Here is a 115343-nt window from a genome sequence, read left to right as displayed (position 1 = left end):
CGGTCTTGACGTAGCGCAGGCCGATGTTGCCGTCGATCGGATACTTCAGGTTATCCCAGCCGAAGCGCAACTGGCCATACAGCGCCTTGGTCTTTTCCGACTGGTCGTTGGTGCCGGCATAGTTGTCCGCACCGAAGGTCGCTTGTTTCCACGGGGCGCAGGTGCCGGTAGGATTTTGCTCTTTGCACAGGATGTCGTGGTAGGTGTGCAGCTGCGCGTAGCTGCCCGGGAAGCCTTGCGCCAGCGAGACGTTCGGGAACACCACGGAAGGCACGGACACGCCGCCGTTGAAGAAGTTATTGAACGAGTGCAGGTTGGTATTGCCGCTGAAGCGCGGGTCGCCCAGCGACGCCAGTTTGCTGATATCCCAGCCCACCTGCCATGGCTGGGTGATGGCCGCCCAGTTGTAGCTCGGGTTGGAGTTCTGCGTCACCGCGTCGCGGTCGGTCAGGCGCACACCAAAGCGGAAGTCGCGCAGCACAGGATTATCGAAATCGTACTTGGCGTCGGTGCGCCACGCGGTTTCATTGGCCTTGCTCTGGTCCAGGTGTTCCATGGTGAACGCCCAGTAGTAGTTCTTCGGGTCGGCCAGGTAAGCGCGGTCGGCATCGGTGAACAGGATCTTCGGCACGTTGCCGCTCAGGTCCAGCGTCTCCTTCGGCATCGTGACGCCGGTGGCCACGGTGGAGTCCACGCTGCGGGTGGTGGCCTTGATGTGCTGGACGTCGGTGGTGACGGTCCAGTTGTCATGACGCCAGCGCAGGTTCCACGACAGATCGGTGGTATCGGACTTGCGGTTCGAGGTACGGGTATCGTCGCCGAAATTGATGCCGCCGTCGGTTGGATCGGTCAGGGTGCCGGTCTGCAGCGCGCCTTTGGAATTGAAGGTGGCGTCAGGCGAAACCTTGATGTTGTAGGGGCTGGACTGGGCAAAGATCGCCTGCTCGTCCCACTGCATTTCGTACTTCGACTTGAAGTAGGTCAGGGAACTGGCCCAGTCGTCCTTCTTCCATTGCAGCGCGCCGTATGCGCCTTCGCGCTTGCGGTTGAATTCCAGCGTACGCCATTGCGCGCCTTTCGGTACGTAGACGGTATTGCCCTTGGCGTCTTTCAGCGGATAGTAAGGCTCGACCTGGAAGGCGTCGGTACGGGTGCCGCTTTCCGAGTAGGCCAGGTCCAGCAAGGCGCCGATTTCACCGAGCGGGGTTTTCCAGCGGTTCGACACCAGGCCCGAAGCCGATGGCGAGGTCTTGCCCTTCTTCAGTTCCGACCAGGTGCGGTCGGCCGAGACGGAGGCCTTGAAGCCCTTGTAGTCGAACGGCATGGCGGTGCGCAGATTCACCAGGCCGCCGACGGCGCCTTCGACCTGCTCCGCCGATGGGTTCTTGTAGATGTCAACGCCGGCCACCAGTTCCGGCGGCACGTCCTCGAAGTTCAGCGAGCGGCCGCCGTTGGCGGAGAACGAATCGCGGCCGTTCAATTCGGAGCGCACATAGCTCAGGCCACGGATCGATACGCCCGAACCTTCGACCGAGAAGTGCTCCGGGTCGCCCTTGGACATCGTGCGGTCGATGGTCACGCCGACGACGCGCTGCAGCACCTCGGTCACCGAACGGTCGGGCAGCTTGCCCATATCTTCGGCGACGATCGAGTCGACGATCTCGTCGGAATTCTGTTTGATCTTCTGTGCCGACTGCAGCGCAGCGCGCTGGCCGGTCACGATCACCGCCACCGGTTCGGTCGTCGGGGCGTCGGTCTTGGCGGGCGCGGTTGCGGTTTGTGCATACACCACTGTGCCGGACATCATTGCCATCACGCCCAGCGCGATCCCGGTTTTATTGAACTGTTTCATCTACACTCTCCAGAGTTATACGAATATTTCATGGCTCGTTGGCCATTTGTTATGGGTGCTAGTTACCTGCTTGTGGTTATTCAGTAGGGAAGCGCAGGGCGAATCTGCCCGCGGGCGCGAAATGGCGCTGGTAGTCGGTCTTCATTGATCTGGTCTCGCTCGTCGTTTTTTTATCGTGATGGCGGTTCTGGCGGGGCGCCGGGCCATCCGATGCTATGAGACCATTTTGCAAGTTACCCCTCATGGCCGCAATTGCGAAATTCACCAACGCCGAGAATGATAATGGCCAAGCGTAGCGTGCATCCGACAGGGCATGCAGCATAAAGGCGCGCGGCCCGGCGATGCGGGCCGCGCGCAGGCGGGACTGGAGGATGTGGCGCGGCTTACTTGATGCCGAGTTGCGCTTTGGTGTAGAAGCCGTCGGTGACGACCAGGTCGATGTTGGCCTTGGTCAGCGCCGTCGGTTTGAGCAGCAGCGTATCGACTTGTTTAAAGCCGTTCTGATACTGGGAATTGTAGGCCGGCTTCTCGCCGCGCACCAGCTGGATGGACAGCCGGGCCGCTTCCGAGGCGATCAGCTTGAGCGGCTTGTAGACGGTCATCGTCTGCGAACCGGCGAGCACACGCTTGACGGCCGCCAGGTCGGAGTCCTGGCCGGAGACGGCCACTTTGCCGTCCAGCTTTTGCGCCGCCAGCGCCTGGATCGCGCCGCCGGCGGTGGCGTCGTTCGACGCGACCACGGCGTCGATCTTGTTGCCGTTGGCGGTCAGCGCGTTTTCGATGATGGACATCGCCTCGGACGGGCTCCAGTCCTTGACCCACTGCTTGCCGACGATCTTGATATCGCCCTTGTCGACCAGCGGCTGCAGCACCTTCAGCTGGCCTTCGCGCAGCATCTTGGCGTTGTTGTCGGTCGGCGCGCCGCCCAGCAGATAGAAATTACCCTTGGGCTTCACCGCCACCACGCCCTGCGCCTGCATCTCGCCGACCATCTTGTTATCGAAGGAGATGTAGGCGTCGATGTCCGCGTTGAGGATCAGGCGGTCGTACGAAACGACTTTGATTTTCGCCTTCTTCGCTTCGCGGATGGCGTTGTTCAGCACCGTGGCGTTGAAGGGAACGATGACCAGCACGTCCACGCCGCGCGAGATCAGGTTCTCGATCTGGGCGATCTGGCGCTGCTCGCTGGCGTCGGCCGATTGCACGAACACCTTGGCGCCCTGCTGCTCGGCGGCGGCGACGAAGTAGTCGCGGTCGCGCGCCCAGCGCTCCAGGCGCAAGTCATCGATCGAGAAGCCGATCTTTGGATTCTTGGCGTCGGCCATGGCGTTGCCGCCGGCGCACGCCATCATGACGGCGATGGCCGCCGCGCTGAGTAATTTCTTCATTGATTCCGTCTCCTGTTGGCCTGGGTCTGAGCCCCAACAGCATATTAGCTTATCCAGCTATCAAGCGCCGTACCAACCGGCGTCGACGAAATATTCGCGGCCGCTGCAGCGGCCGGCCGCATCGGAGGCCAGGAACAGGGTCAGCGCCGCCACGTCCTCCACCTCCACGCGCTGCGGCAGGCACTGGCCGGCCAGGATGCGCGCCTCCTCCTCCGGCGTATGCCACAGGGCTTCCTGGCGCGGCGTGCGCACGGCGCCGGGAATGATGCTGTTGACGCGGATGTTGTGCGGACCAAGATCGCGGGCCAGGCCGCGCGTCATGCCTTCGATGGCCGCCTTGGCCGTCATGTAGAGGGTCAGCTCCGGCAAGGCCAGGTGCCACGAGATCGAACCGAAGTTCAGGATCACGCCGCCGCCCTGCTCGCGCATGCCGGGCACCACCGCCTGGGCGCAGAAATAATGATGGCGCAGGTTGACCGCCATGCGGTTGTCCCAATAGCCCTGACTCACATTACCCACCTTGTGGCGGTCGTCGTTGGCGGCGTTGTTGATCAGGATGTCGACCGGGCCGATGTCGGCGAACACCGACGCCACCTTGTCGAGATTCGTCAGGTCGCAGCGGATGTAGCTTGGCGGCGTGGGCAGGATGGAAAGCGCGGCCTGCAGCGCGAACGATTCCTGCTCCGCGATGTCCAGGAAGTGGACGCGGGCGCCCTGGCGCGCAAACGCCTCGACGATGCCGGCGCCGATGCCGCTGCCGCCGCCGGTGACGACGACACGCTTGCCGGCCAGGCCGGGGTAAATTGCATTGATATTTTTTTCCAAGGTCTTATCTCCAGGCAAACTGCGTGGAGGATTCTGACCCGATTCACCAGTGACGGCAATTATGAAACTCACCAATCCCGATCATGATTTAGGCGACGCTGCGCAGATCCGTCACAGTCGCGCCGTCGCCTTTGGGCGCGCAGTTGAGCATCGCCCGGTCCTGGTAGGCGCGCGGCGTGCAGCCCAGCTCCCGCTTGAACACCGCGTGCATGTACTGCACCGACGTGAAGCCGCAGCTGAGCGCCACGTCGGAGATGCTGCGTTCGCCGCGCGCCAGGATATCGGTGGCGGCGTCCAGCTTGAAGCGCAGGATCACGTCGTGCACGCTGCAATCGAGCTCCTGGCGGAAGTACGACTCCAGCGACGAGCGCGAGATGCCGACATACTCGGCCACCTGGTGCGTCTTGATGCCCTGGCAGGCGTACTGGCGGATGAAGTGGCGCGCCCGCATCACGTGCGGGTGCTTCGGCGTTTCGTGGCGGGTCGAGGTCAGCACGTTGATGCCGACCGGCGGCACCAGGATGCGCGTGCCGGCCAGGCGCACGCCGTGCAGCATCTGGTCCAGCAGGTGCGCGGCGGTGCGGCCCATCTCCTGCGCGCCCTGGATCACGGAGCTGAGCGGAATGCGCGTCAGCATGCGCGCCAGCGGGTCGTTGTCGATGCCGATCAGCGACACCTGCTCCGGCACCTCGATGCCGGCCATGATGCAGGCCTGCAGCAGCTGGCGCGCGCGGGCGTCGGTGACGGCGATGATGCCGACCGGCTTCGGCAGGCTGTGCAGCCACTTGATCTGCTGCTCCACCGCCTCGTCCCACGACGGCGCGCTGGTGCCCAGGCCGCGGTAGATCTGCGGCTCCATCATGTCCTTGCGCATCAGCGTGCGGAAGGCGGTTTCGCGCTCCTGCGCCCAGCGGTTTTCCTGCGCTTCCGGCTGGCTGAACATGGCGAAATGGCGCAGCCCGGCCTCGATCAGGTGATCGTGGGCCATCTTGATCAGCTTGAAATTGTCGGTGGCGACGTAGGGGATGGAGCCGGGATAGTCGGCCTCCCTGGCGTAGGAGCCGCCGACCGCCACCACCGGAATGCGGCTGCGCTCCAGTGCGGAGGCCACGGCCGGGTCGTCGAAGTCGGCGATGATGCCGTCGCCCTGCCAATGCTCGATGCCGGGCAGGCGCAGGCGGAAGTCTTCCTCCAGGAATAAATCCCAGGATGCACGGGTGCTGCTCAGATGAGACGCGATGCCTGCAATGACTTCACGATCAAAAATCTTGTTTGCATTAAACAGCAGCGCAATCCGATGTGACTTCTTCTGCATTTTTCATCCTACCTCGGTCAGGAAAGCACTGGATATTGTGCATGCCTACGAGAAAATACAGGAATGAAAAAAACGCAATCAGCTATATGAATTTTTTATAGGAGACGTTGCGGACGGCCAACAACGATGCCCCGGCCGGCCGTGCTCATAAAGACAACACCGAAGGTATTGGCGTCGCCGACGACGAACTGGGCGTCGCCGGGGCCGCCGTATTGATGGGCGTCGTCGTTGACGCGCAGCCAGCTGGCGCCGGTGTCGGTCGAGCGGAACAGGCCGCGCACCCCGCCCACCGAGCCCCAGATGTAGACGGCCGGATAGCCGGCGCCCGGCGCGGCCTTGCCGAAGCCGACCGCCGCCGCATAGCCGACGTTGCCCAGGTTGGCGAAACTGGCGCCGGAATCGGTGGAACGGGCCAGGCCGCCATCGTACAGCGCGACCCAGACATCCCCTTCCCGGCCCGGCGCCGCGCGCACCACCTTCGAGCCATGGGCCGACGCCAGGCCGCCCGCCGGCGCGAAACTGGCGCCGCCGTCGCCGCTTACCAGCATTTTGGCGCCGCTCAGGGCGTAGAACTTGCGCGGGTTGACCGGATCGGCGACCGGACGGCCGCCGTCCAGTCCCTTGACGGCGCTCCAGCTGTCGCCGGCGTCGGCCGAGTAGTAGCTGACGGCGGATTTTGCCGGGCTGTGCACGATGACCTTGCCGTCCGCGCTGAGGGCCAGCTGGCCCTGTTTGCCTTTCAGGCTGGCGGTTTTCTTCCAGCTGACGCCCATGTCGCCGGACAGGTACATCTCGCCGCCGACCCGCGCCACCACCTTGGGATTGCCGGCGGCATAGTCCAGGCCCCAGGTGGTGCCCATGGTCGGCGTGTGGATGGGCGCGTATTGCGTGACGTCGGTATGGCGGAAGCCGTCGTAGTCGCCGATGGCCGAGATGGCCGGGCCGCCGGGTATGCTGATCATGTTCAGCGGCACGGATTCCTCCAGGCCCGCGTCCTCGAACTTCCACACCGCCGGCGCGGCGTGGATATCGGTGGACTTGAAGATGCCGTTGCCGGAAACGACCATGACGGTGTTGGTGTCGAACGGATCGAACTCGATGCTGGCGGTCCAGTGGATGAAGCTGCCGGCGATCCAGCTGACGCCGTTGGCGTCGATCCGCACGCCCTGGTCGACGATGCTTTTCCAGCTCTGGCCGCCGTCCAGCGTCTCGAAGAACTTGTCGCCCATGGTATGGGGCTGGCCGTAGTAGCTGATGGTGGAGACGATCATGCGGTCCGGGTTGCCGGGATCGACGGTGATGCCGGCATAGGCGCGGTTCAGCGGCGGCGAGATGTTGCTCCACCTGGCGGCGGCGATATCGTACTTCCACACCTGGCCCTGCTCCATGCCCTCGCCGTGCGCCACGTCGCCCCACGGGCCGGCGCCCTGCGCGTAGACCACCACCAGGCTGCCCTTCGCCAGCACCGCGCGCTGCGGCATCAACGCGGTCGGGCCGCCGGCCAGCGCGGTGAAGGTCTTGCCGGCGTCGTTGGACATATACATGTTGGCGCCGACCGAACCGTAGCGCGACACGCCGGCGAAGATGCGCGATGTTTCCCTGTCCTTGTCATTGGCCTTGCCGCCGGCGCTGGCCGGGTCGAGCACCACGAAGCTCACGCCGTTCTTGTTGGGCGTGGTGTCGACCTGCAGGGCATCCAGGTGCCGCCAGGTCAGTCCCTCGTCCACGCTCTTGAACATGCCGTTGGCGCGCGTGCCGACATACAGGATCTTGCCGTTGGCCGGATCGACCTGCAGCTTCTCGCCATTGCCGCGCCCCATGCCGTTGCCGTGTACCTTGAACTGCCCGGTCACGTCGATCTTGGTGAAGGTCTTGCCGTAGTCGCTGGATTTCAGGATCGCGCTGGCGCCGCCGTTCATGTAGGCGATGCCGGTGGACAGGTAGACCTTGGCCGGCGCCCTCGGATCGATCGCGATCGACTCCACGCCCAGCAGGCCGGTTTCCTGGTCCGATACCCAGTCCAGCAAGGGGATCCAGCGCTTGTTGGCGCCGTCCCAGCGGTAGGCGCCGCCGACGTCGGTGCGCGCGTAGATCAGGCCCTTCTCGGTCTTGCTGGTGATGATGCCCGAGACGAAGCCGCTGCCGCCGATGGCCACGTTGCCCCATGCGTAGGATTCGCCGGCGCCCATCAGCCGCTTCAGTTCCGGGGCCATCGACCGGGCCCAGATCTCGTAGCCCTTCTCGTTCGGATGCAGCAGGTCCGGCATGATGTCCTTCGACAGCGTGCCGTCCGGCGTCAGGAATTCCTTGTTGATGTTGAGGAAGAAGACATGCTGGTTGTCGGCAAAGCCCGAGATGATGCCGTTGACCTGCTCATTGATCCGGCGCAGCTCGTCGTCGGGCGTGGCGCCGCGCGGGAAGATCGCCAGCAGCAGGATCTTGGTGTCCGGCAGGCGGCGGCGCAGTTCGTCGATATTGCGCTTGATGCCGATGGCCGTGGTCTTCGGATCCTCGTGGCGATGACCGGTGTTGTTGGTGCCGAACATCAGCACCGCCACCTTCGGCGCGATGCCGTCCACTTCGCCGTGCAGCAGGCGCCACAGCACGTTCTCGGTGCGGTCGCCGCCGAAGCCCAGCGCCAGGCCGTTCATCGGCTTGTAATAGCGCTCCCACACCGGCGCGCCGCTCTTCTCCCAGCCCTCGGTGATGGAATCGCCGATGAAGACCACCTGCGCGCTCTTGCCCAGCGCCTTGGCTTCGGCCAGCTTCTTCTCGTGGCGCGGAGTCCACCAGTCGATAGACCAGGATTCGTTGAGCTTGTCCGGCGTGACCGACACCGTCTTGTAGTCGGGGCAGCTGGCGTTGGGCTTGCCGCTGGCCTGGTAGCGGATGTTGGCCACCGACACCTCGCCGGTGCCGGTGGCGTCAAGCAGGAACGGCCGCGTGATGGCGCTGAGATCGTCACCGTCGTGCACGAAGCAGCTGACCGGGAACACCACGTGCTGCCAGCCCTTGCCCTCCATCGCGCGCGCCGGGATCACGTAGGGCACGTTGCGGCTGCATTTTTCGCCGCAGCCGAGCGCGAAGCTGAGGCCCCCGTGCGACATTTCCTTGACGTTGACGTCCAGCGCCAGCACCCCGCGCGCCAGGTAGGGGCGCAGATCGACCGGCTTGTCGCCTTCCACGCCCAGGCTGGCATACCAGGAGTCCTTGAAGCTCAGGGTCAGTCCCTGGCCGGCCTTGCTCGCGACGACATGGTTGGACGGTATCGTCAGCGACGGCGGGATCACGGCGGTGTCGCCGTCGAGCCGCATGGTCGTCTCGAAGTTCGCCACCGTCACATGCCCCGAATCCAGCGGCTGGCCGGTATAGACTTTCAATTCCTGAGGCGCGGCCGCCAGCGCGGAGGTCGACAATACGGCCAGCGACGCCGCCAGGCGCCAGTTCGGGATTTTCATAGGGGAATGTCTCGCTATTTTGTTATAAGGACATTCTGCAAGCTGCCCTATGGCGCGGCAATTGCGAAATTCACCAAGGGGGGCAATGATTTCAGTCGGGCGTACGGCGCAGCGCAAGCTGGTCCGCTGCGCGTATCTTCGCATCGGGCGCCAGCACGCGGGTGATCACTTTCGGGTTGATGCCCATACCCTGCAAAAACTCCACGGCGCCGGGCGTGCCGATATCCCGCTGCACTTCCAGCGCTTGCCGCACGATGAACTCGAGCGAGTGCCAGCCCGCAGTGTCCGACGTTTGCTGCGCACGCTGGCGTCTGTCGTGAACTGGATTCATGTTGTTTCCTCGTCCGGGACTGGTGGCTGCAATTGTATGTCAGGACGAATCGCGGTGTCGCCCGCAAGAGTCCACTAGTCGCAGCCGAATCGCTCATTGATATGTCTGACGGCTTGCGCAACCCCGTCCTCGAGCGCCATCGCCCTGGCAATGGCTTCCGCCCTGGTTGTCATTTCCGGCGTGTCCTGCACCAGCCTGAGCCGGCCGGCCAACTGCCTGGCTGTCAGGCTGCGCCGTTTGCTTATCCCGCCGGCCACGCCCATGCGCTGCAATTCCCGCCCCCAGTGCTCCTGCTCGCTGATGTGTGCCACCACAACGGATGGCCTGCCGGCAAGCGTGGCCGACTGCGTTGTTCCGGCGCCGCCATGATGGACCACGGCCTGGCATCGCGGGAAGATCAAGTGGTGCGGCCCGCCCGAGACATACAGCACCTGGTCGCTGGACTCGAAGCCGCATTCGCGCCAGCCGGGACTTTGGATAATGGCGCGGCAGCCCGCCGACCTGGCCGCATCGGTAAGCAGGCGCAGCGTTTCGCTCTGGCTGGCCAGGTCGCGCGGCATCCAGCTGCCAAAGGTCATGTAGACCGGCTTCGCGCCGGCGGCCAGGAACGATGCCAGCGTCTCGGGCAAACGCCCCTCCAGTTCGATGTTGGGCATATCCAGGAAACCGCACACTTGCAGCGACGGCGGCCAGTCCGGCTGCCGCTCGCATATCTGCGGGCTGACCGCCGCCAGCGTCAGGTGCGGCGACAGCCAGACTTCCGTCACGATATCCTCCGTCGGACGCATGCCGAGGCGTTTGCGCAGCCTGTTGGGATAATGGCCGGCGGCCCGATGCAGCAGCGTCCTGGTCAGCCACCACAAGGCCCGATTGCCCAGGCGGCCCAAAGGAATCCCCAGCGGATGGTTGAACGCACTCGGGATCGCCGCATGCGACAGCAGCACGCTGACATAGGGCCGGCCGGCTTGCTCGGCCGCGATTTGCAGCGGATGCATGAAGTAGTGGCCGATCAGCAGGTCGGCGTCCGCGCATAGCTCCTGGGCCGCCGCGAACATGGCCTCTTCCGCCGGCGCAAAGCACAGCCGCAGAATTTCGGCCATTTGCGTCATCGGATTGCGCGTATTATAGGCAGTCCGGGCTATCTTTTCGGCCTCGTCCGGCGAGATAGCGGGCGATGCGATCACGCGGATTGTTACGCCGTTCCGCGAAGCGAGTCCTTCATATGCAGCGTTATCGAAACTGGTGATCAACAACGTGATTTCGTGGCCCGCTGCCTGCAGCCCTTCCGCCAGCGCGAGAAACGGCCGGACATCGCCGTGGCTCCCCCATGTCTGCATGCCTATTTTCATGACGTCTCGCGTGATTGCAACAGCGGGGATTGTAGCTTGATCACCAATATTCAGCAGACGCCGGAAGAGAATCGTAGAATAGCGTATCGACCGACTTTCAATCCAACCGAAGAACCCATGACCGACGACCACCCAGCAGCAGCCCAGCCCACCCCGCGCCGTCAGAAAGCCTATCGCGTCAAGCGCTCGACGGTCCACGGCAACGGCGTATTCGCGCAACGCGACATCGTGGCCGGCGACCGCATCATCGAATACAAGGGCCGGCAGATCTCATGGGAAGAGGCGCAGGAACGGGCCGCGCTGCGAGGCGGCCCGCACAACCACACCTTCTACTTCAGCCTGGCTGACGGCGACGTGATCGACGGCGGCGACCACGGCAACGCCGCGCGCCTGATCAACCATTCGTGCGATCCGAACTGCGAGGCGATCGAGGACGAGGGGCGCATCTACATTTACGCGCTGTGCGATATCAAGAGCGGCGAGGAGCTCAGCTATTCGTATCCGCTGATCTACGAAGGCCGCCACACGCCGGCGATCAAGCGCGCCTTCGCCTGCCGCTGCGGCGCGGCCAACTGCACCGGCACGATGCTGGCGCCCAAGCCGAGGAAAAAGAAGCAGCCGGTGGAACGCGAGAAGGAGCTGGAGCCGTTATCGATGGCGGCCAGCGTGGCAGAGGATTCGACAACTCAGGCATTGGTGGTTCCTCAAGGAGAAAAACATGCCGACCAAATACATAGACAACTATGAGATCGAGTTCTCGGCCGAGCCGCTGGAAGGCTGCAGCCAGTGGGGCGCCTACATCGCGGTGTTCGCGCCATCCAGCAATCCCATGCACCGCATAAACCTGCTGCACAAGCACCGCGTGGCGGTGGGCCAGCAACTGGCGGACGAAGCCGCCGCCCACGCCGCCGCCGAGGCTGCGGCGCCGGACATCGTCGCATCGATCAAGACCGGCAAGGCACGACGCCCTTAGCGAGCTCTTGCGGTACTTGCCCATCGGCTGATATTCTTGTCCCAATGCTACTATTGGGATGCCAGCCATGAGCCAGAAAGCCAGAGTCTCCCACCGCCACACGACACGCCATGCGGCAACGCTGACGATGATCGACGAGACCCGCCATGCCGCCAGCACGGTGGACTTGTCGCATGGCGGCGTCAGCCTGCAGACGGACTGCCAGATCAAGCTGGCGCAATACTGCGCCGTCTCGTTCCAGGTGCAACTGGGAGATGCCAGCCACAACGTGCTGGCGATGGGACAAGTGGTCTACAGCGATGCGGATGCCGAACTGGGCTTCAAGACCGGCGTGCAGTTCCTGCGCATCGACGACGCCAGCGTGGACGTCATCAACCGCTTGCTGCAAGCGTAACGGGTGAATCGCCCGCATAAGGCCCATCTTCATCGATGGACATTTTTTTAAATATTTACATAAGCACTTATATAATATGATAGCATAAACGCATGAAACAAGGACTCGGAACCCAATTGCGACACCTCATCGAACTGCTGGACGGCGCGGTCCAGCAAGCCTATGTGGACGCGGGCCTGAACTACCGGCCGCGCTACACGCCGATCATGCGCGCGCTGGTACAGCAAAAGAGCGCAACCATCGGCCAACTGGCCGAGCTGGCCGGCATCACCCAGCCGGCGGCAACGCAAACGGTGGCGCTGATGAAGAAGGAAGGCCTGCTGCTGGTCGCCGCCAGCGGCGAGGATGGCAGGCAGCGCGTGGTGCGCCTGACGCGCCAGGGCGAGGAACTGCTGCCGCATCTGCAGGCGTGCTGGCAAGCGACCAGGCACGCGGCGGACAGCCTGGATGCGGAACTGGATTTCCCCTTGTCCGAGTGCCTGGCGCAAGCCATCGCGGTGCTGGGGCAGCGCTCCTTTGGCGACCGCATCCGCAGCGCAAACAAGAAAGTACGACCAACTCCCTAAGAAAGCGGCTATGGAAAATACTCTGGACATGACAAGCAACAAACCCACCGTGGCATCGCGCGTGATGGCATACCCGCTGGTCCGCATCGTGCTCGGCCTGGTGCTGACCTTTGCGCCGGTGCCGCTGACGATGATCATCGCCTCCAAGCTGGTGGACAAGCCCCACCGCATCGCGTGGCCGCAGCTGCTGGCCGCCGTGCTGGTGTGGTTCGGCTACCGCTACTATGTGCGCCGCATCGAAAAACGCCAGCCGGCCGAGCTGGCGACGCCGGGCATGGCGCGTGAACTGGGTGCCGGCCTGCTGCTCGGCGCAGCGCTTGTGGCGATGACTTTTGCCGTGCTGGCGGCGCTGGGCGTCTACCGCTTCGACGGCGTCAACGCGGTCGGCGTCATGATGCTGCTGCCGCTGGCCGAGCTGCTGCTGGTCGGCATGGCCGAGGAGATGATGTTCCGCGGCGTGATCTTCGGCGTCACCGAGCGCTCGCTGGGCAGCAAGGCCGCCATCGTGATCTCGGCGGCGGTGTTCAGCCTGGGCCACCTGCCGAACGAAGGCGTCTCCTTGCTGGCGATGGGCGCGCTGGCCGCCTATGGCGTGCTGCAGGCCGCGCTCTACATGAAGACACGCCGCCTGTGGGTCTGCATCGGTTCCCACGTCGCATGGAACTACTGCGTCAGCGAAGTGTTCTCGTCGACCGTGTCCGGCCACGCGGCCACCGACGGCCTGCTGCGCGGCGAGCTGGTGGGCAATGCCATGCTGACCGGCGGCGCGTTCGGCGTCGAAGGTTCGCTGATCACCCTGCTGCTGATGACGGCCGCCGCCGCGTTCTGGCTGCACCGCGCCTTGCAGTCTCAACAGGCGCGCATATCGGATTGATGCAACGGAGCCGGGTGCTATGTCCGCTGGCGAACTCATCCTGATCCTACTTTATCAGCGGTATTGCGCTGATATGGTGCACGGTCCGGAGCGGGCATGATGATTACACCGATCGCATTTGAAGGCGACGGAACCCACCCACAATCTGGAGATCATCATGAATTCGAATCAAAAATCAGGCAGCACCGGCACCAGCAGCAAATCGGATGACACGTCGGCAAATCGCTCTTCGTCCGCAGGCAACGCATCGTCCAAAAATGAAGGCTCCAGCAAGCAGTCGGGTAGCGGCGGCACCCAAGGCGGCACCCACGAGCAGCATGTGGAAGCCGGCCGTCAAAGCCACAAGAACGACGACAAAAACGAAGGTTCGAGCGGCGGCTCTTCCGGCGGCAACAAGCAGTCCGGCGGCAGCGGTTCGTCGTCGAGCAAATCGCGCTAAGCACCAGACACCGGGCCGCTTGACGGCCTGAGCGATCACAAGAGCCGCAGTCGCTCCGCTTCAAGGCGGACGGCTGCGGCTCTTGTCGCTATCGGTGCGCCATCAAGTGTGCGCGGCCATTCGCATCGGATTGACGCAATACGGCCGCTCGCGATATTCGAAATAGTCGAAGTCGGCATACAAGGCGCTGCCCGCCATATCCTGGCACGCCATGCCGACAAAGGCGCCGGTAAAGTTGGGCTGGCCGGGCGCGTTGGCTTCGTCCGACAGAATGCTGGCGTCGAACTGCTGCGCCAGCCAGTGCCAGTCGCCGCCGTCCAGCCGATAGCCGAAGTACAGGCGTTCCTCGTCCACTTCCACGCGCAGCTGCACCGGCAGGCCCGGCGGCAGCGCGATCGGCGCCGTGAAGGTGTCCGTCTGCACGTGATTGGGCAGGCTGCTCATCACGCGCAAATGCTTGCCCACCACCTCGTCGTGCGTGATGTACAAGTAGTGGAACTTGGCGCCGCCGTAATAGCAGACCAGCCCCGCCTGCTGCTGGTAATGCTCGGGTTCGAATTCAACCACGGTGTACGCGCTGTAGCAATGCGCCTGCTGGCGGCGCGCCACCAGCGCCTGGCGGAACTGGCTGCCCAGGCTTTCGCGACCATACAAGCGCAGATGGCCTGGCCGCTCGGTCAGGCTGAACAACTCTTCCGGCCATGGCGTGCGCAGCCACTGGAAGGCTATCGGCAATTGCGCCGCATCGAACTCCTCGCGCGCAGGCTCGGCCTCGAAGCGGTGCTCCGGCAAGGCCGGCGCCGCGGCCTGCAACTGCGCCGTCCCTTGTCCATCGGCGGTGCGCAGCCAGCCATCCTCGCCCCACACAACCGGCTGGATGGCGGTTTCGCGCCCCAGCGTGCACGTGCCGCGATTGCGCAGCGGCCTGCCGCACAGATACACCATGTAGGTCTGGCCGTCCTGGGTTTCCACCAGGTCGGCATGGCCGGCCCGCTGCAGTTCGGCATCGGGGCGATGGCGCGAACTGAGGATGGTCTGGTCGGGGTGCAGCTCGTACGGTCCATGCAGGTCGCGCGAGCGCGCCATCGTCACGCCGTGGTTCCAGCCGGTGCCGCCCTCGGCGGTGAGCAGGTAGTAGTAGCCGTTGCGCTTGTACAGGTGCGGCGCTTCGGTCAGGCCGTGCGCCGTACCCTTGAAGATGTTTTCGCGATGGCCGATCAGCCGCCCTTCCCCCACCGAGTACTCCTGCGCCACGATGCCGGCGAAGCGGTTGCTGCCCGGACGATGGTCCCACAGCTGGTTCAGCAGATACTTGCGGCCGTCGTCGTCGTGGAACAGCGATGGATCAAAGCCGCTGCTGTTGAGATAAACCGGATCGGACCATGGCCCATCGATGGCCGGACTGGTGACCAGGTAATTATGGAAGTCGCGCAAGGAGGCGCTGCCGGTGGCGCCGCCGGTCGACGTGCGGCCATAGCGCTTGACGTCGGTGTAGATCAGCCAGAACAAGCCGTCCGCATAGCTCAGGCAAGGCGCCCACACGCCGCAGGAATCCGGCGCGCCCAGCATGTTAAGCTGGCTGGCGCGCGTGAGCGGACGGCTCAGCAGGCGCCAGTTGACCAGGTCGCGCGAATGGTGGATCTGCACGCCCGGATACCATTCAAAGGTGGACGTGGCGATGTAATAGTCGTCGCCCACCCGCACGATGGACGGGTCGGGATTGAAGCCGGGAAGGATGGGGTTTTGAATCATGATGATGTTTTCGAGAGAGGTTCACGCACCAGGCACCACAGCAGCAACGCGGCCAGCAGGTCGAGCACCGCCAGGCTGACAAAAAATGGCGTGTAGCCGACGCGCGCCATCAGCCCGCCGATCAGCAGCGAAAAAATCAGCAGACCCAGGTTGCCGAAAGTGCCGCACATGCCCGCCACGGTGGCCACCTCATTGCGCCGGAACAGGTCCGACGACATGGTGATGACGGTGACGGACAAGGTCTGGTGCGCAAAGCCGGCCAGGCTGAGCAAGGCGATCGCTGCGTAAGGGCTGTCCACGAAACCGACAAAGGCCACACCCATCATCATGCAGGCGCCAAGCGTGAACGCGCCGCGGCGGGCGTTGATCAGCCGCACGCCGCGCTTTTGCAGCGCCAGCACCACCAGCGGCCCGAACAGGCAGCCCATGTCGGCGGCCAGGAAAGGCAGCCAGGCGAACATGGCGATCTGCATCAGATCGAAATGGCGCACCGTGGTCAGGTAGAGAGGAACCCAGAACGCCAGCGTGCCCCAGGCCGGATCGGCCAGGAAGCGCGGCAAGGCGATGCCCCAGAAATTGCGCATCTTGAGGATGCTGAGTATCGACGGCCGTCCGCCATTGCCTTGCAGATGCTGCTCCTGGCCGGCGGCGATGTGCTGCGCCTCTTCGGCGGACAGGCGGCGATGGCGGGCCGGAGCGTCGTACAGCAGCAGCCAGGCCGCCACCCAGACCAGGCCCAGCGCGCCGGTGATGACGAAGGCTGACTGCCAGTTGTAATGCAGGATGGCCCACACCACCAGCGGCGGCGCCAGCATCGAGCCGAAGGACGCGCCGATATTGAAGATGCCGCCCGCCAGCCCGCGCTCCTTGGCCGGGAACCATTCGGACACCGCCTTCATGCCCGCCGGATTGGCCGATCCCTCGGCCAGGCCCAGCAGGCCGCGCAAGGCAGCCAAACCCTGCCAACTGGTGGCCATGCCGTGCGCCATGCAGATGACCGACCAGGCCGCCGCGAAAATGGCGAATCCGTATTTCAGGCCGATCACATCCAGCACGTAGCCGCACAGCGGCTGCAGCATGATCGTGCCCTGGAACGCGGCGGTGATGTACGAGTATTCCTGGGTGGTGATGTGCAGGTCAGTGAGCAGCGTGGGAGCGGACACCGCCAGCGTGCTGCGGGTCAGATAGTTGATGATCGCCCCCAGCATGATCAAACCTATCATCCACCAGCGTAGTCCTTTGATCTTGAGCGAGGGCATGTTTGCGCAACCACTTTATTATGGGATTGCAACGATAGCACAATATCCAATCGAAATGGTTGCGCAAACTTCGCGACAAGCAGGGGCCGAACTACGTGATATCCTTATCGTCAGGAACAATAACGTTATTTGCCTTAAAGCCGGGCGCCGATGCATAGGCTCCCCAAATCTTGTCCACGTATCCAGCTGTCGCGCCGCCGGCATTGCTGAGATTATTCGGATCCGGAACGCTACCGGAGTTGTACTGCCTGAGTGCCAGTTTCCAGGCGTCGTCGCTGGAATAGCCTTTTGCCGCCCATTCATCGTGATAGCCCTTCATCAGCGCCGCCCCTGCCAGGAGATTCAAGCGAGGGTCGTTCTTGATCTGGTCCCAGCTGGCGTTCTTCAGTTCAGGCGGCAACTTGTCGCGGTTGTTTTTCTGGAAGTCTTCCCATGTGGCCTGCTGTATCTGCATCAGGCCAAAGCTCTTCCCGCCATCACCCAGTGAATTGGGATTGCCGCTACTCTCGGCCATCATTTGTTGATAGAGCAGCGCTGGCGGGATGCCGGTTTTCTTGGATCCGTCCAGGATTTGCGGCCCCCATTGACCGTAACTTGAATCGCCAGACGGCGACTGCCCACCATTGACCGTAGATACCCTCATGACTTTCTCCCTCTAAATTCGTTAAGAAATGGTTGGAACTAGTGAGGGACAAGCCTACGCATGGCCGCGCAACGGCCAATCCGCGCCCTCCTGATTAGGTGAGAAAGCAGCACTGAGCAGTTCCATTCGTTATGGGGTCGGCGATGGAGAGGGACGGTTCGAAGTCTCCATGCCGCTAATTTAATCGATGTTCAGCCAGCAATCACCGTCGCGGCGGCGCCCGGCGCCGACCAAGACTCGTTCGGCAATGCGGTCCGGCACCCGGCTCTGCGCGAAATATTCTGCGGCATCAGTCGCGCCAAGCATTTCCAGGAACACGAGCCCGACGTCGATACGCTGCGCCGTCAAGCGGTCGCGCCGTCGGCACCAGGTGTGATCGATATTTGCGGGTGGCTTTTCCATTTGGAAATGATAGCCATATGCAAGTTGGTCCATTTGATGCATATCAAACTTGTTTATCATCAACGATTTTGTGACTTGCAAATATGTACACTCAGAATCAATTCTTCCCGATAACGAAAGGACTGACAATGAATACCCGCATGGCTTTGACGTCAACGTACAATCCAAGTAATCTGCTCGATACGCTAAAAAATATCCTTCATTTGAAGAACGATGCTGCCTTGTCGCGTACGCTGGAAGTCGCGCCACCGGTGATCAGCAAGATTCGTCACCATCGCTTGCCCGTCAGCGCCTCGCTCCTCATTCGCATACATGAGGCCACCGAGTTAAGCGTCGCAGACTTGCAGGCCATCATGGGGGATCGTCGAACAAAGTTCCGCCTTTCACCGGCACAAGGCCGGCCGAAGTAAGCGGACGACGTGAGCAGGCCGTCTAATTGAAGAGAGCTCTCTCATTAGAAACATCGTACTGGAGAAGCTCGCTTTTGAACCTGTCCGCCCACTTTGTTAAAAACTTCACCGTTGCCGGTGTTTCAAGATGAGTCTTCAGCGATTCCTGATCTTGCCAGCGCTGGACGAGCAGCATGCGTCCGGCGCCGACATCATCCAAGGTGACGCTGTAAAACAGGCATCCCTTTTCTGCTCTCGTGCTGACAGAAACGGCCTGAGTATCGGCGACGAACTCCTTCACATCGGATGGATTCAGGTGAAGGTGACCCATGAGAATAATCATTTTGCGTGTCCTGTTCTGCTTGATTAAATCGGCAAACCACCTCACGCGACCGTGAGCACGAGCTTGCCTTGAATATGGCCGCTCGCGGCGCGTTCATGCGCCTTGCGGGCATCGGCAAGCGGATAAGTGCTGTCGACCACGGCGCGAACCGTCCCGGCGTCGAGCAACCGCGCAAGCTCTGCGAGCTGCGGCCCGCTTGAGCGCACCTGGGTTGCCGAGACCGTGACGCTGAGCTTTTCCGCTTCCTCGACGCCGGAAAAGCCCAAGGGGAAGATCGGGAACAGCGCGCCGCCACGCTTGAGCGTGCGCAGGAAGCGGCCGGTGGTCGGGCCGCCAACCGCGTCGATGACGAGATCGATGCCGTGGACGACATCCTCGGGAGTAGCCTTTGTGTAGTCGATGAATTCATCCGCGCCGAGCTCGCGCAGCAGCGCCTCGTGTTTGCCTGACGCCACCGCGATCACGCGCGCGCCCTTCCACTTGGCCAGCTGCACCGCGAAGTGCCCCACTCCGCCAGCGGCGCCGTTGACCAGGACGGTCTTGCCCTCGAGTGGCACGGGCACATGTGTGTGCGGCTGAAGCGGGTTCGGCTCGTTGTGCCCGAGTTCTATCATGAACTGCCACGCGGTAAGCAGCGACATCGGCGCCGCGGCTGCATGCACGTGATCGATGCCGGCCGGCTTGAGCGCAACTTCCGATGCCGGCACGCTGACGTACTCAGCGTAAGCCTTGCTGTCGCCGGCAAGGCCGCTCGGAAAGCGCACCATTGAATACACTTCGTCTCCGACGGTGAAGTCCTTCACGTCATCGGCCACCGCTTCGACCACACCCGACACGTCCGTCCCCAGAATAACCGGAAAGGACACTTGCGGCCGCCACTCGGGAGGCAGCATTTCATAGCCGTCGCGCAGGTACCAGTCGGGTGGATTGATGCCGACCGCCTGAACGCGGATGAGCACTTCGCCCGGCTTCACTTCGGGACGCGGCGCATCCTCATAACGCAGAACCTCAGGGCCACCGAATTCGTGCTGCCGAATCGCCTTCATCGTGTTGATGGACATCGCTTTCTCCTTGGCTACAAATGAGCTATCATTACCGGAGCAGCGCTCCGAATATAATAGAATATACGGAGCAGTGCTCCACTTGTCAAGGAAGTCTATGCGGGCCGATGCAAAAAAAAATTATGACCACATACTCGCCGTTGCGCGCGCGGTGGTAACCGTTGACGGAGCCGACGCTTCGCTACGCGACATTGCGCGCAAGGCGGATGTCGGGCTAGGCACGCTGTATCGTCATTTCCCGACGAGAGAGGCGCTGCTCGAAACCTTGCTGCGCGCCAGCTTTGACGAGCTGACGGCCCAGGCACGCGAAGTGGAAACTGCGGGAGGAATCGATGTTGCGCTCGTGGCATGGCTGCGCGACGTTGTCGCATGCGCACGCAACTACAAAGGCGTTATCTCGGCAATGATGGCGGCCATGGAGGATGAAAACTCCGCCCTGCACGCTTCGTGCGTCACGATGCGTGCAGCCGGCACACGGCTTCTTGTGCGCGCCCAGGCCGAGGGGCTGGCGCGCACCGATATGGATGGAGAGGATTTGTTCTCGTTGGCTGCGGCGCTGGCGTGGCTGGGCGATCAGCCTTCGTCCGCGCCACGCGCGGAGCGTCTCTTCAATATCATCGCAAGCTCGATCTTGACGGAATAAGCACTCCGCTAGCCGCCAGACGGTTCGTCGCCCAGCGCGGCGGCACAGCGCTTGAGTAGTTGGCAAAGAAGCTGAGCCTCTTCAGTTGAAAGCGTAGATAGCATCTGGCGTTCCACCACGTCGGCTGCTTTCGCTCCCTCGGCGACGGCCTTTTGGCCTGCCTTCGTCAACTCGGTCATGATGACCCGGCCATGCTCCGGATGCGGGCTCCGCGTAATCAGGCCGCCGCGTTCGAGATTGACGAGGATTCCTTGCATGGTCTGCGGCGTCACGAACGCTGCGCGCGCCAACTCGGCGTTCGAGATGCGCGGATTGCCGGCGACTGCAAGCAGGACTGCGTTCTGAGGTGCCGTGATGCCGAGCCGCGCGAGTTCGGCATCCAGTCGTTGCCTCAGCCGGTGTTGCGTGATCTTCAGGTTGTAGCCGATCCAGTCGGCTCCGCTCCGAGGCACTGTTTTCGCCGTTGACATATCAGGGACCTTACATTAATATCAGGACCCTTATATTACTCAATAGGAGCTCGCATGACAACCCCAATCGGCCCAGACTTCATCGCCTTGCAAGTGCGCGACCTCTCCGCGTCCCGCAAGTTCTACATCGAGGTTTTCGGTTTCGAAGCCTCGTCGCACTGCCCTCCCGGAGCGGTCATTTTCAAGACGGAGCCTATCCCGTTCGCGCTGCGAGAGCCTCTGCGCCCACTGCCCGAAGCGGGGCCACTCGGTGTCGGCATGGCGCTCTGGCTCGCGTGCACCGACGCCGATGCGCTGCACGACCTGATTGTCGAGCGGGGCGGCGTGATCCTCAGCCCGCTCGCCGACGGTCCTTTTGGCCGCTTCTTCGTCGCTGGTGATCCCGATGGCTACGCGATCACCTTTCATACGGCGCGGAGCTGACCACACGCTTTACAAACGTCGGCTTTGCGGTGCGGATTCAGCCGGCCCCTGTCGGTTCGGTCGCGGTTCCGGTATCATTCGGCATGAACAAGATTTCTTTCAATCCATTTGTCATTGGTGTCGCTGGCGGAAGCGGCAGTGGCAAGTCAACAGTGTCCCAGCAAGTGCTGGCTTCGTTTGGCGCTGACATGGTCTCGGTCGTGATGCAGGACGATTACTACTGCGACCAAACCCACCTCACCCCAGAAGTCCGCCGCCAGCAGAATTACGACCATCCGCAGGCTTTCGACTGGCCACTGCTGGTGCAGCACGTCCAGGCCTTGCGCAACGGCGAAGCGATCGAGATGCCGGAGTACGACTTCACGATCGATAACCGTTCCAACCGGACCATTCCAGTCAAGCCGGCCCCGGTCATCGTGATCGAAGGCCTGTTTGCCTTGTATGACGCGGACTTGCGCGACATGATGTCGCTGAAGATCTTTGTCGACACCGCGTCCGACATCCGCTTCATCCGCCGCATGCAAAGGGATATTACCGAGCGCGGCCGCTCAGTGGAAAGCGTCGTCGGCCAGTATCTGGAAACCGTGCGCCCGATGCACAAGCAATTCATCGAGCCAACCAAGCGCTACGCCGATGTCATTATTCCGCATGGCGCCAATGGCCCGGCAGTCGATATGATCACCACCAAGGTGGCGAGCGTTATCGGCCAGTTGAAGCGGCCCTGATTTTATCGGCGCGAGCCGGATCGGCGAAGAGGTCATTGCGTAGCACGGTAGCGGCCGTCGCGGCCTGTCCGGTCGCGCGGCTGATCTGGTTCAGGCCGGCCACGACGTCGCCAACAGCGTACAAGCCCGGGACGTCTGTCCGCTGGTGTTCGTCGACGACGAGGTAGCCGTTCCCATTTACCCTGGCCCCCAAGCCCTGCGCGATGCCGGAGGCGACTTTCGCGCCCAACGCAGGATAAACCGCGTCGAAGGCCAACTCCCCGCCATCAGTGGCAAGAACCAGCTGGCCGTCGAGCATGCGCGCACTGGTCACCGCCCTGTCGACCACCGCGATGCCCGACCGCGACAGATCGGCCCGCTGCGCGGCGTCGAGGTCGGTCGCACCGTCCCACGCCAGGAGCGTCACGTCGTCTGCATAGCTGCGGACGAACTTCGCCTCGCGGGCACCGTGGGCGCCACGGCCGATCACCGCGACCCGCCGGCCGGTCACCTCCAGGCCGTCGCAGATTGGGCAGTAGCGGATCAGCCCGGCCGCGAGCGCGGCGTCGTGAAGGCTTTCGTCGATGGGTGGGCGCACGTCGCGTATGCCCGTGGCTATGATCACCGCCGAAGCCTCGATCATCAGGCCGTTCCCCGCACGGCATTGGAACACGTCGCCGGATCGCTCCACCGTCGCCACTTCCACAGTGGCGATCCGGGCGCCGTAACGGACCGCCTGCGTCCTGATGCGCTCGACGAGGTCGCGGCCGCTGATGCCGTCGGGGAAGCCCGGGTAGTTCCTCGTCAGCGGGATCGATGCGGCCCGTCCCGCGCCCCGGTCGATGACCTGGACGCTCAGCCGGAAGCGCGCCAGGTAGAGCGCGGCCGTCAGTCCAGCGGGACCGCCGCCGATGACGAGGCAGTCGACCCGCTGGACGTTCTCTTGTGTGCTCATCGAAGTCAGCCGATATCGACGCGCATGGCGATGTTGAAGGTGCCCGCGCCATTTTTCGCCAGACTGATCATCAGCAGGCCGAGCGATTCGAGCGTCTGCGCCATCTGCAGGCTGCCGACATCCAGCGGACGCAGCCCCAGACTGTCGAGGAAGCCCGAGACGCGTGCCTTGGCCTCGGCATCGTCACCTGCGAAGAACGCATCGAGACGCCCGCCCCGCGCGAGGACGTGGCCGAACAGGGTGTTGAATGCCTTCACGACATGCGCGCCGGCGGGGAGGCCTTTGGCCGTCTCCTGCGCACCGGAACTGCCGTTGCGGGTCGCCAGGCCGGAGAGATCGGGCGCGAACGGATTGGTGATGTCGATGATCACCTTGCCGACTAGCGTCGCCCCGAAATCGGCCACCACCGACGCCGCACTGCCATATGGCACGGCGAGGATGACGATGTCGCCCTTTGGTGCTGCGCCGTACGTCCCGATGGTCGCGCCAGCGCCAAGCTTGTCGGCAAACGCCTGCGCCTTGGACTGGTCGCGGACCATCACCTCGACTGTATGCCCGGCCTTGATGGTACGACCCGCAATTGCGGTGGCCATGCCACCCCCACCGATGATGCTGATTGTAGTGCTCATATTGTTACCTCGTAAGTTAGTCGCATGCAGGTCAGGCGACAGGAAAATAATGGCCGTTATCCATGTCGGCGAACAGGTCAGGCTGAGTGGGTTCCCAGCCCAGGACCTGCCGGGTGATGAGGTTGGACGCCGGTAGATCGAGCGTGACCAGGCTTGCCAGGAAGCCAAAGTACCCCGGCAACATCAGCACGTCCGCAGGTATGCTTACGGCCGGCACGCCCAGGCGACGGCCAATGGCCTCGGCGATGGCGCGGAACGGGATGCCCTCACTCTCGACGCCGTGCCAATATTTGCCAGCCTCGCCCTTCTCTAGCGCCAGGCGGAATAAGACGGCGAGGTCACGGGCGTGCACGGCCGGCCACAGGTTCGCGCCTTCCCCCGGGTAACCGATGACGCCCTTTTCCTTCGCCAGCCCGATCAACAATGGAAGAAAGGCGACGTCGGTCGTGCTGTGGGCGATAGTAGGAATCCGCACGATCGACGACCGCACGCCCCGCTCCGCGAGGCCGATGACGGCGAGCTCCACGGCATTACGAACCCGCAAGGTTCCCTTGTACGCATCGCCGCCGGGAAGTGACGGGTCTTCCTCGGTGGCTGGTCGGCCCAGCTTTTCCCACCCGGGCGCGCCTATGCTCCCCGACACGACCAGCGGCTTGCCGCTTCCAGCCAGCGCTTCGCCGTACGCGAGCATGATCTGGAGTTCCGCAGCGGCCACGGCGTCTATTCCGCCGGAGGGAAGCAGGTCTTGCCTGTGCGCGACATGAATGACACCGTCGGAGTCGGCCGCCGCCGCCTTGAGTCCCTCGAGGTCGGAAATATCCCCGCACCGCACCTTGGCGCCAAGTGCGGCCACCGCATCCGCGGCCTTGTCCGAGCGGGCAAGACCGGTAACTTCGTGTCCGGCCGCGACCAGCTCGGGGATGATATACGAACCGATATGGCCGGTTCCTCCAGTAACGAAAACGCGCATATTGCTATTCCTTGTAAGTGATATGAAAAAGTAGTGCTGCGGGTAGGCTCAGCCGGGAAGGCTGACGCCGATTGAAAAGTTGGTGTGCTTGATGGAGTGAGCGAGCAGCCCCAACGACAGCAGGCAAACGTGCTCCAACATCCGCGCCATCGGCAGCGGCCCGGCATCCATCGGGCGTAGCCCAAGGCTCCCGATGAACGCCGCCACGCGTGCCTTCGCCTGTGCATCGTCTCCGGCGATGAACACGTCCAACGGACGGCCCTGAAATGAACCGGCAGCCAGGATGTGAGAGAACAGGGTGTTGAACGCCTTGACGATCACCGCATCGGCGGGAGAGGCCTTGTCGATCTCCTGCGCACCGAAACTGTCGTCAGGCGTCACAAAGCTTGTGAGGTCGGCGGCGACGGGGTTGGTGATGTCGACCAGAAGCTTGCCCGCCAGCTTGTCACCGTAGTGCTTCACCACGTCCAGCACGGCGGAGTACGGAACCGCCAAGATGACGATATCGCCCGCCGGGACGGCGCCGAACATGCCAGTCGTCGCGCCGGCGCCGACCTGCTCGGCCAGCGCCCGCGCCTTGGCGGCGTCGCGACTCATCACCTCGACGCCGTGCCCGGCCTTGGCGGCAAGGCCGGCGATCGCCGCAGCCATGCCGCCTGATCCGATGATGCTGATGGTGCTCATGTAAATTTCCCTTGCTGGTGGCCGGCGCGATCCGGTGACCGCGTTCAACATGCAGGTCATGCTAGTCATTTCACTTGTAAAAAGCAAGTGAAATTCCTAAATTTTACTTGCGCCGAGCAAGTGATGTTAAAATCGGCCTATGAAAACGACGAGTAAAGATGACCTTCGGTCCCATTGCGCGGTGAACTACGGAGTCGAGATGTTCGGCGACCGGTGGTCGCTGTTGATCATTCGCGACATCGTTTTTGCCGGCAAGAAGACGTATGGCGAGTTCCTGAAATCGGAGGAGAAAATCGCGACCAACGTCCTTGCTTCCCGCCTGTCCTTTCTTGAAGGGCAAGGGATTCTGTTGAAGGCGCCCAGCCCCGACGGACGCAAGGACTTCTACACGCTGACCGAGAAGGGTCTGGACCTCATTCCCATCGTGCTCAACATCGTCCTTTGGAGCGCGCAGTACGATGCGAAATCGTACGTGCGGCCCCTCAAGGACTTCGTTGCGCGTATCAGTCAAAACCCCATGCAGGTGAGCGAAGAGGTGAAGACATTGGTCCGCAACGGCGGATGTCTATTCCCTAACGGCAAAGAATAATCAGGGCCGCGATCAGTCGAACTTGACCAGGTCCTTGAAGATCAGTTGACCCCAGCTATTTCCGCGCGCCTGCACAAGCAGTCCACCTTCCGCAAGGCCGCCCAGTTTGATCGGCGCGAAACCAAGTTTTTCCGCAAGCGCAGCAACCTCCGCCGCCGCGCCGTCATCGTCGCTCGCCAGGAACACGACTCGCCTGCCACCATTTACGGACGGATCTTGCTCAAGGACGGCAGCGACCAAATGGTTGAAGCCTTTCACCAGTCTTCCACCAGTGAAGGCCTGCGCGACGACCTTGGCGGAAGAAGGCTGTCCTCCCAGTTCCTCAGGCGGCACGCCATAGGCATTGGTCACATCGATGATGGTCTTTCCGGCCCAGGTGGGCAGCGCCTTCGCGACCTCCCTGTGCGACTCGAAACGGACAGCCAAAAAGACGATGTCCGCCTTGACGGCTTCCGCCAGTGTTTTGGGAATGATCCTGGGGCCGATCGCGGCCGCAGCGGAAGCGAAGCTTGCCGGGTCGCGCGTGGTTGCAACGGATACTTCGATGCCGCTTCGGGCAAACGCCTTGGCCAGAGCCTGGCCGAGCTTGCCGAAGCCGATAATTGCGTAGCTCATATATTTTCCTTGGGTTTGGCACGCCCTGCCGGCTCCGACTATCGAATGGAGTGACGGCAGGGCGTAGCGGGTCAGAGTTGCGCCAGGCCGCCATCGACGGCGACCTCGCTGGCGGTCATGAAGCTGCTGTCCGACGACGCGAGGAAGGCAGCAGCAGCCCCGATCTCCGACGGATCGGCCATGCGCTGGAGCGGAGTCAACGACGCGAAGAACTTCTGCCCCTCCTCGCCCAGCGCTTCCTTCGCGAGTTCGGTCGCTGTCGCCCCGGGCGACAGCACGTTGACCCGGATGCCGGTGCCCTTCAGGTCCTCCGCCCAGGTCCGCGCGAGGTTGCGCACCGCCGCCTTGCTCGCGCTGTAGGCGCTCATGCCCGGGGCGCCCGTGGTGCCCGCGCTCGATCCGGTCAGGATGATCGAACCGCCCTCGCCCATCAACGGCAGCGCCTTCTGGACTGTGAAGATCGTACCCTTCACATTGGTGTCGAAGGTTTCGTCAATGTGCTCGGCGGTGATCTTGCCGAGCGCAAGCTGGCTTCCCGCTCCGGCATTGGCGAAGACGATGTCGAGGGTTCCACGCTCGGCCTTCACCGCGGCGTAGAGTCGGTCGAGGTCGGCCTCATCGGAGACCGAGCCCTTTACCGTGCGGGCATTGGGCCCGAGCTCAGCCACAGCAGCATCGAGCGCTTCCTGCCGGCGGCCGAAGATGAACACAAAGGCGCCCTCCTCGATGAAGCGCTTTGCCGCAGCGCGGCCGATGCCGGTAGCGCCGCCGGTGATCACGGCGGTCTTTCCATTCAGTCTGGTCATGATGTGCGTCTTTCCTTGCAGTTTTAAGGAAGCAGGGATTTGCTTCCTTGACCCCAATATAGTCCCATGCTAACCTAAGGACAAGTATGCACTTTTTGGTAAGTACCCTAACAACGACGGCAATGACGACCATGACGACTCACGAAACCTGCGGTACCGGCGGCTTCTCCTGCGGGCTCGACGCCACGCTCCGCATCATCTCGGGCAAGTGGAAACCGCTGATCCTGTTTTTCCTGCGCGACGGCCCGAAGCGCTACGGCGAGCTCAAACGCCTGACCCAGGGCGTCAGCGACAAGGTGCTGATCCAGCAATTGAAGGATCTGGAGGCCGATCACGTGCTGGCGCGGAATGATTACAAGGAAGTGCCGCCTCGCGTGGACTACACGCTGACCCCGCTCGGTCGCAGCTTGGCCGAGGCGATCGTCCCGCTGTGCACCTGGGGAAACGAGCACATGGAGGAAATGGCGAGCCTGTTCGCCAAGCGCGACACTTTGCGCTATCCGGATGCCCAGACGGAGGAATGAAATGATGCACACCGATCTCGACTCGGTGCTCGCTGCGCTCAGGAGGGATGCAGGTGGTGTGTGGAAAATTGTTTTCCATCAGGGTACTTTATATCCTGATTATCCAAGCGCCCATGAAGGGTAGTTCCGGCAATCTGGCAATGGTTAGGGGAATAGTTCCTTAGGGAATTTTTGCGCTGCGCGCGGCGCCTCCGGCGCGCCACCGCTTCGCGGTGGCAAACGGACGATTCGGAGAGGCTCGCCCCGGTAGGGGCGATGCCTTCGAATTCCCCACGCAAGCCCCGCAGGGGGCTTGCTTCTCTCCGCCAAGGCACAAAAACGAAAAGGCCACCCGAGGGTGGCCTTTCGCTTTTGTGTCCTTGGCGGAGAGAGGGGGATTCGAACCCCCGATAGGCTATGAACCTATACACGCTTTCCAGGCGTGCGACTTCAACCACTCATCCACCTCTCCTGCATCCTTCCCCTCTCGGAGAAGCCGCGAATTATAGCAAAGATTCCAGAGAGTACCAACATTATTTGCCTCTCCGGCCTATTGCCCGCATCTACGCGGAGCTCAAAGGCGCCGCCAAAGCAAACTCAGCATGGATTCCCGCTTTCGCGGGAATGACGTGAGTGGGTTAGACGCATGCGGGTGGTTATGACGTCTGTGCGCTGTTAGGACGCTTCCTTCAACTGCTCCAGAATCGCCGGATTCTCCAGGGTCGACACATCCTGCGTAATTACCTCGCCCTTGGCCAACACCCGCAGCAAACGCCGCATGATCTTGCCCGAACGCGTCTTCGGCAGGTTATCTCCAAACCGGATCTCCTTCGGCTTGGCGATCGGACCAATCTCCTTGGCCACCCAATTGCGCAGCTCCAGCGCCAGCTTCTTGGCCTCATCTCCAGTCGGACGCGCCTGCTTCAGCACCACGAACGCGCAGATCGACTCACCAGTCGTCTCATCCGGCTTGCCCACCACCGCGGCCTCAGCCACCAGCGGATTGGCCACCAGCGCCGACTCGATCTCCATCGTGCCCATGCGGTGACCCGACACGTTCAGCACGTCATCGATACGGCCCGTGATGGTGAAGTAACCCGTATCCTTGTTGCGGATCGCGCCGTCGCCCGCCAGGTACATCTTGCCGCCCAGCTCCTCAGGGAAGTAGCTAGCCTTGAACCGGTCCGGGTTATTCCAGATGGTACGGATCATCGAAGGCCAAGGACGCTTGACCACCAGAATACCGCCCTGCCCGTTCGGCACATCCACACCGGCCTCATCGACAATCGCGGTCATGATGCCCGGCAGCGGCAAGGTGCACGAACCCGGCACCATCGGCGTCGCGCCCGGCAGCGGCGTGATCATGTGGCCGCCGGTCTCGGTCTGCCAGAAGGTATCGACGATCGGGCACTTCTCGCCGCCCACCTGGGTGTAATACCACATCCACGCTTCCGGATTGATCGGCTCGCCGACCGTGCCCAGCAAACGCAGCGACGACAAATCGTAATTCTTCGGATGCACCTTCGGATCCACATCCGACGCCTTGATCAGCGAACGGATCGCCGTCGGCGCGGTGTAGAAGATGCTGACCTTGTGCTTGGCGATGGTCTCCCAGAAGCGGCCGGCGTTCGGGAACGTCGGGATGCCTTCGAATACCACCTGCGTCGCGCCCACCGCCGTCGGACCGTAGGCGATGTAGCTGTGGCCCGTCACCCAGCCGATGTCGGCCGTGCACCAGTACACGTCGGTCGGCTTGATGTCGAACGACCACTTCATCGTCAGCGCGGCCCACAGCAGATAGCCGCCGCTCGAATGCTGCACGCCTTTCGGGGTGCCGGTCGAGCCCGACGTGTACAGGATGAACAGCGGATGCTCGGCATCCACCCACTCCGGCTCGCACTCGGCCGATTGGCTGGCAACCAGGTCGTGCAGCCAGATGTCGCGGCCTTCCTTGAAGGCGATGTTGCCGCCGGTGCGTTTGTAGACGATCACGTCCTTGATGGTGTCGCAGCCGCCCAGCGCCAGCGCTTCGTCGACGATGGCTTTCAGCGGCAGGTGTTTGCCGCCGCGCATTTGCTCGTCGGCGGTGATCACGGCCACCGCGCCGGCGTCGATGATGCGCTCCTGCAGCGACTTGGCGGAGAAGCCGCCAAACACCACCGAGTGCGTGGCGCCGATGCGCGCACAAGCCTGCATCGCGGCCACGCCTTCAACCGACATCGACATGTAGATGATGACGCGGTCACCCTTCTTGATGCCGCGTGATTTCAAACCGTTGGCGAACTTGCAGACCTTCTCGTGCAATTCCTTGTAGCTGACGTTGACCGACTTGCCGTCGTCCGCCTCGAAGATGATCGCGGTCTTGTCGGCGTTGCCATTCTGCAGATTGCGGTCCAGGCAGTTGTACGACACGTTCAGGTGGCCGTCTTCAAACCATTTGTAGAACGGCGCGTTGTCTTCGTTCAGGGTCTTGGTGAACGGCTTTTGCCATACCAGGTTTTCCTTCGCCAGGCGCGACCAGAAGCCTTCGTAATCGGCCTCCGCCTCCGCGCACAAGGCGTTGTAGGCGTCCATGCCGGCCACGGTGGCTTGGGCTACAAACGCTGCCGGGGGTTCGAAGATGCGGGATTCCTGCGGTCCTTGTTGGGTTGTAGTGCTGCTCATGCTTGTCTCCATCCAGTGTTGTAATCGTTTGGCATTAACTTAAACTTTATCGCTTACTGAGCCCTTACAGATTGGCGGTCCCCGGCGGAGGATGTGGCGCTCTAGGCAATTTTACCAATATTTCATCGACCGTACGCAGTATCAACACGCCGATGCGATTGCTGAGCAGCACGTGTAAAATGTCGCCAGTCATAATATAAAGGAGTTCCGCCGTAATGATTGAGCCAAAACAGAAACTGCGCCCGCTGCCCGCCTTTATCTTCATGACGCGCTGGCTGCAGTTGCCGTTGTACCTGGGCTTGATCCTGGCGCAGTGCGTCTACGTATTCCATTTCTGGGTCGAGCTCAAGGACCTGATCGGCGCCGTGATGGGCAACGAAGCCTCGCTGCAGCACATCCTCGAAGCGGTCGCCGTGCACGCGCCGACGCCCGAAGCCGCGGCAGCAGCCGCCCACGCGCCGGCCAAGCTGACCGAAACCACCATCATGCTGGTCGTGCTCGGCCTGATCGACGTGGTCATGATTTCCAATCTGCTGGTCATGGTGATCATCGGCGGCTACGAGACTTTTATCTCCCGCATGAACCTGGACTCTCATCCCGATCAACCAGAGTGGCTGTCGCACGTGAACGCCTCCGTGCTGAAGACCAAGCTGGCGATGGCGATCATCGGCATTTCGTCCATCCACTTGCTGAAGACCTTCATCAATGCAGCCGTCTACGACCCGCAAACACTGATCGCACAAACCGTGATCCACGTCGTCTTCCTTTTGTCGGCCCTGGCGATCTCCTACACCGACCGCATCACCACGCTGACCCACAACGAATCCCATTAACCACGCGAGAACATCATGACCATCATAAAGCAAGAAGACCTGATCGAATCCGTTGCCGCCGCGCTCCAGTACATCAGCTACTACCACCCTGCCGACTACATCGAGCACCTGGCGCGCGCCTACGAGCACGAGCAAAGCCCTGCCGCCAAGGACGCGATCGCGCAGATCCTGACCAACTCGCGCATGTGCGCGGAAGGCAAGCGCCCGATCTGCCAGGACACCGGCATCGTCAACGTCTTCCTGAAGATCGGCATGGGCGTGCGCTTTGAAGGCTTCACCGGCACCGTCACCGACGCCGTCAACGAAGGCGTGCGCCGTGCATACAACTTCGACGACAACAAGCTGCGCGCCTCCATCGTGGCCGACCCGCACTTCGACCGCAAGAACACCAAGGACAACACGCCAGCCGTGGTCCACATGGAACTGGTCGAAGGCAACACCGTCGACGTCAAGGTCGCGGCCAAAGGCGGCGGCTCGGAAAACAAGTCCAAGATGATCATGATGAATCCATCCGATTCGCTGATCGACTGGGTGCTGAAAACCGTGCCGACCATGGGCGCCGGCTGGTGCCCGCCAGGCATGCTGGGCATCGGCATCGGCGGCACCGCCGAGAAGGCGATGCTGATGGCGAAGGAAGTGCTGATGGAAGACATCGACATGTACGAGCTGAAGCAGCGCGGCCCGCAGAACAAGCTGGAAGAACTGCGTATCGAACTGTGCGACCGCATCAACGCGCTGGGCATCGGCGCGCAAGGCCTGGGCGGCCTGACCACCGTGCTGGACGTGAAGATCATGACCTACCCGACCCACGCAGCATCCAAGCCGGTCGCGATGATCCCGAACTGCGCCGCCACCCGCCACGGCCACTTCGTGCTGGACGGCTCCGGTCCTGCCTATATGACCCCGCCTCCACTGTCGACCTGGCCTGACGTCAGCTGGGCGCCGGACACCGAGAAATCCAAGCGCGTCGATCTGAACACGCTGACCAAGGAAGAAGTGGCCTCGTGGAAGCCGGGCCAGACCCTGCTGCTGAACGGCAAAATGCTGACCGGCCGCGACGCCGCGCACAAGCGCATCCAGGACATGCTGGCCAAGGGCGAGGAACTGCCGGTCGACTTCAAGAACCGCGTGATCTACTACGTCGGCCCGGTCGATCCGGTGCGTGACGAAGTGGTGGGCCCAGCCGGCCCGACCACCGCCACCCGCATGGACAAGTTCACCGACATGATGCTGGAGAAAACCGGCCTGATCGCGATGATCGGCAAGGCCGAGCGCGGCCCGGTCGCCATCGAGTCGATCCAGAAGCACAAGTCGGCCTACCTGATGGCCGTCGGCGGTTCCGCCTACCTGGTGTCGAAGGCGATCAAGGGCGCCAAGGTGCTGGGCTTCGCGGACATGGGCATGGAAGCGATCTACGAGTTCGACGTGGTCGACATGCCGGTCACCGTGGCCGTGGACGCCGCCGGCACGTCGGTGCACAACACCGGCCCTGCGGAATGGAAAGCCCGCATCGAGCAGCTGAACGTTCCTGTCGTGACTGCCTGATGCAAACAGCCCGCTCCCCCGGCAGCCCGATCGGTGTGTTCGACTCCGGCGTGGGCGGGCTTTCGGTGCTGCGCCACATCCGCGCGCAGCTGCCGAATGAAGACCTGATCTACTTCGCCGATTCCGGCCATGCGCCGTACGGCGAAAAAACCGAACAATACGTAGTCGACCGCTCGCTGGCGATTGCCGCCTTCCTGCTGGAGCGCGGCGCCAAGGCGCTGGTGGTCGCCTGCAACACCGCCACCGTGGCCGCCATCAAGGCGGTGCGGGCGCGCTATCCGGATCTGCCGGTGGTCGGCGTCGAGCCGGGCCTGAAGCCGGCTGCGGCGGCCACGCGCAACGGCAAGGTCGGCGTGCTGGCGACGGCGCGCACCCTCAAGGGCGAGAAATTCCTGCAACTGCGCGAGCAGATCAGCGCGGCCAGCAAGGCCGAGTTCCTGCTGCAGCCTGCCGTCGGCCTGGTCGACCAGATCGAGCTGGGCGACCTGCAAACGCCGGTGATCGATTCGATGCTGGAAAAATACGTCGCCCCGCTGCTGGAGCAAGGCGCCGACACGCTGGTGCTCGGCTGCACCCACTATCCCTTCGTCCAGACCGGCATCGAACGCGTGCTGCGCGACCACGGCCGCCAGGATGTGGTCCTGATCGATACCGGTGACGCAGTCGCCCGCCAGCTGGTGCGGCTGCTGGACGCGGCCAAGCTGCTGCGCCCTGCCCCTGCCGTCGGCGAACCCGCCGCCACGCTGCGCGGCTACACCACGGCCGACGTCAGCGCCCTGGCGCCAGCCTTCGCCAGCCTGCTGGGACTGCACCCACCAGTGGAAAAGGTTGCTGTTTAAGCAAAGTAGGCTTTTTGAAGAGAAACTTTGCATTTAGATTTGCAGGATTCAAAACTGGCTTGTATAATTCGGCACCTGTCTACGAAACACTAGGCAGAGAGAAGTAAATCAGTGGTGGCTGTAGCTCAGTTGGTAGAGTCCAGGATTGTGATTCCTGTTGTCGTGGGTTCGAGCCCCATCAGCCACCCCAAAAGACACCAACAAATCAAATAGTTACAGATGTTGATTTGTTTCACACAGTGATGAAAACAGCCAGCTTATAGCTGGCTTTTTTTATTTTCGCTGCCGTAGCGCAAACCACCGTTCTCCCAAATGATTATCGTATATACGAAAAATACTTGATCAACGTATTTTTCGTATATACAATTAATCACGTGCAGATCACTTTTGACCCCGACAAAGACCGCACTAACCAACAGAAACATGGCGTTTCGTTGGCAGATGCGATCGACATCGACTGGGATACCGCGATAGAGGAACAGGACGACAGAGAGGATTACGGCGAGGACAGGTATAGAGCCTTCGGTGCCATCGGAGATAGGCTTTACTGCGTGGTATATGTAGACCGCGAAGATGGACGAAGGATTATCAGTCTACGAAAAGCAAATGCCAGAGAGGTGAAGAGTTATGTCGAAGCGAACCACTAACGAGAAAGAGGCGGCGCCAGCAGAGAGGGTACCGCAACTGGACGAGGATAGGAGGCGCGCGGTGGCGCGCAAAGCCAAAGCGCTTGCGCTCGTCATGCCTACGGAGGAAGAGGACGCCGCGATCACCAAGGCCGCCCTAGCCGACCCGGACAATCCGCCAATGACCGACGCAGAATTGGCCAAACTCAAGCCAGCGCGTCGTCCGCGCGGTCGGCCAACACTGGACGTGACCAAAGTGCCTACCAGCATCCGCTTTGACAACGTTGTACTGGACTCATTCAAGGCGCTGGGAGATGGTTGGCAGACCCGCATCAACGATGTGCTGTTGCAGTACCTGGTCGAGACACATCAGCTGAGCCACCGATTCCACGCCACGGTGCAAGCTGCCGGGAAAGAGCAAAGCAAACTGGATGAATTCCTGGTCGTGGCACGGAATGCTGTGCACGCCCAAGAAAAGGTGAAGCAACATCTGCTAGCTACCGGCCGCGAAGAGGCAGCACGCGGTGAAGTCTACACAGTGGATATGGGCAACGCCATGGTAGACAATCTGCCGATCATCATCTAACCGACATACGACCGCGTCTCAGTGCAACCTGAAAAACCGCCGTATGCTCGCCAAATAGTTGGCCTGTTGTACTTGCACTGGTTCTGGATGATCGCTGCGGATGGCGTCCAGCACCTGATTGCGGTCGCTGAGCACATGGGCGAATTCGTCAGCAAGCTCCGGACGGTCGTGCAGGATGTTTTCAAAGTTCTCCTTGTCCAGCCGATAGCACAGCGCATCGGTCCTGGCGGTGACCGTGGCGCCGCGCGGCGCGCCGGTCAGCAAGCCTATCTCGCCGAACACATCGCCGGCCTTGAGCGTGGCGCACCAGATGCGCTCCTTCCCTTCGGATTCGAACCAGACGTCGGCCTCGCCGTTGACCAGCAGATACAGCCAATGCGCCACCGCGCCCTGGCGGGTGATGATGTCGTCCTTGATAAACGGCGTGTTGCGCAGCGCCTTGGCCAGCTTGGCCAACTCCTCTTCGGTAAGACCGGAAAACAGCGCGACCTTGCTCAGTGCCTTCTTGCGGATATCCATTTCCGCCAGCAGCCGCACGCTCGAGCGCCGTTCCGAATCCGCATTCAGTCGTACGTCCATGCAAGGATGGGCCAATGAAAGATTCTGCCGCTGCAAGGCGCTGTAGAAATGGATGCGCACGGCGGAATCGGTGCCGTCGTCGTGGCCCGGATTGGTGAGCCAGTAGCGCACCGCGTACTGTATCAAGCCTTCGCGGTAGTCGGTGACGATGCATTCGGGCGGCCGCTCCGCCGAGATGTACTCGATATGCGTCTGGCGCAAGGCAGTCTGGACGGTGGCGATGACTTGCTGCGGCGGCACCCCATCCTCCACCCAGAAATTCACCCAGCGCCGGAACTCCGGCTTGCTCTCCCGGCTGTAGACGTCCACTTTCGACTTCATCAGCACGCTGTTGGGGATGACGATCAGGTTGCCGTTGTTGGTGCGCACGGCCGTGTGGCGCCAATGGACTTCCACCACCTTGCCGCGCACGTCGTCGATCTTGATCCAGTCGCCGATGCGCACGGAATTGTCGAGCTGCAGGGCCAGCCCGCCCAGGATATTGCCCAGCGTTTCCTGCATCGAAAAGGCGACCACGCCGGTGATGACCGCCGACGTGGTGACCAGTCCGCTCAAGTCCAGCCCGACCACGCGCAGCCACACCAACCCCCAGACGATATAGGTGATCACCAGCAGGATGTCTTCCATGATGCGCGGCGGGTGCATGCGCAGGGCCGGCAGCAGCGCGCGGAACGCGGTCAGGCCCAGGATGCGTATCAGCAGCAGCCCGAAGCCGAGCACGGAGGCGCTCTCGAGCAGGCTGGCGGCCTGGCGCTGGTCCATGTCCAGCATCAGCTTGGAGGACAAGCTGAGCAGCAGGCACAGGCCGCCGAACAGCAAATTATTGCGGAACATGTGCTGGCTGTCCGGATCGGAGCGGGTCAGCAGCAGTTGGATCATGCTGCTGAGGAGGACAGCGCCGACCAGACCGGCGTGCCATGGATTGATCCAGGGGCCATCAATCGTCAGCATCTTGGTTCCTCGTCCGTTGCTTGCCTGCATGTATTGTGAACTCTTCCATGCGCAATGTGAAACAACAACGGCACGCAGGCCGGACGCTTTCAGCCAAAAACAACGCTTTTTTCACTTGATGTCGCACCAAGTCGATTTACGGCGTATGCTCAAAATCAGAATTTCCTCGCAGCACTAGATTTTGCGAACTGATCACAACCCTGCCCCCGTTGTTGCATCAAGATTGAGTTTGCCGCCATCCCTGGCCTCACACTGAATTTGCGCAAATTTCACCGCAGCCCCACCCCGCTGTCGGACGTACGTCATGAGACCCTCACATTGATTCCACAAGTAACGGGCACGGCCCAGAACATATCGGGAAAAAAAATGAATATGACACTTAAAGCTCGCTTGAGCACCCTGATCGCTTTCCTTTCTCTCATTTCCATCTTCATCGGTGCGCTGGGCGTATACGGAATGAGCCAGTCCAACGATGGCCTGAAGTCCGTCTACGAGGACCGCACCATGGCGTTGGAGCAGGTCTCGCGCATAGACCGCCTCCTGGTCAGCAATCGGCTGAATTTGGCGGAGGCTCTTCGGCAAACCGACGCAGCGGCGATCAAGACAAGAACTGATCAAATTGAGAAAAACATCGCGGAGATCGTCAGCACGTGGGATAGCTACATGGCTACCACCCTCACGCCAAAGGAGAAAGAAATCGCCGACAAGTTCGCTATCGACAGGAAGAGAATGACCACCGAAAAAATGCTGCCGGCGGTCGCTGCACTGAAAGCTGGCCAGCCTGAAGCGGCGGCGCAATTATCGGCGCAGCTGCAATCGTTGATCCCTGCCGTAACGGATGGCATCAATGCCCTGCGCAAGCTGCAAGTTGACGAGGCAAGGAACGAATACGAGGGATCGAAAGAACGCTACGGCGTGATGCGCGCCATCGTTCTGGGTGCAATTGTCCTGGGCACGCTGGTCGGCGCGGCGTCCGGGGTTTTCCTGATCCGCGAGGTTTATCATCAACTCGGCGGGGAGCCGAAATACGCGTCGCAGATCGTGCGCAGCATTGCCGCCGGCGACCTGACCGTGACCGTCGACACCAGCAGCGGCGACACGCACAGCTTGTTGTTTTCAATGCAGACCATGCAGCGCAATCTGGCGCAAACGGTAGGCGAAATACGGGTCTCCACCGACGCCATCGCCACCGCCTCCAGTCAGATTGCCAGCGGCAATCTGGACCTGTCGACGCGGACCGAACAGCAAGCCAGTTCGCTGGAGGAAACCGCCTCGGCCATGGAAGAACTGACCTCGACCGTCAAGCAGAATTCGGACAACTCCCATCATGCCAACCAGCTTGCCATCTCCGCCTCCACCGTGGCGCAGCAAGGCGGCAGCATTGTGGCGCAAGTGGTCGATACGATGGGTGAGATCAATGCGTCGTCGCGGAAAATCGTCGACATCATCGCGGTCATCGACGGCATCGCGTTCCAGACCAATATCCTGGCCTTGAACGCGGCGGTGGAGGCGGCCAGGGCTGGCGAGCAAGGCCGAGGTTTCGCCGTCGTTGCCTCTGAAGTGCGCAACCTGGCGCAACGCTCCGCCGCAGCCGCCAAGGAAATCAAGACCCTGATCGGCGACTCGGTTGAAAAGGTCGAGATAGGCGCCAGACTGGTCGACCAGGCGGGGTCGGCGATGCGCACCATCGTCGACAGTGTCAAGAACGTGACCGACATCATGGAAGAAATCACGGCCGCCGGCAACGAGCAAACGGCCGGTATCGAGCAGATCAACCAGGCGATAGTCCAAATGGATGAGGTGACACAGCAAAACGCCGCATTGGTGGAACAGGCCGCCGCTGCCGCGGCATCGCTGCAAGATCAGGCCAGCTGCCTGACGGAGGTGGTCGGCGTGTTCAAGGTCGCGGCGAAAAACGCCACCCGGCCCGCCATCCCGACAAACAACCGCCGGGCTCCGGCCGCCAAGCCAAGACTTGCTTTGGCTGGGAAGCGTCCTGTCTTGACGGCATAGGCGGCCGCTGCTTTATCGGTACAGCGCAGCAAGGAAGTAGGCGCCGACGGCCAGGATGCCGCTGATGACGTACAAGCCGCCGCGTACGAAGGTGACCTGGTGGCGCAATTCGTCCACCTTCTCGCCCATCGACTTCACGTCGCTGATCAGCCGCTCGACACTGCTGGTGAGTTTGCCGATTTCCACCAGCACAAACCGAAGATCCGAGCCGTTTTCGGAATTGGTAGCCATTTTCGCCTCCCGTCGCCATCCAGCTATCATAGGCCTACTGCGAGGACTGCGCCGCTATCGTGCGGCGCACGGCTTGATATGGATCAGGTCGTGCCCTGGGTACAACGGCACTTGAAGTTACAATATTTTGCCGCCGCCTGTTGCCCACGGGAACTGGATTAACGCTACAATGATAACGTTTGCATGCGCATGCAAAGATCAGCCCACTCAGAATACTGCCATGTCCGAAGAAAAGACCCCTCTCTACGAAGTCAGCACCTACAGCAAGGACACGCCGGTCGGCCGTCCCGACACCGACGGCCGCGCCGCCGTGTTCGTGCCCACCGACCTGTACGACCTGAACAACTCCGCCGCCATCCGCAAGGGTGCCGGCATCGTCGGCTACGGCAACCCGGACGGGTCGCTCACCGTCTACTTCGAAGCCAACCGCTTCGACGACAGCAGCCTGCACAAGTGGGAAAACAAGGCCCGCAAGGCCTACGACCGCATGGTGGCCGGCGCGCCGACCGTGTCCAAGGCCAAGCTGGACTCCAAGTTTGTCGAGCAAGTCGGCATCATCGACGGCCGGGGCATCCAACTGAAGCAGCCGGAACGCCTGCAACACTGGCTGGAAGTGTCGAACGCAACGGACACCGCGCCGGAAGGCGCTATCGTCGTCTGGAAAACCAAGTAAAAGTTGGCAAAAAGATAGAGACGGGCAGTTGTCCTACATTTTGTCGGACTTTTTGCTGATGCCCGTCCGACATTTCCCGGATTATTCTGATCGCATGGTCAGTCCAATCTCAATCCGGGAGTTTGTCATGGCACGCTATCTCCATATCGCATTCGGCGCACTGTTGCTCAGCCTTGCCTGCGCATCGACCTACGAGCTGTGCTCGGAAAACGTGATGTCGCCTGTTGCCGCTGTGTATCAGCTGCGCTAAGCAACTACGCTAGAGTAGTCTTATTCCTTCAGGCCCAGCATATTCACCAGGCGGTTCAGGTCGCCCTCTTCCCGGATAATCTCGGCCATCAGCTCGGGCAGCGGCATGCGCCCCCAGTTGACGGCACGGCGCAGCAGATACGGCGTCGGACTGTGCGGTTCCACCAGGCTTAAATAATCGGCGATCGCGCCCAGCGCGGCATAGGCTTCGTCGCGGTTCTTCCAGCCGGACATCAGCGCCACCGGCGGCGCCAGCCCCTCCGCCATCCCCGACGTTTCTTCGTAGTTGCCTGTCTCTTCCTCTGTCGCCATTTCCTCACCTTTTTGCTCGGGGATCAATTGCTGCAGCACGCGTTCCACCGCCACCAGCGTCCCCTTCAGTTTAGACAGATTCGGCGCCTGCGACCCCAGTTGCAGGTCGACAAAAGCCAACATGGTTTCCAGGCAATTCAGGCAGCGCTGCATCACCTGTTGCCGGTTGGCCAGCTCGCGGCCCAGCCGCTGGTGTGCGTAAGTGATCACTTCGATCCGCGTCAGCTGCGGTTCGCCGTCATCGCCCGGTTCCATCGCGTGGCCCGCCAGTTCGCGCGCGGTCATGCGGTCCCAGTCCGACAGCGTTTGCGCCGGCGGCTTGCGGGTGGCGATCTTCAGGATCGGCATGTTCACCCGCACCGTCGTCGAGAACGACGCGTTGAGCCACTCCAGCGGCGCGATGCGGGCGTCGGCGTCGCCGTCCTGTATCACCGGATGCAACGGCTCCCAGTACTGGCGCAGCATGCGGTCGACCAGGCTCAGGCCCCGGTACAGGCCGTCGATGCCGTACTGGCGCGTCCACGATTCCAGCAGCCAGGCGGCGATCTGCAAATCCTTGGAGCGCGTCGTCAGCATGGTCTTGCAGCGCGCTTCGATCAGCGGCCAATCGGCCTTCTTCAGCGGCCGCTCCCACTGCCCCATCGGCAGGCTGGGATCGTCCTCCTCGCGCGCCAGGCGGATCTCGGTAAAGATCGGATCGTAGCGCAGCGCCGGGCCGCAAGGCATGTCCTCGGTGATGGGCTTCAGCAGCAGCTCCAGCTCCTGCTGGTTTTCCATGCTCATCAAAGAAAGCGGTATCGGCAGGCTCGGTGCGTTCATAGGGGCTATCGGGGTCGGGAAACTGGGTGTCTTGTCGTCGGAAATCAGGGAGCGCGCCTTGTCCACAAGGTTGCGCAGATTGTTCTTGATGGTCGCCATACGCCTCCGCTACGGTAGCAGCTTGCCGAGTTCGCGCGCAAAAAACTTGGCCGCCAGCGGCGACGTCAGCTTGTGCAGGTCCACCACCGTGGCGCCCGGCGGCACGTAGATCTTTTCCGACAGCGCCCGCAGCCTGCCGGTATCGAAACCTTCGTCGACCTCGTGCATGGCGATCACCACGTGGTCGGAGCCGTTGTCCAGCAAGGCCTGGAACGGATTCGGGCCGGCGTAATGCGACGGCCAGCCATCGTCTATGCACGGATGCAGGTTGTAGAAGCCCAGCCGCGGCACCTGGAACAGCCGCGCGTCGATGCGCTGGCCGAAAGTGGCGCCTATGCACAGGTCCGGCCGCCACTCTTCCTCGTACAGGCGGTAGAACTCCGGCGTCTTCACGCGGCCCTTGTAGGCGGCCAGGCCATGCGACTGCGCCAGCCGCTCGACCATCACCTCTTCCTCCGCACAGTGCGGATACGACCAGACGCGGCGCTCGCGGCTGACGAAGCCGGAGCCGACGTCGTCGGTCGCCACGCCGACCACGCGCACGCGCTGCGCCAGCGGCCCCTTCAGCAGCTCGCTCAGCACATGGAAGCCGCGATGGAAGCTGCCGAACACGGCAACACGAACCAGGGGCGGCAGCGATGACATGACCACTTCTCCGATCACCAGGCCGGTGCCTTGACCGGGAACACCGGCGGCCACACCAGCGGCGTGCGCTTGCCGGCCGCGCTGACGGTCAGCCGGATGAAGACCTTGGCGCGCGTGTCGCGGGTGGCGATCTTGCCGTCGCCGATGGCCGTCATCGGGAACTCGAACTTCAGCAACTGCGAACGCGCGCCGGTGGCAGGCGCGGCATCCGCTTCGCGGTAGGCCGACACCAGGCTGAACAGCGCCCATGGATCCTCAAAGCGGTAGCTGATGGTGCGCTCGTCCACCGACATGCCCGGATGGCCGCCCTCCGCCTTCGGTATCACCGGGCCGTCCTGCGCCACGCGCAGGGTCAGCACCACCGGCAGGCCCGGCTCCCAGCGCAGCGCCCGCGCCGGGTCGCGCTGGTGCAGCGTCTGGCTGCCGATGGTCAGCGCCCAATCGATGATCTTGTTGCCTTCGCTTTCGACGGCGGTGTTGGCGCGGAACTCCACCATCACATCCAGTCCGACCGGCTGGCCTTCCTCGGTCGGGTACAGCGGGGCCAGGAAGTCGCGCACCTTCTGCATCTGGTCGTCCACCTTGCGTACCGTGGTGGCCGCCGACGGCCGCGACGGATCGCGGTCCGACGCCAGCGCCAGCACGTGCACGCGGTCGAACAGCTTCAGCACCGAGCCGACTTCCTCGACGTCGGCCGGCACCTTGTCGCTGGCCACCTTGCCGCCGTCCGGCGTCAGCGCGCGGAACGGCGCGCGGTTGGCCAGGCCGCTGTTGAAGGCGTCGGCGAAGCGGGTCCAGGCATCCTGGTAGCCGGTCTGCATCAGCTCGCGGCAACGCGAGTACAGGCCGGCCTGCAGGCCCTGCATGCGCTCGGAGAACACGTCGGTGGCGCGGCGCTGGGCGGCGCGCGCGGACAGCTTGTCGAGGCAGTTGCCGATGTCGATGTCGGCCGCCGTGGCCAGCACGAAGTGTTCGAGCGCGGTCAGGCTGCTGGTCGGACTCTTCAGTTTGTAGCGGTTCAGATCGGCCACCGTGGCCTGCCAGCGTATCACCAGCGGATTGCCGGCCTGCGTGCCGCCCAGTTGCAGCAGCAGCCCTTCCGCATCCTTGCCGGTCGCCTCGATGAACGATTGCTGCTGCGAGACGTAGCCCGCCAGCGCGCCGGCATCGGCCGCGCCGAACGCGTCCATCAACGGGGCCTTCTCGCCGTTCCACGAGCGGAACGAGCGGTCGCGCGGCACGAACACTTCGGCGCGGGTCAGCGTTTCATCGAGCTGCTGCAGGCGCGACAGGGCGTCGCGGCTGAGCACGGCGGACAGGTTGTCGGCCACGCCGATGGCGCCGATATCCTGCAGCCACGAGCGCACCCGCAGGGCGCGCGCGCGATCGGCCTCGGCGGACGGCGCCTGCACTTCGCGCGCCGATACCAGATAGGATTGCGACAGCATGTCGCGCGCCGTCTCGCCCAGCGCGGCGTCGGCCAGGTGGGCGGCCGGCGCCTGCAGCATGGCCGGGAACTTCGGCAGGAACTCGGTCTGCACGCGCTTGCGCGAGTCGGCCAGCGCCAGCACCTGGTCCAGCCGCGCGCCATCCCAGCTGACGGTGGCGCCGGACGGCACCTCAGGCAGCCGGCTCAGGTGGTTGACCTTCATGAACGGCTGCGTCAGCAGGCCGTTCAAGGCGTCCAGCAGCACCTTGCGGTCGGCCGCGAAGGCCCAGGAGGAATTGGCTTCCGACCATTCCAGGCCGGAGCTCAAACCCTGCGCATGGCTGTCGGCCGACAGCGTCGCATCCCACGAAGAAATGAATTGCGTGAAGCCGTCGTCGACCTGCTTGCGGGCGTCGTCGGAAGCGCTCTTGCCCAGCAGCGAAACGCCTTGCACCTTCTGCAGCAGGTTGTCCCAGGCCGGGCCCAGATCCAGCGTGTTGCGGTGCATCCAGGCGCCCTTGCCCGAGACCAGGTACAGCTCCTGCGCCCGCAGCGCGGTGCGCAGCGCCTGCCAGATAGCGATGGTGGTGCTGGCTTCGGCCTTTGGATCGGCCTCGTACAACGCGGCCGAACTCTCGGCGATGGTCTGTTCGGCCTTCAGCAAGCCGTTGTTGACGTACAGCCGCTTGGCCGTGGCCTTGACGGCCAGCTTGAACGAACAGCTGGCGGCATCCTGCAGCGGCTCTATCGTCAGCGACTGCACATCCTTGGCCACCTGGCGGAACAGCCTGGCGGTGCGGTCCGGATTGCCGTTCAGTTCGGTCCCCAGCAGCACGCGCACCACCAGCGCCAGGTCGTCGCCGGAAGCCGGCCCGGAGGTGGTCGATTTCAGCCGCATCATCGCCTGCAACACCTGGTCCAGCTGTTCCATGCGCGCCACGTATTGCAGCAGCGCGGAGAATTCCGGCAAGTCCTCGATGTTCAGCGCGCTGTTCGGCATCGCCGTCATTTCGCTCCAGCGGGCCGGCAAGGTGCAGCGGCCGCCGATGATCAGGCTGCCCGAGATCGGATCGATGGGCACGCCGGTCAGCTCGCTCACGCGCGCATAGGCGGAGCGGCGCAGCGGATCGAAGGCATTGTCGGCAAAGCCTTTTTCCATGCGGTTCTGCACCCGCTGGTGCAGGTTGTCGAACCAGCGCCATGAACCCGGCATGAAGAAGGAACCCAGGTGGGCATTGCCCATCTGCTCGATGTTCAGCAGCGCCTCCATCGCGCGCTGGCGGCTTTGCGCCGGATCGATCACGTTGCGGCTGGTGGCTTGCAGGCTGGCGCGCGAATCGCGGTCCAGCTTTTGCAGGTAGACCACGACGTCGGAACTGAGGCGGTGCAGGTTGACGGTGGCAAACACCAGGCCCAGCACCCACACGACGGGCACGGCGAACGCGCTCCAGCGCGCCACCCGGCTCATGGCCGGACGGCGCATGCGGTGCACCGACGACGAGCGTACCAGTCCGGCCTCGGCAAAGATCTTGCGTTCGAAGATATCGCGCAGGAAGGCCGGCACGGCGCTGCCCTGCCCCGGCAGCATAGCCTGCGCCGGCGCGTCGGTGGCCAGCGTCGGCTCGGCCCACTCAGGCAAGGCGGCCGGCGCGGTGGTGGTCGTAGCGGCGTCGACGGCCGGCAGGCCGGCATCGGCAGGCGCATGACCGTCGCCCAGCAGCGCCGCTTCGTCGCTGCAATCGCCGGTCAGGTAGATGCCGCGCAACAGGAACGGTTCGTGGTAGGCGCTCGGCCGCATCAGTTCTTCGGCGAAGATCTTCAGGCCGGCGCGCAGGCGCTCGATCTGGTTCGGCAGCAGGAAGTACTCGCTGCTGTCGGAGCCGGACGGTTCCAGCGCGCACAGTTCGGAACAGCTGTCCGACAGCGTGCGGCCGATCTCGTTCATGGCCGTGTCCATCCACTGCGCCTGGAACGGCGCGGCCAGCTCGTGCGGCGACGACCAGCCCAGCATCGAGCGGCGCAGCGGCTCCGGCAGCGCGGCGGCGAAGCGGGAGAAGCCCGGTATCACTTCGCAGTCGGCGATGGCGATATAGATCGGGAAGCGCAACGCCAGCCGGTTCTGCGCCAGCCACAGGCGGCGGTGGATGGCCTTGGCGCGCGCGGCCAGGTCCAGCTGTCCTGCGCCCTCGGCGTCGAGGAACATGCTGGCCGGGATCGCCACGACGATGGAATCGAACGGCCGGTCCGGACGGTAGTTGCGGCACAGGCCGAGGAAATCGTCCCAGGTGTTGTTGCCGTTGGCGGCGTCCGGATCGGGCGAGCCCAGGTAGTCGGCCTGCAGCTGCACCGCCACGCCCTGGTCGAAGAAGTTCCAGTTCAGGCCCTGGGCGCCGGCAGTCAGCGTGCTGTCCGCGCTGAGCGCGCTTTGCAGGCCGGACTGCAGCAGCGGCAGTTCGCGCCCGTGGCTGCCTTCGTTGAGGATCAGCGTCCACGGCAGGCTGTAGCGTTCCGAGCGCGCCGCGATATTATTTTCAATCAGCTCCACGGCGACGCGGAACGATTGCTTGAGCGAGTCGGCGCTGATCAGGCGCGGCTGCTGGTCGGCCGGCTTGTCGGCTTTTTCCGCGCCCTTCATCGCCGCCCAGATGACGATGGCGAACAGCAGCATGACGAGCAGCGTCAGCACCAGCAAGGTGGCGATGGCCGTGTTATCTGACAAGAAATTCAACACTATGCGTCGTCCCGATTAGTTGGTCACACGGTCGTGGCGAGCGCGGCGCGCACGGGCCACGATTGCCACAGCCACAGCAGTTCCGACAAGCCCAGCAGCATCAGCAGCGCCAGCACGAACACCAGGCCGCTTCGGTTGAACTTGGGCAGGCGCCGCGCCGCCAGGTGCGACAGCGTGCTGGCGTACGCCTGCTCGGACAGCGTGCGGTCGCGCCCCTGCAGGTCGGCCGGCCGCAGATACACAAACTGGAACAGCTCGCGCCGGTACTCGGCGATCTTGTCCTGCTTCTGGCCGCGGTAACGGCCCTGGAATCCCAGCGACAGCAAATACAGGTACAGCCGGCCCAGGTTGCGGCGCGACGGCTCGCGTTCGCGCAGCAGCTGGTCCAGGTCGTCGAACACGCGCTCGCCGGCAAAGCTGGACTTGAACAGCGTGGTCTCGATCAGCACGTGGCGCCAGTAGGCGCGCCCCGCCCATTCGGTGTTCAGCAACACCTCGTCGGCCAGCGCGGCCTTGAGGAAGCGCCCCTGCACCTCTGCTTCGATGCCGGCCTTGCCCGCCACGCGGCGCGCCTCCAGCGACTGCAGCTCGATCAGCTGGCACAGCTGGCGGCTCAGCGCCTCGGCCGCCGACCTGGCCTCGCCCTCGCCGACGCGGGTGGCGGCCTGCGCCGAGCGCTGCAGCACGTCGTAGAAATCGCGGAACTGCACCGACGCCAGGTCCACGCCTTCGCTGATGCCGCCGCTCCAGGCGGCCGGTGCCGTCGATGCGTTATTGGCTGCCATCGTCATCATCCTTTAATGAACAACACGACTTCCTGCGGCCGCTGGGCCTGCAGGCTTTCGTTGGCGTTGCTGATCAGCAGAGCCTGATCGGCAACGATAAATTCGTCCGATACCTCGACGCTGAACAGCGTGTAGCCGGCGCTGGCGCGCAAGCCCAGTTCCGGCGCCGCGTCGATGCGGGTGCGCTGCGCGCCCAGCACGCGGCGGTCGGTCAGCGAAGTCCACACGGTTTGCGAGCCGATCACCGCGCCCGCCATCCACTGCGCGGCCGCGCTGTCCTGCTGGCCGCGCAGGCCGATCACCAGCCGCGAGCCGAGCCAGTCCGGCTGCATCGCCAGCGAGAACGACTGGCCGTCGTAATTGAAGGTGCAGGTCTTCCATTCCTGGCTGACCTCGGCCACCAGGTCGGTCAGCGCCTTGAGCACGGCGTCGAAGCCGGGCCAGGCATCGCCATGGTCGTAGGCCGGCGGCGTGATCGGCACGGCGCCGGGACGCAAGGTCGCCAGCGGTCCCAGTTGCGCGCACAGCGCCAGGTACAGCGGCAGCGGCTGCACGGCCGGCGCCGACAGCAGCGCTTCCAGCAGCGGCAGGTTCAGGATCAGGCTCGACAGGCGGGCCTTCTGCTCCAGCAGATTGATGCGGTCCTCGGTGCGCGACGACGGTTGCGCGGTCTGGCGCGCCAGGAACACCGCCTTGTTGCGCATGTGCGTGGCCAACTGCAGCGCGCGCTGGCGCACCGGCGACGTGGCCGGCACGTCCAGCATCGCCGGCAGGTAGGCGCCGCGGTGCACGATCTCGTTGCCCTTGTTGACGGTCATCAGTTGCATCGAGGTGTAGGCGGCCGACGGCACCGGTCCCGCCGCCAGCCCAAGGTTGACGGCCATGCGCGGCACATCGGCCGCCAGCGCCTTCGACACTTCATCCTCGACCAGCGCGCTGGCGACGCCGCGGAACATCGACGGCTGGCCCGGCTGGTGCAGCGCGCGCGTGTTGCCGACCACCAGATACACCGGCAAATCCTGCTGCGCCATCGCATCGTTCCACTGCGACAGGTCCAGCTCCAGCGACTGCCCTTGGGCCAGCGTGCTGTCGTAGGTGACGGCCATGCCGTTGGGCAGGATCGCTTCCAGCTGCAGGATGCGCAGGCGGCCGGTCGGCAGTCCAGACTCGTCGATGACGAGCTGGCGCACGCCCCAGCCGTAGGGGTTGGTCGCCATCGACTGCCAGGCCAGCAGCGCGTCGATGCGCGCACCTTCCTGCTGGAAGTGCTGCGGCGTCAACATCATCCCTTCATGCCACTGGATGCGATTGGAAAGTTGAGGTGCGGTCATTGAATGTCTTCCATATTCTTTATTGCGGCGCGCCGGGCTTGAGTTCGCTGGCGCTGAAGCCTTGTGCATTCAGCTGCACGACATAGCCGGCGTTGTTCAGCAGCAGCCGGGCGCGGTGTTCGCCGGCATTGGCGTAACCGGCAAACACCAGCGCGGCCCAGGCCTTCTGGCCATTCCATTTTTTATCGCTCAGCTTGACCGTCTGGTTCGGCACCAGTTCGTACGGATACACGGTCAGCGCTTCCGGGAAGGTGCGCTGCAGCTCGGCGCGCGTGGCGAACCATTTGGCGGCCGGCATATTGCTCAGCGAGTCGAGCATGGCGGCGTCCTTGACCAGCACCACGTCGACGGCGATCGCGCTGTTGCTGTTGGCGTCGTCGGCGGCGCGCAGGGTCAGCACCTTCCAGTCCGGCGCCACCGGTTTCGGGTCCATGCCCACCAGCGAGCGCATGGTGTTGCAACCGCTCAGCAGCGCGGCCGCAAAGGCGAACGCAAGCAGGCTGCGGCGGGTCATGGGCGCTTCCATTCGGTGGCGGGCGTAGGTTTCATCTTCAGCTGCATAAGTCGGTCTTCAAAAAGCCCTGCGCAGGCCATAGCCCATGCCGGCGCAAAACACTGTGAACAAAGCGATCAACAACAGGAACAGTACGAACAGCGCTTGCTTGCGGGTGAAGACGAGCTTGATCGTAGACGGATGCCACACCTCGGAAACTTGCTCGGTATTAATATACAGACCATCCGCTACCAAGGCAATCAACGCCGACGATATAAGAAAGGAAAGTAAATTCCGTGGTCCTTCGCACAACACTTCGACCAGCATAAACACCGGCAAAACAGCTTCCAGCGGCAGGCCCATCGAGGCCAGGACGAAGCTGCCGAGTATCACGGATTTCACTCCGGCAATACCGACCGACCACAGCGCGGCGGTCCAGGACAGCAGGCAGATCCACGCGATGTCCGCGATGGCCAGCGGATGGTTGTACAGGTTGGCGACGAAGATCGACAGCACCGCGAAGAACATCGCCTCGCCCGCCTTGATGAACACCGGCGCGATCGGCGACACCAGCTCGACCAGGCCGCGGCTGAATCCCAGCCGCACGCTCATGCCCTGGATGAAGCCCGGCACGGCGGCCACCGCCACCGGCGCGAACAGGCAGACGGTGATCGGCTCGCGCAGCGCCAGCAGCACCAGCAGCGGCGACTTCTTCAGGCGCCAGCAGATGATCGCGACCGCCGCTCCGCAGACCAGCAGCGCGGCGGTGAAGAACGCGGCCAGGAAGCCGCCCATCAGCAGGATCGCCTCGACGCCGGCGGTGGCCGTGGCGGCTGCGGACAGCACGAAGGCGGCGGCCGGCAGCAAGGTGTTGAAGCGGTTGACCAGCGATTCCAGCGCGCGGTACATGCCTTCGAAGATGCCGCTGAGCTGGGCCGAGCGATGCGCATCCTGCACCGCCACCGCCGCGCCGAAGCACAGCACGCCGATCAGCACCGACGGCAGCGAGCCGTAGGCCAGCACGCCGAAGAAATTGTCCGGCACCAGTTCGCCCACGTCCCATCCCGCCGCCGCGCCGCCGCCGGCGTCGCGCATGGTCATGCTGAACTGCGACTCGGAACGCAGCGCCAGCTTGCCCAGCGCCGCCGTCTGCCCCGCCGACATGCCCGAGCCGGCCGCCGTGATGCTGGCCACCAGCACGCCGACCACGGCGCACAGCAGCATCGCCACCAGCGCCATGCCCGCCAGCTGCGCCAGTTGGCGCGGGGAATCGGGCTCGGACGGCAGCCGCTGCAAGCCGAAGTAGACCGCCAAGATCACGAACGGAAACGCCGCCATCTGCAGCAGCGACAGATACAGCGTCGACACCGCCGCCAGCAGCCCGGCACTGTCGGGGAACAGCGTGCCCACCCAGCCGCCTAGCAGCATCGCGCCCAGCAGCGTGGCCGGATGCTGGAAGATATCCTTCAGCTGGAAGATGGCGGGTTTGACGAGGGTCTGCATGGCCGGTCCTAGAGCTTGACGGGTTCGGCGCAGATGGCCGCGACGGCGGCGCAGCTGCCGATCACGGTCACGGCGGTGCGCGCCATCGCGCAGATCGGATCGACCGCCACCAGCAGGATGAACGCGGCCTCGAACGGCAGCGAGAAATAGCTGCAGATGGTGCCGATCAGCGACACCGTCACCACGCCCGCCATACCCGACGAGGCAAAGCCCGACAGCACCGACACCAGCACCAGCACGCCCAGCTCGACCGGCGACATCGCGCGGCCGTACAGCGCGGCGATGAACAGCGTGCCGCAGGCGAAGTAGGCGACGGCGCCCACGCGCAGCAGCGAAATACTCAGCGGCACCAGCAACTCCACCCGCGCCCGCGCGAACTGCAAATGCTCGACCAGCCCGCTGACCATGGCCGGCATGCAGGTGGCGCTATTGTTGGTCGCCACGCCCAGCGCGAACGGCTCGCGCATGGCCGCCATCACGGCCGCGAACGGCACGCCGGCGCGGCGGCCGATCAAGATCATCGCCAGCGCCATCAGCAAGGTGGACACCACCAGGAACAGGATCACGAAGCCGGCCATGGCGCGGATCGGCTGCAGCCCGGTCTGCGCCACCTGGCTGGCCGCCATGCAGACCAGGATGAACGGTATCGGCAGGTTGACCCAGCGCGTCAGCGTCTGGCAGGCATGGTAGATGGTCTCCAGCGCCTGGTGCAGGCCGCTCGAGATGCGGCTCGGCACCTGCCCCGCCGCAAAGCCGAACAGCAGCGCAAACACCAGCGCCTTCAGCGTCTCGCCGTTGGCCAGCGAGGCGAAGATGTTTTGCGGGATCAGCGACTGCAGCACTTCCTTCAGGCTGGCGCGGTGCGGCGGCTCCTCCACCGTGCGCATCGCCATTTCCGTGTTGCTGCGGTCGCCGTCGGCGCTGACGATCTTGCCCAGCGCGATGCGGGTTTCGTTGGGCAGATTGCCTCCGGGGCGCACCAGCACCGAACAGGCCGTCGCCAGCACCGCCACGATCAGCGAGAACGCCACGAACACCACCACCACGCGCTTGAAGATGCGGGCGGCGCCGCCGTCGCGGTACAGGTTCTGCAGGCTGAAGATGACGGCCGAGATCATGAACGGCAGCACGATCATTTTCAGCAGGTCGACATACACCACGCCGACCACGCTCAGGTGCAGCGCCAACGCGGGGGCGGCCCAGCCCAGCACGCCGCCGGCGAGGACGCAGGCCAGCACCGTCCACGGGTTCAGGGCCCAGTGCTGGTAACGCTGCATGCTTGTTGCATCCACGTGGATTTCCTTATTTGGTCGATTTGAGCATGCTGCTCACGGTGGGCTTCTCGGCCCGTTGCGCAATCACTTCATTGACGAACGACAGCAAGGTCTGGTCGCGGATGCCGACCATGATGCTCAGCGGCGACTCCAGGTCGTTGAAGGTCACCGTGCGCAAGGTCAGCGCCAGGCTGGGATCGTTGTTCACGATCTGCATCACTTCCAGCTCGTCGCGGTAGGCCGCCACCACATCGCCCTTCTTGGCGGCCTCGACCGCCTCGGTCCAGGTCGGATAGCTGACCAGCTTGGCCTTGGGGAAGTTGCGGCGGCCGAACTCCTCCCACGACGATCCGGCGATGACGCTGATGGTGCCGGTGAAGTTGCGGATCACTTCCGGCAGCGGCCGGTCGCCGGCGACTTCGGCAAAGCGAATACGGTTGATCAGCAGCGCGTGGCCGAGGCGCATGTAGGAGTTGGAGAAATGCACCATCTGCCCTCGCTTGAGCGTGCGCGCCAGCCGGCTGATGCCCAGGTCGGCGTTGCCGACCGCGACCTGCTCGGCAACGCCATCGAAGGTCTTGGGGCTGCGGTCGAAGCGCACCGGAACGCCGAGTTCCCTGCCGATCAGCTTGGCGAGGTCGACATCGGTGCCGACCAGGTCGCCGCTTTTATTGACCGAAAAGAAAGGCGGGTTATCGGCGGCCAGCATCGAGACCACCAGCTCGCCGCGATTGACGATGCGGGCGATGTCCGGTGCCAGCTGGCGGCCGTCGGCCATCGGGACCAGCGGCGAGCGGCCGGCGTCGGCGGCCGCAGCGGTGGTGGCCGCGCGCGTGGTCTTCTGCCCGCCCTGCGCCCAGCCGGCATTGCACAGGCACAGTGCAGCCAGCAGCAGCATCAAGTTGCGCAGGCGGCTCATTGGGCGGCTTTCTGCACGGCGTTGGCGCGCTCTGTGACGGGCGCGGCGGCGGCAGCGGCGTCGTTGGCGATCTTGCCGGTGATCTGCTGGCGCGCGCGCTCGGCCGCTCGGTCGGCGGCGGCGGCGCCGGGCACAGGCTTATCCACCATGCTCTGGCCGACCTGGTAGCCCAGGGCGAACAGCAGCACCATCAGCGCCACGCCGGAAAAGAGGGCCAGGGCGATCAAGCGGGGAGTCAAGCTGAATCGGTATTCCATGATAGCGTTCGCGGTTAAGAGTTCAGGGTATGGAAACGGTGGTCTGGCCCGGCGCGTTGATGCCGATCACGCCGCCCCACATGCACATCAGTTTCGACGAATTGTTCAGCGCCGGCATATTGCCGATCAGGACGGTCGGCGAGCCCGGCACCCATGGCGCCGTGGTGGCGGGAATGCACGGCATCGGCGTCAGCACGCCCAGCGCCGCCGCCGTGGCCGCCGCCACCATCGGGTTCGCCATCGACTGGCACATGCCGAACGGCAGGATGTTCATCATCGGCTTGTTGTCCATGATGTTGGCGTCCGGCACCGCGGTCAGCACGCAGTTGGCAGGCAGCACCATCAGCGTCCCCGGCGCCACGCCGAAGGTACATTTGAGCATCGCGCCCATGCAGGTCTGTTGTCCCATCAGCTTCCCCTCACCAGCTTTTGCAGCCGGTCCAGAATTGCGGGTGTGGCCGCGACATTGTCGGTGCGCTTGCCCTTGGGGTCGAAGCGCGCGGGCGAGCCGACCGGCTTGCCGTCGCGGTAGATCACTTCTTCCATCAGTTCGCCGTCGGGCCAGTAGCGGCGCAGCGGGCCGTGCAGCAAATTGGCGCGGTAGGTGCAGGTTTGCACCACGCCGCCCTGGGCGTCGAAGTCGGTGGACTCGCCGTCCATCAGGCCGGCCTTGTAGTGCGACTTGCGCACGCGCAGGCCTTCGTAAAAGAATTCAGCCGGGCCGTGGATCTGGCCGTCGACCATGTTCAGGCGCGCGGTCAGGTGGCCGGCTTCGTCGTACGACAGCGATTGGCCGTTCGGCACGCCCGCCACCATCATCTGGCGCGCGACGCAGCGGCCGTTGACGTAGGTTTCCATCTGGCCGTGGGCGATGCCGTGCTGGAATTGCGATTGCTGCACCAGCCTGCCGTCCTGGCCGTAGACGCGCATAGTGCCGTGCATCTTGCCGGACTCGAAGTGCGTCTTCATCACGGGATCGCCCTTGTCGCCGTACTGCTCGAACGGGCCGTGCAGCACGCCGTCGCGCAGCCAGGCGCGTTGCAGCAGCTGGCCGGCGTCGCTGTGCTCCTCGATCAGTTGCGGCTCGGCCGGCGGCACTGGCTCGGCGGCTATTTGATCTTCCGGCAGTTCGGTCTCGGTCGCCATGTCAGTTCACCTTGGCCAGTGCGCCCTTGAGGGTCAGCATCGCGCCGGCCTCCACGGTCTGGGTTGCATCGGCCTTGCTGTTGATGATGGGCGCCTTGTTATCCATCTGCACCGCCGCCTGGTTGACCATCTTCATGCCGGCCTTGTTGGTCAGGTCGGTGCCGGACTGGTTGGTCAGCGTGGTGCCCGACTTGGCCGTCAGCGCCGTGCCGGCGGTGATGCCGTAGGTGGTGCCGGATTCCTCGGTCACCGCCGCGCTGGACTTGATGCTGATGTCGCCGGTGACGGTGATGGTCAGCTTGCCGTCGATGGTGAGCGCGTAGTCGCCCGTCACCTTGTGCGTGAACTTGGCGCTGTTGGTGTGGGTTTCGTCGCCCGTCACGGTCACCTCGCGGGTGCCCTTGACGTTGTGCGTTTCCTTGCCCTTCTGGACGTCGACGGTGCGGTCGCCTTCCTGCAGCGTATGGATCTCCGCGCCCTTCTTCACCGTGGTGGTCAGCGCGTTCTCGATCTCGGTCAGCATGTCCTTCTGCGCGTGCATGTACAGCTGCTCCGAATCCTTCTTGTCCTCGAAGCGCAGCTCGTTGCCGGCCGCGCCCTGCTTGGACGACCAGGTGCGCATGATGGTCTGCGTCTGGTTGGCGGGCAGCTCGGCCGGCGTGGCGTTCTCGCCGTTGTAGACGCAGCCAGTCACCAGCGGCCGCTCCGGATCACCGTTCAGATATGTGATCACCACTTCCTGTCCCACGCGCGGCAGGAACAGCGCGCCGAAGCCCTTGCCGGCCACCGACTGCGCCACGCGCATCCAGGTCGAGCTCTTGTCGTCCTTGACGCCGTCGCGGTCCCACGGGAACTGCACCTTGATGCGGCCGTACTTGTCGGTCCAGATTTCCTCGCCGCTGGGCCCCACCACCAGCGCCGTCTCGCAGCCGACCGCGCGCGGACGCGCCGTCTGCACCGGCGGGCGGAACGGCACCGTCGCCGGAAACGCCTCGAACGAATTGGTGTACATGTCGTCGCGCGCCGTGTGGTGCACGCGCCGCAGCACGAAGGCGGCATTCAGCGCGGTGACGAAATGGTCGGACAGCGTGAACTTGGTGCCGGCGCTGAACGGATAGCAGAAGCTGTCGCCGCGCAGCACCTCGGCGTTGACCTGGCTGGCTTCCACGCGCAGCTTGGCGATGGCCGTCGCCGCGCTGACGGCCAGGTGGCCGGTGGCGAATTCATACACCGCGCCGCTGCCGTCCGTGGCCGAATGCGTGCCCTCCAGCGAGGTGCTTGGATTGATGAAATCGTAGTCGTTGACGGTGGCCTTCTTCACCGCGATGGTGTTCTCGTGGGCGAAGCGCGACACCGTGTCGATCGGGTTGTTCATGCCGGTGCGCGGGAAGAAGCGCACCGCCGCCGCGCCCGTGCAGTCGGCGAAGTTGGACGACGCGTCGCCCAGCACCATCGTGTGCGCGCTGCTGGTGAAGGTGAAGAAGTAGAAGATGCCGTTCTGCTCCATCAAACGGCTGATGAAATCGAACGCCGTCTCGTCGTACTGCACGATGTAGTCCTGCGCGGTGTAGGTCTGCGTCAGCTTGTCGTCGAAGGTGATGCTGAAATCGCCCAGCACCGCCTTGATGATTTCCGCCACCGTCTTGGCCTGGTAGATCTTGCGGTCGCGCGACAGCGTCAACAGCCAGAGCATGGGCACCACTTCCGCTTCGTAGGTGGCGAAGTCCATGTCGAAGCCGCTCTGGATGAAGCGCGACACCATGCCGGTGATATAGCGCTTGGTCGCGCCTTCGACATTCATCGTCACCGTCATGGTCTTGCCGACCACGGTGGCGGCGCTCAGGCTGGTGCTGCTGGAGCGCATGTGTAGATTGAACTTGAACAGCTCCGAAATGCCTTCGCTGCCTTCGACGGCGTCGAGCAGCAGGTCGTTGTCGCCAAACGGCGACGACACGGCCAGCAGGCCGCCGGGCTGTTCGAAGCCGGTCTTCATGGTTGCCCTCGCAGCGGATGGTCGCGGAAGGTGTAGGCGAAGTGGTCATCGGCGCCCACGCTCATGTGGATCGCGGTGAACGGCTTCAGCTCCGACATGCGCTCCAGCACCAGCGACGACAGCAGCGGCAGCACCGTCTGCGTCAGGATGAAATCGATGTTGCGGGCGCCGCTGTCGACTTCCGTGCAGCGCGCGGTGACGACCTCGGTCACGCGGTCGTCCCAGGTGAATCGCGCGTTGTGGTTCTCGGCGAAGCGCGCCGCCAGCTTGGCCAGCTTGAGGTCGACGATATTGCTGATCTGCTCATCGCCCAGCGGATAGTAAGGCACCAGCACCAGCCGGCCCAGGAAGGCGGGGCTGAACTGGCGCAGCAGCGCCGGCCGCAGCTGCTCGATCAACTCGGTCGTATCCGGGCGCTTGCCGTTGGCGCAGGCCTGCGTGATGACGTCCTGCGCCGCGTTGGACGTCAGCAGGATCAGCGTGTTCTTGAAATCGATGGTGATGCCTTCGCCGTCTTCCATCGTGCCCTTGTCGAACACCTGGAAGAACAGCTCCAGCACGTCCGGGTGGGCTTTCTCCATTTCGTCCAGCAGCACCACGCAGTAGGGCCGGCGGCGCACGGCCTCGGTCAGCACGCCGCCCTTGCCGTAGCCGACGTAGCCCGGCGGCGCGCCCTTCAGGCTGGAGATCGAGTGCGCTTCCTGGAACTCCGACATGTTGATCGTGACCATATTGCGTTCGCCGCCGTACAGCATGTCGGCCAGCGCGAAGGCGGTTTCGGTCTTGCCGACGCCGCTCGGGCCGACCAGCATGAACACGCCTACCGGCTTGCTTGGATCATCCAGCTCGGCGCGGAAGGTGCGCACGCGGCGGGCGATCGCGTCCAGCGCCTGCGACTGGCCGACCACGCGGTCTTCGAGGCGCTCCTTCAGCTGCAGCACGGTGTGGATCTCGTCGGCCAGCATCTTGCCGACCGGGATGCCGGTCCAGCCGGAGATGACGCCTGCGACGATCTTCGAGTCCACGCAGACCGGCACCAGCGGTTCGTCGTCCTGTATCGCTTCCAGGCCTTTTTGCAGGCGCTGCAACTGGTCGCCGCGCGAAATGCGTTCCTCGTCGTCGAGCGCGGCGCCGTCGTCGGCCGATGCGGCGATCTCGCGGCGCAGCGCGACGATTTCGTCGACGGCGCGGCGTTCATCCGCCAGCTTGTCCTTCAAACGTGTTTGCTTGGCCAGCAGCAGCGCCAGTTGCGCATCGAGCTTGGCGATGGTCACGCCCTGGTCCTCACCGCGCGCGTGCTGCTGGCGGGCGATGCGCAGTTCTTCGGTGGCCAGCACGATCTCGTGGTCCAGCGATTCCAGCTGCGGCGGCGCGCCGGCTTGGCCGATCGACACGCGGGCGCAGGCGGTATCGAGCACGCTGATGGCCTTGTCCGGCAACTGGCGGCCGGTGATGTAGCGGTGCGACAGGCGCACGGCGTCGGTCACGGCTTCGTCGAGGATCTCGACACCGTGGTGTTGTTCCAGCGTGGCGACCATGCCGCGCAACATGCCGATGGCGGCTTCCGGCGCGGGCTCCTCCACCTTCACCACCTGGAAGCGGCGCGCCAGCGCGGGATCGCGCTCCACGTATTTCTTGTACTCGGCCCAGGTGGTGGCGGCGATGGTACGCAGTTCTCCGCGCGCCAACGCGGGCTTGAGCAGGTTGGCGGCATCGCCCTGCCCTTCGCTGCCGCCTGCGCCGATCAGCTGGTGCGCTTCGTCGATGAACAGCACGATGGGCGTGGCCGAGGCGCGCACTTCGGCGATCACCGATTTGAGGCGGTTTTCAAATTCGCCCTTGATGCCGGCGCCGGCCTGCAGCAGCGCCAGGTCCAGCGTGCGCACGACGACGTTGGCCAGCGATGGCGGCACCGCGCCCGATGCGATGCGCTGTGCGAAGCCTTCCACCACGGCGGTCTTGCCGACGCCCGCCTCGCCGGTCAGGATGGGATTGTTCTGGCGGCGGCGCAGCAGGATGTCGATGATCTGGCGGATCTCGGCGTCGCGGCCGCGTATCGGATCGATGCGGCCGGCGCGCGCCAGTGCCGTCATGTCGACCGTGTACTGGTCCAGCGACGGCGTGGCGCCACCGGCGGCCTGCGGCGTGGGCATGCTTCCCGTTGGCTGCGGGTACGGCGCGCTGGCCGGCGCACCGGTGGCGGGCGGCACGGCGGATGGCGTCGTGACCGGGCCGCCGTCCTCCGCCGATCCGGCCAGCAGCGCCGGCAGCTCCTTCTTCAACTGGTCGCGCGGAATCTTCAGCAGTTCGGGCGCGGTCTCGATCAGCATGCCGCGCAGACTGTCCACTTCCAGCATCGCCAGCAACACGGTGCCGGAGCGTATCTGCTGGCTGCCCAGCAGCATGGAGCTCAGCAGCCACGCCTCCTGGAACAGCGGCATGAAGTGCGGCGACAGCGCCGGCGTGCGGCCGTTGCCGCGCTTGAAGCCGTCCATGCTGCGTTGCAGCTGCGCCGTCACCGCGCTCTCGCCGATGCCGAAGCGCTGCAACAGCAGCACGAAGTCCGGAACTCGTTCTTCCAGCAGCGTAAACAGCAAGTGCTCCAGCTCGACGTTGTACTGCGTCTGCTTCACGCAAAGCTCGGCGGCATGACCCATCGCCCGCTTGCATTCGGGATTGAGCTTGGACAGCAGTGTGCGGATATCGATTTCCATGGCGCTCAGCCTTCCTCGTTCGACAGCAGGAAATTGGCCGGCTGGTAGCGCACCGGCGTGGCATCGTCCGCGCTTCGCGCGCTGCACAGCCAGGTGCTCAGGCCCAGACGCGGCGGCAGCGCTGCGTCGGCGCTCAGGCGCGTCTCGGGGCGAACCGCCAGGTCGAGCCGCAGCCGTACCTGGAAGTCGCGTTGCAGATGGCGTCCCACCAACCACCCCAGCAGCGAATTGTTCTTGGCACCGGGCAGCAGCGCCGCATACTGCGCCGGCTGCAGCGGCGGCGCATCGAGCGCCATGCCGGCGCCCTGGTCCCAGGCGCGCGCGCCCAGGCTTGCACCCATGCCGAGGCGGGACTGTAAGGTGGCCGGTTTGCCGGGATCGTGCAGTGTGGCGCGGTCGCACGGCGCCAGCGGATGCCAGCCGCCGACGAACTGCTTGCCCGAAAAATGCACGCCCATCCGGTCGCGCACCACGGCCAGCAGCGACACCATCGAACGCGGCGCGGCGCCTTGCAGGCCGGCGTGGCGCAGCCATGCCTGTTCGCCGTCCGGTCCGCGCACGCCCTCCGCGCGCCCCAGGCTGGCCAGCGCGTCGAGGCTGCGCACGATAGGCGCTTCGTTGATGCTGCCGGTGCTCAGCGCCATGTGGTGCTTGCGGCGGCTGCGGTACAGGAAGCCCAGCAGGCGCTGATTGAAGATGTCGAGGAAATCCAGGCCGGAATTGTCGCGCGCGCGGCGGCGGTCCATCAGCAGCTCGGTGAACGGCGTAGGCAGCGGGCCTTGCGAGCCGGCCAACGTCAGCACCGGCGACTTCAAGGTCAACGGCGGGCCTGGCTGCTTGCTGTCGTCAAGGTCGCTGATGTCGCTGGGAGCGAACGACATCTCCACCTGCGCCTTCAGCCGCAGCGCTTCGTCCATGCCGACCGAGGTGCCGACCGGCGCGCGCGCAGGTTCGCTGCGCTCCAGGATGCTGATCGCCTGGAACAGATCGAAGGCATGCGGGTCGTCCCGCAGCAGCGACATCAGATCAGACATTGCCGTCCACTCATGGCAGGCCACTGCATCCACGGTTCGCCGCCGCGCGTGACGGCCAGGCGGACGAAGGAATTAGCGGAGGTGTACAAAGCGAAAAACCGCGACAGCACGCCGGCCAGCACCAGCGGCGAAGTGCCGACAAACGCATCGGCGTCGAACTCCAGCACGATGTCGGTGCCGCGGCAGTGGCCGCGCCAGGTGTCCGTGCCCAGCCGCGCCGTGGCGACCGAGGCCACCATGCTTTTTACGCCGCGCACCTGCGCCTGGTCGCGGGCGCTGTCGCCGGCGAACAGCATCAGCATTTTGCGCAGCGTGTCGACGCCGGTGGTGCCGTCCACCAGCGAACGGTGGTTCAGCCGCAGCAGCGCCACCAGCGACCACAGGGCCTTGGCTTCCATCACCGGCGGGCGCTGCGCGCTCGGCTGGTACAGCGTGCGTATCACCGTCGACGTGGAGATGCCTTCGCCATAGAAGCGTGTGCCGGGGCCGATCTGTTCGGCCAGGCCGCGGTTGGTGCACAGCAGCTGGGCGTAGACCACCGGTTCGTCCGGCATGCTGCGCACGTCGCTGCGGTCGATAAAACTCAGGTAGACGTCGGTGCCGGTGATGCCCTTGCGCAGGCTCATCTCGCGGCGCAGCGACCAGTACACGTCAGCATCGTCCGACTCGTCGGCGGTGGATTCGGCGTAGACGCTGGGGATGATGGTCGGGCGGTCGGCGCGCGGGTCGGACGCGGTGACCGACACCACCGAATGCACCTCCATCACCGCCTCGCGCTGGTAGTCCGGCACCAGCATGTATTCGTAGTGGCGGCGGTGCAGGCGTATCGGTTCGCTGGTGACGGGGAACAGGTTCACGGCCGGCACGCAGCCCAGCAGGAAGTTGTCCGCGCTGAGCTGCGACAGCACGCGCGCGCGGCGGTTGAACACGAAGCGCACCGAGAAGCCGGTGCCGCTGCCCAGCAGGCCGCGCAAGCCCTTCAGGTCGAAGAACTGGAACTTGCGCGGGAAGGCGAAGTATTCCTGCAGCAGCGCGTAGGCCGGATGGGCGTGCGCGGGCTGGGCCAGGATGGCTTCGTTTTCTTCAAAACCCACCTCGGCCAGCGCGTTGGGGCCGAGGCGGTGCACGGCGCCGTCACCGGACACCAGCTCGATGCGTTCCAGGCCGCTGATCAGCAATTCGTGCAGCGGCATCGTCGTCATCAGGTCGCCGGACAGGTGCAGGCGCAGGCTGTCCAGTTCCAGCTCGGAGACGTCGAGGCCGGGGTCGCAGCGCAGGTCCAGGCGCAGGGTCGGCCGGTTTTCCTGCGTGTCTTCCATCTTGGCGACGGCCACCTGCAATGGCCACAGCGTGGTGTTCCACGCCACCTGGAAGCGGCAGTTCTCGCCGGTGGACGCGGTGGTGGTCAGCATGGCGCCGCGCACGACCGGCATGCCGGCCATGACCTTGCCCTGCGACGAGTCGAGCGTCATGCGCACCACCGTCATGGCCGGCACCGGCTGCGTCAGGCTCGGGCACAGGTTGTCCAGCATGGCGCCGGCGATGGTGGGGAAATCGCGGTCCAGGTCGCGGTGAACGCGGGCGGTCAGGAAGGCCACCGATTCGATCAGCCGTTCCGTGTGCGGATCGGCAGATTCGCCGCCGTTCAGCACCAGCCGCTGCGCCACCTTCGGATAGCGTTCGGCGAAGTCGGCCGACTGCGTGCGCAGATAGGATAGTTCGCGGCGGTAGTATTCAAGGATATCGTCGCTCACGGCGTGGCCTCCCGCTGGCCGGTCGTCATGCGGCCGCCTGCATTGCCGCTGAACGGGCGTCCAGGGCGACGTCGAAATTCACCCGGCACAGCTGCTGGCCGAGCATGACCACGGCGGCGATGGAGGCGCGGGCGGCGTAGGGTTTGACGGGATCGGCCAGCACTTGCACCTTCACATGCGACAGGCGCGGCTCGAACAGCGCCAAACTGCGTTCGAGCACGGTCGACCAGACGTACAGGTCCTGGTCCGATTGCGGCGACAGCGCCAGCATATCGGGCAGGCCATAGTCGAGGATCGTGGGATCGCCTTCCAGGAACTCCTGTATCGTCAGCGCGTTGCGTACATTGAACAGCCGCATCAGGTCCAGCTGCAGCGAGTGTTGCAAGCCGCCGCCATCGAGCAGCCTGCCATCCGGGGAAGCGTGCAGCACGCCGGTCAGCCGATCAAACAACGGAACAAGCGACGCCGTGATGGCTTTAGACATAGTTTCTTAACGATACAGAAAGACCCCCGGCACCCGCCGTCATTCCCGCGAAAGCGGGAATCCATAGAACGCCGGCTGAGCCTATAGTGTATGGATTCCCGCCTGCGCGGGAATGACGGGGCGGAGTGCCCGGACATCAATCCGCTTTCATCGTCTCCAGGTTCCAGTTCCACGTGCCGGTGCCCTTCGCGGTCGAATCCGACTGCTGCTGGGTGTAGTCGCACTTGATCTTGGTGAAGCTGATCGAGAACGAATCCGACGGAATGCCGCCGCCGCCGGAAGTGCTGATGTTCGAGATCATGGCGTTGGTCATCTCGTACTTGAAGAAGCTCATGTACTTGCCATTCTCGACGCGCCCCACGTGCAGCGTGGCGGTGCCGATCTTGGTGCCCTGGGTACAGGCCTTGTACATTTCCGTGGTCGACAGGTCGGACATTTTCGAGAACGAAATCTCGGAAAACACCGGACGGCCGGAGGTACGCTCGGTGTTCGAGGCGTCCATTTGCAGCGGCATCGAGGCGCTGTGCGAGTACGACAGCACGATCACCTTGTCGGTATAACCGGTCACCATGCAGTTGCCCTTGATGGTGGTGCCCAAATCCAAAATAAGTACGTCAGACATTGCTGGCTCCAAATTTTTATAAGCAGACCCGGGCGCCGCGATGGCGCCGGGTGTGCGGGAACTTCATTGTGTATGGCGGGGTATCAACCGGCGGCGGCCGGCAGTTCGGCCACCAGGCGGATCGACGTGGTCAGTTCTTCCATCTGGAAGTGCGGTCGCAGGAACACCGTGGCCGAGTAGGCGCCAGGTTTGCCTGGCTTCTCGGTCACGTCGACGCGGCCTTCGGCCAGCGGGAAGCGGGCCTTCTCGCCTTGCGTCGCGTTCGGGCTCAGCAGAACGTAGGAGCTCAGCCACGAGTTCAGGTAGTTCTCCACGCTTTGACGGGTCTGGAAGCTACCGACCTTGTCGCGCATGATGACCTTGATGTAGTGCGCGAAGCGCGAAGCGGCCAGCACGTACGGCAGGCGCGACGACAATGCCGCGTTGGCGTTGGCCGTGTCCAGGTTGTACAGCTTCGGCTTGTTGACGGTCTGGCCGCCGAAGAAGGCGGCAAAGTCCGAACCCTTGGAGTTGACGGCGGCGATGAAGCCCAGGTCGTTCAACTCTTTCTCACGGCGGTCGGTGATCGCCACTTCGGTCGGGCACTTCAGCACGACATCGCCTTCGTCGGTCTTGTAGGTGTGCGCGGTCATGCCCTCGATCTTGCCGCCGCCTTCCACGCCGCGGATCGCGGTGGTCCAGCTGTGCTTGGCGTAGGCGTCGGTGATGCGCAGGCCCAGCTGGTAAGCCGAGTTGGCCCACAGGTATTTGCTGTGGTCGCGGCCGTCGACGTCTTCCTCGAAGCTGAAGCTCTCAACCGGGCTGGTCTTGGCACCGTACGGCAGGCGGGCGGCGTAGCGCGGCAGCACCATCGCGATGTAGCGCGAGTCTTCCGATTCGCGGAAACCGCGCCACGAGGCCAGTTCGGCGCTCTCGAAGATCTTCGACATGTCGCGCGGCACGCCCAGTTCGGTGAACTCGGTCATGTCGAACAGCGACGGCGCGGCGGCCGTGATGAACGGCGCGTGCGCGGCGGCGGCGACCTTGGACAGGCGCTGCAGCAGGGCGATATCCTGTGGATGACGGCCGAAGTAGTAATCGCCGATCATCAGCGAATACGGGGCGCCGCCGAAGGTGCCGTACTCTTCCTCGTAGACCTTCTTGAACAGCACGCTCATGTCGTGGTCGACGGCGCTCTCCAGGTCTTTCAGCAGTTCTTTCTTCGACACGTTCAGCAGACGCAGCTTGAGCGTCGGGCCGGTCTCGGTGCCGTAGACCATGTCGTGCAGGCCGCGCCAGGAGCCTTCCAGTTTCTGGAATTCCTCGTGGTGCATGATGGCGTTCAGCTGGTCGCTGAGGATGCGGTCGATTTCGGCCACGCGCTCGTTGATCGTGGCGACCACGCCCTTGTCCGGTGCGGTTTTCATGCCTTCGTCCAGCACCTGCGAAGCGAATTGGCCCAGCAGTTTTTTAGCGTAAGCGTTTTGCGACGGATCGACCGCCATCTTGCCTTCCTGGACGATACGGTCCAGCAAGCTCAGTTCGCCGGCGGATTCCGTCGACTTGGCACCGCCTTTGGCGGATTGACTAGTAGCCATGATTTAGCTCTCTTTGGTAAACGATGAGGGGAAGCGCGAGGGGCGCGCTATCAGGATGGGGTCGCTTCCGCGTCCGCCGCCGGCGCTTCAGCGGCCGGGCCCTGGTCCTTGAGGGTTTTCAGCTCTTCCGAGTTCTGGACGATGTTTTCCAGCAACGCGTCGAGCTCATCGTTGCCATCGAGCTTGCCGAGCAGGTCGCGCAATTGCTGGCGCACTTCCAGCAGCTTGGCCAGGCGCGGCACCTGCTTGACGATGGCTTCCGGATGGAAGTGATCGAATTCGGTGAAGTTCAGTTCGACCTTGAGGTTGCCTTCACCCTTGTAGGTGTCCGGCACCGAGATGTCGAGGCGCGGGGCGATCTTGCCCATCACTTCGTTGAAGTTGTCGCGGTCGATTTCAATCAGTCGTCGGGCTTTGAGCTTGGGCGGCGGGACCAGCGGCTGACCGGACAAATCGGCCAGCAAGCCTACCACCAGAGGCAGTTCTTTCTTTTCAGTGGCGTCACCAATTTCGACGTCGTACGTGATTTGCACACGTGGCGGACGATTGCGTCCCACCCATTTTTGTAAGCTGTCTGACATTCACATCTCCACATTCTGGTGACGAGCGGCTGACGATCGACTACTAAAAAAACAGGTGGAATGGAGTCCTGGAGTGCTCTCTCGCCGCCACCACTTCGCTGCGCCGCAACGTAATTGATAGGTACAATACTTTCCAATACTCAATTGATAATAAATGTAAATTCTTCTAGGAACAAGCTTTTTTACTTTTCACCGCGTCATATTTTCGCCACGGACTTGTGATTGCTCAATGTGACATTTGCGTGACATTTCAGGTGGACGGCGGAATGCCCGGCGGGGCTGGAGGGATAGCATCTTTCAAGTCGCTCAGCGATGCGAGTGGGTCGTGAGATGGAAGCTTGGCTGCAGCGTCTTTGGCGGCGGCCAGTTTGTCGGCCAAGGTCTTGGCGGCCGAGGCCTGGTCGGCGGCGGCTTTGCTTGCGGCGGCATCCGTTGCGGCTTTGGCTGCGGCAGCAGTGGCGTCGGAGGACAGAGCGTCTGCGGCGGGAGCTGCCGTCTCGGCGCCAGACGATGTAGGCTTGGCCTCGGCAACTGCTTTAGCATCGGCACCGGCTTTTGCATCGGCGGCCTTGCCGGCTGCATCGACATTCGGGGGCGTGCCGCCAAATGCGGCTTTTGCTGCCGCCTGGTCGGCGGCTGCGGCAGCGGCTTTGGTTGCTGCTGGCGCGGCTTGAGCTGCATCTGCCGCAGCCTTGGTCGCGGCGTCGACGCCGGGGGGCGGCTTGATTCCATCAGGGATAGCCATGCCCGCTTTGCCGGCCGACGCGAGGCTATCCGGCACGGCACCAGCGGGCGATTCCAGCGTTGCATCCGCTGCAGGCGTTTTTCCGCCAGAGACGCCCTCGCCCGCTTTCGGCATCGCGTCGCCGGATTTTGTGCGCTGCGCATGCGCGGCACCTGCAGATGCTGGAGCGGCGCCGTCGGCAACAGGCGCATCGGAAGCTGTCGCACCGGCATCGGCCTCGGTGGAGGGAGCATCCGCAGAGGGTGTTGCCGCCTCAGCGCCAATCGGCGCAGGCTCAGAAACGGCCTGGCCATCAGGTTTAGTATCGACAACCGCTTTAGCATCAGCATCGGCGCTTACGCTGGCGTCCTTGTCGACATTGGCGTCCTTGTCTGCTTTGAGATCAGCATTTGCCTTGGCATCCGCGTCGGCTTTGGCATCTGTATCGGCTTTAGCGTCCGTACTGGCTTTATCATCCGCGTCCGCCTTGGCATCGGCATCCGCTTTGGCATCGCTGTCGGCTTTGGTATCCGCGGCCGGCGCATCGGCGGTGGCGGACGATGCGGACTTGGCGTCAGCGTCAGCTGTCGCACCGCCCGCATTGCCGGCGGCGGAGGCGCCGTCTGCCGCGTCGGAGTCAGAAGCTGTCGCCACATCGGCAGGTGCTGCAGCGCCGTCGGCGGTTCCTGCTGCGGTGCCAGCGGCACCGGCAGCATCGGCTGTACCTGCAGCGCCAGCGGCACCGGCTGCACTCGCGGCAGCAGCAGCGGCCTCGGTGGCGGCCTTGTCGGCGGCATCGGCATTCGAGGAGGTGCCGCCGTTCTTGACCACCTCCGCATCGACGATCGCCTCCGCCTTGATCGCCTCGGCGCGCGCCGCGTTCACCTGCGCCTGCACCGACTCAACCTGCGCCAGCGTTTGATTGATGCCCGCCTGCGCCTGATCCTTCATCGCAGTGGTCTGCGCCGTGGCATCGTCCGCCGCCGCGCCCACGTCCTTTTCGCTGGCGACGATCTGCGCCGCCAACGACTGCTCCGATTCCTTGGCCGCTTGCGCCGCCTGCTCCGCCTTGTCCGCCTCGGCCTTCACATCGGCCAGCAGCGCCTCCGTATCCGGCACATACGGCTCCATCGTCGTCTCCGACTCCTTCTGAGAATCGGCCAGCGACGACGACATCTCCTCCATCGCCCCATCCGCATCCGCCGCGACGCTGTCGGCATCCTGCTTCATGCCATCGAACGAGGCCTGCACCTGCTCCGACACCGAGCCACCCTCCGAGATCGAATCGCTGGCCTCCTGCGCGCCGGAGGCCGTGTTGTCCGCCGCCGTCTGCACCTCGCTCACGCCCTGCGACGCCTCGTCCGCCGCCGCGCGGGCACGGTCGAGCAAGTCATTGGCCGCCTGCTTCGCCTCGGATTGCCAGTCATTCACCGCATCGACCACGCTACCGGCGCTTTGCACCTGCGACTGCAACTGGGTAAACGTCCCCGCCACATCGTCGTAGAACTGCGCGAACGGCGCTATCTGCTCGCCCACTTCGCGGATCTTCAAGCTGGCGATGGCCTGCGACGCCTGGTCCACATACGACAAGGCCTGATCCGCCGCCTGCCTTACCTGCTGCTGCGCCGAACCGCTCACCGACTCCACCTTGCCTTGCGCCGTCGCCAGCGTGTCGGTCAGCTTCTGCATAGGCTGCATGGCCTGCTGCTTCACGCCCGCCAACGCGGCACTCAACTTGCCCAGGCCGTCCTGCGCCATCGCCGCCGCCTTGCCGACTTCAACCTTGCCCTGCGCCAGCACGTTCTGCAACGGCGCGCCCGCAGCCTGTATCTGCGCCTCCAGCGGCTTGAAGGTGCGGTCCAGCAGATCGTTCAACTCCTGCTGCAGGCGCCGCACCAGCGGTTCGCATTGCAGCTTGGCCAGGCACTGCTCGGCGGCCGTGCGCACCTGGTCCAGCACCTGATGTACCGCGGCCGCCGCCTTGTCGAACTGCTCCTGCATCAGCGGCGGAATCTGTTCGGCGGCGGTGGCCACCTGCTGCAGCGCCGCCTGCATCTGTTCCAGCAAACCGATCAGCGCATCGATCGCCACCTGCACTTGCGCGATGGCCTGGTCCAGCAGGGGATTCAACGAATCCACCAGCGTGATCGCCTGGTCCATCAGGCCGGTGGCCTGGTCGCCCGCCGTCTTCACCGCCGTGCGCGCGGTGGTGATGGCCGTCTTCACGCCCGGGATCATGGCCTTGATGCCCATGAACAGCGTGCGCGCCACCATCAACGCCGGCGCCTTCATCATGTAGCGCGTGCAGATTTCGATCGCGCTGGTGCACAGCGCATCGGCCTGATCGAGCTCGCTGGAGGCCGCGTCGAGCGCGCCGTTGGCCTCGGCCACGAACGGCGGGATATTGTCCTTCACCTGCGTCAGCATGGCGATCGCCTCGGCGATCATGGTGCGCACGGGGATGAAGTTGTCCGGTAGTTGGCGCAGGATGGTCTTGGCGTTTTCGGCCTCCTCGTCCAGCTCCTTCATCAGCTGCAGCACCTTGCCCACTTCGTCGCGGATGACGTCCAGCACTTCCTGCAAGGCCTGCTGAATGGCATCCACGCGCAACTCCAGCGCATCGATCGGCTCCATCGCGCGCTGGATCATGGTGTCCACTGTGTTGGCGGCGGCGGCCAACTGGTCGATGACGATATCGACCTGCGCGCGGGCGGCGGCCAACGGCTTGATGAGGATGTCGCCCAGCCTTCCCAGTTGCGCCGAGGCTTCATCGAACAGCGCATCGCAGTTGCGCGCCTCGTCGCCCAGCGCGGCGCTGGCGCTGTCCACCTGATCGATGGTCGCCTGCAACGGCGCCAGCAGCGCATTGCCTTTCTCGTTCAGCAGGTCGGATACGCCGCCTATCGTTTGCGTGGCTTGCGCGGTGGCTTGCTGCATCGCCGTTTCGAGGTCGCCGACGTTGCCGTCCAGCGTGTCACGCAATGCCTTGACCTGCGCCAGGCTGTCGTTCTGCAGCTGCTCGGCGCGCGCCAGCACGGCCTGCACAGCGGCGTTGCCGGCACCCGGTCCGCCCTGCAGCTTGCCCAGCTGCTCCAGCTGCTGCGACAGCGGCAGCAGATCGCGGCCGTACTGCTCGACCATGGCGCCGGTGCGCTTGGCCAGGTCGGCCAGCGCCTGGCCGCGTCCCGGCAGGCTGTTGAAGAAAGTCATCTGCGCGCCGAAGTCCGGCACCAGTCCGGACAATTCCGGCAGCAGGGTGCTCATGGCCTCGACCGCCTCGTTGGCCGAGTCGATGACCTTTTGCACGCCGGCCGTCTGCGCCAGCAGGCGCTGCGGAATGGCGGCGGCGTCGTTGGCCAGCTGGCGCAAGTCGCTGGCGGCCTGCTCCAGCACGCCGGTGCAGCAATCGATGATGGGCTGCGGATTCAGCAGGTCCGGTATCGCCTTCATCTGGTCGGCGACCTTTTGCATGTCCTGGTTCAGCGAAGTGGCGGTGGCCGTGACCTCGGTGGCGAAGGTCTTGCCCTGCTCGACGATGGTGTCGGCCGCCTTTTGCACCGCGTTGGCGATGTTGACCGGGCACTGCGGCAGCACTTCGATGGAGTGGTCGATGACTTTCATTTACAGGGATCCCAGCGTGGCCGTGCTGCGCGAAGTGGCGTCGCTCAGCGTTGTCTTGATCGCCGCCACCTTGGACGGCGCCGGCTCCAGCGACAGCGAGGCCGAGCCGATGGTGCCGATGGTGGCGTTGACCTGGGCCAGCGCCTGGTTCAGCTCAGGCAGCACCTCGGCGCCTTCGATGCGGATGTCCTCCAGCACCGGCAGCAGGTCCGGCACCACGGGGATTGCCGGTACCGCGCTCAGTGCCGGCAGGGCCGACAGCGCGGCGGCCGATGCGGCCGCGCCCGCGCTCGGCGGCGCCACCAGCCGGCCCGGCTGGGCCTGGCGGCTCAATTCCTCCATGACCACCACCGCGCCGCTCAGCAGACGTCCGGCCAGCGCGTGCAGCCAGCCGTCCGGGCCGGAATTGGCGGTCGCCAGCGAGGGGCCGGAGCGTTGCAGTATCCAGCGGAGTTCGGCGCGCGCGGCCGGTTCGCCCAGCCAGTAGCGCAGGTAGGTGTAGGCGTCGGCGGCGGACGAGAAGCGCCGCCGCGAACCCAGCGTGTGCTGGCCGCCCTGCCCCTGCAGCAATGCCTGTCCGATCTGGCCGCCAGATTCGTAGAAGGTGACGCGGCTGGAATGGCGCCATAAGCTGGCCAGTGGATGCAGCATGAAAGTCTTGGCAGATGTTTAAGCTGTGCAGGGTCGGACGACAATAACATGAGCAGCTTGATAACGCAAACCCACAGAAGCTGCCCAGAAGCCACATCCCGAGCCGCCGTCGTTGCATGATGAGGTCGCCTCGGGTAGCATGGAATTCGAACTGGGACCCAGAGAAAAACGACAATGTGGAATCGCGCTTTATTTAAAATACTGGGTCTGGCTGGCTTGCTGTTTCTGTCGCTGGCTGCACAGGCCGACGCCGGCAGCAGCCCGACACTGGACACCATCCGCAAGAACAAGGTCATCCGGGTCGGCGTCAAGACCGACTTCAGCCCCTACAATTCGCTCAACGCCAAGCGCGAGGTGGTCGGCTTCGAAAGCGACATCGCTGAGCTGATCGCCGACCGCCTCGGCGTCACCCTCAAGAAAGTCAGCATCACCACCGAGAACCGCTTCCAGAAGCTGGAGCTGGGCGAGGTCGACATCCTGATCTCCACCGTCGGCGACACGGCCGCGCGGCGCAAGATCGCCACCGCCATCGAGCCGGGTTATAACGAAACCAGCGTCAACGTGCTGTTCCGGCCGGGCGAGGCCGTGCCGGCGTGGAACCAGATCCGCCACGAGACCATCTGCGCGCTGCAGGGCAGTTATTTCAACAAGCCGATGAGCGAGCGCTACCTGCTCGAACTGCAAACCTACAAGACCGTGCGCGACGCCCAACTGGCGTTGCGCGACGGCCAGTGCTCCGGCTTCCTGTACGCGACGGCGGCGCTGGCCAACACCGCCCAGCTGCCCGAATGGGCCGGCTACAAGATGCCGCTGCCGAACGCGCTGATCACGCCGATGGCGATCTTCATCGCGCGCGGCGAGCAAGGCAGCGAGCTGGATCTGGCACTGGGCAATATCCTGGCCGACCTGCACCGCACCGGCTGGCTGCTGGAGGCCAACAATCGATGGGGCATCGCCTCGACCTCCTGGCTGAAGGCGCAGAAGGAACTCTGGTCGGCGCGCGACGAGCACGGGCAGTACCTGTGCGTGCGCAACAATACCGGCAACTGGATCGCCGCCTGCCGCGCCGCCGAGTACGTGTCGAGCAACGAGGTCAGCGGCGTGCAGGCGGTCGGCCTGTGGATCAAGGAACAGCTGGGCGTGGACCTGAACTTCGTCTACGACCCGTACGACCGCGCGCAATTCTTCACCGGCATCTGCTACACCATGTTGCTGATCACCTGCAGCATCGCCATCAGCATGGCGCTGGGCATCGCCGTCTCGGTCGCGGTGGACGGCCGCGACGGCTGGACTGCGCGCGTCATCCACGCCATCATGGCCTACGGCAGGCTGACGCCGCCGCTGCTGATGATGTACCTGATCTTCTTCGGCCTCGGCGGCTGGACCATGCGCGAGTTCGGCATCAAGCTGCCGGCGTTCGCCGTGGCGGCGTTCTGTTCCGGCTACTACACGGCCGGCCTGGTGATGCGCGCCTTCCTTGAGGCGGCCAACCACGTCCGCACCTATGAAGCGGGCTTCGTGCTGCACTGGCGCAACCTGGGACGCACGGCGCAATACGCCAACTGGCCGGTCAAGCAGGCGCTGATCAACCTGACCAAGCAGACCATGATCGCGTCGGCCATCGCGATCCCGGAACTGCTGAGCGCCAGCAGCCTGCTGATCGCTGAAAAAGGCAACATCTTCCTGACCATGACGGTGCTGCTGATTACCTTCTACCTGATCACCAGCCTGTGGACCAGGATCTTCAATTACCTGGAAAAGGCCTTGCTGCCGACCGTGGGGCAACCATGAACAACGAAACCCTGAGTTTCCTGCTGACGTGGACGCCCTTCCTGCTGCAGGGCTTCATGTGGAATGTGTTCATCGCCGTGTGCGCGGTGGCGCTGGGCACGCTGATGGGCGCCGGCCTGGCTTGGCTGCGGGTGAAAAAAACCGGCCCCGTCGGCACTGCGGCCGAGCAGGTCTCGACCTTCTTCCGCGGCGTGCCGACGCTGGCGCTGATCTTTTACGCCGTGTTCGTGCTGCCCAGCGAATTCGCGCTGCCTGGCACCGAGATGACGATCCATATTCCGCAGTGGGTGAAGGCGGTGATCGGCTTGTCGGCGGCGCCGCTGTCGTTCACGTCGGAGAGCCTGGTGGTGGCCTACCGTGCCTGGTCGCGCGGCGACATCGGCGCGGCCCTGCTGTTCATCCCGACCTGGATCAATGTGTTCCTGATTTCGTTTGTCGCCTCGAGCGCCTCGTCGCTGGTCGGCGTGAGCGAGCTGGTGAGCCGTTGCAACACGGTGATCGCCGCCACCGGCACCAGCGTCATGGTGCCGGTGTATATTTACTGCAGCTTTTACTTTGTCATCACGTCGCTGGTGTTCACTGCGCTGATCGGCAAATTCAAGACGTCACGCTTCATGGCCGGGGTGCACACCCGGCTCTCGCACGCCCACGCCGCACTGCGCAACTGACCTCGCCCGGAAACCGACGCCATGCCACTCACCTTCAAAGAAGAGATTGAACTGCAAGCCGCTTTCATGCACATCAAGCGTGAGCGCCGCGAGTCCCTGCAGGCGATGTTCGGCGGCACCCAGCTGCGCGCCAAGAGCCGGGTCGAAGACGCCAAGACGCTGGCCAAGGACGCCAAGGACTGCAAGAAAAAACTGGGCGCCATTCCCGGCGTGGCGGTGCCGCATTTCAGCATACCGCAGCTGAACATCGACCTGTTCAAGGGACTGGACCTGCCCGGCCTGATCGACTTCCGCATCCCGAGCGTAGGCTTGCCGAATTTCGACATCAACCTGATCCCGGACATCCACTTGGGCTCCATTCCAGGCTTCAACCTGCCCACGGTAAGGCTGAACCTGAAGGGCCTGATCAAGTTCAAGGACTTGCTGCCCGATATCTCGCTGCGCGCGCTGGTGTTCAAGATCGCGCTGAAATTCCCGGAAATAAATATCCCCTCGCTGCTGTTCGACCTGAGCAAGATACTGAGCATTGATTTCGATGTGGCGTTCCCGCGCATCCGCGACCTGTTCCCGGACTTTTTCAAGATCGACCTGAACGTCAGCCTGCCGCACCTGGCGATACCGGACATCAGCCTGCCCAACCTCAACCTGCCCAACCTGGACCTGCCCAACATCAACCTGGGCGAGATCGACTTCAGCAAGATTCACATCCCCGGTTTCGACTTCCCGACCATGCTCAAGGTGCCGGGCTTCGACAAGGTGCTGCGGCTGCTGTTCGAGCTGTTCGACAGCCTGGACATCGAGGTCATCCTGGCCGAACTGGGCGTCGAGTTCATGGCCGACTTCATCAGCTCGGCGCTGCCGCTGGTGCAGCAGGTCAAGGCCGGCGCCAAGGCGGCCAGCAACTGGGGCACGGCGGCGATGGACTGGCACAAGTCGCAGAAGACCACGGTGCAGCGCGGCTTCCTGCTGCCGGGCGACGCCCGCGACGCCTGCGACGCCGTAGCCGCGCTGCTGCGCACCAGCCGCAACGAGCATGCGGCGCTGGCGGCGATCCAGACCACCCAGCTGGCGGTGTCCACGGCCGGTCTGTTCGCCGACCTCGGCGGCGTGACCGGCCCGGCCGTGGCGGCCGCCAGCGCGATCGCCACCACCTGCCAGAAGATCATGATCATGGGCGCGCGCTACAAGGAGATGAAGAAGGTCAACCAGATCCTGAGCGCGTCGGCGATGGAAGCGCTGTCGTCGAACATCTTCCGGGTGTCGCCGCTGCTGGGCTGCTACTACCTGGCCAACAACAGCACCAGCAGCGTGCTCAACATCCTGTGCGACAACATCATCGAGGATGGCTGGATGGCGCAATGGGAACAGAACAAACGCCAGCATCTCGATCCGCTGCTGACGGAGTGCGCGCGCTTCATTTCGGAATCGCGCTACGTGCTCGATCCGGTGCGGCAGAACAAGGGGATGTTTGTCGAGAAAAGCAGCATGGACAAGCTGAAGGAAGGAATGGCCTTGTACATCAAGAAAAAGCGCGGCCTTGCGCCGGCGCACGCCAGGGTGGCGACGCACAAATACGTGGGCTGACAGCAAAGCTCGCCGCAGGCGCGGCGAGCTTTAGCAACCGGTCAGCGGCGGTGGTAGCCGCGCCCACCCCAGCCGCGTCCGCCGCAGCACCAGTGGCCGAACGAAAAGTCCAGGCCGATCGATACCGGCGGGTAGTAATAGGCCGGTGCCGGCGCGTAATAAACCGGCTGGGCGACGTAGGTGGTCGTATAGACCGGCTCGGTGGTATACACCACGCGCGACGCGCTTTGCGCCGGCAACTCTTCCGTCCACGTGCCCGACTGCACGCTGCTGCCAGCAGGCACGGTCGACACGGTATGCCACTGATACGGATCCTGCACGCGGGCGCTGGTGTAATACGGCTGCTGCACTGCGCAGCCTGTCATTGCCGCCAGGGCGGCCACTACGGCGATGATGGTTTTCATGGCGAATTCTCCTTGTTCCAGATGTTACTATATAAGGAAGTGCGGCAATGCTGGAGTCCCATTACAGCTTGTTACACCCGATGTAACAGACGAAAAAAAAGGAACCGCGCGCGGTTCCTTTTTTGTCTGCAACGCCGGGCTTACTCCCGCTGCTTAGTCCAGCTTCCAGGCGTAATCGACCTTGGTCCAGGTTTCGGCCGGGGCGCCGTCCTTGGTGCCCGGCTTGAACTTGCAGGCGCTGATGGCCTTGATCGCGGCCTTGTCCAGGTTCTTGAAACCGCTGCTCTTTTCAACCTTGGAATCGGCCACCGAGCCGTCCGGCTTGACCAGGAAGGACATCGATACCGTCCCCTGCTCTTCGTTCATCAGCGACGCTTTCGGGTATTCCGCCTTGCAGTTTTTTGCATCGAAACTGGCCGGAACTTCAGCAGCAAACGCCACTGGTGCGCTCGAAACGAGCACTGCTGCAATCACACTTAACCAACGCTTATTTGTAGACATCTGATTTCCCCAAGTGTTTTAGTATCCGGCACTTTGATGCTGATTTATTACAGCTTCCAGCTGTAATCGACTTTGGTCCAGGTCTGGGCCACGGCGCCGTCCTTGGTGCCCGGCTTGAACTTGCAGGCGCTCAGGGCCTTGATGGCGGCCTTGTCGAGGTTTTTGTAGCCGCTCGACTTGTCGACTTTCGACTCAACCACGTTACCGTCCGCAGCCACCAGGAAGGACATGGTGACGTCGCCCTGCTCTTCGTTGATCAGCGATGCCTTAGGGTATTCAGCCTTGCAATTCTTGGAGTCCAGCGATGCTGGCACTTCGCCGGCGAAAGCGGTCGAAGCGGCGGACAGGATGACGGCGGCGAATACACTGGTAGAAAACTTATTCATTATACAATTTCCAAATAATTATTATTAAAAACTGGTTAGTCGAATCCCACAGCGGACCTACGTGCCGCGCAAAAGCGCGACGGCAGACTGCGGCAAAGTTTTAGAACTCTTCCCACTCGTCGCTGCCGGCGGTGCTGGCTGCCGAGGCGACTTTCTTCGGTTTGGCTGCTGCGGCTGGCGCGGCGGCCAGTTTTTTCACAGGAGCACGGGCGGTGATCGGTTTGACCACTGCCTTGGTGGCGGCAGGCTGGTACACAGGAGCCGTAACGCGCTCCTCGCCTTCCACCAGTTTGAAGATGCTGACCACGCGCGACAGTTCGGCGGCCTGGTCTTGCAAGCTTTGTGCGGCGGCGGCGGCTTCTTCCACCAGCGCGGCGTTTTGCTGGGTCATGCTGTCCATCTCGATGATGGAGACATTGACCTGTTCGATACCAGCGCTCTGCTCCTGGCTGGCGTTGGCGATTTCGCTCATGATGTCGGTCACGCGGCGGACCGAGGCAACCACCTCGTCCATCGTCACGCCGGCCTGGCCGACCAGCTTGGTGCCGGCGCCGACTTTTTCGACCGAGTCATCGATCAGCATCTTGATTTCTTTTGCCGCACCGGCCGAACGCTGGGCCAGGTTGCGCACTTCCGACGCCACCACGGCGAAGCCGCGGCCTTGTTCGCCGGCACGTGCCGCTTCCACCGCGGCGTTCAGCGCCAGGATGTTGGTCTGGAAGGCGATGCCATCGATCACGCCGATGATGTCGACAATCTTCTTGGCCGATGCGTCGATCGAGCTCATGGTGTCGACCACTTCCGACACCACTTTGCCGCCCTTGATCGCCACGTCCGACGCGGCCGACGCCAGCTGGTTGGCTTCGCGGGCATTGTCCGCATTCTGTTTAACGGTCGAGGTCAGTTCTTCCATCGCCGACGCGGTTTTTTCCAGCGAGCTGGCCTGCATTTCGGTACGCGACGACAGGTCGATGTTGCCGGCGGCGATTTCACGCGAGGCGGTGCCGATGGTTTCGGTGCCGGAGCGGACCTGGCCCACGATATCGACCAGGCTGTTGCGCATTTCTTTCATTTCGGCCAGCAGGCTGTCCTTGTCGTTGCCGGCGGTATCGATGGCGATCGACAGGTCGCCGTTGGCGATGCTGCCGGCGATCGACGCCGTGTAGTCAGGCTCGCCGCCCAGTTGTTTCAGCAGGCCGCGGGTGATCACCACGGCGGCGGCTACCGAGATACCGACAGCCAGCAGGCCCAGCACGATCATGAAGCTGCGGGCGCTGGAGAAGCCGCTGGCGGCGTCTACTTGTACTTGTGCGTTCAGCTTGTCTTCCAGCGTGGCCAGCTGGTCGAGCGCGGCCATCCATTTTTTCTGGGCTGGACGGATTTCCTTGATCAGTACCTTGGTTGCTTCTTCGGCCTTGTTGGCCAGCCACAGTTCGGACGCCTTGGCGATGGCCGGCATGGCGATCGCTTCCTGCTCCTTGATGGTCGCCAGCAGCGCCTTTTCTTCAGGCGTGGCTTCGACCGAGAACTGCGTGCTCAGTTTGTTTTGTGCATCGGCGTACTTGCCGGCCAGTTCCTTGATGCGATTCATTTCCGGCTCCATGTCGCCGGCATCGGTCATCAGGGTCAGGATACGCAGCGACGTGATGCGGTCGCCCACGTTCGCGCGCATATCGACCACCAGGCGCGAGACGACGTTGTTCACGCTGATGACGTGGTCCAGGCGATCCTGGATTTGTGCCATGCGGAAGATGCCGACGGTCGTCACCGCCACCAGGAATAAGAGAACCAGCGCGAATCCGAGACCCAGGCGCGTTCCGACTTTCATTTTTGCTAAATTCATTTCGTCTCTTCGTAAGTGACACAGTTGATAAGAGTGCCCTGGATGGCTTCGTCTTTTGCACGGCACTATCCACTCGGCCCTTGCTGCTAGGTAATATATGTGACAGTAGCAAACAATGACTGCGAATGCAAAACTAGCGGTTCGGGGAATGCTGATGTGTCGCTTTTGAACCGCAAATACACAGAAGGAACAGCGTGGATATGTGTGTATATTAGGGAATTATAGATGCAAATTTTGCTTCAAAGCAAGCAAAACCTGCCTTAAAAATACGCAAGCGAACTTTCTGCGTGGAAATACCAACACACCCGACGATTGTTTGCCAAATAGGCTAGATCATGCTGCAATGCGCAGGTGCGAGGCGGCTTCGAGCAGCAGGCGGGCGTCGCCGGCGGCGAGTTTTTTGGAGTCGGACAGGACCTGGCGGAAAGCGCGGGCACCCGGCAGGCCTTGCATCAGCCCCAGCATGTGGCGGGTGATGGAATTGAGCTTCAAGCCGTGTCCACCGTGCTGGGCCAACTGGGCCTGAATGTAGGGAATCATTGCTTCCAGGACCTGTTCGCGGGTCTTGGGCGTGGTGGCGGCGCCATAGTAACGCTGGTCGAAGCCGGCCATCATGAACGGATTGTGATACGCCTCGCGGCCCAGCATGACGCCGTCCAGGTGCTTCAGATGCTCGTCGATTTCGGCTTCGGTCTTGATGCCACCGTTGATAATGATTTCGCAGTCAGGAAAATCGCGCTTCAATTGATAGGCGAATTCGTACTTCAGCGGCGGCACTTCACGGTTTTCCTTGGGCGACAGGCCCTTCAGGATGGCGTTGCGCGCGTGCACGATAAAGGTGGTGCAGCCGGCCTGGTTGACGGTGCCGACAAAGTCGCGCACGAAGTCGTAGCTCTCGGTCTGGTCGATGCCGATGCGGTGCTTGACGGTGACGTCGATGCTGACGGCGTCGCGCATGGCCTTGACGCAGTCGGCCACCAGCTGCGGCTCGGCCATCAGGCAGGCGCCGAACGCGCCCTTCTGCACGCGCTCGGACGGGCAGCCGCAGTTCAGGTTGATCTCGTCGTAGCCCCACTTCTCGCCCAGTTTTGCACTGGTGGCGAGGTCGGCCGGATCGCTGCCGCCCAGCTGCAGCGCCACCGGATGCTCTTCATCGCTGAAGCGCAGGTGGCGCTCGACGTCGCCGTAGACCAGCGCGCCGGTGGTGACCATTTCCGTGTACAGCCAGGTGTGACGGCTGATCTCGCGGTGGAACACGCGGCAGTGGCGGTCGGTCCAGTCCATCATCGGCGCGACAGACAGGCGGCGGCCCGGCACTGCGGGGGCCTTGGCGGTGGTCGGCAGGTTGATGATGGTCATGGCGGCAACACTCGGTATCGGTCGGGGGTCGACATTATAGCTCAGGCGGCGGGCGGCGTCCGCAGCGCCCGCAGGATGTCGCGCCAGCTAAGGATGCCGACCAGCCGGTCGGCAGCGCTGAGGATGGGAATGCACGAAATATTGTGCGCATTGAACACGTCGATGGCGTCGTCCACACTGGCGTCCTCGCGCAGCACGACGGGGCGGCGTGACATGATCTGGTGGACTTTCTTGTTCAACGTGGCCACGTCCTTGTAGGTTTCCACCGAGCTGCCGAGGTTGGGGCTGAGCGCCTTGTACAGATCGCGGTCCGAGACCACGCCCAGCAGCTCGCCTTGCTCCATCACCAGCACGTGGTGGAACTTGCCGTGATCGAAGATTTCCTTGACCAGGCTGAGACGGTCGTCCAACTCCACCGTCACCACGTTCTTGCTCATGATTTCCTTGAGTTCCATGCCCTCCTCCGCAGATGCCGATTGAAGTCCATAGGCTACAACACAAACGGCAGCGTCACCAGTCCGACCAGGTAGCGGGCCGGCTTCTTGCCGGGATTGGCGTAGCTGATGTGCAGGTCCTCGCGGATGGCCAGGCAGTCGCCCGGCTCCAGCCGCCATTGCCCGTCGCCGGCGCTGATGTCCATCACACCTTCCAGCAGCCACACCTGCTGGTAGACGTCGGACTCGCGCAGCACCTGCTCGTAGGCCACGCGCTGGCCGGGCGGGAAGATCACTTCGACCAGCTGCATCGGCGAGCGGGCCGGCGGCGACAGCTGGCGCCGCACGTAGCCGGAGGCCGGATCGGTCCACACCGCCTGCTCGGCCGCGCGCCGCAGCGGCGATGGCGCGCTCGGCGCCGCCTCCCCCGCCTCGAACAGCGAGGCCAGCGTCACGCCTAGGGCGCCGGCCAGCTTGTCCAGCACGGTGGCGGTGGCGCTGCTCTCGCCACGCTCGATCAGCGAGATATTCGACCGGCTGACGCCGCTGCGCTCGGACAAGGCCGTCAACGACAACTGCCGCGCTTCGCGCAAGGCCAGCAAACGGCTGGCAATAAGTTTGTTGATATCCATGAAATCCATTATACTGGATTTTATCATCCAATAAACTGTCACCCACCGCCACTATGCAAATCGCCTTTGAATCACCCGACCAGCCCGAGGTCATCGCCCTGATCGCCGATCTCGATGCCTACCAGCTGACCCTGTATCCACCCGAATCCGTGTACGCGCTGGACCTGGACTCGCTGATGCAGCCGCACGTCAAGTTCGCCGTCGCGCGCGACACCGAAGGCGCCATCGTCGGTTGCGGCGCCATCGTATTGACGCCGGAGTACGGCGAGATCAAGCGCATGTACGTGCAGCCGGCCCAGCGCGGCAAGGGACTGGCGCTGGGCGTGCTGTCCCTGCTGGAACAGGCTGCGCTGGACCAGGGCTGTCCGCTGCTGGTGCTGGAAACCGGCCCGGCGCAGCCGGAGGCGATCGGCCTGTACCAGCGCCACGGCTTCCAGCGCTGCGCGCCCTACGGCGGTTATCCGGACGATCCGCTCAGCGTGTTCATGGAAAAACCGCTGCCGCGCCTGTAACCAGTGGACTACGCCTTTTTCTTCTTGCGCACCACCGCCAGCTTGGGCGCCTTCGGGCCGAACATTCCGGCCACGCGTTCCAGCCGCGCGGCGCCGTCGCCGGTCAGCGTGCCGGTGGCGCCGGCCACCTGGCGCACGATGCCCAGCGCCGCCGCGCGCGCTTCCGGCTCGGCCGGCAGCAGCAGCGGCAGGTCGCGCATCGCGGCCGCCTCGTCCACCTGCAGCATCAGATACTGGTCGCGCACGATTTCCTTGAAGTGGGTGAGGCTCATTTCCTTGTCGTCCGAGGTGCGCAGACGCAACTGGCGTATGGTGGCGAAGGCGCGCTCGTCGGCGGCGCTCATTTCCGGGCTGCGGTAGATATACAGCAAGCCGCGGATGATGGCTTCGGCCACCCCGCCCTCTCCCGTCTTCAGCGCCAGCGCGGCGCGGTGCGCCACCAGCGCCGCCTCGCGCGCGATGTCGCGGCCAATGCGGCGCGGCCTGCCGCCGTCGGTGCGCAGGCCCACCAGCGCCTGCAGCACCGGCGAGCCGTAGACATTCAGGAACAACTGTTCGGTGGCGTGGTCGCGCAGGTCGCGGTAGCGGTCCAGCGCGGCGACGATCTGTTCCGACATCGCTTCCTGCATCTGCAGGAAGATATTGTCGGCCGCCACCGGGCGGCGCTCGGCGCGCACCTTGGCCGCCATCGCCGGAATGCCGTTCAGCAGCGGATTCTTGCTGGAGAAGGCCGTGTAGCGCAGGCGCAGCGGATGCAGCTCGCGCTGCCGCTCCGCGCTGCTCTCGCTGACCATGGTCTTCACCAGCGGGCTGGCGAAGGTGCGGTACAGTCCCTGGTTGATTTCCGACACGCGGGCGACGGTGGCGAAGCGGCGCTCGTCCTCGACATCGTTGCCGCCCAGCGCGCGCAGCGCATCGAGGCCGCGCCGTTCGAAGCGCATCACGTAGTCGCCGGCCGCCAGGTCGCCGGCGGCGATTTCGGCCTGCAGCATTTCCTCGTCCTTGTCGAGGAACACCGCCTCGTACAGGCCGGGCGGCATGATGTCTATCATGTCCATCGCCGCTGTGAATTCCTCGTGCTCCTTGTTGGCCACCGAGGCCGAGACGAAGATGCCCAGGTGGCCGATGTCCTCGTGCATCGAGTAGATGATGGTCTGGCCGCCCGCCACCAGCGCGGCGTCGTCCTCGTACAGGTCCAGCACCCAGCCCAGCGCCTGCTGCGGCGGCGTGATGTCGTCGCCCCACGAGCAGAACACCACGATCGGCGACTTGATGTTGCGCAGGTCGATGCGGTGGCCGGCGCTGTCGAGCAGCGCGGCGTCGCTCAGGCGGTTGCCGACGAACAGCGAGTCGGCGATGTACTGCATTTCGCCCGCGTTCAGCAGCACCGGATTGCCCCACCATTTCTCGAACTCCAGGAAGCGCGGCGCCTCGGTGTCGATCTTCGAATACGCGTTGTAGTTCTTGCTCCACAGCGTGTTCGACGGATTCATTTTCTCGAAGTTGGCGACCAGCTGCGCGCCGTCGAAAATGCCGTTGCCGAGGTCGCCTGCAAGCGAAGTCATCCATGTACCGCCAAGCACGCCGCCCAGGTAGCGCAAGGGATTCTTGCCGCGCACGCCGGCCCAGTACGACAGCGGAGCGCCGGCCAGCACCAGCGGGCCGACCAGGTCAGGATTGAGCGCGCTGGTCATCATGATCTGCCAGCCGGCCTGGCAATTGCCGATCAGCGCGGGCTTGCCATCGGCCTGAGGATGCAGTTCGGCCACCCTGGCGATGAATTGCGCCTCGGCGCGGCACACGTCCTCGATGGTCTGGCCCGGCACCGGCTGCGGCAGGAAGCCGACGAAATAACAGGGATGGCCGGCCTTCAGCACGACGCCGATTTCGCTGTCCTGCTTCATGCCGCCGATGCCGGGGCCGTGGCCGGCGCGCGGATCGAACACGATGAAGGGGCGCTTGGCGGCATCGGGGGCGACGCCGTCCGGCGGCACGATATGCAGCAGGCCGTAGTTGACCGGGCGCGCCAGGTCGCGGCCGTCGAGCACGACCTCGAACTCAAAGCTCAGCACATGCGGCGCGGTCTGCTCGGCGCGGTGGTTGCGCTCGTCGCCGCGCTGGCGCAGCACGTCCATGAACAGCACGCTGCGCTGGCAGGCGTCGATCCAGTAATCGGTCGCCTGCTGGGCCAGAAGGAAGGGATTGGCGGGCCATTGCGGCCAGCCCTGCTTGTCGTCGCTCACCGGAGTCTCCTTGATGCTGGCTATGCTGCCATGCATCAAAGTACCCCAGTGGAAATGAAAAGGCAACCGAATCCCGAGACGAAAAAAAACCCCCACCTGGCCCGGAGGCTGGTGGGGGTTTTCAGACTGCCGTCAGATCATCAGTTGAACTTGTGATCGTACTGGACAGTGAACTTGGCCGAACGTGGAGCCGTAGCCGACAGAGGCGCCTCGTAGTTGGCCGACACAGCGGTACCGCTGTTGTAGGCTTCGGTCACGTTCTGGATGGTTTGACGGTTGAACACGTTGAACACGTCGATCTTGAATGCCAGGCCCTTCAGCGACTGCGGCGAGTACACGGCGTTCAGGTCCAGACGGGTATCCCATGGCAGACGGCCCAGGGTACCGCGTGGCACCAGGACGTTCTTGCTGCGGTCGGCGCCGAAGCAGTAGAAGGTCTGGTTCGAGTAGTTCGGCGAATCGCCAGGAGCTGGAGCGCTACCGATGCAGCTGCGTGGACGGCCGGAAGCCACCAGCATGTTACCGCCGAAAGTGAACTCTTTGTTCAGCTGGTAGAAGCCGAACGCTTTCAGTTGGTGCTTGCGATCGTTAGGCAGCAGGCCATCGGCGCCTACCATCAGCTCTGGGTAATCCCATACCGAGGTAGCCGACACGTCGGTCTGGCCGTTGTCCGAGCGAACCTGGCCTTCGGTGTTACCCTTGTTTTTCGACAGGGTGTAGTTCACCTTGCCATACCAGCCGTTGCGCATTGGGTGTTCCAGGAACAGATCCAGAGCGGCGTAGGTACGGGTTGGGTCAGGGAAGCCTTGCTCAGCCTTGGTCAGGTGCACCAGGGTGTCGTTCTTGCCGCCGCCTACGAAGTCGATGTAGAAGGTGTTGTCGCGACCTGGGTTAAAGGTCTGGCAAGTGTTACCCCACAGTGGGTTGGTGATCTCGATGTTGTGCGCGGCAGCCCAACGTTCGAACGGACGAACGTCGCAGAAGTCATCGATGGTCGATTTCAGTTTCTTGTAGGTGACCTTGGCGCCGAAGTTCAGCGTTGGCGACCAGGCTTTCTCGAAACCGACAACCAACTCATCCTGGTAGGAAGGCTTCATGTCCAGCGCGGCCAAGGTCTTGACGTCCTTGTCCTGGCCGAACTCGTTGTTGCCCGACAGCGGAGCGGTCAGCTGCGAACCGATGATAGGCGAACCGTCGGCGTTGACGCCGGTGTAGGTGTAGTACTGGTCGGTAAAGGTCGAACGGCCTGCACCGCGCACGGCGATGTGGGTCGGGATCGGTACCGAGAAGCGACCGGCGCTACCGAAGATCTTCAGCGATGCATCGCCGTTGGCATCCCATGCCACGCCCAGACGCGGCGAGTAGCTCGCCTTCATGTCGAGGAAGGTGACGCCGGCGTCGTTGATGTTCTCGAAGCCTTCACGACGCAGACCGCCGGTGATCAGCACGTTCTGCGAGATCTGGAATTTGTCTTCCAGGTACTGCGCGCTCTGTTTCGAGAACGAATTGGTCACGTCCGAGAACAGGCCTTTACGCACATAGTAACCCTGGGCAGCCAGGCCGCCGTATGGGGTCAGCGCAGGCACGGTGCCGCCGGTCACGTCGAATGGCGCGCCCGGTTTGGCCGTTTTCAGGTACTCGTAGGTACCGCCACCGGCCTTGAATTCACCGGCGTTGATCGAAGCGACCTTGGTGTGATCCAGACCGCCGCGCAGCGTGTGCTTGCCCAGTTGCCATTCCAAGTCGACGCGGTAGTTCTTCACGTCGTCTTTCGAACCGTTGGCCAGCACGTTGCCGCTCTGTGGCTGCGGGTTAGGGTAGCTGACGCCGGCCGCCTGGTTGGCAGGCAAGGCGATGGTCGAGAACAGCACGGCGCTAGGATCGTAGTTCGGGAACTCGTTTTCGTGACGCGATACGGTTTGGCCCCACAGACCGGTCAGGATCAGGTCCTGGGTCAGGTTACCGGTGTACTTCAGCATGGCGGTCTTGCCGCCGTTGCTGTCGACGTCGGTGCGGGTGGCGCGCGAGGTGATGTTGTTCTTGCGGCCGGCGATGGCGTAGTCGGCTGCGGTGACCGCGCCGTTGGCACCGGTGCCGATCATGCCCGAATCCTGCACCTGCTCTTTCGGCGTATCGCCGAACGCGGTGAATTCCAGACGATGATTGTCGGTGATGTTGTAATCCAATTTCAACAGGTAGCGCGAGGTGCGGGTCTGACGATCGCGCCATGCGTTCTGGCCCAGCGAGGTCGCGGTACGGGTCAGGTTGACGAAGGATTCATCGCGGTCGCCTTCTTCGGCAGCGGCGAAGATGAACAGCTTGTCCTTGATCAGCGGACCGCCAACGTAGACGCTGGTGATCTGCTCTTCATAGGTGTTCTTGTCGCGGCTCTGACGCAGCGTGCCGTCGGTATTGACGTTGTTCGGCGCGCCGGTCTTGGAATAGTTGAAGTTCTTGTAGGTCGCGCGCAGGTTTTGCGGCTGGAAGCTGGTCATCACGCCGGCTTCCCAGGTGTTGGTACCGGACTTCGAAATGACGTTGACCACACCGCCGGTCGAACGGCCGAATTCGGCGCCGTAGGAACCGGTCAGCACTTGCGCTTCGGCGATCGCGCCGAACGGCAGCTGGGACGCGCCCAGGCCGGTCAGTGGGTTGACCACTGGGAAACCGTTGATGTAGTACGAGTTTTCCGACGCGGCACCGCCGGCGAAGGAGGCACCGCCAGCGAAACGGCTGTCGACGCGGGTGGTGTTCGGGGCCAGCTGGATGATGCCTTCGATGTTGCGGGCGATCGGCAGGGATTCCAGTTGCTTGGCGGTGAACGTGGCGCCGCTTGGGCTGGTCGACACGTCGATGGTGCGGCGCTGGCCGGACACTTGAACGGTCTGGATCTGCTGCGAAGGGAACACGACTTCGGTGCTCTTGCCCAGGGTTGCATCGGCCTCGGCGGTGCCGATGACGGCGTCGCCCTTGACCAGGGTCAGCTTGTAGCTACCGGTCGGCAGCGAGGTCGCCTGGAAGCGGCCCGATGCGTCTGGTACCAGCGTGCGGCGGACGCCGGTGGCTGGATTTTCGATGTGAACTTTCACATCCGGTCCTGGCGAGACGACGCCGAAGATGGTACCGGTCGCATTCGACTGCGCCATGGCAGGCTGGATAACGCCGGTCATGATGATAGCAGTGCCAAACGCGACTGTTAACGCGTGAGCAATAACGGTTTTTCTTAACATGTGATTTCCCAATTTCCCGATTGAAGAAGCTTGTTTGACGTCAAGTCTGTGAGTGAGCACATCTTGTCGCCACCAGCTGTGTTTTTTAATAGCCCCAACTTTTTTCCAACTACGAATCGCTTTATGGGCGATTCCCTTTAAGCTTGCTTTACGGTGAGTAAAACGAACTCAAGCATCGATAAAACCACGCGGGCCAAAATGGTGTCAATTGCAAGTGCGGAATTTTCATCAATAAAACAACATTTATCTTTCCTCTAACGCAATGGCGCATCATATTGGTGCGTGATTACCCCTATTTCGCGCATAAATATCACTGATTTGGTGCAATTTCTCTACCAAAAATAGGTGGTTGGCAGACGCGGTTTTAACTATCGGGACCGGTCACCAAATTTTATATGGTGGCCCATGATGGTGCGATTTGGGCAAAACGCAGCAGAGCGCCGCCACGGGCCGCAAAATGACAAAAAGCCGCCCAGCTTGCGCTGGACGGCTTTCACGCCTGTAAGGGCGGTTTTAAGGCTATGGAGGGCTTATGCGCCTTCGCGCGATGCCTTCTTGCGTTCGTGTTCCTTCAGGAAACGCTTGCGCAGGCGGATCGATTTCGGCGTGATCTCGACCAGTTCGTCGTCGTCGATGAATTCGACGGCGTATTCCAGCGACATCTGGATAGGCGGCACCAGGCGCACCGCTTCGTCGGTACCCGACGAACGCACGTTGGTCAGCTGCTTGCCCTTGATCGGGTTGACCACCAGGTCGTTGTCGCGCGAGTGGATGCCGATGATCATGCCTTCGTACACCGGGTCGTTGTGGACCACGAACATGCGGCCGCGATCCTGCAGCTTCCAGATCGCGTAGGCCACGGCGGCGCCGTCGTCCTGCGAGATCAGCACGCCGTTGCGGCGGCCGCCCAGCTCGCCCTTGGTGTTGTCCACCGGCGCGTATTCGTCGAACACGTGCGACATCAGGCCGGTACCACGGGTCAGGGTCATGAATTCGCCCTGGAAGCCGATCAGGCCGCGCGCCGGGATCTTGTATTCCAGGCGGACACGGCCCTTGCCGTCCGATTCCATGTTCTGCAGGTCGCCGCGGCGGCGGCCCAGTTCTTCCATCACGCCGCCCTGATTGGCTTCCTCGACGTCAACGCTCAGTTGCTCGAACGGCTCGTGGCGCACGCCGTCGACCATCTTGAACACCACGCGCGGACGCGACACGGCCAGCTCGAAGCCTTCGCGGCGCATGTTTTCGATCAAAATCGTCAGGTGCAGCTCGCCGCGGCCCGACACTTCAAAGATGGTGTCGTCGTCGGTCGGCGCCACGCGCAGCGCGACGTTGGCTTTCAGTTCGCGGTCCAGGCGGTCGCGCAGCTGGCGGCTGGTGACGAACTTGCCTTCGCGGCCGGCCAGCGGCGAGTTGTTGACCATGAAGTTCATGGTCAGGGTCGGCTCGTCGACGGTCAGCATTTCCAGCGCATCCGGGGTGTCCGGCTGGCAGATGGTCGAGCCGATGCCGATTTCCTCGATACCGTTGATCAGCACGATGTCGCCGGCGACCGCTTCGTCCACCAGCACGCGCTCCAGGCCCTTGAAGTTCAGCACCTGGTTGATGCGGCCCTTGATCGGGGTCGAGCCTGGGCCGTTGAGGACGATGACGTCCTGGCCGGCCTTGATGCGGCCGCGCGAGATACGGCCGATGCCGATCTTGCCGACGTAGGACGAGTAGTCCAGCGAGGTCACTTGCATCTGCAGCGGACCGTCCGGATTGTCGTCACGGACAGGAACGTGCTTCAGGATCGCTTCGAACAGCGGGGTCATGTCGCCTTCGCGCACTTCCGGGTCCAGGCTGGCGTAACCGTTCAGCGCCGATGCGTAGACAACCGGGAAGTCCAGCTGTTCGTCGGTGGCGCCCAGTTTGTCGAACAGTTCGAAGGTCTGGTTGATCGCCCATTCAGCGCGCGCGCCCGGACGGTCGATCTTGTTGACCACGACGATAGGCTTCAGGCCCAGCGCCAGCGCCTTGCGGGTGACGAAGCGGGTCTGCGGCATCGGGCCTTCCTGCGCATCGACCAGCAGCAGCACCGAGTCGACCATCGACAGCACGCGCTCCACTTCGCCGCCGAAGTCGGCGTGGCCAGGGGTATCGACGATGTTGATGTGGGTGCCTTCGTACTCAACCGCGCAGTTCTTCGACAGAATGGTAATGCCGCGTTCTTTTTCGAGGTCGTTCGAGTCCATCACGCGGGTTTCAACTTGCTGGTTTTCGCGGAAGGTACCGGATTGACGCAGCAGTTTGTCGACGAGGGTGGTTTTACCGTGGTCAACGTGGGCGATGATGGCGATGTTGCGAATTGCGCGTTTTGTAGTAGACATGGTCGTTATATTTGCTGAAAAACTGCGGGTGCGTACGTAACGTACGAGAGTGGCCAATTTCTGGAACCGCGTAGTATAGCATGTTGCGGTGCAACTCCCTCTGAAATCCTGAATATTTTCAAAGAGTTGCTTTATTGGCGGCTAGGGTGACGCCGGTGGCGAATTAAAGGCGATCAGGCGCTCCGGCGCCAGGATGCTGTACTCGCCGAGGATGGCGGTGCCGAGCAGCTTGCCGTCCAGGTAAACCCGGACCCTGCCCTGCCCGGCTGGCACCACGACCGCTTCCTTGCCCAGCGCCAGGCGCTGGCCGTTGAGGAAGCGTTTGGCCAGCTCGGCCGTCAAGTGCACGGCCGGAAAGCTCGACAGCAACGCATCGACCGGCGCCAGCAGGCTCAGCGGCGCTTCGTGCGCCGTCAGCTGCTCCAGGGTCAGCATGCCGTCCATGGTCAGCGCGCCGACCTGGGTGCGGCGCAGCGCGTTCAGATGGGCGCCGCAGCCGAGCGCCTCGCCGATGTCCTGGCCCAGCACGCGGATATAGGTGCCCTTGCTGCAGGTGACCGAGAGCTTCAGGAACGGCGCCTCGTAAGACACCAGCTCGAGCTTGTGGATGACCACGTTGCGCGCCTCGCGTTCCAGCGTGATGCCGGCGCGGGCGTATTCGTACAGCGGCTTGCCGTCGCGCTTGAGCGCCGAGTACATCGGCGGCACCTGCGCGATCGGGCCGCGGAAGCGCTCCAGCACGGCGTGGATCTGCTCCAGCGTGACGTCGACGGCCCGGCTGGCTATCACTTCGCCTTCGGTGTCGCCGGTGTCGGTGGTCTGGCCCAGGTGCACCGTGGTGTCGTACGATTTATCGGCTTCCAGCAGGTCCTGCGAGAACTTGGTGGCCTCGCCAAAGCACAGCGGCAGCAAGCCGGTGGCGAAGGGGTCGAGGGTGCCGGTGTGGCCGGCCTTCTTGGCGTTGAGCACGCGCTTGGCCTTGATCAGCGCATCGTTGCTGGAAAAGCCGACCGGCTTGTCGAGCAGCAGCACGCCGTCGACCAGGTCGCGGACTTTCTTGGGATGGTTTTGCTTCATCGGTGCAGCGTGCTTACTCGCCGTCCTTCTTCTCTTCGGCCGGCGCCTGGTCGTCGTCCAGCGAGCGGGTGCTGTTGGCCTGGTCGATCAGCAGCGACAATTCCATGCCGCGCGCGGTCGACGTGTCGTGCACGAAGTGCAGCATCGGCAGCGTGTGGATGTGCAGGCGCTTGCCCAGCTGGCCGCGCATGTAGCCGGCCGCGGCGCTCAGGCCGTCGACGGTGTTCTTGACCTGCTCCTTGCTGTCTTTCAGCATGGTGAAGAAGATCTTCGCGTGCGCGTAGTCCGGCGTCACTTGCACTTCGGTGATGGTGATCATGCCGACGCGCGGGTCCTTCAACTCGTAGGCGATGATTTCCGACAGGTCGCGCTGGATCTGGTCGGCCACGCGCTGACCGCGCTGTGGGATGTTTTTGCTATGTTTTGCCATGATATTCCATAAACGGCAAGTGGACGGGAGCTGATGCCCCCGTCCACTTTACCTGTTGCTGCCCTATGCGCCGGAGCTTACAGCGTACGAGCGATTTCCTGCACTTCGAACACTTCCAGGGAGTCGCCCACCTGGATGTCGTTGTAGTTCTTCAGCGACAAGCCGCACTCCAGACCGGCGCGGACTTCTTTCGCGTCGTCCTTGAAGCGTTTGAGCGAGTCGATCTCGCCGGTCCACACCACGATGTTGTTGCGCAGCAGGCGTACCGAGGACGAACGCTTGACCACGCCATCGGTGACCAGGCAACCGGCGATGGCGCCGACTTTCGAGACCAGGATGACCTGGCGAATCTCGACCTGACCGATGACGGTCTCGCGTTTTTCCGGCGCCAGCATGCCCGACAACGCCGATTTGATCTCGTCGATCGCATCGTAAATGATGTTGTAGTAGCGGATGTCCACACCGTTCGACTCGGCCAGCTTGCGCGCCTGGGCGTCGGCACGGGCGTTGAAGCCGATGATGACCGCTTTCGAGGCGACCGCCAGGTTGACGTCCGATTCGGTGATGCCGCCGACCGCTGCGTGCACAACCTGTACCCGCACTTCGGAAGTCGACAGCTTCTGCAGCGAGCCAACCAGCGCTTCCTGCGAACCCTGCACGTCGGTCTTGATGATCAGCGGCAGGTTCTTGACTTCGCCTTCGGCCATCTGGTCGAACATGTTTTCCAGCTTCGCGGCTTGCTGCTTGGCCAGTTTCACGTCGCGGAACTTACCTTGACGGAACAGACCGATTTCGCGCGCCTTGCGCTCGTCCGCCATGACCATGACTTCTTCGCCGGCTTGCGGCACTTCGGTCAGGCCCTGGATCTCGACCGGGATCGATGGACCGGCTTCGTTGATCGGCTTGCCGTTTTCGTCCAGCATCGCGCGCACGCGGCCGTAGGAAGAGCCCGCCAGGATCACGTCGCCGCGCTTCAGCGTACCGGATTGCACCAGGATGGTCGCGACCGGGCCCTTGCCCTTGTCCAGACGTCCCTCGACCACCAGACCGCGCGCAGGCGCATCGATCGGGGCTTTCAGCTCCAGCACTTCGGCTTGCAGCAGCACCTGTTCCAGCAGCGCGTCGATGCCGACGCCGGTCTTGGCCGATACCGGCACGAATGGCGATTCGCCACCGTATTCTTCCGGCACCACTTGTTCGGCAACCAGTTCCTGCGTCACACGGTCCACGTTGCCGCCCGGTTTGTCGATCTTGTTGATCGCCACCACCAGCGGCACGCCGGCCGCTTTCGCGTGGGCGATCGCTTCCTTCGTCTGCGGCATCACGCCGTCGTCCGCCGCCACCACCAGGATGACGATGTCGGTTGCTTTCGCACCGCGGGCACGCATCGCCGTAAAGGCTTCGTGACCCGGCGTATCGAGGAAGGTGATCGTGCCGCGTGGCGTATCCACGTGGTAGGCGCCGATGTGCTGGGTAATGCCGCCGGCTTCGCCCGACGCCACCTTGGCGCGGCGGATGTAATCCAGCAGCGAGGTTTTACCGTGGTCGACGTGACCCATGACGGTCACCACCGGAGCGCGCGGCACCGATTCAAAGTGAGCGTGCTCACCCTGGTCGGCCAGCAGCGCTTCCGGATCGTCGATCTCGGCGGCGAAGGCCTTGTGGCCCATTTCCTCGACCAGTATCATCGCGGTTTCCTGGTCCAGCACCTGGTTGATGGTGCACATCTGGCCCAGCTTCATCAGTTGCTTGATGACTTCGGATGCCTTGACCGACATCTTGTGCGCCAGTTCGGCCACGGTGATGGTTTCCGGCACGTAGACGTCCTTGATGACGGCTTCGGTCGGCGCCTGGAAGTTGGTTTCGCGGTCATCGGCGTGCGAGCCGCGACGGCCGCCCTTGCCGCCACTGCGCCAGCCGTCACGGCCGCCGGTCGAACCGGTGTTGCCACGGCCCTTGTTGGCCGCGCCGGGTGCGCCACGTTTCTTGGCGTCGTCCTGCCAGGTCGACGAGACATTGGCCGACTTGATCGACTTCTTGTCCGCGGTGACCGGCTTCTTGTCGTCTTTCTTCTCGCCAGGCTTGGCCACGGCGCCGGTGGCAGGCTTGTGCAGCGTGCCTTCGGCAACCTTGGCCTTGACCGGCGCGGGCGCCGGTTCAGGCGCCTTGATGGCGCGGCGCGGCGCGTTCATCATGGCCTTGATCTGGGCAACCTCGTCGGCCACGGCTTTGCGTGCGCGCTCGGTGGCATCCGCTTTTTCGGCGGCTTCCTTGGCGGCGACGGCGGCCTTCTTCTTGGCTTCCTCGGCGGCGGCTTTTTTCTTTTCCTCGGCGGCGGTGTCGGCTACCGGCGCGGTGCCGGCAGCTGCGGCGGTCGCGGCGGCGGCGGCCTTGGCGGCGGCTTTCTTGGCTTCAGCGTCGGCTTCCTTCTTGGCTTCGGCTTCGGCGGCGGCGGTGGCGCGCGCTTGCGCTTCCTTCTCCGACTCCAGCTTGGCCAGGCGCTCCTGCTTCTCGCGCAGTTCCGCTTCCTGACGTGCGATCAGTTCTGCCTGCTTGCGTGCCTCTTCTTCGCGGCGTGCGACTTCAGCGGCGTCGACCACCGGGGCGGCAGGCGCCGCCGGCGCGGCGACGACCGGCTCGTCGCGCTGGACGAAGGTACGCACCTTCTTCACAGCGACCTGAATCGTGCGGGCCTTGCCATTGGCGTCGGCCTGCTTGATTTCAGTGGTTTCTTTGCGCGTCAGCGTGATCTTCTTCTTTTCGGTATCAGCCGAGGCGCCGTGGGTACGGCGCAGGTGATCGAGCAGCTTATCCTTATCATCTTTCGACAATGGATCTGACGTCGAACTTTTTTCGACGCCGGCAGAACGCAGCTGCGTCAGCAGCAAGTCTGCAGGCATCTTCAGTTCGGTGGCAAATTGGGCTACGTTGTTACTCGCCATTCAGTCCTCTTTTCTATGTGTCGCGGAGATGATAAAGATACTCAAATTAAGCCTTTGCAGATTCGGCAAGACTCCATGCCTTGGCCTGGAGGCCTTTGGCACGGTCGTCGTACTTCGAGTCAACCAACTTCATCTCATCGTCGGTCACATCTTCAAATTCACTCTTAATCAATGCTCGTGCACGGTCTGCGGACAACGCCAGGATGGCGCCGAATTCGTCGTAGGCCAGTGCAGCAAATGCTTCCACCGTCTTGATGCCAGCCAGACCCAGCTTGCCGGCGGTGACGCGGTCCATGCCTTCCAGACCGACCAGCGCCTCGTCCATGCCTTCCAGGCCTTCTTCCGAAGCGATCGCTTCGGTGACCAGGGCGTCACGGGCGCGGGTGCGCAGTTCGTTGACGGTGTCTTCGTCGAACGATTCGATTTCCAGCATTTCGGAGATCGGCACGTAGGCGATTTCTTCCAGGCTGGCAAAGCCCTCTTCCACCAGGATGTCGGCGACTTCCTGGTCGACGTCCAGTTTTTCCATGAACAGTGCGCGCACCGCCGCGGTTTCCTGGGCTGCCTTGTCGGCCGATTCCTCGGCCGTCATGATGTTGATCTTCCAGCCGGTCAGGTCGGAGGCGAGGCGCACGTTCTGGCCGGAGCGGCCGATGGCGATCGCCAGGTTTTCCTCGTCGACCACGACGTCCATCGCGTGCTTCTCTTCGTCGACCATGATCGACGAGACGTTGGCCGGAGCCAGCGCGCCGATGACGAACTGCGCCGGATCTTCGGACCACAGCACGATGTCGACGCGTTCGCCGCCCAGTTCGCCGGTCACGGCCTGCACGCGCGAACCGCGCATGCCGACGCAGGTGCCGATCGGGTCGATGCGCTTGTCGGCCGTGTAGACGGCGATCTTGGCGCGGACGCCGGCGTCGCGCGCCGCCGATTTAATTTCCAGCATGCCTTGCTCGATTTCCGGCACTTCCAGCTCGAACAGCTTCATGATGAAGTCCGGAGCGGTGCGCGACAGGATCACTTGCGGGCCGCGCATATTGCGGTCGATGCGCAGGATGAAGGCGCGGACGCGGTCGCCGATACGCAGGTTCTCTTTCGGGATCATCTGGTCGCGTGGCAGGCGGGCTTCGATCTTGCCCGACTCGACGATCGCATCGCCGCGTTCCATGCGCTTGATGGTGCCGGTCACGAGCGCGTCGCCGCGCTCCAGGAAGTCGACCAGGATCTGTTCGCGCTCGGCGTCACGCACGCGCTGCAGGACCACCTGTTTGGTGTCCTGGGCGAAGCGGCGGCCGAATTCGACGGATTCGATAGGCTCTTCGATGTGGTCGTCCACTTCGATGTCCGGAATCTGTTCCTTGGCTTCGAAGTGCAGGATTTCCTGGTCCGGCAGCTGCAGGCCGGCTTCGTCGGGCACCACGTGCCAGCGGCGGAAGGATTCGAACTCACCCGACTCGCGGTCGATCGAAACGCGAATATCCACTTCACCTTCATAGCGTTTCTTCGTGGCTTGCGCCAACGCGAATTCAAGCGCGCCGAAAACCACATCTTTATCGACGTTTTTCTCACGCGCCAGCGCGTCTACCAATAACAAAACTTCGCGACTCATGCTTTGCGTCCCTTAAAATCCACCTTTGGCACCAAGCGTGCCTTATCCACATCGGCGAGCGTAAACTCCAACAACGCCGGACCTTCATTGCTTTCAAATTCCAACGACAAATTATCGCCCCGGGGTTCTTGCAGAACGCCCTCGAACGATTTCCGGTTGTTCGTACCCGGCATTGCGGTGCGCAGTTTGACGATTGCTACGCAACCGGCAAAACGCACGAAGTCTTCCAGCTTGCGCACCGGGCGATCCAGCCCTGGCGACGAGATTTCGAGACGCTCGTAGTTCACGTTCTCGACCGTCAGCACGTGCGACAGCTGGTGGCTGACCGTGGCACAATCCTCCACGGTAATCGGGCCTTTTTCTTCGGCGTCGGCGGCGTTGAAATCGATAAAGACGCGCAGCAGTCCGCGCTCGGCCCGTTCGACATCAACCAGCTCATAGCCCAGACCCGTTACGGTCTTTTCAATTAATTCCGGCAGCTGCAAGAAATTCTCCAGATCAAGGCCTGTTTCAACATATTAAAAACAGGCCGTTCAAAACGGTTCACCAAAAAAAAAATGGGCATCTGCCCATCTTCTTGTAATACCCAGCCAGATGAAAGCATTCTCAGGGGAAGTACCCCGCGAAGAACTTTTACTAGGCTGGTTATTATAACCTTATATGATCTCCGCTGCAATGCCGCACGAGTCGGAAAAGCAGGCACGCAACAGTTCAAATAAGGCTACAAGCCTTGCAAACAGGCGCTATCGCCGGTTTGCAAGGACGGGGATTTAACCCTTGCGACGACGCGGCATGCCGTGGTCGATCGCACCGCCGCGTGGCGGCTGACCGCGGCGCGGCGCGCCGGAATTACCAAAACCGAAAGTCGTCTGCAACGGATCCGGCTGGCGCGGACCGCGGCCCGGCCCCTTGGCCGACTGGCCGCCGCCCTGACCCGCTCCACCTTGGCCGCCTTGCGGACGACCCTGCCCTTGCGGACGGCCGCCCTGGCCCTGCGGACGCGCCGGGCCTTCGCCCAGCGGACGGCCGCCGGCGTAACCGCCGATGCCCTGCGGACGACCACCCGGACGGCCCGACGTCTGCGCGCCGGCCGGACGGCCCTGGCCGTTGCCATTGCCGCCTGGACGGCCGCTGCCCTGGGCGCCGCCTGGACGACCCTGGCCGTTGCCGCCCGGACGACCCTGGCCGCCACCGAAACCGCCGCGGCCCTGGCCGCGCGGGGCCTTGGCGAACGGCATCGCGTTGTCGTTGCTGACATCGGCGCGGTTGAAGTTCGGTTCGTCGTGATCGTCCTCGTCATCGTCGTCGAAATCGCGGTCATCGCCACGGCCGCGTTGCGGACGCTTTTCCGGGCCCTTGTTCTGGGCCGGCTTGGCTTGCTGCGGGCCTTTGCCGCGCGGCGCAGGCACATCGCCCGCACCTTTCTTCTCGACGCCGTACGCCGCCATCAGGTCGCGCACGGTGTTTTCTTCCATCTCTTCCCAGCGGCCGCGTTTCAGGCTGCTTGGCAAGGTCATCGCGCCGTAGCGGGTGCGGATCAGGCGCGACACGGTCAGGCCGATCGCTTCGAACATGCGGCGCACTTCGCGGTTGCGGCCTTCGCCGATGATCACGCGGTACCACTTGTTGATGCCCTCGCCGCCGCCGTCGGCGATCTTGGAGAACTGCGCCAGGCCGTCTTCCAGCTCGACGCCGGCCAGCAGCTTCTGGCGCATGCCTTCTTCCAGCACGCCCAGCGTGCGCACCGCGTATTCGCGGTCGATGCTGTAACGCGGGTGCATCAGGCGGTTGGCCAGGTCGCCGGAGGTGGTGAACAGCAGCAGGCCTTCGGTATTGAAGTCGAGGCGGCCGATGGCCAGCCACTTGCCGGCCTTCATGGTCGGCAGGCGGTCGAACACCGATGGGCGGCCTTCCGGGTCGTCATGGCTGACGATCTCGCCGGCCGGCTTGTGGTACACCAGCACGCGCGGCGGCTTCTTGCTGACGCGGCGCTGGATCAGCTTGCCGTTGATGCGCACCGCATCGGTCGGCAGGATGCGCTGGCCGATGTGGGCCGGCTCGCCGTTGACCGACACGCGGCCGGCAACGATCAGGTCTTCCATGTCGCGGCGCGAGCCGAGGCCGGCTTCGGCCAGGACCTTGTGCAGCTTCGGCGCGTCGTCGTCCGAGGTCAGGTCGCGGCGCACGGCTTTCGGCGCCTGGCGGCCCTTGCCCGACTCTTCGCTGTCGAAGGCGTCGGAGGTGACGTAGGAGAACGCTGCGTCGGCATCGTTGGTCTTGGCGCCATTGGCGTTCTGGCCGGGACGCGGCTTGCCGTTCTTGCCCTTGCCGTTCTTGCCGTTGCGTTGGCCATCGCGCTGGCCGTCGCGCGGACCGCGCTCGTGGCGCGGCTTGCCACCGTTCGGTGCGGTGCCCTCTTCCGCCGGGGCGGCTTCGCCTTCAGCGGCAACTACAGGGGCCGGGCGCGGCATCATCGCCTCGCGGGCGGCGCGCTGTTCGCGCATCTGGCGCGGGCCGCGCGGACCGCGTGGGCCACGCTCGGCGCGCTCACCGGCTTCGGCAGGAGCGGCTTGCGCTTCGACTGCGGAGGCTGGTGCCGCGGCTGGCGCAGCGGCTGCAGCTGCCGCGGTATCGGCAACAACCGTCGCGACCGGCTTTTTGGCGCGCGGCGCCTTGGCCGGAGGTTCAGTTGCAGCTACAGCTGCGGGAGCGGCAGCGGCTTGCGGCTGGGCTTCGGCGCCGTCGGCTGCCGGAGCGGCCTTGGCGGCCGGCTTGGCGCGCGTTTTTTTCACCGGGGCCGCGGCGTCTGCGGCAGCCGGTGCGGCAACCAGGTCGGCCTCCGCCTTGGGCTTGCGCTTGGCCTTGACCGGCGCGGCGCCGGACTCGGCGGCGGCGCTCGGCGCATGCGCCTCGCTATCGGCTTCGATCTGGGCTTTGGTGCGGCGTTTAGGCTTGGCGGCCACTTCGGCCGGCGCTACGTCGTTGACTGTCTCAGGGGAATTAGGATTGTTCATTATTCATTTCTTGGTTGTGCTCAGCGTCAACCGTTAAATCTGGCGCAGGGTCGTGATTAATTGGTTCTGGGCCGGCTTCCGGGCTGGTCGACGCTGGTTCAGCTTCGACGACGGGCAACTCGCTTTGCGCGGCTTTCTCAAAGTTTTCCTGCAGGGCCGCTTCCAACGCTTCCATATCCGGACCGCCACCCTGCATATCGCTGATTTGCTGCAAAGGAGGCAGCTGGGACAGCGAATTCAAGCCCAAATCATCCAAAAACTGCTTGGTGGTGCCCAGCAAAGCCGGGCGGCCGACGACGTCGCGGTAACCGATGGCGTCTACCCAGCCCCGGTCTTCCAGCATCTTGATCGTCTGGGAATTAACGGCTACGCCGCGTATCTCTTCAATATCGCCCCGTGTCACCGGCTGGCGGTAGGCAATGATGGCCAGGGTTTCCAGCGTCGCCCGCGAGTACTTGGGCGGCCGCTCCGGGTTCATCCGGTCGAGATACAACTTCATCTCGGGGCGGCTCTGGAAGCGCCAGCCGGTCGACAGGCTGATCACCTCCACCCCCTTGCCGGCCCAATCCAGCCTTAATTCTTCGAGCAATTCCTTGATCGTATCGGAACCGACTCCGGGACCGCGCGGCCGGTCTTGATCGTCCACTTCGACAAACAGCTTTTTCAGACTGTGGATCGACAATGGCTCACGAGCGCATAGCAAGGCGGTTTCGAGGACTCTTTTAGCCTCTGCTGTATCCATAGCAATCTTGTGGTTGCATTTTCATGCAAGAAAGAAATCAATCACATTCAGTGAGGCAATGGCCAGCATCTACGACGCTGCCTGCTGGAATACTCGCTGAAGCTGTTTTTCCGACGCCCGGGCCGATGCGCGCCAGGCGGGAGAGAGGGACATGCCAGCGGCGGCCGAAGCCATCGCTTCATACATAAAACGTGCTCTGGAAGCGTGGTTTTCGGGCGAAAACATACGCGGCCAAGCTAAGACGTTTCATCCAACAAGCCGAATTGTACCTGATAAAACCGCAAAACGCGCATTTCGCGTTCTTCGAAATGTAACTTGCCTTACGCGGCAGCAAGTCTTTCTGACAAGATTGCCGAAACACCTACGAACGCCGGGTATTCCGCCGTGATCACCCAGGTCGGCACTTCGGACAGGTATTTGTTGAAACGGCCCTTGGCTTCGAAGCGGGCGCGGAAGCCGGAGCGGTCGAAACGCTCGCCCAGGCGCGGGACGATGCCGCCGCCTATATATATACCGCCCTGCGCGCCCAGCGTGATCGCGACGTTGCTGGCGATGGTGCCCAGCATGCAGCAGAACGCTTCGATGACTTCGTCGCACAGCGTGCATTCGCCGTCCAGCGCGCGGCGCGAGATTTCGGCGGCGCTCAGCTTTTCGGCCGGCATGTCGGTGTGGTCGGCCAGGGCGCGGTAGATCAGTTCGATGCCGGCGCCGGACATCAGGCGCTCGGCGGAAACGTGCTCGAATTCCTTCCAGGCGAAGCGCAGGATGGCCACTTCGGTTTCATTGGCCGGCGAGAAAGTAACGTGGCCGCCCTCGCTCAGCAGCGCGGTCCAGCCATCCTTGCCCGGGATCAGGCCGGAAACGCCGAGGCCGGTGCCGGCGCCGATCAGGCCCAGCGGGGTGCCGGCGATGGACGTGCCGCCGCCGACCTGGTGCTTCTGGGTGGCCGACAACTGCGGCAGGGAACTAGCCAGCGCGGTGAAGTCGTTGACGACGACCAGCGTGTCGAAATTGACTTCGCGGCGCAGCGCCTCGATCGAGAATTCCCAGTGGTGGTTGGTCATGCGCACCATGTCGCCGGTGACCGGATTGGCAATCGCAATCGCGCCGTTGCGGATGCCGGTGACGCCAGCCTGGGTGACGGTCGGCGAGGCCAGATAGGCAACCAGGGCGGCGGCCAAGGTTGGATATGCGGCGCAAGCCAATACTTCGATCGCCTCAATCTTGCCCGGAGCGGTTTCCAGCGCAAAGCGCGCGTTGGTGCCGCCGATGTCCGCCAGCAGACGCGGGCCACCAGGGAATGCGGTGGTCAGAAAGGGAGGCGTTTGGAGGGACTGAGCTGTCATGATAGATCGAAAATAGTTGAGGCCTAAGCTTAAAGTATTTTCACCATTCGAGGCAAGTGAAGTTTGTAGTTTTAGTACAGTTGCAGCACGTTTGCCACGCAAAATTACAATGTGGAATATTTTTTTCGTAGTATGACTACGATTTTTTACCACAACAGAAGACTGGAAGCGCTTCCAAAAACGCCTGAAAAAACGCCGCGAAAGGCGGCGTCCGGCTTACACGGAAGCGGTATTGTTTACGTTTTCGCTGACAGGCTGCGGCGTGCCGAAGGCGGCGTTCCAGGCGTCGAGGCCGCCGTGCAGCGGCTGGGCACGCTTGTAGCCCTGGCTGATCAACCCTTTCGCCACGTGGGCGGCGGTGACGTCGTTCGGGCAGCTGCAGTAGACGATGATGTAACGGCTCTTGTCCAGCGCGGCTATCTGCTCGTTCGGATCGCCGCCGTTGAACAGCAGCGCGCCGGGCACGGCCGGCTCCAGCATCTGCGCCGTCACGCTGCGCGCATCGACCAGCACCGGCTCATGCCCCTGCTCCAGCAGTTTTTTCAGGTCGGCGATCGTGATCCGCTCGATGTCCACCGACTGGTGGAAACGCTTGCGCTCCACATACTTGAACGAGACGAACAGCAACAGCAGCACGCCCAGCACGATCAACGCCGTGGTGCCCATGGTGCTGAGCACGTCCAGCACCTGGTCGACGCTGGTGTGGAAGAAGGCGCCGATGGCGATGCCGGTCCCGCTCCAGAACAGGCCGCCCAGCACGCTGAAGCCGAGGAAGGTGCCGTTGGTGGTGCCCATGGCGCCGGCCAGCGGCGGCGCGATCGTGTTGAAGCCGGGGATGAACTTGGCCACCACCAGCGCCTTCGGGCCCCAGCGGTTGAAATTGTCCTCGGTCTGGCTGACGCAGTAATCCGGCGACAACGAGATCTTGCACAGCAGCTTGAGGATGCGCTTGCCGTAATAGCGGCCGGCGCGGAACCAGAAATAATCGCTGATCAGGCAGGCGAGCAGGCTCACCGCCAGCACGGCGGGCCAGCGGGTGTCGCCGTCGACCGACAGCGCGCCGGCGACGATGAGTATCGGGAAGGCGGGAATCGGCAAGCCGATCTGCTCGACCAGCACGACCGCAAACACGATCAGTACGCCGTATTCCTGCAACAGTAAGATTAAGTTCGCCATTCGGATATCTTAACTTAAAAAACGCTTAACCGTGCCGCGGTATCGCCGCCAGCAGCGCTCGGGTGTAGGGATGCGCGGGGTTGCGGTACAGCTGGTCGGAGTCGGCCATTTCCACCACCGCGCCCTGGTGCATCACCATCACCTGGTCGGCGATGTATTTGACCACCGACAGGTCGTGCGAGATGAAAATATAGGACAGCCCGAACTCGTCCTGCAAATCCTGCAGCAGGTTCAGCACCTGTGCCTGCACCGACACGTCCAGCGCCGAGACCGATTCGTCGCAGACCAGGATCTCCGGCTTCATCGTCAGGCAGCGCGCGATGGCGATGCGCTGCCGCTGGCCGCCGGAGAACTCGTGCGGGTAGCGCTGGAAGGCAGATGCGGGCAATCCGACTTTTTCCAAGAGTAAATACGCCATCGCGGCGCGCTCGCGGTCGTCGGCGCCGATGCGGTGGATGCGCATAGGCTCGAGCAGGATCTGGCCGACCGTGAAGCGCGGGTTCAGCGAGGCATACGGATTCTGGAAAATGATCTGGATGCGCCGCTTGTAGGCCTGGAACTCGCGCGCCGGCATGCCGATCAGGTCGCGGCCCTCGAACATGGCGGTGCCGCCGGTGGCCTGGTGCAGGCGCAGCAAGGTCAGGCCGACCGTGGTCTTGCCGGAACCGGATTCCCCCACCACGCCCAGGGTCTTGCCGCGCGCCAGCGTGAACGACACGTCCTTGACCGCCTTGAACTCGCGCCTGCCGAACCAGCCTTCGCGCAGGTAGAAGCTCTTGCTCAGATTGTTCACGACCAGCACCGGCTGGTCGTCCGGGCCGCTGCCGCGCTGGCGCTCCAGCGGATGCAGCGGTGTCACGCCCTGCCCTTCGGCGATGTCGCCGCCGGCGTGGCGCTGGTGCTCGACGCCGGCCATGTAATCGGCGATCACCGGCAGGCGCCATGGCCGCGCGTCCAGCGTCGGACGGCAATGCAGCAGGGCCTTGGTGTAGGCGTCCTGCGGCCGGCTGAAAACGTCGTGGGCGGCGCCCGCCTCGCGCACTTCGCCGTGGCGCATGACGATGACCCGGTCGGCGATCTCCGCCACCAGGCCGAGGTCGTGGGTGATGAACAGCACCGCCATCGCATGGCGTTTCTGCAGGCGCGCGATCAGTTCCATGATCTGCTTCTGGATCGTGACGTCGAGCGCGGTGGTCGGCTCGTCGGCGATCAGCAGCTTGGGTTCGCAGGCGATGGCCATGGCGATCATCACCCGCTGCTGCTGGCCGCCCGACATCTGGCTGGGATAAGCGTCGATCTTGCCGGCGGGATCGGGGATGCCGACCTCATCCAGCAATTCCAGCGTGCGCCGGCGCGCCTGCGCCTCGCTCATCTTCATATGCAGACGCAGCACTTCGCCTATCTGCGCACCGACCGTGAACACCGGGTTCAGCGACGACATCGGCTCCTGGAAGATCATCGCCACATCCTTGCCGCACATGGCGCGGCGCTCGGCGCGGCTCATCGTCAGCAGTTCGCGGCCGTCGAAGCGGATGCTGCCTGCCGGGTCGATGATCGTGGTGTCCGGCGGCAGCAAGCCCATCACCGCCAGCGAACTGACCGACTTGCCGCTGCCCGATTCGCCGACCAGCGCGACGGTGCCGTTGCGCGGCACGCTGAACGACACGCCCTTAATGGCCTCCACCGTGGTGTTGCGGCCGGTGCGGAAGGCGATGCGCAGGTCGGTGATTTCCAATAGGTTTTCGCTGGTCATCATTTCACCTTGGGATCGAGGGCGTCGCGCAGGGCGTCGGTGAACAGGGAGAACGCCGTCACCAGCAAGGCCATGGCGATGGCGGCGGCGGTCAGCTGCCACCAGCGGCCGAGTATCAGCTCGTTCTGCGCCTCGTTGAGCATGCTGCCCCACGACACCACGCCGACCGGCACGCCGAAGCCGAGGAAGCTGAGGATGACCTCGGCCTTGATGAAGCCGACCACCAGGATCGACATCTGCACCAGCGCCACATGGCTGACGTTGGGGAAGATGTGCGAGAACATCTTGCGCCAGTGCGAGGCGCCGATGGCGTCGGCGGCCAGCACGTATTCGCGCGCCTTGTGCTTGATGTATTCGGCGCGGATCAGGCGGTAGGGGCCGGTCCAGCCGGTCAGGCCGAGGATCAGCACGATCGTCAGCACGCCCTTCTGCTGCAGCACGGCGGCCACGGCCAGTATCATCAGCACCGAGGGGATGGCGGTGAAGATGCTGTAGAACCAGTTGAAGAAGTCGTCCACCACGCCGCCCCAATAGCCGGACAGCGCGCCGAACAAGGTGCCCAGCCCGACCGCCAGCAAGGCCGCCACCAGGCCGACCACGATCGAGGTTTCGCCGCCCTTGATGGTTTTCTTGATGATGTCGTGGCCCCATTTGTCGCCGCCGAACGGCAGGGTCGCGCGCCTGCCGGCGCCGGCAGGCGTGGACGCCCCGGCGGCGGCGCCACGCAGCTGGGCCATGTCGCCGGCCAGCGGATCGAAGGGATTGTCCGGCAATGGTTGCGCTGGAGCCGGCGCGGACGCAACCCCGGCAACGGCGCCGACAAAACCCGGCGGCGCATAATTCACGCCAACCTCGTTCTCCCAATCCGCGGCGATCAGCCCGGTCGCCGACAGCACCAGCATCAGCAGGAACGCCGCCACCACGGACAGCGACGCCATCGCCACGCGATCCGCGCGCAAGCGCCGCCAGGCCAGCAGCCACAAGCCGGGCGATCCGGCATGCACGAGCGCCGTCATGCCAGCTTCACCCGCGGATCGACCGCCTGGTACATCAGATCGGTCAGCAGGTTGAACACCATCGTTGCCGCCGCCACATACACCGTGATCGCCTTAATCACCGGAAAATCGCTACGCTCCACCGCCAGGATCACTTCGCGCCCGATGCCCGGTATGCCGAAGAAGCGCTCCAGCAGGAAGGCCCCGATCAGCAGCGCCGGCAGGTTCGACATCACATGCGTGATGATCGGAATCGCCGCGTTGCGCAGCACGTGCACCCACATCACGCGCCGCTCGCTCAAGCCCTTGGCGCGCGCGGTGCGCACATAATCCTGCCCGGCCTCGTCGAGCACGAAGCTGCGGTACAGGCGCAAGGTCGGCGCGATCGACACCGCCAGCCCGATCAGGATCGGCAGGGTCGAATAGCGCAGCAGGTTTTCCCAGAAGCCCTGGCCCCAGCCCTGCACCGGGAACAAGCCCAGCCGGTAGGCCAGCCCGTACTGGAACACGATGATGTACACCAGGATGCTGATCGACATGCCGACCGTGCAGGCGATCATCACCACGCGGTCGGTCAGCGAGCCGCGCACGAAGGCAACGCAGAGCGCCAGCGCGATGCCCAGCACCGTCTCCAGCAAGGTCAGCGGGATCAGCACCGTCAGCGACGGTCCCAGCCGCGTGGCGATGATGTTGGACACCGGCTCGCCGGTCGCCCAGCTGAGCCCGAAATCGAAGCTGGCGATCTGCTTGATGAAGATCCACAGCTGCACGTAATACGGCTGGTCCACGCCCAGCTGGTGGCGGATGTTGGCGATGCTGTCGGCGTTGGCCATCTTGCCGGCCAGGATGTAGGCCGGATCGCCGCCGACCCAGTTAAACAGCAGGAACACCAGCAGCACCACGCCCAGCATGGTCGGCAACATTTGCCATAGGCGACGAACGATATAAGCCAGCATGCGATCTTGGTCCTTAGCGGTTGATGTCGCGAAAAGTGCCTAACAATACATGAGATAGCACAGCGCCGAAATGGCCTGCGGAAACAAGTTGTATATGGGAATCGTCCCTTTGTCGCATAAATGTAACGTTCTGTTTCGATATTAATACAGGTTCATGACATTGCTTTTGCACCAACTTGTTGCATAGCGACTACGTCCAGCCAAGATTTTCCCTATTTTTTTGATCCAAAATCAATGTTTCCCAAGATTTCCTTGCCTTGCGCACCAAATTAGAGCGTTTTTTTGCTCAAATTTAGAGCACTGTTGCCGTGAAGTTAATAATGCAATACTACTACTAAATTGCAAGTTTGTTCATTGACAGCAAATGGCGCCGGGTGATCTGATGCCCAGATGAAAAGAACGTTTGTGTTTTTTTCAACCGGCGATACAGCCGATAAAAAATATAAATCACACCCCGTGTTCATCGTTTTAAATTTGGGAGCCTAAATAATGATGGTTGAAACAGTATTGTCCCGCTCCGTACGCCTGATTTGCGCCAGTGGCCTGGCTATGGGCATGCATGCGGCAGTGGCGCAAACCGCGCCGGACGCACCGATCCAGCGCGTAGAGATCACCGGTTCGAGCATCAAGCGTATCACCGCCGAAGGCGCGCTGCCGGTCCAGACCCTGTCCAAGCTGCAGATCGAGCAGAGCGGCGCGAGCAGCGTAGCCGACCTGATCGCCACGCTGCCGTCGATGCAAGGCTTCACCACCTCGTCGATGTCGGTCAACGGCGGCGGCGCCGGCATCCAGACCGCGTCGATCCACGCCATCGGCGAGGGTTACACACTGGTGCTGCTGAACGGCCGCCGTCTGGCGCCAGCCACCTCCGGCTCCACCGTCAACCTGGCCAGCATTCCGCTGGCGGCAGTTGAGCGCGTCGAGATCCTGACCGACGGCGCCAACACGCTGTACGGTTCGGACGCGATCGCCGGCGTGGTCAACTTCATCCTGAAGAAGAACCAGACCGACCTGGTCATCGAAGGCTCGTACAACCAGCCGAAATCCACCGGCGGCTCGACCTCCAACGTGTCGATCTCCAAAGGCTGGGGCGACCTGGACAAGGACGGCTTCAACATTCTGCTGTCGGCGGCGCACGACGAAAGCAAGGCCATGTTCGCTTCCGAGCGCGACTTCTCCAAGTCGGGCGTGGTCGCCTTCTCGGACAGCGGCAAGAACTACTCGCTGTATCAGCTGAGCTCGAACTCGATTCCGGGCAACGCCACCGTCAAGTACAACAACGCCAAGGGCGTGGCCAGCAGCGCCGCGTTCGGCCCGAACTTCCTGGAAACCGGCAAGTGCAACGGCCCCAACCTGTTCAACGTCGGCAACCGCTGCCTGTTCGACTACGCCGCCACCGTGCAGGACACGCCAGGCCTGAAGCGCGACAGTGTGTTCGGCTCGCTCAACTACAAGATCAACGACAACGCCAACTTCTTCATGGAAGCCCTGGGCTCGTCGTTCAGCAACACCGCGCAATATGCACCGCCGGCGCAGCCGCTGGGCATTCCGGTCGGCAGCGCGCTGTACAAGAAATCCATCCTGCCATACCTGGCCCGCTTGGGCATCGATCCGGCATCGGTCACCAGCGTGGCGATGAACCTGCGCCTGGTGGATGCCGGCGGCCGCGCCGACGAATACAAGACCGACGCCAAGCACCTGGCCTTCGGCGTCGACGGCACGTTCAAGAACTTCGACTACCGCGCAGCGTTCACGCACTCGGAAAACACCCAGAAGGATACGGCGGCCGGCGGCTACATGAGCCTGAACGCCTTCGACGCGCTGGTCAGCAACGGCAAGTTCGATCCGTTCGCGCCGTCGGGCACCTCGAAGGACGTGCTGGCCCCGGCCGTGCTGCACAACCTGCTGAACGAGACCAAGTCGAAGATCGACGTGCTGCAGGCGAGCGCTTCGACCGAGCTGTTCAAGATGCCGGCGGGCACCGCCCAGCTGGCGGTCGGCGCCGACTACACCAAGCAGCAGTATTCGGAAGCGCCGGATGCATTCTCGCAGGGTCAGAACGTGCAGCAGCCCAACTTCACCGACGCCATCGTCGGCGGTGGCGCAGGCGCCCTGCCGATCGACGCCAGCCGCAAGAACTATGGCGCGTACGGCGAGTTGCTGCTGCCGCTGATGAAGACCATGGACCTGACCGCATCGACCCGTTACGACCATTTCGGCTCGGTCCACAACGACAAGAACTTCGACACCGCGGGCAATCTGATTGCGCCGGGCTCGCAGGGCGAAACGGCCAGCAAGGCCACCTACAAGCTGGCGCTGCGCTGGAATCCGATCGACACGTTGCTGCTGCGCGGTTCGTACGGCACCGGCTTCAAGGCTCCATCGCTGACCAACATCGTCAAGCCACTGGTGAACGGCGGCTCGTCGCAGTTCCACGCCTGCCCGATCACGTCGACCAGCGACCCACGCTTCCCATTGTGCAACCCGGGTTCGTCGGAATACACGCTGCTGACCGGCGGTAACGCCTCGACCGGCGCCGGCTCGCTGAAGCCGGAAGAGTCGAAGCAAGCCACGCTGGGCTTCCGCCTCGAGCCGGTGGCCAGCCTGTCGATCGGCTTCGACTTCTGGGACGTCAAGCTGACCAACCAGATCCAGACGCTGTCGGAAGACACCGTGTTCAACAATCCCAAGCTGTACGACAGCCTGCTGCGCAGCTACTTCGATCCGATCCAGAAGCAGAACGTGCTGGCCGCCGCGCTGACCCCGTTCAATCTGGCCAGCTCGCACTTCCAGGGTATCGACTGGGACCACACCTACAAAACGGCCACCCCGTTTGGCAAGCTGAACGTGCAGTGGACCGGCACCTTCATGACCAAGGCTGAGCAGGAAACCCCTGAAAGCGGCGTGGAGAAAAACATCGGCCGCTTCAACTCCTACTCGGACGTCACGTTCCGCTGGATCTCGAAGCTGACCGCGTCGCTGCGCACCAGCGACCGTTTCACCCATGCGCTGACGGCTAACTACCACTCGGGCTACACCGACCAGGTGTACACCGAGGACGACAGCGTCGTCCGCGTGGTCAACGCCGACGGCAGCCTGGGCGACTACGTGGCGTTCAAGCGCCAGGTGTCCTCGTACACGACCTTCGACTGGCAGAGCAAGATCGCGTTCAGCAAGCAGTTCACGCTGACCGCCGGTGTCAAGAACATTGCCGACATCGCTCCGCCGTTCACCATCCGCAATGCCGGTGGTGGTAACCAGTCCGGTTACGATGGCCGCTACACCGACCCGCTGGGTCGTCAGTTCTACCTGGTTGGTTCCTACAAGTTCTAATCAGCCCGTAGTTTTTTAATAGCCAAAAGAAAGCCCCATGTGTGCCCGAACACATGGGGCTTTTGCTTTTAGAACTTGACGTTGCCGGTGAGGTAGAACGCGCGTCCCATCGGATCGGCGTAACGGCCGTCATAGCCCAGCTGGTTGCCGCCGCCGGCGTTCTGCAGGGTCAGCGGAGGCTTGCGGTCGAACAGGTTCTTGATGCCCGCGGTCAGCGCGAAGCGGCCGAAGTCATACTTGCCCTGCCAGTCGAACGTCGTGTACGACGGCGTCCACAAGCCGGCAAACGCCACCGAGTCGCCGACGCCGCCGCCCGGCGCGACGGCGAAGATCGCCGTATCGACCGGATAGGCCTGGTCGTGATAGCCCGACTTGTAGTGCGCGGTGAGCGTGTTGGTCAGCGCGCCGTTGGTCAGACTCAGGCTCAGGTTGGTTTGCACGCGGAACACCACCGCATTGTCCGGACCGAACACGCCGAGGTCGGTATTGGCGACGCCGCCGGCCTCCGTGGTGTAGTTCTGCTTGATCATGTAGGTGCCGTTCCAGGCCGCCTTGACGTCGCCGATGGCGGTCTTGTTGCGGTAGCTGAAGTCCCAATCGACGCCGCGGTAGTTCGCCACGCCGCCGTTGATCGGCGCCAGCAGGTAGGCGATCGTGGTGTAGCCGGCAGGATCCGGATACGGATTGACGAACAGGTTTTTATACTGCTGCGGATTGGCGAAGCCCACCTGCTCCGGCGTGCCGGCCGACAGCACCTGGTTGCGGATCTGCACGTTCCACAGGTCCAGGCCCAGCGACAGGCCGCGCAGCGGTTCGATGCGGCCGCCGAAGGTCCACTGCTTGGATTTCTCCGGCTGCAGGCCGGCCGAGCCGCTCTGGCCGTTCGGGCCGATCAGCAGGTCGTACTGCGCATTGCCGACCAGGCAGCCCGGCGAACCGGAGAACGGGCAGGCATAGCTGCCGGCCGTGCTGCCGTTGAAGGTGTTGGAGCCGGCGATGTCGCTCAGGTTCGGCGCCTTGAAACCGGTGCCGTAGGCGGCGCGCACCAGCACCGTATCGACCGGGGTCCAGCGGGCGCTGACCTTGTAGGTGCCGGCACTGGACGTATTGCCCAGTTCGCCGCTGGCCAGCTGCTGCTGCACGCCGCTGGCGTCCGGTGTTGGCGAGAAGATGTAGTTGCTGTGCACCTTGTCGTAGCTGTCGTAGCGGCCGGAGACGGTCGCCTCGAACGTTTTGTGGATAGGGAACAGCACCTCGGTAAACACGCCCCAGTTGTCGCGGCGGGCGTCGAACGGCACTTGGCCGTAGGTGCCGCCGACCGGATAATCGGCCGACGCCGGCTGCGTCGAATAACCCGAATTGGCCAGGATCAGCGGGTGATAGCCGATCTGGTAATGGGTCTTCGAGTAGTCGCCGCCCAGCGAGATGATGGACGTGCCGCCCGGCAGGTTGAACAGGTCGTGCTGCGCGCCCGCGTGCAAGGTGTTGAGCTTGGACGTGGTGGTGGAGAAGTTGATCCCGTTCAGCAGCGCGCCCGCCAGCTGGTCGGCGCCGATGCCGGTGACCGGGTCGTATTTGCCGGCCGCCACCAGCGCTTCGAGCTGGTTGAAGTCGGAATAGCCGCCGGCGGCGTTGTCCTTGATCTTCGATTGCGACAGGATCAGGCTGGCGTTGTAGGCCCAGCCGTAGGCGTTGCCGTCGATGCCGGTCGAGAAGTGGCGCGCCTCGGTCACGTATTCGTCGGTGCGGCCGCCGATCAGCACCGAGCGATAGCCCAGCGTGGCGTCGTTGGTCGGGTTTTCCAGATTGTTGGCGTTCAGGTAGGGCTGCACGTATTTGGCGTACAGCGCCGGGAAGCGCGTGGTGGAGTTGACGCCCATCGGCTGCGCCGACGGCGCGTATTGCGCGTGCATGTTAAAGCTCGACAGCACCAGCTCGGCCCAGGCCTTGGTGTCGTCGTTGATCTGCCAGGTGCCTTTCAGCAGGCCGCTGTCCCGGCGCGAGCCCGGAACGTCCTCGACCGTCGCGCCGTAGTTGAAGCGGCACTGCGTGCCCAGCGGACCAGCCAGCGCGCTGCCGCAATTGCCGTTGGCGGCCAGGTAGGGATTGATCGCGTAGCCGGTGGTGTCGTCGGTGGTGCCGCGCGGACGGGCGTTGAAGGTGATGTTGGCCGGCTCGGTGTTGCCGGTGCGCTGGTCGAACCAGTACTGCTTGCCGCCGCTGTTGAACTTGAAGAACGCGCCCTGCGCCGAGAAGTCGCGCTGCAGCGCCCTGATGCGCTGCTGCTCGTCGTGGCTCAGGGTCAGCAGCACATTCCATTTGTCGGTCTCGAGGTCGCCCCAGCCCTTGGTCAGGCCGGCGCTGTTCCACTTGCCGCCGGAGGCTTTCGGCTGGCCGTAGGTGGCGTAGGCCTCGCCCTTGGTCATGTTCTTTTTCAGGATGAAGTTGACCACGCCGGCGATCGCGTCGGAGCCGTACAGCGCCGAGGCGCCGTCGCCGAGGATCTCGATGCGCTCCACCGCTTCAAGCGGGATGCTTTCGATGTTGACCGCGTAGCCGCCGCCCTGGCCGTTGCCGATCGCGCTGGGGGCCATGCGCTGGCCGTCGAGCAGCACCAGCGTGTACTTCGACGGCAGCGAGTGCAAGGCCGCCGTGGTGACGCCGGCGCCGCCGCCGTTGACCGAGCTCGACGATGGAACGAAGCCCTGCATCGACGGCAGCATCTGGATCAGGTCGGTCGCCGAGGTGGCGCCGGTCTGCTTGATGTCGGCCTGGGTCAGCACCTGCACCGGCAGCGCGCCTTCCTTGGCGATGCGCTTGATCGACGAACCGGTGATCTCGACGCGCTGGATCACCTGGTTGTCCGCGGGCGCGGGCGCATTCTGCGCCAACACCGGCATGGAGAAACTGGCCGCGACACTCCCCAGGAACATCAGTCGCAAAGAGCGTGACAATACTTTTTCTTGCATCATAAAAACCTCCCTATATTATTTTTGGCCGCAGTCGTCCAACGCCCTCTTCCAGGGAGGAAGCGGGTCGCATAAAAAACCGGATGGCTTGCGGTGCGTCTAGGAGGGTGTTCAGCGACACCACCCATGTTTTATATAAAAACATGCAACGGAATTGGGTGTCAATCGTACTGAACCTGCTTTCATGATTCTTACAACAACCTTGCCAGTCTAGCGCAAAAAGAAAGGGCCCCATGTCGCCATCGGGGCCCTTCGCGGCAAGTTATTGCTTACGGACTACGTTACTTTGAAGCAGCCTCCGCGGCCTGCGTGGCCAGCCGGCGCGCGCGCACCGACGCCGCCAGGTCCTTCAGCACCTGCACGCTGCTGTCCCAGTCGATGCAGCCGTCGGTGACCGACTGGCCGTAGGTCAGTTCCTTGCCCGGCACCAAGTCCTGGCGGCCGGCGACCAGGTGCGATTCGACCATCACGCCGACGATGCGGTTGTCGCCGCCGGCCACCTGGCGGCCGATGTCGGCGCACACCGGCACCTGGTTTTCCGGTTTCTTCGAGCTGTTGGCGTGCGAGGCGTCGATCATCAGGCGCGGCGCCAGGCCTTGGGCAGCGATCGCCTTGCAGGCTTCCTCGACGCTGGCGGCGTCGTAGTTCGGCGTCTTGCCGCCGCGCAGGATGATGTGGCAATCCTCGTTGCCGTTGGTCGACACGATGGCCGAGTGGCCGCCCTTGGTCACCGACAGGAAGTGGTGCGGCTGCGAGGCCGCCTTGATCGCCTCGACGGCGATCTTGACGTTGCCGTCGGTGCCGTTCTTGAAGCCGACCGGGCACGACAGGCCGGACGCCAGCTCGCGGTGCACCTGCGATTCGGTGGTGCGGGCGCCGATCGCGCCCCAGCTGATCAGGTCGGCGATGTACTGCGGGCTGATCACGTCCAGGTATTCGGTGCCGGCCGGCAGGCCCAGCTCGTTGATGTCGCGCAGCAGCTCGCGCGCCATGCGCAGGCCGTCGTTGATGCGGAAGCTGCTGTCCATGTACGGGTCGTTGATCATGCCCTTCCAGCCGACGGTGGTGCGCGGTTTTTCGAAGTAGACGCGCATGACGATTTCCAGGTCGCCGGCCAGTTCCTGGCGCAGCGCGACCAGGCGGCGCGCATACTCCATCGCCGCCTTCGGGTCGTGGATCGAGCATGGGCCGATGACCACCATCAGGCGGTCGTCCTGGCCGTGCAGGATGCGGTGCAGCGCGATGCGCGCGTTGGCCGCCGTCTGCTCGGCCGCTTCCGAGCAGGCAAACTCGCGAATCAGGTGGGACGGTGGCGTCAATTCCTTCATTTCGCGGATGCGTAAATCGTCGGTACGGGGCATGCTGTTCTCCAGGTGATCGAAAGGTCGGGTAAAAAATCGGGGTAAAAAAAAACCGCCTCGGGGAGGCGGTTTTCTTGGAATTTGCTGGAACTCGTTTTTTGCTTCTACGTGCACCGGCCGCTACTCCACCGCCTTTGGGTTGGAATTGCTAAAGTAAAAATAGCCGGTAAAGAAGAAGCGGGTCATGAACGGGTTTCCGTAAGTGTTTAAACGACTATAACGCCAGCTTCCAGCCTTGGCAAGTAGTTTATTGGCATAAGCTAATAAGCGGGGTCAGTTCCGGCAACCTGCCATGCATGGCAGGTTGCCGGAACCGACCCCGCCTTTTTCAGGCGGTGCCGCCGACGGTCACGCCGTCGATGCGCAGCGTCGGCTGGCCGACGCCCACCGGCACGCTCTGACCTTCCTTGCCGCACACGCCCACGCCCGGGTCCAGGCGCATGTCGTTGCCGATCATCGAGACGCGGTTCAGCACTTCCGGACCGTTGCCGATCAGGGTCGCGCCCTTGACCGGATAGGTGATCTTGCCGTCCTCGATCATGTAGGCCTCGCTGGCCGAGAACACGAACTTGCCGTTGGTGATGTCGACCTGGCCGCCGCCGAAATTGACCGCGTACAGGCCGTTCTTGACCGAGGCCAGGATCTCGGCCGGGTCCTTGTCGCCGCCCAGCATGTAGGTGTTGGTCATGCGCGGCATCGGCAGGTGGGCGAACGATTCGCGGCGGGCGTTGCCGGTCACCGGCATCTTCATCAGGCGCGCGTTCATGGTGTCCTGGATGTAGCCCTTCAGGATGCCGTCCTCGATCAGCGTGGTGCACTGGGTCGGGTTGCCTTCGTCGTCGATGTTGAGCGAACCGCGGCGGTCGGCCAGCGTGCCGTCGTCGACCACGGTGACGCCCTTGGCCGCCACGCGCTCGCCGATGCGGCCGGAGAAGGTCGACGAACCCTTGCGGTTGAAGTCGCCCTCGAGGCCGTGGCCGATCGCCTCGTGCAGCAGGATGCCGGGCCAGCCCGGTCCCAGCACGACGGTCATCGGGCCGGCCGGCGCCGGGCGCGCGTCCAGGTTGACCACCGCCGACTGCACGGCGTCGGTGGCGTACTGATCGAGCAGCGCGTCGCTGAAGTAGCCGTAGTCGTAGCGGCCGCCGCCGCCCGACGAGCCCACTTCGCGGCGGCCGTTCTGTTCGACGATGACGGTCAGCGACACCCGCACCAGCGGGCGGATGTCGGCCGCCAGCACGCCGTCGCTGCGCACCACCAGCACCACGTCGTATTCGCCGGCCAGGCTGGCCATCACCTGCACCACGCGCGGGTCCTTGGCGCGCGCCATCTTCTCGACGCGCTCGAGCAGCTTGACCTTGGCCGTCGCGTCAAGCGAGGCCAGCGGGTCGTTGGGCAGGTACAGCGAGCGGCCGCCGGTCGGCGTCATGGCGCCGGCCACCTTGATCTTGCCGGCGCCGGCGCGGGCGATGGTGCGTGTGGCTGAGGCCGCGTCCATCAGCGCCGCTTCGGAGATTTCGTCCGAGTAGGCGAAGGCGGTCTTGTCGCCGGACACGGCGCGCACGCCGACGCCCTGGTCGATCGAGAAGCTGCCGGTCTTGACGATGCCCTCTTCCAGGCTCCAGCCTTCGTTCTTGGTGAACTGGAAATACAGGTCGGCGTAGTCGACCTTGTGCGTGAACATCGCGCCCAGGGTCTTGAGCAGCTTGCCCTCGTCCAGTCCGAACGGCGTCAGCAGGATGTCGCGCGCCACGGCAAGGGTGGACAGATTCGGTTCAAATGGCTTCATGATGGTGTCTTCTAAGAGTGTGGTGCAATTTTACATGGTCCGGTGTTTCAGCGCCGGCAGGCTCTGGCGCACGCTGTCGATGAACATCAGGTCGATATCGCCGTGGACCACGCCCTCGCCCTCGGCCAGCACGGCCTTGACCGCGCCCCACGGGTCGATCAGCATGCTGTGGCCCCAGGTGCGGCGGCCGTTGACGTGGGTGCCGCCCTGCGCCGCCGCCAGCACGTAGCACTGGTTTTCGATGGCGCGCGCGCGCAGCAGGATTTCCCAGTGGGCCTGGCCGGTGGTGTAGGTGAAGGCGGCCGGCACCACGATCAGCGCCACCGGGCCCATGGCGCGGTACAGCTCGGGGAAGCGCAGGTCGTAGCAGACCGACATGCCGACCTTGCCGAACGGCGCCTCGACCACGCCGACCTGCTTGCCCGGCACGATGGTCTTCGATTCGTTGTACGACTCCGTGCCCTTGGTGAAGCCGAACAGGTGGATCTTGTCGTAGCGGCCCACGTGTTCGCCCCGCGGGTTGTAGACCAGCGTGGTGTTGACGACTTTTTCCGCATCGTCCGAGGCCAGCGGCAGGGTGCCGCCGATCAGCCAGATCTCCAGTTCCTTCGCCAGCGCGGCCATGAAGTCCTGGATCGGCCCCTGGCCCAGCGGCTCGGCCACGGCCACCTTGTCGCTGTCGCTCAGGCCCATGATGGCCCAGTATTCCGGCAGCAGCACCAGCGTGGCGCCGCTGTCGGCGGCCTGCGTGACAAGGCGGCGCGCGGTGGCGATATTGTCCGTCACGGACGGCGAGGAAATCATTTGTACTGCGGCGACTGTATTCATGGCGATCCCGTGTCAGGTTTTAGTGCATGCCCTTGGCGGCCGGCGGCTCCACTTTCGAGGCATCGAGCTTGGTGACCACCGGCGCCTTCCACGGGCCGGTCACCTGCATATGATAGGTCAGCGCCTTCATCACCGGCGCGCTGAGGAACAGCTGGGCCAGGAAGCTGCCCAGGCCGATCACCGGATTGACGGCCAGCGCATACACCAGCGGCGCCGTGCCCAGATTCACTTCCGGTATCACCACCACATGCAGATTGGTCGTTTCGTTGGCGATGTCGGCGCTGCCGTCCATCAGCACAGTTGCGGCCACGCCGTGCATTTTCAAGTTGTCGGTCTTGGCGATGCCGTGCAGGATGGAGGCGTTGGCGGTGATGCCGTCAAACGCCAGCCCCTCCGAAAACACGTCGTGGAAGTCCAGCTTCAGCAGGCGCGGCAAGGCTTGCAGGCTCAGCACGCCGAGCAGCTTGGCGGCGCCCGGATCCTGCTTCAGGAACTGGCCTTTTTCCACGTTCATCTTGATGTCGCCGGACAGGCTGGGCAGGTCCAGCGAATACGGCAGGCCCTTCCACGCGATGTCGCCGTTCAACGTGCCCTTGCCGCCCTTCAGCGTGCCGGCGAAGCCGAAGCGGTCCAGCAGCTTGCCGGCGTCGGCGATGTCGAGGTTGAAGTTCAGGCTGGTGTTGTGCACGCCGTCGCGGCTGACCCATTTGCCGGTGCCCTTCAGCTCGCCGTCCGGGTTGGCCAGCGACAGCCTGCTGACGCGCCATTCGCGCGTGCTTTGCATCTGCGCGTTGTTGGCCTGCAGTTCCAGCCGGCCCAGCTGCTTGTTGAACAGTTCGAAGCGCTCGACCACCACGTCCAGCGCCGGGATGGTGGCGGCGGCGCTCTTGCCGTCGAGCAGGTCCTGCACGTCGCTCGACGCCGATTCCGGAATCACCAGCGACGACAGGCGCGCCGTCACCTTGCCCAGGCCGGAGCCGGTCGACGGCTCGCTCCACGTCAGGTAGCCGTTGGCCTGGCTGGAATCGATGCTGGCCTGCCAGATCGTTTTCTGGCGCGACACGCCGACCACGACGTTTTCCAGCTTGCGGTCGCCGACCACCAGTTCGCTGGCGCGCGCGGCGATGGTGTCCGGCATCACGTACTGGGCGATGTCGACGCCGTCGTTTGCCGCAGCGGCGGCGGCGGCGTCGCCCTTGCCGGCGATCTCGGCGCCGAAGTCCAGCCAGTTGTCGACGTTGAGCGCGCGCAGGTTGATGTTGAAGGCCATGCCGCTGTCGGGTTCCGGCGCCGGCGCGTTGACGCCTATGCCGCCGCGCACCAGCTTCCACGGCGCCTTGCCGGTTTTCTGGCGCTGGTAGCGGGCCGAGATGCCGTTGCCGAGGCCGATGCGCATGTCGTCGCGCAGCGCGCCTGTGCTGTCCGGGTTCAGCGCGCTGGTCAGCAGGAAGCGCACCGGCATGCTGTCGGCCGCCGCCTTGTTCACCGGCGCCGGCAGGTCCACGCCCAGCCCGGCCAGGCTGGAATCGACCGCCACCACCACCTGGTGGTCGCGCACGGTGACGGTGCCGTTGTAGCGCGTGGCGCCGGAGAAGTGGCTGGACAGGCGCTGCATCGCCGGCATCGCGTAGGTCTTGCGGAACCCGTCGGCCGTCATCGTGCCGCCCAGCTTGACGACGATGGAATTGTCCTTCTGGCTGCCGCCGCTGATCGCCACAGGACCGCCGAGGAAGATGCCCGACAGCTGGTTCAGGTTGACCCCGTGCTCGTTGAATTCGATCTTGCCCTGCGACGATTGCACCGGCGGCAGGTCGTTCATCAAGGTGATGTCGTTGTTGATCAGTTGCAGCGCGCCCTGCACCTTGGCGTCGATGATGTGCGCCAGCGGCAGGCGCAGGCTCAGCGCCAGCTTGGCGTTGCCGCCGGCCTGGGTTTCGTCGGTGAAGTGCGAGATCCATTCCAGCACCGGGCTGGCGGCGACGTACTTGAGGAATTCCTGCATGGCCCCGGCGGCGTTGCCGTCGATTTCCAGCATCGAATCGTGGATCGCCAGGTTGGGGATCACCGCCTTGACGCCGGACAGCGCGACGCCGCCGGTGGTGGCCGTGTCGCCGCGGATTTCCATGCGCGCGCGGTCGAACACGAAGCTGCCCTTGATGTGCTCGGCCTGCGGCCA

The 115343-nt window shown here is 63.5% G+C and carries 97 protein-coding genes and 2 tRNA genes (2 of these 99 running past the window's edge); 26 read left to right on the top strand and 73 right to left on the bottom strand.

Annotated elements, in window-relative coordinates; genetic code table 11:
• From ACSQ3S_RS08290 to ACSQ3S_RS08260, 7 genes are all read right to left on the bottom strand, one after another.
• A protein-coding gene (locus ACSQ3S_RS08290; RefSeq protein WP_436142086.1) for a TonB-dependent receptor crosses the window boundary here: on the bottom strand, window positions 1-1852 show its 5' portion. Its footprint begins 1154 nt before the window's first position; only the first 1852 of its 3006 coding nucleotides appear in the window; the start codon lies at window positions 1850-1852; the stop codon falls past the left edge of the window.
• A 383-nt stretch (window positions 1853-2235) separates the two neighbouring features.
• Window positions 2236-3240: a D-xylose ABC transporter substrate-binding protein gene (xylF, locus tag ACSQ3S_RS08285; protein WP_436142085.1), complete on the bottom strand. Its 1005-nt coding sequence runs from the start codon at window positions 3238-3240 to the stop codon at window positions 2236-2238.
• Between the two features lie 60 nt (window positions 3241-3300).
• Window positions 3301-4065, bottom strand: coding sequence for an SDR family NAD(P)-dependent oxidoreductase (locus ACSQ3S_RS08280; RefSeq protein ID WP_218088014.1), 765 nt, complete (start codon window positions 4063-4065; stop codon window positions 3301-3303).
• A gap of 88 nt (window positions 4066-4153) precedes the next feature.
• On the bottom strand, window positions 4154-5380 hold the full coding sequence (locus ACSQ3S_RS08275) for a XylR family transcriptional regulator (protein ID WP_176655637.1): 1227 nt from the start codon (window positions 5378-5380) through the stop codon (window positions 4154-4156).
• Between the two features lie 95 nt (window positions 5381-5475).
• Entirely contained in the window at window positions 5476-8838 is a 3363-nt protein-coding gene (locus ACSQ3S_RS08270) for a GDSL-type esterase/lipase family protein (RefSeq protein WP_436142084.1), read from the bottom strand.
• A gap of 91 nt (window positions 8839-8929) precedes the next feature.
• Window positions 8930-9169 carry a hypothetical protein gene (locus tag ACSQ3S_RS08265; protein WP_176655635.1) on the bottom strand — a complete coding sequence of 80 codons (240 nt, stop codon included), beginning with the start codon at window positions 9167-9169 and terminating at the stop codon, window positions 8930-8932.
• A 74-nt stretch (window positions 9170-9243) separates the two neighbouring features.
• Complete coding sequence (locus tag ACSQ3S_RS08260; protein ID WP_436142083.1) at window positions 9244-10518, bottom strand: glycosyltransferase; 1275 nt, start codon at window positions 10516-10518, stop codon at window positions 9244-9246.
• Between the two features lie 117 nt (window positions 10519-10635).
• Here ACSQ3S_RS08260 and ACSQ3S_RS08255 point away from each other — a divergent pair, with 117 nt between their 5' ends.
• The 6 genes from ACSQ3S_RS08255 (at window position 10636) to ACSQ3S_RS08230 (ending at window position 13764) form a co-directional block, all read left to right on the top strand.
• Window positions 10636-11265 (top strand): SET domain-containing protein, encoded by a 630-nt coding sequence (locus ACSQ3S_RS08255; protein ID WP_436142082.1) that lies wholly within the window; start codon window positions 10636-10638, stop codon window positions 11263-11265.
• Window positions 11237-11491 (top strand): hypothetical protein, encoded by a 255-nt coding sequence (locus tag ACSQ3S_RS08250; protein WP_176655632.1) that lies wholly within the window; start codon window positions 11237-11239, stop codon window positions 11489-11491. Before ACSQ3S_RS08255 ends, ACSQ3S_RS08250 begins: the two co-directional genes overlap by 29 nt.
• Before the next feature lie 67 nt (window positions 11492-11558).
• Window positions 11559-11885, top strand: a complete 327-nt coding sequence (locus ACSQ3S_RS08245) for a PilZ domain-containing protein (protein WP_436142081.1) — start codon at window positions 11559-11561, stop codon at window positions 11883-11885.
• A 116-nt stretch (window positions 11886-12001) separates the two neighbouring features.
• Entirely contained in the window at window positions 12002-12451 is a 450-nt protein-coding gene (locus ACSQ3S_RS08240) for a MarR family winged helix-turn-helix transcriptional regulator (RefSeq protein WP_353400343.1), read from the top strand.
• 28 nt (window positions 12452-12479) lie between these two features.
• Window positions 12480-13325, top strand: coding sequence for a CPBP family intramembrane glutamic endopeptidase (locus ACSQ3S_RS08235; protein WP_436142080.1), 846 nt, complete (start codon window positions 12480-12482; stop codon window positions 13323-13325).
• A 157-nt stretch (window positions 13326-13482) separates the two neighbouring features.
• Window positions 13483-13764 carry a hypothetical protein gene (locus ACSQ3S_RS08230; protein ID WP_353400338.1) on the top strand — a complete coding sequence of 94 codons (282 nt, stop codon included), beginning with the start codon at window positions 13483-13485 and terminating at the stop codon, window positions 13762-13764.
• A gap of 102 nt (window positions 13765-13866) precedes the next feature.
• Here the strand turns inward: ACSQ3S_RS08230 and ACSQ3S_RS08225 are convergent, their stop codons facing one another.
• The 4 genes from ACSQ3S_RS08225 to ACSQ3S_RS08210 all read right to left on the bottom strand — a co-directional run bounded on the left by ACSQ3S_RS08225 (window position 13867) and on the right by ACSQ3S_RS08210 (window position 17853).
• The gene (locus ACSQ3S_RS08225; RefSeq protein ID WP_436142079.1) at window positions 13867-15516 is read right to left on the bottom strand and encodes a glycoside hydrolase family 43 protein; all 1650 of its coding nucleotides are present in this window, start codon (window positions 15514-15516) and stop codon (window positions 13867-13869) included.
• Entirely contained in the window at window positions 15513-16739 is a 1227-nt protein-coding gene (locus tag ACSQ3S_RS08220; protein WP_413448218.1) for an MFS transporter, read from the bottom strand. The genes ACSQ3S_RS08225 and ACSQ3S_RS08220 overlap by 4 nt, the downstream gene beginning before the upstream one ends.
• 127 nt (window positions 16740-16866) lie before the next feature.
• Complete coding sequence (locus tag ACSQ3S_RS08215) at window positions 16867-17418, bottom strand: transglycosylase SLT domain-containing protein (protein WP_436142078.1); 552 nt, start codon at window positions 17416-17418, stop codon at window positions 16867-16869.
• A 180-nt stretch (window positions 17419-17598) separates the two neighbouring features.
• Entirely contained in the window at window positions 17599-17853 is a 255-nt protein-coding gene (locus ACSQ3S_RS08210) for a hypothetical protein (protein ID WP_176655624.1), read from the bottom strand.
• Window positions 17854-17948: 95 nt separating this feature from the next.
• Here ACSQ3S_RS08210 and ACSQ3S_RS08205 point away from each other — a divergent pair, with 95 nt between their 5' ends.
• Entirely contained in the window at window positions 17949-18230 is a 282-nt protein-coding gene (locus ACSQ3S_RS08205; protein WP_436142077.1) for a hypothetical protein, read from the top strand.
• A 22-nt stretch (window positions 18231-18252) separates the two neighbouring features.
• On the opposite strand, the gene ACSQ3S_RS08200 is transcribed toward ACSQ3S_RS08205, so the two are convergent.
• Together ACSQ3S_RS08200 and ACSQ3S_RS08195 are read right to left on the bottom strand one after the other, a co-directional pair.
• Entirely contained in the window at window positions 18253-18552 is a 300-nt protein-coding gene (locus ACSQ3S_RS08200; RefSeq protein ID WP_436142076.1) for a putative quinol monooxygenase, read from the bottom strand.
• 41 nt (window positions 18553-18593) lie between these two features.
• Entirely contained in the window at window positions 18594-19613 is a 1020-nt protein-coding gene (locus tag ACSQ3S_RS08195; RefSeq protein ID WP_436142075.1) for an NADP-dependent oxidoreductase, read from the bottom strand.
• Window positions 19614-19710: 97 nt separating this feature from the next.
• Here ACSQ3S_RS08195 and ACSQ3S_RS08190 point away from each other — a divergent pair, with 97 nt between their 5' ends.
• A complete protein-coding gene (locus ACSQ3S_RS08190) occupies window positions 19711-20256 on the top strand; it encodes a TetR/AcrR family transcriptional regulator (protein WP_176655620.1) in 546 nt (181 codons plus the stop codon).
• A gap of 8 nt (window positions 20257-20264) precedes the next feature.
• Here ACSQ3S_RS08190 and ACSQ3S_RS08185 read toward each other — a convergent pair whose 3' ends face one another.
• Window positions 20265-20726, bottom strand: a complete 462-nt coding sequence (locus ACSQ3S_RS08185) for a MarR family winged helix-turn-helix transcriptional regulator (protein WP_436142074.1) — start codon at window positions 20724-20726, stop codon at window positions 20265-20267.
• 54 nt (window positions 20727-20780) lie between these two features.
• Between ACSQ3S_RS08185 and ACSQ3S_RS08180 the strand changes: the two genes are divergently transcribed.
• Window positions 20781-21149, top strand: a complete 369-nt coding sequence (locus ACSQ3S_RS08180; RefSeq protein ID WP_436142073.1) for a VOC family protein — start codon at window positions 20781-20783, stop codon at window positions 21147-21149.
• A gap of 83 nt (window positions 21150-21232) precedes the next feature.
• Window positions 21233-21874 carry a uridine kinase gene (udk, locus tag ACSQ3S_RS08175; protein WP_176655617.1) on the top strand — a complete coding sequence of 214 codons (642 nt, stop codon included), beginning with the start codon at window positions 21233-21235 and terminating at the stop codon, window positions 21872-21874.
• Here the strand turns inward: udk and ACSQ3S_RS08170 are convergent.
• From ACSQ3S_RS08170 to ACSQ3S_RS08155, 4 genes are read right to left on the bottom strand one after another with little or no spacing between them, the layout of a single operon-like run.
• A complete protein-coding gene (locus ACSQ3S_RS08170) occupies window positions 21849-22808 on the bottom strand; it encodes an NAD(P)/FAD-dependent oxidoreductase (protein ID WP_436142072.1) in 960 nt (319 codons plus the stop codon). The genes udk and ACSQ3S_RS08170 overlap by 26 nt on opposite strands.
• Before the next feature lie 5 nt (window positions 22809-22813).
• Window positions 22814-23437 (bottom strand): NADPH-dependent F420 reductase, encoded by a 624-nt coding sequence (locus ACSQ3S_RS08165; RefSeq protein WP_436142071.1) that lies wholly within the window; start codon window positions 23435-23437, stop codon window positions 22814-22816.
• A 31-nt stretch (window positions 23438-23468) separates the two neighbouring features.
• The gene (locus ACSQ3S_RS08160) at window positions 23469-24407 is read right to left on the bottom strand and encodes an SDR family oxidoreductase (RefSeq protein ID WP_436142070.1); all 939 of its coding nucleotides are present in this window, start codon (window positions 24405-24407) and stop codon (window positions 23469-23471) included.
• A gap of 48 nt (window positions 24408-24455) precedes the next feature.
• The gene (locus ACSQ3S_RS08155) at window positions 24456-25091 is read right to left on the bottom strand and encodes an NADPH-dependent F420 reductase (RefSeq protein ID WP_436142069.1); all 636 of its coding nucleotides are present in this window, start codon (window positions 25089-25091) and stop codon (window positions 24456-24458) included.
• A 139-nt stretch (window positions 25092-25230) separates the two neighbouring features.
• Between ACSQ3S_RS08155 and ACSQ3S_RS08150 the strand changes: the two genes are divergently transcribed.
• Window positions 25231-25680 (top strand): winged helix-turn-helix transcriptional regulator, encoded by a 450-nt coding sequence (locus ACSQ3S_RS08150; protein WP_176655613.1) that lies wholly within the window; start codon window positions 25231-25233, stop codon window positions 25678-25680.
• A 12-nt stretch (window positions 25681-25692) separates the two neighbouring features.
• Here ACSQ3S_RS08150 and ACSQ3S_RS08145 read toward each other — a convergent pair whose 3' ends face one another.
• Together ACSQ3S_RS08145 and ACSQ3S_RS08140 are read right to left on the bottom strand one after the other, a co-directional pair.
• The gene (locus ACSQ3S_RS08145; protein ID WP_436142068.1) at window positions 25693-26295 is read right to left on the bottom strand and encodes an NADPH-dependent F420 reductase; all 603 of its coding nucleotides are present in this window, start codon (window positions 26293-26295) and stop codon (window positions 25693-25695) included.
• 71 nt (window positions 26296-26366) lie between these two features.
• Window positions 26367-27101 (bottom strand): SDR family NAD(P)-dependent oxidoreductase, encoded by a 735-nt coding sequence (locus tag ACSQ3S_RS08140; RefSeq protein ID WP_436142067.1) that lies wholly within the window; start codon window positions 27099-27101, stop codon window positions 26367-26369.
• A gap of 122 nt (window positions 27102-27223) precedes the next feature.
• On the opposite strand from ACSQ3S_RS08140, the gene ACSQ3S_RS08135 reads away from it, so the two are divergent.
• On the top strand, window positions 27224-27625 hold the full coding sequence (locus tag ACSQ3S_RS08135) for a winged helix-turn-helix transcriptional regulator (protein ID WP_413448228.1): 402 nt from the start codon (window positions 27224-27226) through the stop codon (window positions 27623-27625).
• Window positions 27626-27985: 360 nt separating this feature from the next.
• Here ACSQ3S_RS08135 and ACSQ3S_RS08130 read toward each other — a convergent pair.
• Together ACSQ3S_RS08130 and acs are read right to left on the bottom strand one after the other, a co-directional pair.
• A tRNA-Ser gene (locus ACSQ3S_RS08130) sits at window positions 27986-28076 on the bottom strand.
• Window positions 28077-28279: 203 nt separating this feature from the next.
• Window positions 28280-30268 carry an acetate--CoA ligase gene (gene acs, locus ACSQ3S_RS08125; protein ID WP_353400305.1) on the bottom strand — a complete coding sequence of 663 codons (1989 nt, stop codon included), beginning with the start codon at window positions 30266-30268 and terminating at the stop codon, window positions 28280-28282.
• A 215-nt stretch (window positions 30269-30483) separates the two neighbouring features.
• On the opposite strand from acs, the gene ACSQ3S_RS08120 reads away from it, so the two are divergent.
• The 6 genes from ACSQ3S_RS08120 (at window position 30484) to ACSQ3S_RS08095 (ending at window position 34697) form a co-directional block, all read left to right on the top strand.
• Window positions 30484-31101, top strand: coding sequence for a YqhA family protein (locus tag ACSQ3S_RS08120; RefSeq protein ID WP_436142066.1), 618 nt, complete (start codon window positions 30484-30486; stop codon window positions 31099-31101).
• 15 nt (window positions 31102-31116) lie between these two features.
• The gene (locus tag ACSQ3S_RS08115) at window positions 31117-32646 is read left to right on the top strand and encodes a fumarate hydratase (protein WP_176655607.1); all 1530 of its coding nucleotides are present in this window, start codon (window positions 31117-31119) and stop codon (window positions 32644-32646) included.
• Entirely contained in the window at window positions 32646-33485 is an 840-nt protein-coding gene (gene murI, locus ACSQ3S_RS08110; protein ID WP_436142065.1) for a glutamate racemase, read from the top strand. Before ACSQ3S_RS08115 ends, murI begins: the two co-directional genes overlap by 1 nt.
• Before the next feature lie 114 nt (window positions 33486-33599).
• Window positions 33600-33675 (top strand) — tRNA-His (locus tag ACSQ3S_RS08105).
• Window positions 33676-33859: 184 nt separating this feature from the next.
• The gene (locus tag ACSQ3S_RS08100) at window positions 33860-34132 is read left to right on the top strand and encodes a BrnT family toxin (protein ID WP_176655675.1); all 273 of its coding nucleotides are present in this window, start codon (window positions 33860-33862) and stop codon (window positions 34130-34132) included.
• Window positions 34113-34697 (top strand): BrnA antitoxin family protein, encoded by a 585-nt coding sequence (locus ACSQ3S_RS08095; protein ID WP_436142064.1) that lies wholly within the window; start codon window positions 34113-34115, stop codon window positions 34695-34697. The genes ACSQ3S_RS08100 and ACSQ3S_RS08095 overlap by 20 nt, the downstream gene beginning before the upstream one ends.
• An 18-nt stretch (window positions 34698-34715) precedes the next feature.
• Here the strand turns inward: ACSQ3S_RS08095 and ACSQ3S_RS08090 are convergent, their stop codons facing one another.
• Window positions 34716-36227: a cyclic nucleotide-binding domain-containing protein gene (locus ACSQ3S_RS08090; protein ID WP_413448233.1), complete on the bottom strand. Its 1512-nt coding sequence runs from the start codon at window positions 36225-36227 to the stop codon at window positions 34716-34718.
• Window positions 36228-36593: 366 nt separating this feature from the next.
• On the opposite strand from ACSQ3S_RS08090, the gene ACSQ3S_RS08085 reads away from it, so the two are divergent.
• Entirely contained in the window at window positions 36594-38240 is a 1647-nt protein-coding gene (locus ACSQ3S_RS08085; protein ID WP_436142063.1) for a methyl-accepting chemotaxis protein, read from the top strand.
• A gap of 12 nt (window positions 38241-38252) precedes the next feature.
• On the opposite strand, the gene ACSQ3S_RS08080 is transcribed toward ACSQ3S_RS08085, so the two are convergent.
• Window positions 38253-38471, bottom strand: a complete 219-nt coding sequence (locus tag ACSQ3S_RS08080; protein WP_436142062.1) for a hypothetical protein — start codon at window positions 38469-38471, stop codon at window positions 38253-38255.
• 220 nt (window positions 38472-38691) lie between these two features.
• Here ACSQ3S_RS08080 and ACSQ3S_RS08075 point away from each other — a divergent pair, with 220 nt between their 5' ends.
• Both ACSQ3S_RS08075 and ACSQ3S_RS08070 read left to right on the top strand, forming a co-directional pair.
• Complete coding sequence (locus ACSQ3S_RS08075) at window positions 38692-39144, top strand: hypothetical protein (RefSeq protein WP_176655602.1); 453 nt, start codon at window positions 38692-38694, stop codon at window positions 39142-39144.
• A gap of 127 nt (window positions 39145-39271) precedes the next feature.
• On the top strand, window positions 39272-39394 hold the full coding sequence (locus ACSQ3S_RS08070; RefSeq protein ID WP_353400289.1) for a hypothetical protein: 123 nt from the start codon (window positions 39272-39274) through the stop codon (window positions 39392-39394).
• Window positions 39395-39414: 20 nt separating this feature from the next.
• Here the strand turns inward: ACSQ3S_RS08070 and tssA are convergent, their stop codons facing one another.
• The 22 genes from tssA to ACSQ3S_RS07960 all read right to left on the bottom strand — a co-directional run bounded on the left by tssA (window position 39415) and on the right by ACSQ3S_RS07960 (window position 68891).
• Window positions 39415-40623, bottom strand: coding sequence for a type VI secretion system protein TssA (tssA, locus tag ACSQ3S_RS08065; protein ID WP_176655601.1), 1209 nt, complete (start codon window positions 40621-40623; stop codon window positions 39415-39417).
• Window positions 40624-40632: 9 nt separating this feature from the next.
• Entirely contained in the window at window positions 40633-41268 is a 636-nt protein-coding gene (locus ACSQ3S_RS08060; protein ID WP_176655600.1) for a formyltransferase family protein, read from the bottom strand.
• Between the two features lie 14 nt (window positions 41269-41282).
• Complete coding sequence (locus tag ACSQ3S_RS08055) at window positions 41283-45416, bottom strand: type VI secretion system protein (protein WP_436142061.1); 4134 nt, start codon at window positions 45414-45416, stop codon at window positions 41283-41285.
• Between the two features lie 35 nt (window positions 45417-45451).
• Entirely contained in the window at window positions 45452-46219 is a 768-nt protein-coding gene (locus ACSQ3S_RS08050; RefSeq protein ID WP_176655674.1) for a DotU family type IV/VI secretion system protein, read from the bottom strand.
• The gene (gene tssK, locus ACSQ3S_RS08045) at window positions 46219-47544 is read right to left on the bottom strand and encodes a type VI secretion system baseplate subunit TssK (protein WP_176655598.1); all 1326 of its coding nucleotides are present in this window, start codon (window positions 47542-47544) and stop codon (window positions 46219-46221) included. Before tssK ends, ACSQ3S_RS08050 begins: the two co-directional genes overlap by 1 nt.
• A 19-nt stretch (window positions 47545-47563) precedes the next feature.
• A complete protein-coding gene (locus tag ACSQ3S_RS08040; protein WP_436142060.1) occupies window positions 47564-48058 on the bottom strand; it encodes a hypothetical protein in 495 nt (164 codons plus the stop codon).
• Between the two features lie 57 nt (window positions 48059-48115).
• Complete coding sequence (locus tag ACSQ3S_RS08035; protein WP_436142059.1) at window positions 48116-49540, bottom strand: dicarboxylate/amino acid:cation symporter; 1425 nt, start codon at window positions 49538-49540, stop codon at window positions 48116-48118.
• An 8-nt stretch (window positions 49541-49548) separates the two neighbouring features.
• Window positions 49549-50832, bottom strand: a complete 1284-nt coding sequence (locus ACSQ3S_RS08030) for a dicarboxylate/amino acid:cation symporter (protein ID WP_413448240.1) — start codon at window positions 50830-50832, stop codon at window positions 49549-49551.
• Window positions 50833-50842: 10 nt separating this feature from the next.
• Complete coding sequence (locus ACSQ3S_RS08025) at window positions 50843-51733, bottom strand: substrate-binding periplasmic protein (protein WP_436142058.1); 891 nt, start codon at window positions 51731-51733, stop codon at window positions 50843-50845.
• Window positions 51730-51990, bottom strand: coding sequence for a hypothetical protein (locus ACSQ3S_RS08020; protein ID WP_436142057.1), 261 nt, complete (start codon window positions 51988-51990; stop codon window positions 51730-51732). The genes ACSQ3S_RS08025 and ACSQ3S_RS08020 overlap by 4 nt, the downstream gene beginning before the upstream one ends.
• A gap of 22 nt (window positions 51991-52012) precedes the next feature.
• On the bottom strand, window positions 52013-52399 hold the full coding sequence (locus tag ACSQ3S_RS08015; protein WP_176655593.1) for a DUF4280 domain-containing protein: 387 nt from the start codon (window positions 52397-52399) through the stop codon (window positions 52013-52015).
• Entirely contained in the window at window positions 52399-53136 is a 738-nt protein-coding gene (locus ACSQ3S_RS08010; RefSeq protein ID WP_436142056.1) for a toxin-antitoxin system YwqK family antitoxin, read from the bottom strand. Before ACSQ3S_RS08010 ends, ACSQ3S_RS08015 begins: the two co-directional genes overlap by 1 nt.
• A 1-nt stretch (window position 53137) precedes the next feature.
• Window positions 53138-55129, bottom strand: a complete 1992-nt coding sequence (locus ACSQ3S_RS08005) for a type VI secretion system Vgr family protein (RefSeq protein ID WP_413448242.1) — start codon at window positions 55127-55129, stop codon at window positions 53138-53140.
• Window positions 55126-57843 (bottom strand): type VI secretion system ATPase TssH, encoded by a 2718-nt coding sequence (tssH, locus tag ACSQ3S_RS08000; RefSeq protein ID WP_436142055.1) that lies wholly within the window; start codon window positions 57841-57843, stop codon window positions 55126-55128. The genes ACSQ3S_RS08005 and tssH overlap by 4 nt, the downstream gene beginning before the upstream one ends.
• Window positions 57844-57848: 5 nt before the next feature.
• Window positions 57849-58877 (bottom strand): type VI secretion system baseplate subunit TssG, encoded by a 1029-nt coding sequence (gene tssG, locus ACSQ3S_RS07995; RefSeq protein ID WP_436142054.1) that lies wholly within the window; start codon window positions 58875-58877, stop codon window positions 57849-57851.
• A complete protein-coding gene (gene tssF / locus ACSQ3S_RS07990; protein ID WP_353400258.1) occupies window positions 58865-60631 on the bottom strand; it encodes a type VI secretion system baseplate subunit TssF in 1767 nt (588 codons plus the stop codon). The genes tssG and tssF overlap by 13 nt, the downstream gene beginning before the upstream one ends.
• Before the next feature lie 25 nt (window positions 60632-60656).
• The gene (tssE, locus tag ACSQ3S_RS07985; RefSeq protein WP_436142053.1) at window positions 60657-61115 is read right to left on the bottom strand and encodes a type VI secretion system baseplate subunit TssE; all 459 of its coding nucleotides are present in this window, start codon (window positions 61113-61115) and stop codon (window positions 60657-60659) included.
• Window positions 61116-61251: 136 nt separating this feature from the next.
• The gene (locus ACSQ3S_RS07980; RefSeq protein ID WP_176655587.1) at window positions 61252-61737 is read right to left on the bottom strand and encodes an Hcp family type VI secretion system effector; all 486 of its coding nucleotides are present in this window, start codon (window positions 61735-61737) and stop codon (window positions 61252-61254) included.
• Window positions 61738-61820: 83 nt separating this feature from the next.
• Window positions 61821-63314: a type VI secretion system contractile sheath large subunit gene (gene tssC, locus ACSQ3S_RS07975; RefSeq protein ID WP_176655586.1), complete on the bottom strand. Its 1494-nt coding sequence runs from the start codon at window positions 63312-63314 to the stop codon at window positions 61821-61823.
• Between the two features lie 50 nt (window positions 63315-63364).
• On the bottom strand, window positions 63365-63895 hold the full coding sequence (gene tssB / locus ACSQ3S_RS07970; protein ID WP_176655585.1) for a type VI secretion system contractile sheath small subunit: 531 nt from the start codon (window positions 63893-63895) through the stop codon (window positions 63365-63367).
• 250 nt (window positions 63896-64145) lie between these two features.
• Window positions 64146-68240, bottom strand: a complete 4095-nt coding sequence (locus ACSQ3S_RS07965) for a hypothetical protein (protein ID WP_436142052.1) — start codon at window positions 68238-68240, stop codon at window positions 64146-64148.
• Window positions 68241-68891: a hypothetical protein gene (locus ACSQ3S_RS07960; RefSeq protein WP_436142051.1), complete on the bottom strand. Its 651-nt coding sequence runs from the start codon at window positions 68889-68891 to the stop codon at window positions 68241-68243. It lies immediately after the preceding gene.
• Between the two features lie 174 nt (window positions 68892-69065).
• Between ACSQ3S_RS07960 and ACSQ3S_RS07955 the strand changes: the two genes are divergently transcribed.
• Genes ACSQ3S_RS07955 through ACSQ3S_RS07945 form a run of 3 tightly spaced genes read left to right on the top strand, consistent with a single transcriptional unit; the run spans window position 69066 to window position 72934 of the window.
• Window positions 69066-70682: a transporter substrate-binding domain-containing protein gene (locus ACSQ3S_RS07955; RefSeq protein ID WP_436142050.1), complete on the top strand. Its 1617-nt coding sequence runs from the start codon at window positions 69066-69068 to the stop codon at window positions 70680-70682.
• Complete coding sequence (locus tag ACSQ3S_RS07950) at window positions 70679-71350, top strand: ABC transporter permease subunit (protein ID WP_353400241.1); 672 nt, start codon at window positions 70679-70681, stop codon at window positions 71348-71350. Before ACSQ3S_RS07955 ends, ACSQ3S_RS07950 begins: the two co-directional genes overlap by 4 nt.
• Window positions 71351-71371: 21 nt before the next feature.
• Window positions 71372-72934 carry a hypothetical protein gene (locus ACSQ3S_RS07945; RefSeq protein WP_436142049.1) on the top strand — a complete coding sequence of 521 codons (1563 nt, stop codon included), beginning with the start codon at window positions 71372-71374 and terminating at the stop codon, window positions 72932-72934.
• A 41-nt stretch (window positions 72935-72975) separates the two neighbouring features.
• On the opposite strand, the gene ACSQ3S_RS07940 is transcribed toward ACSQ3S_RS07945, so the two are convergent.
• From ACSQ3S_RS07940 to ACSQ3S_RS07910, 7 genes are all read right to left on the bottom strand, one after another.
• Window positions 72976-73338, bottom strand: coding sequence for a hypothetical protein (locus ACSQ3S_RS07940; RefSeq protein WP_176655579.1), 363 nt, complete (start codon window positions 73336-73338; stop codon window positions 72976-72978).
• A gap of 153 nt (window positions 73339-73491) precedes the next feature.
• Window positions 73492-73839 (bottom strand): energy transducer TonB, encoded by a 348-nt coding sequence (locus ACSQ3S_RS07935; protein ID WP_436142048.1) that lies wholly within the window; start codon window positions 73837-73839, stop codon window positions 73492-73494.
• A gap of 47 nt (window positions 73840-73886) precedes the next feature.
• Window positions 73887-74225 (bottom strand): energy transducer TonB, encoded by a 339-nt coding sequence (locus ACSQ3S_RS07930; protein ID WP_176655577.1) that lies wholly within the window; start codon window positions 74223-74225, stop codon window positions 73887-73889.
• A gap of 100 nt (window positions 74226-74325) precedes the next feature.
• Window positions 74326-76068: a methyl-accepting chemotaxis protein gene (locus ACSQ3S_RS07925; protein ID WP_353400234.1), complete on the bottom strand. Its 1743-nt coding sequence runs from the start codon at window positions 76066-76068 to the stop codon at window positions 74326-74328.
• Between the two features lie 333 nt (window positions 76069-76401).
• A complete protein-coding gene (dusA, locus tag ACSQ3S_RS07920; RefSeq protein WP_436142047.1) occupies window positions 76402-77427 on the bottom strand; it encodes a tRNA dihydrouridine(20/20a) synthase DusA in 1026 nt (341 codons plus the stop codon).
• Between the two features lie 41 nt (window positions 77428-77468).
• Entirely contained in the window at window positions 77469-77882 is a 414-nt protein-coding gene (locus tag ACSQ3S_RS07915) for a CBS domain-containing protein (RefSeq protein ID WP_176655575.1), read from the bottom strand.
• Between the two features lie 35 nt (window positions 77883-77917).
• Window positions 77918-78493, bottom strand: a complete 576-nt coding sequence (locus tag ACSQ3S_RS07910) for a helix-turn-helix domain-containing protein (protein ID WP_176655574.1) — start codon at window positions 78491-78493, stop codon at window positions 77918-77920.
• A 53-nt stretch (window positions 78494-78546) separates the two neighbouring features.
• Between ACSQ3S_RS07910 and ACSQ3S_RS07905 the strand changes: the two genes are divergently transcribed.
• Window positions 78547-79005, top strand: a complete 459-nt coding sequence (locus ACSQ3S_RS07905; protein ID WP_436142046.1) for a GNAT family N-acetyltransferase — start codon at window positions 78547-78549, stop codon at window positions 79003-79005.
• An 8-nt stretch (window positions 79006-79013) separates the two neighbouring features.
• Here ACSQ3S_RS07905 and ACSQ3S_RS07900 read toward each other — a convergent pair whose 3' ends face one another.
• From ACSQ3S_RS07900 to ACSQ3S_RS07830, 15 genes are all read right to left on the bottom strand, one after another.
• Entirely contained in the window at window positions 79014-81284 is a 2271-nt protein-coding gene (locus ACSQ3S_RS07900; RefSeq protein ID WP_436142045.1) for a DUF3141 domain-containing protein, read from the bottom strand.
• Between the two features lie 104 nt (window positions 81285-81388).
• Entirely contained in the window at window positions 81389-84418 is a 3030-nt protein-coding gene (locus ACSQ3S_RS07895; RefSeq protein ID WP_436142044.1) for a TonB-dependent receptor, read from the bottom strand.
• Between the two features lie 590 nt (window positions 84419-85008).
• A complete protein-coding gene (gene typA, locus ACSQ3S_RS07890; RefSeq protein WP_176655571.1) occupies window positions 85009-86844 on the bottom strand; it encodes a translational GTPase TypA in 1836 nt (611 codons plus the stop codon).
• A 141-nt stretch (window positions 86845-86985) separates the two neighbouring features.
• Entirely contained in the window at window positions 86986-87921 is a 936-nt protein-coding gene (gene truB / locus ACSQ3S_RS07885) for a tRNA pseudouridine(55) synthase TruB (protein ID WP_353400216.1), read from the bottom strand.
• Window positions 87922-87934: 13 nt separating this feature from the next.
• Window positions 87935-88351, bottom strand: a complete 417-nt coding sequence (gene rbfA / locus ACSQ3S_RS07880) for a 30S ribosome-binding factor RbfA (RefSeq protein WP_176655569.1) — start codon at window positions 88349-88351, stop codon at window positions 87935-87937.
• A 77-nt stretch (window positions 88352-88428) separates the two neighbouring features.
• Window positions 88429-91293, bottom strand: a complete 2865-nt coding sequence (gene infB / locus ACSQ3S_RS07875) for a translation initiation factor IF-2 (protein WP_176655568.1) — start codon at window positions 91291-91293, stop codon at window positions 88429-88431.
• Window positions 91294-91339: 46 nt separating this feature from the next.
• Window positions 91340-92905, bottom strand: a complete 1566-nt coding sequence (gene nusA, locus ACSQ3S_RS07870) for a transcription termination factor NusA (protein WP_176655567.1) — start codon at window positions 92903-92905, stop codon at window positions 91340-91342.
• The gene (gene rimP / locus ACSQ3S_RS07865; protein ID WP_436142043.1) at window positions 92902-93390 is read right to left on the bottom strand and encodes a ribosome maturation factor RimP; all 489 of its coding nucleotides are present in this window, start codon (window positions 93388-93390) and stop codon (window positions 92902-92904) included. The genes nusA and rimP overlap by 4 nt, the downstream gene beginning before the upstream one ends.
• A 285-nt stretch (window positions 93391-93675) precedes the next feature.
• Window positions 93676-95919 carry a pseudouridine synthase gene (locus ACSQ3S_RS07860; RefSeq protein ID WP_436142042.1) on the bottom strand — a complete coding sequence of 748 codons (2244 nt, stop codon included), beginning with the start codon at window positions 95917-95919 and terminating at the stop codon, window positions 93676-93678.
• Window positions 95906-96661 (bottom strand): SMC-Scp complex subunit ScpB, encoded by a 756-nt coding sequence (gene scpB, locus ACSQ3S_RS07855; RefSeq protein WP_176655564.1) that lies wholly within the window; start codon window positions 96659-96661, stop codon window positions 95906-95908. The genes ACSQ3S_RS07860 and scpB overlap by 14 nt, the downstream gene beginning before the upstream one ends.
• A 320-nt stretch (window positions 96662-96981) precedes the next feature.
• Complete coding sequence (locus tag ACSQ3S_RS07850) at window positions 96982-98007, bottom strand: glucokinase (protein ID WP_176655563.1); 1026 nt, start codon at window positions 98005-98007, stop codon at window positions 96982-96984.
• A 216-nt stretch (window positions 98008-98223) separates the two neighbouring features.
• Entirely contained in the window at window positions 98224-99183 is a 960-nt protein-coding gene (locus tag ACSQ3S_RS07845) for a VTT domain-containing protein (protein ID WP_436142041.1), read from the bottom strand.
• Between the two features lie 25 nt (window positions 99184-99208).
• A complete protein-coding gene (locus ACSQ3S_RS07840) occupies window positions 99209-100936 on the bottom strand; it encodes an ABC transporter ATP-binding protein (RefSeq protein ID WP_436145001.1) in 1728 nt (575 codons plus the stop codon).
• Complete coding sequence (locus ACSQ3S_RS07835; protein WP_436142040.1) at window positions 100936-101952, bottom strand: ABC transporter permease; 1017 nt, start codon at window positions 101950-101952, stop codon at window positions 100936-100938. Before ACSQ3S_RS07835 ends, ACSQ3S_RS07840 begins: the two co-directional genes overlap by 1 nt.
• Window positions 101949-102887, bottom strand: a complete 939-nt coding sequence (locus tag ACSQ3S_RS07830) for an ABC transporter permease (RefSeq protein WP_176655559.1) — start codon at window positions 102885-102887, stop codon at window positions 101949-101951. Before ACSQ3S_RS07830 ends, ACSQ3S_RS07835 begins: the two co-directional genes overlap by 4 nt.
• A 555-nt stretch (window positions 102888-103442) precedes the next feature.
• Here ACSQ3S_RS07830 and ACSQ3S_RS07825 point away from each other — a divergent pair.
• Window positions 103443-106220: a TonB-dependent receptor domain-containing protein gene (locus ACSQ3S_RS07825; protein ID WP_436142039.1), complete on the top strand. Its 2778-nt coding sequence runs from the start codon at window positions 103443-103445 to the stop codon at window positions 106218-106220.
• A 68-nt stretch (window positions 106221-106288) separates the two neighbouring features.
• Here the strand turns inward: ACSQ3S_RS07825 and ACSQ3S_RS07820 are convergent, their stop codons facing one another.
• From ACSQ3S_RS07820 to ACSQ3S_RS07800, 5 genes are all read right to left on the bottom strand, one after another.
• The gene (locus tag ACSQ3S_RS07820; protein WP_436142038.1) at window positions 106289-109192 is read right to left on the bottom strand and encodes a TonB-dependent receptor domain-containing protein; all 2904 of its coding nucleotides are present in this window, start codon (window positions 109190-109192) and stop codon (window positions 106289-106291) included.
• A gap of 278 nt (window positions 109193-109470) precedes the next feature.
• The gene (gene aroG / locus ACSQ3S_RS07815) at window positions 109471-110550 is read right to left on the bottom strand and encodes a 3-deoxy-7-phosphoheptulonate synthase AroG (RefSeq protein WP_176655556.1); all 1080 of its coding nucleotides are present in this window, start codon (window positions 110548-110550) and stop codon (window positions 109471-109473) included.
• Between the two features lie 328 nt (window positions 110551-110878).
• Entirely contained in the window at window positions 110879-112339 is a 1461-nt protein-coding gene (tldD, locus tag ACSQ3S_RS07810; protein ID WP_413449463.1) for a metalloprotease TldD, read from the bottom strand.
• Between the two features lie 30 nt (window positions 112340-112369).
• Window positions 112370-113167, bottom strand: coding sequence for a carbon-nitrogen hydrolase family protein (locus ACSQ3S_RS07805; RefSeq protein ID WP_436142037.1), 798 nt, complete (start codon window positions 113165-113167; stop codon window positions 112370-112372).
• 19 nt (window positions 113168-113186) lie between these two features.
• Window positions 113187-115343, bottom strand: partial view of a YhdP family protein gene (locus tag ACSQ3S_RS07800; protein WP_436142036.1) — the 3' portion only. Its footprint extends 2043 nt past the window's final position; the window shows 2157 of its 4200 coding nt (coding positions 2044-4200); the start codon falls outside the window, past its right edge; its stop codon occupies window positions 113187-113189.

Origin of the sequence: Duganella sp. LjRoot269, from assembly GCF_964254095.1 — a bacterium.
Taxonomy (GTDB): Bacteria; Pseudomonadota; Gammaproteobacteria; order Burkholderiales; family Burkholderiaceae_D; genus Rugamonas; species Rugamonas hordei.
Note: the sequence above shows the minus strand (reverse complement) of the source record. Positions and strands in the feature narration are given on the sequence as shown.

Bases quoted from the DNA above. Each gene is read 5' to 3' on its own strand.
- ACSQ3S_RS08080 (WP_436142062.1), bottom strand. From the start codon at position 38,471: ATGGCTACCAATTCCGAAAACGGCTCGGATCTTCGGTTTGTGCTGGTG.
- tssB (WP_176655585.1), bottom strand. From the start codon at position 63,895: ATGTCAGACAGCTTACAAAAATGGGTGGGACGCAATCGTCCGCCACGT.
- ACSQ3S_RS07895 (WP_436142044.1), bottom strand. From the start codon at position 84,418: ATGACCGGCGTTATCCAGCCTGCCATGGCGCAGTCGAATGCGACCGGT.
- ACSQ3S_RS07930 (WP_176655577.1), bottom strand. From the start codon at position 74,225: ATGAATAAGTTTTCTACCAGTGTATTCGCCGCCGTCATCCTGTCCGCC.
- ACSQ3S_RS08155 (WP_436142069.1), bottom strand. From the start codon at position 25,091: ATGAGCACCATCAGCATCATCGGATCAGGCGGCATGGCTGCGGCGATC.
- ACSQ3S_RS07910 (WP_176655574.1), bottom strand. From the start codon at position 78,493: ATGGATATCAACAAACTTATTGCCAGCCGTTTGCTGGCCTTGCGCGAA.
- ACSQ3S_RS08245 (WP_436142081.1), top strand. From the start codon at position 11,559: ATGAGCCAGAAAGCCAGAGTCTCCCACCGCCACACGACACGCCATGCG.
- ACSQ3S_RS08015 (WP_176655593.1), bottom strand. From the start codon at position 52,399: ATGGGACAACAGACCTGCATGGGCGCGATGCTCAAATGTACCTTCGGC.
- truB (WP_353400216.1), bottom strand. From the start codon at position 87,921: ATGAAGCAAAACCATCCCAAGAAAGTCCGCGACCTGGTCGACGGCGTG.
- ACSQ3S_RS08025 (WP_436142058.1), bottom strand. From the start codon at position 51,733: ATGAGCCGCCTGCGCAACTTGATGCTGCTGCTGGCTGCACTGTGCCTG.
- ACSQ3S_RS08195 (WP_436142075.1), bottom strand. From the start codon at position 19,613: ATGTCCATCAACACGATGAAGGCGATTCGGCAGCACGAATTCGGTGGC.
- ACSQ3S_RS07835 (WP_436142040.1), bottom strand. From the start codon at position 101,952: ATGACGGCGCTCGTGCATGCCGGATCGCCCGGCTTGTGGCTGCTGGCC.
- typA (WP_176655571.1), bottom strand. From the start codon at position 86,844: ATGTCTACTACAAAACGCGCAATTCGCAACATCGCCATCATCGCCCAC.
- ACSQ3S_RS07905 (WP_436142046.1), top strand. From the start codon at position 78,547: ATGCAAATCGCCTTTGAATCACCCGACCAGCCCGAGGTCATCGCCCTG.
- ACSQ3S_RS08160 (WP_436142070.1), bottom strand. From the start codon at position 24,407: ATGCGCGTTTTCGTTACTGGAGGAACCGGCCATATCGGTTCGTATATC.
- ACSQ3S_RS08200 (WP_436142076.1), bottom strand. From the start codon at position 18,552: ATGATTATTCTCATGGGTCACCTTCACCTGAATCCATCCGATGTGAAG.
- ACSQ3S_RS08060 (WP_176655600.1), bottom strand. From the start codon at position 41,268: ATGTCATCGCTGCCGCCCCTGGTTCGTGTTGCCGTGTTCGGCAGCTTC.
- tssA (WP_176655601.1), bottom strand. From the start codon at position 40,623: ATGGCGACCATCAAGAACAATCTGCGCAACCTTGTGGACAAGGCGCGC.
- ACSQ3S_RS08205 (WP_436142077.1), top strand. From the start codon at position 17,949: ATGAATACCCGCATGGCTTTGACGTCAACGTACAATCCAAGTAATCTG.
- acs (WP_353400305.1), bottom strand. From the start codon at position 30,268: ATGAGCAGCACTACAACCCAACAAGGACCGCAGGAATCCCGCATCTTC.
- ACSQ3S_RS07915 (WP_176655575.1), bottom strand. From the start codon at position 77,882: ATGGAACTCAAGGAAATCATGAGCAAGAACGTGGTGACGGTGGAGTTG.
- ACSQ3S_RS07965 (WP_436142052.1), bottom strand. From the start codon at position 68,240: ATGAAAGTCATCGACCACTCCATCGAAGTGCTGCCGCAGTGCCCGGTC.
- ACSQ3S_RS07820 (WP_436142038.1), bottom strand. From the start codon at position 109,192: ATGATGCAAGAAAAAGTATTGTCACGCTCTTTGCGACTGATGTTCCTG.
- scpB (WP_176655564.1), bottom strand. From the start codon at position 96,661: ATGGATACAGCAGAGGCTAAAAGAGTCCTCGAAACCGCCTTGCTATGC.
- dusA (WP_436142047.1), bottom strand. From the start codon at position 77,427: ATGACCATCATCAACCTGCCGACCACCGCCAAGGCCCCCGCAGTGCCG.
- ACSQ3S_RS08010 (WP_436142056.1), bottom strand. From the start codon at position 53,136: ATGGCGACCGAGACCGAACTGCCGGAAGATCAAATAGCCGCCGAGCCA.
- ACSQ3S_RS08075 (WP_176655602.1), top strand. From the start codon at position 38,692: ATGTCCGAAGAAAAGACCCCTCTCTACGAAGTCAGCACCTACAGCAAG.
- tssG (WP_436142054.1), bottom strand. From the start codon at position 58,877: ATGTCTGATCTGATGTCGCTGCTGCGGGACGACCCGCATGCCTTCGAT.
- ACSQ3S_RS08265 (WP_176655635.1), bottom strand. From the start codon at position 9,169: ATGAATCCAGTTCACGACAGACGCCAGCGTGCGCAGCAAACGTCGGAC.
- ACSQ3S_RS07805 (WP_436142037.1), bottom strand. From the start codon at position 113,167: ATGAATACAGTCGCCGCAGTACAAATGATTTCCTCGCCGTCCGTGACG.
- ACSQ3S_RS08165 (WP_436142071.1), bottom strand. From the start codon at position 23,437: ATGAGCACTACAATCAGCATCATCGGTGGGGGTGGCATGGCCACCGCA.
- ACSQ3S_RS07840 (WP_436145001.1), bottom strand. From the start codon at position 100,936: ATGACCAGCGAAAACCTATTGGAAATCACCGACCTGCGCATCGCCTTC.
- aroG (WP_176655556.1), bottom strand. From the start codon at position 110,550: ATGCCCCGTACCGACGATTTACGCATCCGCGAAATGAAGGAATTGACG.
- ACSQ3S_RS07960 (WP_436142051.1), bottom strand. From the start codon at position 68,891: ATGCTGCATCCACTGGCCAGCTTATGGCGCCATTCCAGCCGCGTCACC.
- murI (WP_436142065.1), top strand. From the start codon at position 32,646: ATGCAAACAGCCCGCTCCCCCGGCAGCCCGATCGGTGTGTTCGACTCC.
- ACSQ3S_RS08235 (WP_436142080.1), top strand. From the start codon at position 12,480: ATGACAAGCAACAAACCCACCGTGGCATCGCGCGTGATGGCATACCCG.
- ACSQ3S_RS08260 (WP_436142083.1), bottom strand. From the start codon at position 10,518: ATGAAAATAGGCATGCAGACATGGGGGAGCCACGGCGATGTCCGGCCG.
- ACSQ3S_RS08005 (WP_413448242.1), bottom strand. From the start codon at position 55,129: ATGAAGACCGGCTTCGAACAGCCCGGCGGCCTGCTGGCCGTGTCGTCG.
- rbfA (WP_176655569.1), bottom strand. From the start codon at position 88,351: ATGGCAAAACATAGCAAAAACATCCCACAGCGCGGTCAGCGCGTGGCC.
- ACSQ3S_RS08020 (WP_436142057.1), bottom strand. From the start codon at position 51,990: ATGGAATACCGATTCAGCTTGACTCCCCGCTTGATCGCCCTGGCCCTC.
- ACSQ3S_RS08085 (WP_436142063.1), top strand. From the start codon at position 36,594: ATGAATATGACACTTAAAGCTCGCTTGAGCACCCTGATCGCTTTCCTT.
- ACSQ3S_RS07925 (WP_353400234.1), bottom strand. From the start codon at position 76,068: ATGAATTTAGCAAAAATGAAAGTCGGAACGCGCCTGGGTCTCGGATTC.
- ACSQ3S_RS08185 (WP_436142074.1), bottom strand. From the start codon at position 20,726: ATGTCAACGGCGAAAACAGTGCCTCGGAGCGGAGCCGACTGGATCGGC.
- ACSQ3S_RS08120 (WP_436142066.1), top strand. From the start codon at position 30,484: ATGATTGAGCCAAAACAGAAACTGCGCCCGCTGCCCGCCTTTATCTTC.
- tssH (WP_436142055.1), bottom strand. From the start codon at position 57,843: ATGGAAATCGATATCCGCACACTGCTGTCCAAGCTCAATCCCGAATGC.
- ACSQ3S_RS08270 (WP_436142084.1), bottom strand. From the start codon at position 8,838: ATGAAAATCCCGAACTGGCGCCTGGCGGCGTCGCTGGCCGTATTGTCG.
- ACSQ3S_RS08220 (WP_413448218.1), bottom strand. From the start codon at position 16,739: ATGATAGGTTTGATCATGCTGGGGGCGATCATCAACTATCTGACCCGC.
- infB (WP_176655568.1), bottom strand. From the start codon at position 91,293: ATGGCGAGTAACAACGTAGCCCAATTTGCCACCGAACTGAAGATGCCT.
- ACSQ3S_RS08230 (WP_353400338.1), top strand. From the start codon at position 13,483: ATGAATTCGAATCAAAAATCAGGCAGCACCGGCACCAGCAGCAAATCG.
- ACSQ3S_RS08225 (WP_436142079.1), bottom strand. From the start codon at position 15,516: ATGATTCAAAACCCCATCCTTCCCGGCTTCAATCCCGACCCGTCCATC.
- ACSQ3S_RS07830 (WP_176655559.1), bottom strand. From the start codon at position 102,887: ATGCTGGCTTATATCGTTCGTCGCCTATGGCAAATGTTGCCGACCATG.
- ACSQ3S_RS08170 (WP_436142072.1), bottom strand. From the start codon at position 22,808: ATGAGCACACAAGAGAACGTCCAGCGGGTCGACTGCCTCGTCATCGGC.
- ACSQ3S_RS08250 (WP_176655632.1), top strand. From the start codon at position 11,237: ATGCCGACCAAATACATAGACAACTATGAGATCGAGTTCTCGGCCGAG.
- ACSQ3S_RS08035 (WP_436142059.1), bottom strand. From the start codon at position 49,540: ATGCAGACCCTCGTCAAACCCGCCATCTTCCAGCTGAAGGATATCTTC.
- ACSQ3S_RS08275 (WP_176655637.1), bottom strand. From the start codon at position 5,380: ATGCAGAAGAAGTCACATCGGATTGCGCTGCTGTTTAATGCAAACAAG.
- ACSQ3S_RS08095 (WP_436142064.1), top strand. From the start codon at position 34,113: ATGTCGAAGCGAACCACTAACGAGAAAGAGGCGGCGCCAGCAGAGAGG.
- ACSQ3S_RS08210 (WP_176655624.1), bottom strand. From the start codon at position 17,853: ATGGACCAACTTGCATATGGCTATCATTTCCAAATGGAAAAGCCACCC.
- ACSQ3S_RS07980 (WP_176655587.1), bottom strand. From the start codon at position 61,737: ATGTCTGACGTACTTATTTTGGATTTGGGCACCACCATCAAGGGCAAC.
- ACSQ3S_RS08150 (WP_176655613.1), top strand. From the start codon at position 25,231: ATGAAAACGACGAGTAAAGATGACCTTCGGTCCCATTGCGCGGTGAAC.
- udk (WP_176655617.1), top strand. From the start codon at position 21,233: ATGAACAAGATTTCTTTCAATCCATTTGTCATTGGTGTCGCTGGCGGA.
- ACSQ3S_RS08050 (WP_176655674.1), bottom strand. From the start codon at position 46,219: ATGACGATGGCAGCCAATAACGCATCGACGGCACCGGCCGCCTGGAGC.
- ACSQ3S_RS08070 (WP_353400289.1), top strand. From the start codon at position 39,272: ATGGCACGCTATCTCCATATCGCATTCGGCGCACTGTTGCTCAGCCTT.
- ACSQ3S_RS08190 (WP_176655620.1), top strand. From the start codon at position 19,711: ATGCGGGCCGATGCAAAAAAAAATTATGACCACATACTCGCCGTTGCG.
- tssC (WP_176655586.1), bottom strand. From the start codon at position 63,314: ATGGCTACTAGTCAATCCGCCAAAGGCGGTGCCAAGTCGACGGAATCC.
- ACSQ3S_RS08135 (WP_413448228.1), top strand. From the start codon at position 27,224: ATGACGACCATGACGACTCACGAAACCTGCGGTACCGGCGGCTTCTCC.
- ACSQ3S_RS07845 (WP_436142041.1), bottom strand. From the start codon at position 99,183: ATGGCGAACTTAATCTTACTGTTGCAGGAATACGGCGTACTGATCGTG.
- tldD (WP_413449463.1), bottom strand. From the start codon at position 112,339: ATGAAGCCATTTGAACCGAATCTGTCCACCCTTGCCGTGGCGCGCGAC.
- ACSQ3S_RS07825 (WP_436142039.1), top strand. From the start codon at position 103,443: ATGCATGCGGCAGTGGCGCAAACCGCGCCGGACGCACCGATCCAGCGC.
- ACSQ3S_RS08040 (WP_436142060.1), bottom strand. From the start codon at position 48,058: ATGACCCGCCGCAGCCTGCTTGCGTTCGCCTTTGCGGCCGCGCTGCTG.
- ACSQ3S_RS07955 (WP_436142050.1), top strand. From the start codon at position 69,066: ATGTGGAATCGCGCTTTATTTAAAATACTGGGTCTGGCTGGCTTGCTG.
- ACSQ3S_RS08090 (WP_413448233.1), bottom strand. From the start codon at position 36,227: ATGCTGACGATTGATGGCCCCTGGATCAATCCATGGCACGCCGGTCTG.
- ACSQ3S_RS07860 (WP_436142042.1), bottom strand. From the start codon at position 95,919: ATGAACAATCCTAATTCCCCTGAGACAGTCAACGACGTAGCGCCGGCC.
- ACSQ3S_RS07940 (WP_176655579.1), bottom strand. From the start codon at position 73,338: ATGAAAACCATCATCGCCGTAGTGGCCGCCCTGGCGGCAATGACAGGC.
- ACSQ3S_RS08145 (WP_436142068.1), bottom strand. From the start codon at position 26,295: ATGAGCTACGCAATTATCGGCTTCGGCAAGCTCGGCCAGGCTCTGGCC.
- ACSQ3S_RS07950 (WP_353400241.1), top strand. From the start codon at position 70,679: ATGAACAACGAAACCCTGAGTTTCCTGCTGACGTGGACGCCCTTCCTG.
- tssE (WP_436142053.1), bottom strand. From the start codon at position 61,115: ATGTCTAAAGCCATCACGGCGTCGCTTGTTCCGTTGTTTGATCGGCTG.
- xylF (WP_436142085.1), bottom strand. From the start codon at position 3,240: ATGAAGAAATTACTCAGCGCGGCGGCCATCGCCGTCATGATGGCGTGC.
- ACSQ3S_RS08255 (WP_436142082.1), top strand. From the start codon at position 10,636: ATGACCGACGACCACCCAGCAGCAGCCCAGCCCACCCCGCGCCGTCAG.
- ACSQ3S_RS08115 (WP_176655607.1), top strand. From the start codon at position 31,117: ATGACCATCATAAAGCAAGAAGACCTGATCGAATCCGTTGCCGCCGCG.
- ACSQ3S_RS08180 (WP_436142073.1), top strand. From the start codon at position 20,781: ATGACAACCCCAATCGGCCCAGACTTCATCGCCTTGCAAGTGCGCGAC.
- ACSQ3S_RS08140 (WP_436142067.1), bottom strand. From the start codon at position 27,101: ATGACCAGACTGAATGGAAAGACCGCCGTGATCACCGGCGGCGCTACC.
- nusA (WP_176655567.1), bottom strand. From the start codon at position 92,905: ATGAGTCGCGAAGTTTTGTTATTGGTAGACGCGCTGGCGCGTGAGAAA.
- tssK (WP_176655598.1), bottom strand. From the start codon at position 47,544: ATGACCGCACCTCAACTTTCCAATCGCATCCAGTGGCATGAAGGGATG.
- ACSQ3S_RS07850 (WP_176655563.1), bottom strand. From the start codon at position 98,007: ATGACAGCTCAGTCCCTCCAAACGCCTCCCTTTCTGACCACCGCATTC.
- ACSQ3S_RS07935 (WP_436142048.1), bottom strand. From the start codon at position 73,839: ATGTCTACAAATAAGCGTTGGTTAAGTGTGATTGCAGCAGTGCTCGTT.
- ACSQ3S_RS07900 (WP_436142045.1), bottom strand. From the start codon at position 81,284: ATGCATGGCAGCATAGCCAGCATCAAGGAGACTCCGGTGAGCGACGAC.
- ACSQ3S_RS07945 (WP_436142049.1), top strand. From the start codon at position 71,372: ATGCCACTCACCTTCAAAGAAGAGATTGAACTGCAAGCCGCTTTCATG.
- ACSQ3S_RS08215 (WP_436142078.1), bottom strand. From the start codon at position 17,418: ATGAGGGTATCTACGGTCAATGGTGGGCAGTCGCCGTCTGGCGATTCA.